Annotated in this window: 92 protein-coding genes, 1 tRNA gene, 1 other RNA gene and 1 pseudogene; 51 read left to right on the forward strand and 44 right to left on the reverse strand. The window is 69.2% G+C overall.

From position 1 onward, the window contains the following. The 4 genes from AC1DXK_RS07440 to AC1DXK_RS07455 all read right to left on the reverse strand — a co-directional run. Positions 1-3,112: beta-ketoacyl synthase N-terminal-like domain-containing protein (locus AC1DXK_RS07440; protein ID WP_477297321.1), on the reverse strand; the 3,112-nt coding region annotated here is incomplete at its 3' end. After that, positions 3,109-5,016, reverse strand: a complete 1,908-nt coding sequence (locus AC1DXK_RS07445) for an amino acid adenylation domain-containing protein (RefSeq protein WP_477297323.1) — start codon at positions 5,014-5,016, stop codon at positions 3,109-3,111. The genes AC1DXK_RS07440 and AC1DXK_RS07445, both read right to left, overlap by 4 nt. 477 nt (positions 5,017-5,493) lie before the next feature. Then, positions 5,494-6,351, reverse strand: coding sequence for a 4'-phosphopantetheinyl transferase family protein (locus AC1DXK_RS07450; protein WP_477297325.1), 858 nt, complete (start codon positions 6,349-6,351; stop codon positions 5,494-5,496). A gap of 2 nt (positions 6,352-6,353) precedes the next feature. Beyond that, positions 6,354-8,186 (reverse strand): Wzz/FepE/Etk N-terminal domain-containing protein, encoded by a 1,833-nt coding sequence (locus tag AC1DXK_RS07455; RefSeq protein ID WP_456685248.1) that lies wholly within the window; start codon positions 8,184-8,186, stop codon positions 6,354-6,356. A gap of 491 nt (positions 8,187-8,677) precedes the next feature. On the opposite strand from AC1DXK_RS07455, the gene AC1DXK_RS07460 reads away from it, so the two are divergent. The 6 genes and pseudogenes from AC1DXK_RS07460 (at position 8,678) to AC1DXK_RS07485 (ending at position 15,387) form a co-directional block, all read left to right on the forward strand. Then, the gene (locus AC1DXK_RS07460) at positions 8,678-9,691 is read left to right on the forward strand and encodes a hypothetical protein (RefSeq protein ID WP_477297327.1); all 1,014 of its coding nucleotides are present in this window, start codon (positions 8,678-8,680) and stop codon (positions 9,689-9,691) included. 20 nt (positions 9,692-9,711) lie between these two features. Continuing rightward, entirely contained in the window at positions 9,712-10,698 is a 987-nt protein-coding gene (locus AC1DXK_RS07465; RefSeq protein ID WP_477297329.1) for a glycosyltransferase family 32 protein, read from the forward strand. A 10-nt stretch (positions 10,699-10,708) separates the two neighbouring features. Continuing rightward, a complete protein-coding gene (locus AC1DXK_RS07470; RefSeq protein WP_456685245.1) occupies positions 10,709-12,178 on the forward strand; it encodes a hypothetical protein in 1,470 nt (489 codons plus the stop codon). A gap of 60 nt (positions 12,179-12,238) precedes the next feature. Beyond that, positions 12,239-13,341, forward strand: a pseudogene (locus tag AC1DXK_RS07475) (IS3 family transposase). A 147-nt stretch (positions 13,342-13,488) separates the two neighbouring features. Continuing rightward, on the forward strand, positions 13,489-14,802 hold the full coding sequence (locus AC1DXK_RS07480) for a glycosyltransferase (protein ID WP_456685244.1): 1,314 nt from the start codon (positions 13,489-13,491) through the stop codon (positions 14,800-14,802). Between the two features lie 261 nt (positions 14,803-15,063). Next, the gene (locus AC1DXK_RS07485; protein WP_477297331.1) at positions 15,064-15,387 is read left to right on the forward strand and encodes a hypothetical protein; all 324 of its coding nucleotides are present in this window, start codon (positions 15,064-15,066) and stop codon (positions 15,385-15,387) included. On the opposite strand, the gene AC1DXK_RS07490 is transcribed toward AC1DXK_RS07485, so the two are convergent. The 6 genes from AC1DXK_RS07490 to AC1DXK_RS07515 form a co-directional block, all read right to left on the reverse strand. Beyond that, positions 15,381-16,352 (reverse strand): lytic transglycosylase domain-containing protein, encoded by a 972-nt coding sequence (locus tag AC1DXK_RS07490; RefSeq protein WP_457107987.1) that lies wholly within the window; start codon positions 16,350-16,352, stop codon positions 15,381-15,383. The two genes, AC1DXK_RS07485 and AC1DXK_RS07490, sit on opposite strands and share 7 nt — an antisense overlap. Before the next feature lie 6 nt (positions 16,353-16,358). Further along, entirely contained in the window at positions 16,359-17,261 is a 903-nt protein-coding gene (locus AC1DXK_RS07495) for a CsgG/HfaB family protein (protein ID WP_457107988.1), read from the reverse strand. Positions 17,262-17,377: 116 nt separating this feature from the next. Then, positions 17,378-17,872, reverse strand: coding sequence for a curli assembly protein CsgF (locus AC1DXK_RS07500; protein ID WP_457107989.1), 495 nt, complete (start codon positions 17,870-17,872; stop codon positions 17,378-17,380). 4 nt (positions 17,873-17,876) lie between these two features. Further along, positions 17,877-18,455, reverse strand: coding sequence for a hypothetical protein (locus AC1DXK_RS07505; protein ID WP_477297334.1), 579 nt, complete (start codon positions 18,453-18,455; stop codon positions 17,877-17,879). Between the two features lie 317 nt (positions 18,456-18,772). Further along, positions 18,773-19,096 (reverse strand): curli-like amyloid fiber formation chaperone CsgH, encoded by a 324-nt coding sequence (csgH, locus tag AC1DXK_RS07510; protein WP_457107991.1) that lies wholly within the window; start codon positions 19,094-19,096, stop codon positions 18,773-18,775. 97 nt (positions 19,097-19,193) lie between these two features. Next, positions 19,194-21,218, reverse strand: a complete 2,025-nt coding sequence (locus AC1DXK_RS07515; protein ID WP_457107992.1) for a beta strand repeat-containing protein — start codon at positions 21,216-21,218, stop codon at positions 19,194-19,196. Between the two features lie 1,312 nt (positions 21,219-22,530). Here AC1DXK_RS07515 and AC1DXK_RS07520 point away from each other — a divergent pair. Both AC1DXK_RS07520 and AC1DXK_RS07525 read left to right on the forward strand, forming a co-directional pair. Continuing rightward, positions 22,531-22,995 carry a hypothetical protein gene (locus AC1DXK_RS07520; protein ID WP_457107993.1) on the forward strand — a complete coding sequence of 155 codons (465 nt, stop codon included), beginning with the start codon at positions 22,531-22,533 and terminating at the stop codon, positions 22,993-22,995. Beyond that, the gene (locus AC1DXK_RS07525; protein ID WP_457107994.1) at positions 22,992-23,363 is read left to right on the forward strand and encodes a hypothetical protein; all 372 of its coding nucleotides are present in this window, start codon (positions 22,992-22,994) and stop codon (positions 23,361-23,363) included. The genes AC1DXK_RS07520 and AC1DXK_RS07525 overlap by 4 nt, the downstream gene beginning before the upstream one ends. Before the next feature lie 38 nt (positions 23,364-23,401). Here AC1DXK_RS07525 and AC1DXK_RS07530 read toward each other — a convergent pair whose 3' ends face one another. From AC1DXK_RS07530 to AC1DXK_RS07555, 6 genes are all read right to left on the reverse strand, one after another. After that, positions 23,402-24,409: a dienelactone hydrolase family protein gene (locus AC1DXK_RS07530; protein WP_457107995.1), complete on the reverse strand. Its 1,008-nt coding sequence runs from the start codon at positions 24,407-24,409 to the stop codon at positions 23,402-23,404. Between the two features lie 123 nt (positions 24,410-24,532). After that, positions 24,533-26,338 (reverse strand): allophanate hydrolase, encoded by a 1,806-nt coding sequence (gene atzF / locus AC1DXK_RS07535; protein WP_457107996.1) that lies wholly within the window; start codon positions 26,336-26,338, stop codon positions 24,533-24,535. A 21-nt stretch (positions 26,339-26,359) separates the two neighbouring features. After that, positions 26,360-27,274: a polysaccharide deacetylase family protein gene (locus AC1DXK_RS07540; RefSeq protein WP_477297337.1), complete on the reverse strand. Its 915-nt coding sequence runs from the start codon at positions 27,272-27,274 to the stop codon at positions 26,360-26,362. Further along, positions 27,274-28,056 (reverse strand): ABC transporter ATP-binding protein, encoded by a 783-nt coding sequence (locus AC1DXK_RS07545; protein ID WP_457107998.1) that lies wholly within the window; start codon positions 28,054-28,056, stop codon positions 27,274-27,276. Before AC1DXK_RS07545 ends, AC1DXK_RS07540 begins: the two co-directional genes overlap by 1 nt. Then, a complete protein-coding gene (locus AC1DXK_RS07550) occupies positions 28,049-28,912 on the reverse strand; it encodes an ABC transporter permease (protein WP_457107999.1) in 864 nt (287 codons plus the stop codon). Before AC1DXK_RS07550 ends, AC1DXK_RS07545 begins: the two co-directional genes overlap by 8 nt. Beyond that, complete coding sequence (locus tag AC1DXK_RS07555; RefSeq protein WP_457108000.1) at positions 28,909-29,856, reverse strand: ABC transporter substrate-binding protein; 948 nt, start codon at positions 29,854-29,856, stop codon at positions 28,909-28,911. Before AC1DXK_RS07555 ends, AC1DXK_RS07550 begins: the two co-directional genes overlap by 4 nt. Before the next feature lie 118 nt (positions 29,857-29,974). Between AC1DXK_RS07555 and AC1DXK_RS07560 the strand changes: the two genes are divergently transcribed. The 5 genes from AC1DXK_RS07560 (at position 29,975) to phnE (AC1DXK_RS07580) (ending at position 34,597) form a co-directional block, all read left to right on the forward strand. Beyond that, positions 29,975-30,871: a LysR family transcriptional regulator gene (locus AC1DXK_RS07560; RefSeq protein WP_457108001.1), complete on the forward strand. Its 897-nt coding sequence runs from the start codon at positions 29,975-29,977 to the stop codon at positions 30,869-30,871. Between the two features lie 264 nt (positions 30,872-31,135). Then, entirely contained in the window at positions 31,136-32,158 is a 1,023-nt protein-coding gene (gene phnD / locus AC1DXK_RS07565) for a phosphate/phosphite/phosphonate ABC transporter substrate-binding protein (RefSeq protein WP_457108002.1), read from the forward strand. Positions 32,159-32,166: 8 nt separating this feature from the next. Continuing rightward, positions 32,167-32,973, forward strand: a complete 807-nt coding sequence (phnC, locus tag AC1DXK_RS07570) for a phosphonate ABC transporter ATP-binding protein (RefSeq protein WP_457108003.1) — start codon at positions 32,167-32,169, stop codon at positions 32,971-32,973. Further along, on the forward strand, positions 32,970-33,785 hold the full coding sequence (gene phnE / locus AC1DXK_RS07575; RefSeq protein WP_457108004.1) for a phosphonate ABC transporter, permease protein PhnE: 816 nt from the start codon (positions 32,970-32,972) through the stop codon (positions 33,783-33,785). Before phnC ends, phnE (AC1DXK_RS07575) begins: the two co-directional genes overlap by 4 nt. Beyond that, on the forward strand, positions 33,782-34,597 hold the full coding sequence (gene phnE / locus AC1DXK_RS07580; RefSeq protein ID WP_457108005.1) for a phosphonate ABC transporter, permease protein PhnE: 816 nt from the start codon (positions 33,782-33,784) through the stop codon (positions 34,595-34,597). Before phnE (AC1DXK_RS07575) ends, phnE (AC1DXK_RS07580) begins: the two co-directional genes overlap by 4 nt. 12 nt (positions 34,598-34,609) lie before the next feature. Here phnE (AC1DXK_RS07580) and AC1DXK_RS07585 read toward each other — a convergent pair whose 3' ends face one another. After that, the gene (locus AC1DXK_RS07585; protein WP_457108006.1) at positions 34,610-36,031 is read right to left on the reverse strand and encodes a M20 family metallopeptidase; all 1,422 of its coding nucleotides are present in this window, start codon (positions 36,029-36,031) and stop codon (positions 34,610-34,612) included. Between the two features lie 334 nt (positions 36,032-36,365). On the opposite strand from AC1DXK_RS07585, the gene AC1DXK_RS07590 reads away from it, so the two are divergent. From AC1DXK_RS07590 to AC1DXK_RS07630, 9 genes are all read left to right on the forward strand, one after another. After that, positions 36,366-38,156 carry a peptide ABC transporter substrate-binding protein gene (locus AC1DXK_RS07590; RefSeq protein ID WP_457108007.1) on the forward strand — a complete coding sequence of 597 codons (1,791 nt, stop codon included), beginning with the start codon at positions 36,366-36,368 and terminating at the stop codon, positions 38,154-38,156. Positions 38,157-38,172: 16 nt separating this feature from the next. Next, positions 38,173-39,132, forward strand: a complete 960-nt coding sequence (locus AC1DXK_RS07595; protein WP_457108008.1) for an ABC transporter permease — start codon at positions 38,173-38,175, stop codon at positions 39,130-39,132. Beyond that, entirely contained in the window at positions 39,098-40,030 is a 933-nt protein-coding gene (locus AC1DXK_RS07600; protein ID WP_457108009.1) for an ABC transporter permease, read from the forward strand. Before AC1DXK_RS07595 ends, AC1DXK_RS07600 begins: the two co-directional genes overlap by 35 nt. A gap of 386 nt (positions 40,031-40,416) precedes the next feature. After that, complete coding sequence (locus AC1DXK_RS07605) at positions 40,417-42,267, forward strand: ABC transporter ATP-binding protein (protein ID WP_457108010.1); 1,851 nt, start codon at positions 40,417-40,419, stop codon at positions 42,265-42,267. A gap of 185 nt (positions 42,268-42,452) precedes the next feature. Further along, positions 42,453-43,007, forward strand: coding sequence for a SiaB family protein kinase (locus AC1DXK_RS07610; protein ID WP_457108011.1), 555 nt, complete (start codon positions 42,453-42,455; stop codon positions 43,005-43,007). A gap of 13 nt (positions 43,008-43,020) precedes the next feature. Next, positions 43,021-43,410: a DUF1987 domain-containing protein gene (locus AC1DXK_RS07615; RefSeq protein WP_457108012.1), complete on the forward strand. Its 390-nt coding sequence runs from the start codon at positions 43,021-43,023 to the stop codon at positions 43,408-43,410. Next, complete coding sequence (locus AC1DXK_RS07620; RefSeq protein ID WP_477297344.1) at positions 43,407-44,279, forward strand: GGDEF domain-containing protein; 873 nt, start codon at positions 43,407-43,409, stop codon at positions 44,277-44,279. Before AC1DXK_RS07615 ends, AC1DXK_RS07620 begins: the two co-directional genes overlap by 4 nt. 134 nt (positions 44,280-44,413) lie before the next feature. Further along, positions 44,414-46,219 carry a SpoIIE family protein phosphatase gene (locus tag AC1DXK_RS07625; protein WP_457108014.1) on the forward strand — a complete coding sequence of 602 codons (1,806 nt, stop codon included), beginning with the start codon at positions 44,414-44,416 and terminating at the stop codon, positions 46,217-46,219. A 307-nt stretch (positions 46,220-46,526) separates the two neighbouring features. Then, on the forward strand, positions 46,527-47,657 hold the full coding sequence (locus tag AC1DXK_RS07630; protein ID WP_457108015.1) for an L-talarate/galactarate dehydratase: 1,131 nt from the start codon (positions 46,527-46,529) through the stop codon (positions 47,655-47,657). A gap of 177 nt (positions 47,658-47,834) precedes the next feature. Here AC1DXK_RS07630 and AC1DXK_RS07635 read toward each other — a convergent pair whose 3' ends face one another. Next, the gene (locus tag AC1DXK_RS07635; protein ID WP_457108016.1) at positions 47,835-48,056 is read right to left on the reverse strand and encodes a DUF6894 family protein; all 222 of its coding nucleotides are present in this window, start codon (positions 48,054-48,056) and stop codon (positions 47,835-47,837) included. An 807-nt stretch (positions 48,057-48,863) separates the two neighbouring features. Beyond that, complete coding sequence (locus tag AC1DXK_RS07640) at positions 48,864-49,016, reverse strand: hypothetical protein (RefSeq protein ID WP_457108020.1); 153 nt, start codon at positions 49,014-49,016, stop codon at positions 48,864-48,866. A gap of 211 nt (positions 49,017-49,227) precedes the next feature. Here AC1DXK_RS07640 and AC1DXK_RS07645 point away from each other — a divergent pair, with 211 nt between their 5' ends. From AC1DXK_RS07645 to AC1DXK_RS07655, 3 genes are all read left to right on the forward strand, one after another. Beyond that, positions 49,228-49,965: a sugar transferase gene (locus tag AC1DXK_RS07645; protein ID WP_457108017.1), complete on the forward strand. Its 738-nt coding sequence runs from the start codon at positions 49,228-49,230 to the stop codon at positions 49,963-49,965. A 54-nt stretch (positions 49,966-50,019) separates the two neighbouring features. After that, positions 50,020-50,250: a hypothetical protein gene (locus AC1DXK_RS07650; protein WP_457108018.1), complete on the forward strand. Its 231-nt coding sequence runs from the start codon at positions 50,020-50,022 to the stop codon at positions 50,248-50,250. A gap of 648 nt (positions 50,251-50,898) precedes the next feature. Beyond that, entirely contained in the window at positions 50,899-52,437 is a 1,539-nt protein-coding gene (locus tag AC1DXK_RS07655; protein ID WP_477297348.1) for an oligosaccharide flippase family protein, read from the forward strand. Between the two features lie 491 nt (positions 52,438-52,928). Here AC1DXK_RS07655 and AC1DXK_RS07660 read toward each other — a convergent pair whose 3' ends face one another. Continuing rightward, complete coding sequence (locus AC1DXK_RS07660; protein ID WP_457106591.1) at positions 52,929-53,150, reverse strand: DUF6894 family protein; 222 nt, start codon at positions 53,148-53,150, stop codon at positions 52,929-52,931. A 482-nt stretch (positions 53,151-53,632) separates the two neighbouring features. On the opposite strand from AC1DXK_RS07660, the gene AC1DXK_RS07665 reads away from it, so the two are divergent. Then, positions 53,633-54,790, forward strand: coding sequence for a glycosyltransferase family 4 protein (locus AC1DXK_RS07665; protein ID WP_477297350.1), 1,158 nt, complete (start codon positions 53,633-53,635; stop codon positions 54,788-54,790). Here AC1DXK_RS07665 and AC1DXK_RS07670 read toward each other — a convergent pair. Beyond that, positions 54,765-56,033 carry a glycosyltransferase gene (locus AC1DXK_RS07670; RefSeq protein WP_457106593.1) on the reverse strand — a complete coding sequence of 423 codons (1,269 nt, stop codon included), beginning with the start codon at positions 56,031-56,033 and terminating at the stop codon, positions 54,765-54,767. The genes AC1DXK_RS07665 and AC1DXK_RS07670 overlap by 26 nt on opposite strands. 313 nt (positions 56,034-56,346) lie before the next feature. Here AC1DXK_RS07670 and AC1DXK_RS07675 point away from each other — a divergent pair, with 313 nt between their 5' ends. Further along, a complete protein-coding gene (locus AC1DXK_RS07675) occupies positions 56,347-57,213 on the forward strand; it encodes a glycosyltransferase family 2 protein (protein ID WP_457106594.1) in 867 nt (288 codons plus the stop codon). 19 nt (positions 57,214-57,232) lie between these two features. Continuing rightward, entirely contained in the window at positions 57,233-58,696 is a 1,464-nt protein-coding gene (locus tag AC1DXK_RS07680; RefSeq protein WP_457106595.1) for a polysaccharide biosynthesis/export family protein, read from the forward strand. 94 nt (positions 58,697-58,790) lie between these two features. Here AC1DXK_RS07680 and AC1DXK_RS07685 read toward each other — a convergent pair whose 3' ends face one another. Further along, on the reverse strand, positions 58,791-58,994 hold the full coding sequence (locus AC1DXK_RS07685; protein WP_457106596.1) for a hypothetical protein: 204 nt from the start codon (positions 58,992-58,994) through the stop codon (positions 58,791-58,793). Positions 58,995-59,682: 688 nt separating this feature from the next. Here AC1DXK_RS07685 and AC1DXK_RS07690 point away from each other — a divergent pair. Beyond that, positions 59,683-60,504 (forward strand): LuxR C-terminal-related transcriptional regulator, encoded by an 822-nt coding sequence (locus tag AC1DXK_RS07690; RefSeq protein WP_477297353.1) that lies wholly within the window; start codon positions 59,683-59,685, stop codon positions 60,502-60,504. Between the two features lie 665 nt (positions 60,505-61,169). On the opposite strand, the gene AC1DXK_RS07695 is transcribed toward AC1DXK_RS07690, so the two are convergent. Next, complete coding sequence (locus AC1DXK_RS07695; protein WP_457106598.1) at positions 61,170-61,772, reverse strand: TetR-type transcription factor C-terminal domain-containing protein; 603 nt, start codon at positions 61,770-61,772, stop codon at positions 61,170-61,172. Between the two features lie 173 nt (positions 61,773-61,945). On the opposite strand from AC1DXK_RS07695, the gene AC1DXK_RS07700 reads away from it, so the two are divergent. The 6 genes from AC1DXK_RS07700 (at position 61,946) to AC1DXK_RS07725 (ending at position 70,360) form a co-directional block, all read left to right on the forward strand. Beyond that, positions 61,946-63,115, forward strand: a complete 1,170-nt coding sequence (locus AC1DXK_RS07700; protein WP_457106599.1) for an isovaleryl-CoA dehydrogenase — start codon at positions 61,946-61,948, stop codon at positions 63,113-63,115. A gap of 147 nt (positions 63,116-63,262) precedes the next feature. Further along, positions 63,263-64,864, forward strand: a complete 1,602-nt coding sequence (locus AC1DXK_RS07705; protein ID WP_457106652.1) for a carboxyl transferase domain-containing protein — start codon at positions 63,263-63,265, stop codon at positions 64,862-64,864. 10 nt (positions 64,865-64,874) lie between these two features. Next, on the forward strand, positions 64,875-65,663 hold the full coding sequence (locus tag AC1DXK_RS07710; RefSeq protein WP_457106600.1) for an enoyl-CoA hydratase/isomerase family protein: 789 nt from the start codon (positions 64,875-64,877) through the stop codon (positions 65,661-65,663). Between the two features lie 10 nt (positions 65,664-65,673). Next, on the forward strand, positions 65,674-67,692 hold the full coding sequence (locus AC1DXK_RS07715; RefSeq protein WP_477297356.1) for an ATP-binding protein: 2,019 nt from the start codon (positions 65,674-65,676) through the stop codon (positions 67,690-67,692). Further along, complete coding sequence (locus AC1DXK_RS07720; protein ID WP_457106602.1) at positions 67,689-68,600, forward strand: hydroxymethylglutaryl-CoA lyase; 912 nt, start codon at positions 67,689-67,691, stop codon at positions 68,598-68,600. The genes AC1DXK_RS07715 and AC1DXK_RS07720 overlap by 4 nt, the downstream gene beginning before the upstream one ends. Before the next feature lie 65 nt (positions 68,601-68,665). Next, complete coding sequence (locus AC1DXK_RS07725) at positions 68,666-70,360, forward strand: AMP-binding protein (protein WP_457106603.1); 1,695 nt, start codon at positions 68,666-68,668, stop codon at positions 70,358-70,360. Between the two features lie 542 nt (positions 70,361-70,902). Here the strand turns inward: AC1DXK_RS07725 and AC1DXK_RS07730 are convergent. From AC1DXK_RS07730 to AC1DXK_RS07750, 5 genes are all read right to left on the reverse strand, one after another. Further along, positions 70,903-70,979 (reverse strand) — tRNA-Arg (locus AC1DXK_RS07730). Positions 70,980-71,104: 125 nt separating this feature from the next. Continuing rightward, complete coding sequence (locus AC1DXK_RS07735; RefSeq protein WP_457106604.1) at positions 71,105-71,845, reverse strand: nucleotidyltransferase family protein; 741 nt, start codon at positions 71,843-71,845, stop codon at positions 71,105-71,107. Between the two features lie 19 nt (positions 71,846-71,864). Beyond that, positions 71,865-73,454: a tRNA (adenosine(37)-N6)-threonylcarbamoyltransferase complex ATPase subunit type 1 TsaE gene (gene tsaE, locus AC1DXK_RS07740; protein ID WP_457106605.1), complete on the reverse strand. Its 1,590-nt coding sequence runs from the start codon at positions 73,452-73,454 to the stop codon at positions 71,865-71,867. Positions 73,455-73,604: 150 nt separating this feature from the next. Beyond that, positions 73,605-74,906, reverse strand: coding sequence for an EAL domain-containing protein (locus AC1DXK_RS07745; RefSeq protein ID WP_457106606.1), 1,302 nt, complete (start codon positions 74,904-74,906; stop codon positions 73,605-73,607). 147 nt (positions 74,907-75,053) lie between these two features. Further along, positions 75,054-76,946, reverse strand: a complete 1,893-nt coding sequence (locus tag AC1DXK_RS07750) for a sigma-54 interaction domain-containing protein (protein ID WP_457106607.1) — start codon at positions 76,944-76,946, stop codon at positions 75,054-75,056. A gap of 248 nt (positions 76,947-77,194) precedes the next feature. On the opposite strand from AC1DXK_RS07750, the gene cynS reads away from it, so the two are divergent. Then, a complete protein-coding gene (gene cynS, locus AC1DXK_RS07755) occupies positions 77,195-77,764 on the forward strand; it encodes a cyanase (protein WP_477297360.1) in 570 nt (189 codons plus the stop codon). A 325-nt stretch (positions 77,765-78,089) separates the two neighbouring features. On the opposite strand, the gene AC1DXK_RS07760 is transcribed toward cynS, so the two are convergent. From AC1DXK_RS07760 to AC1DXK_RS07780, 5 genes are all read right to left on the reverse strand, one after another. After that, positions 78,090-81,374: an efflux RND transporter permease subunit gene (locus tag AC1DXK_RS07760; protein ID WP_477297362.1), complete on the reverse strand. Its 3,285-nt coding sequence runs from the start codon at positions 81,372-81,374 to the stop codon at positions 78,090-78,092. Positions 81,375-81,698: 324 nt separating this feature from the next. Next, a complete protein-coding gene (locus AC1DXK_RS07765; RefSeq protein WP_457106610.1) occupies positions 81,699-82,133 on the reverse strand; it encodes a tellurite resistance TerB family protein in 435 nt (144 codons plus the stop codon). A gap of 93 nt (positions 82,134-82,226) precedes the next feature. Further along, positions 82,227-82,412 (reverse strand): DUF3606 domain-containing protein, encoded by a 186-nt coding sequence (locus tag AC1DXK_RS07770; protein ID WP_042672671.1) that lies wholly within the window; start codon positions 82,410-82,412, stop codon positions 82,227-82,229. Positions 82,413-82,705: 293 nt separating this feature from the next. Then, positions 82,706-82,927, reverse strand: a complete 222-nt coding sequence (locus tag AC1DXK_RS07775) for a YbdD/YjiX family protein (protein ID WP_457106611.1) — start codon at positions 82,925-82,927, stop codon at positions 82,706-82,708. 7 nt (positions 82,928-82,934) lie between these two features. Continuing rightward, complete coding sequence (locus AC1DXK_RS07780; protein ID WP_457106612.1) at positions 82,935-84,995, reverse strand: carbon starvation CstA family protein; 2,061 nt, start codon at positions 84,993-84,995, stop codon at positions 82,935-82,937. Between the two features lie 289 nt (positions 84,996-85,284). Between AC1DXK_RS07780 and AC1DXK_RS07785 the strand changes: the two genes are divergently transcribed. Further along, complete coding sequence (locus AC1DXK_RS07785; RefSeq protein ID WP_457106613.1) at positions 85,285-86,154, forward strand: NAD(P)-dependent oxidoreductase; 870 nt, start codon at positions 85,285-85,287, stop codon at positions 86,152-86,154. A 130-nt stretch (positions 86,155-86,284) separates the two neighbouring features. On the opposite strand, the gene miaA is transcribed toward AC1DXK_RS07785, so the two are convergent. Beyond that, complete coding sequence (gene miaA, locus AC1DXK_RS07790; RefSeq protein ID WP_457106614.1) at positions 86,285-87,214, reverse strand: tRNA (adenosine(37)-N6)-dimethylallyltransferase MiaA; 930 nt, start codon at positions 87,212-87,214, stop codon at positions 86,285-86,287. A gap of 14 nt (positions 87,215-87,228) precedes the next feature. Here miaA and serB point away from each other — a divergent pair, with 14 nt between their 5' ends. Beyond that, positions 87,229-88,122 (forward strand): phosphoserine phosphatase SerB, encoded by an 894-nt coding sequence (gene serB / locus AC1DXK_RS07795; protein ID WP_457106615.1) that lies wholly within the window; start codon positions 87,229-87,231, stop codon positions 88,120-88,122. Positions 88,123-88,286: 164 nt separating this feature from the next. Here the strand turns inward: serB and AC1DXK_RS07800 are convergent, their stop codons facing one another. From AC1DXK_RS07800 to AC1DXK_RS07830, 7 genes are all read right to left on the reverse strand, one after another. Beyond that, complete coding sequence (locus AC1DXK_RS07800) at positions 88,287-88,607, reverse strand: hypothetical protein (RefSeq protein ID WP_457106616.1); 321 nt, start codon at positions 88,605-88,607, stop codon at positions 88,287-88,289. A 150-nt stretch (positions 88,608-88,757) separates the two neighbouring features. Continuing rightward, positions 88,758-90,299, reverse strand: a complete 1,542-nt coding sequence (locus AC1DXK_RS07805; RefSeq protein ID WP_457106617.1) for a DegQ family serine endoprotease — start codon at positions 90,297-90,299, stop codon at positions 88,758-88,760. A 116-nt stretch (positions 90,300-90,415) separates the two neighbouring features. Further along, positions 90,416-91,393, reverse strand: a complete 978-nt coding sequence (gene hflC, locus AC1DXK_RS07810) for a protease modulator HflC (protein ID WP_457106618.1) — start codon at positions 91,391-91,393, stop codon at positions 90,416-90,418. After that, positions 91,390-92,574 carry an FtsH protease activity modulator HflK gene (gene hflK, locus AC1DXK_RS07815; protein ID WP_457106619.1) on the reverse strand — a complete coding sequence of 395 codons (1,185 nt, stop codon included), beginning with the start codon at positions 92,572-92,574 and terminating at the stop codon, positions 91,390-91,392. Before hflK ends, hflC begins: the two co-directional genes overlap by 4 nt. Positions 92,575-92,856: 282 nt before the next feature. After that, positions 92,857-93,348 (reverse strand): dihydrofolate reductase, encoded by a 492-nt coding sequence (locus AC1DXK_RS07820; RefSeq protein ID WP_457106620.1) that lies wholly within the window; start codon positions 93,346-93,348, stop codon positions 92,857-92,859. Next, positions 93,345-94,139 (reverse strand): thymidylate synthase, encoded by a 795-nt coding sequence (locus AC1DXK_RS07825; protein WP_457106621.1) that lies wholly within the window; start codon positions 94,137-94,139, stop codon positions 93,345-93,347. The genes AC1DXK_RS07820 and AC1DXK_RS07825 overlap by 4 nt, the downstream gene beginning before the upstream one ends. 79 nt (positions 94,140-94,218) lie before the next feature. Next, positions 94,219-95,073, reverse strand: coding sequence for a lysostaphin resistance A-like protein (locus tag AC1DXK_RS07830; RefSeq protein WP_477297367.1), 855 nt, complete (start codon positions 95,071-95,073; stop codon positions 94,219-94,221). Here AC1DXK_RS07830 and ssrA point away from each other — a divergent pair. The 4 genes from ssrA (at position 95,065) to AC1DXK_RS07850 (ending at position 96,578) form a co-directional block, all read left to right on the forward strand. Continuing rightward, positions 95,065-95,447: a transfer-messenger RNA gene (ssrA, locus tag AC1DXK_RS07835) on the forward strand. The genes AC1DXK_RS07830 and ssrA overlap by 9 nt on opposite strands. 66 nt (positions 95,448-95,513) lie before the next feature. Then, the gene (locus tag AC1DXK_RS07840; RefSeq protein ID WP_457106623.1) at positions 95,514-96,140 is read left to right on the forward strand and encodes an SspB family protein; all 627 of its coding nucleotides are present in this window, start codon (positions 95,514-95,516) and stop codon (positions 96,138-96,140) included. Between the two features lie 63 nt (positions 96,141-96,203). Beyond that, on the forward strand, positions 96,204-96,374 hold the full coding sequence (locus AC1DXK_RS07845; RefSeq protein WP_457106624.1) for a hypothetical protein: 171 nt from the start codon (positions 96,204-96,206) through the stop codon (positions 96,372-96,374). Positions 96,375-96,443: 69 nt separating this feature from the next. Further along, a complete protein-coding gene (locus tag AC1DXK_RS07850; protein ID WP_457106625.1) occupies positions 96,444-96,578 on the forward strand; it encodes a hypothetical protein in 135 nt (44 codons plus the stop codon). Here the strand turns inward: AC1DXK_RS07850 and AC1DXK_RS07855 are convergent. Further along, the gene (locus AC1DXK_RS07855; protein WP_457106626.1) at positions 96,575-97,963 is read right to left on the reverse strand and encodes a cytochrome P450; all 1,389 of its coding nucleotides are present in this window, start codon (positions 97,961-97,963) and stop codon (positions 96,575-96,577) included. The genes AC1DXK_RS07850 and AC1DXK_RS07855 overlap by 4 nt on opposite strands. Before the next feature lie 121 nt (positions 97,964-98,084). On the opposite strand from AC1DXK_RS07855, the gene fumC reads away from it, so the two are divergent. The 7 genes from fumC to AC1DXK_RS07890 all read left to right on the forward strand — a co-directional run bounded on the left by fumC (position 98,085) and on the right by AC1DXK_RS07890 (position 102,887). Continuing rightward, positions 98,085-99,494, forward strand: a complete 1,410-nt coding sequence (gene fumC, locus AC1DXK_RS07860; RefSeq protein WP_457106627.1) for a class II fumarate hydratase — start codon at positions 98,085-98,087, stop codon at positions 99,492-99,494. Between the two features lie 53 nt (positions 99,495-99,547). Beyond that, complete coding sequence (locus tag AC1DXK_RS07865; protein WP_457106628.1) at positions 99,548-99,751, forward strand: DUF4169 family protein; 204 nt, start codon at positions 99,548-99,550, stop codon at positions 99,749-99,751. Between the two features lie 137 nt (positions 99,752-99,888). Then, complete coding sequence (locus AC1DXK_RS07870; RefSeq protein WP_457106629.1) at positions 99,889-100,119, forward strand: ribbon-helix-helix domain-containing protein; 231 nt, start codon at positions 99,889-99,891, stop codon at positions 100,117-100,119. 81 nt (positions 100,120-100,200) lie between these two features. Further along, positions 100,201-100,827, forward strand: a complete 627-nt coding sequence (locus AC1DXK_RS07875; RefSeq protein ID WP_457106630.1) for a ParB-like protein — start codon at positions 100,201-100,203, stop codon at positions 100,825-100,827. A 202-nt stretch (positions 100,828-101,029) separates the two neighbouring features. Continuing rightward, positions 101,030-101,950 (forward strand): penicillin-insensitive murein endopeptidase, encoded by a 921-nt coding sequence (gene mepA, locus AC1DXK_RS07880; RefSeq protein WP_457106631.1) that lies wholly within the window; start codon positions 101,030-101,032, stop codon positions 101,948-101,950. Between the two features lie 61 nt (positions 101,951-102,011). After that, positions 102,012-102,179: a hypothetical protein gene (locus AC1DXK_RS07885; RefSeq protein ID WP_457106632.1), complete on the forward strand. Its 168-nt coding sequence runs from the start codon at positions 102,012-102,014 to the stop codon at positions 102,177-102,179. A gap of 213 nt (positions 102,180-102,392) precedes the next feature. Then, positions 102,393-102,887, forward strand: a complete 495-nt coding sequence (locus tag AC1DXK_RS07890) for a PAS domain-containing protein (protein WP_457106633.1) — start codon at positions 102,393-102,395, stop codon at positions 102,885-102,887. A 26-nt stretch (positions 102,888-102,913) separates the two neighbouring features. Here AC1DXK_RS07890 and AC1DXK_RS07895 read toward each other — a convergent pair whose 3' ends face one another. Next, positions 102,914-103,234, reverse strand: coding sequence for a PetM family of cytochrome b6f complex subunit 7 (locus tag AC1DXK_RS07895; RefSeq protein WP_457106634.1), 321 nt, complete (start codon positions 103,232-103,234; stop codon positions 102,914-102,916). 203 nt (positions 103,235-103,437) lie between these two features. On the opposite strand from AC1DXK_RS07895, the gene AC1DXK_RS07900 reads away from it, so the two are divergent. After that, on the forward strand, positions 103,438-104,115 hold the full coding sequence (locus tag AC1DXK_RS07900) for an HAD family hydrolase (RefSeq protein ID WP_457106635.1): 678 nt from the start codon (positions 103,438-103,440) through the stop codon (positions 104,113-104,115). Between the two features lie 405 nt (positions 104,116-104,520). Then, entirely contained in the window at positions 104,521-104,808 is a 288-nt protein-coding gene (locus tag AC1DXK_RS07905; protein WP_457106636.1) for a hypothetical protein, read from the forward strand. Between the two features lie 8 nt (positions 104,809-104,816). Here AC1DXK_RS07905 and AC1DXK_RS07910 read toward each other — a convergent pair. Next, the coding region (locus AC1DXK_RS07910) for an invasion associated locus b family protein (protein ID WP_477297373.1) at positions 104,817-105,396 on the reverse strand (580 nt) is incomplete at its 5' end.

The following is a 105,396-nucleotide window of genomic DNA, read 5'->3' on the forward strand; positions in this document are numbered from 1 at the left end:
GGGCCGGCTCGGCGGGCGCCGCCTTCGCGGGCTGCGGCCGCGCCGCGGCGACGTGGGCAGCGAGCGCCGTGATCGAGGGCAGATCGCTCATCAGCTGGCGGAAGGTCAGCTTCACGCCGTACTGCTTGCGGATCTGCGTCACGAACTGGGCGAGGAACAGGGAATCCAGCCCGTGCTCCAGGAAGGTGCTGTCGAGCCCGTCGGCGCCGATCACGACCCCCGAGAGTTCCTCGACCATGCCCGCGAGTTCCGAGCCGAGTTCGGAACGTGCCGCAGCAACGCTGAGATCTGCCGTCTGCCCCATGATCGTCTGTGCCCCGTTGTCGTTGATGCGTGCTGGATGGGTGTCGGCCGGATCAGTCCCGGCCACGGTGTGATGATCGTCCCCCAGTGTGCGGCCGGGGATCGGGGCGCCGGGATCCGCCGCGCGCGCCGGCGCGTCGATCCAGTGCCGCTGCCGGTCGAACCGGTAGGTCGGGAGCGGCACGCGCCGGCCCGGACCCGTCACCGCCGCCCAGTCGGGCGCGACGCCGACGGTCCAGAGCCGGGCGAGCGCCTCGGCGGCGAAGGCCTGTCCGTCCGTCACCTGGGCCGGGTCGGGCATGGAGCCGATCACCGCGCCGACCGCGCCGCGCGGCAGACCGTTCAGCGCGAAGGTGGAGAGGGTTCGACCCGGTCCGACCTCGAGGAGGACCGTGCCCTCCCGCGCCACCGTCCGCAGCGCGTCCGCGAAGCGCACCGTCTCGCGGCAGTGCCGTGCCCAGTAGGTCGGGCTCGTCGCTTGGTCCGGCGTGATCCAGTCGCCGGTGACGCCCGAGGCGTAGGGCAGTGCGGGGGCGCGGAAGGTGATCCGCTCCGCGAGCGCGGTCAGCCCATCGACCACCGGGTCCATCATCCGGGAGTGGAAGGCGTGCGAGGTGTGCAGGCGGCGCATCCCGACATCGGCCTGGGTGAGCTTGGCCTCGAGCTCCGCCACGGCCTCGAAGGACCCCGCGGCGACGCAGAGGTTCGGCGCATTGATCGCCCCGATATCGAGACCGGCGGGCAGGAGCGGCCGCAACGCGGTCTCCGGCAGCCGGACCGCGAGCATGGCGCCGCCCGGCGCGGCCTGCATCAGGCGGCCCCGCTCGACCACGAAGGCCAACGCGTCGTCGAAGGAGAGGACGCCCGCCAGGCACGCCGCGGTCAGCTCGCCGACGCTGTGCCCGACCATCGCCTCCGGGGTGATCCCGCGGCTCATCCAGAGGGCGGCGAGCGCGTTCTGCACCAGGAAGATCGCAGGCTGCGCGATCCGGGTCGGCGCCGGGCCGCCGGCCGTCTCGTCGGGGCGGTCGCCGTCGAGGAAGGCCCTCACCTCGGCCCGCTCGCCCGGGTCGAGCAGATCGAGCCCGCGGTCGATGGCGGCGCGGTAGATGGGCTCACCGCGATAGAGGTCCCGCCCCATGCCGGGATGCTGGCTGCCCTGGCCGGGGAACATGAACACCACCGGGGCCGGCCCGGCCGCCTCGCCGCGCGGCGCGTTCGCCCCGCGCAGCGCCGCGACGGCGCCCGGCAGATCGCGGCAGGCGACCGCGAGGCGGTGCCGGAAGGCCGTGCGGCCGGTCTGCAGCGTCCGCGCAACGTCGGCGAGGTCGAGCCCGGGTGTCGCCTCGAGATGGTCGGCGAGCGCCTGCGCGGCCGCGCCGACCGAGTCGCGGGTGCGGGCCGAGAGCGGCAGCACCTGGACCGTGTCGGCCGCCGCCGGCGTCCGCGGCCGGGCCGCAGGGGGGGCCTGCTCCAGCACGACGTGGACGTTGGTGCCGCCGACGCCGAGGGCCGAGACACCGGCACGGCGCGGCCCCGGCCGCGACGGCCAGGGTTCGTGCCGCGCGGCGACCGCGAAGGGCGTCGTCTCCAGTGACAGGAGCGGGTTCGGTGTGGAGAAATTGGCGGTCGCCGGGATCGTCCCGTTCTCGACCGCGAGGGCGGCCTTGATCAGGCCGGTGACGCCGGCGGCGGCGTCGAGATGGCCGACATTGCCCTTGACCGAACCGATCAGGCAGCGCTCCTGCGCCTCGACCGGGCCGAAGGCCTTGGCCAGGGCGGCGATCTCGATCGGGTCGCCGAGGGGCGTCGCGGTGCCGTGACACTCGACATAGCCGATCGTCGCCGGATCGATTCCCGCGATGGCGTGCGCGGTGGCGATGACCTCGGCCTGGGCATCTACGCTCGGCGCCGCGAAACCGACCTTCGACGCCCCGTCGTTGTTGACGCCCGCTCCACGGATGACCGCGTAGATGTGGTCGTCGTCCGCGATGGCGTCCTCGAGGCGCTTCAGGAGCACCGCGGCCGCGCCCGAGCCGAACACCGTGCCGTTGGCGTCGGCGTCGAACGGGCGGCAGACCCCGTCGGTGGAGACGATGCCGCCTTCCTGGCTGATGTAGCCGCGCTGCTGGGGGAAGCTGATCGACACGCCTCCCGCGAGGGCCATGTCGCACTGGTGGAGGAGCAGCGACTGCACCGCCTGGGCGACCGCCGTCAGCGAGGTCGAGCACGCCGTCGCGATCGACATGCTCGGGCCGCGCAGGTCGAGCTTGTACGAGACCCGGGTCGCGAGCGTGTCGGCGATGGCGCCGGTCAGGGCTTCGTAGTTGCCGACCTGGAACTCGCTCGCGAAGCGCTCGGCCGCTCCGGGCTGACCGCAGACGTGGCGCAGGAGGTAGGTGTTGAGGCTGCAGCCCGCGAAGACACCCACCGGGCGGCCGGGCGCCATCGGCGCGTAACCGGCATCCTCGAAGGCCTCCCAGGCCACCTCTAGGAAGACCCGGTGCTGCGGATCCATCAGCGTCGCCTCGCGCGGCCGCATGCCGAACAGGGCGGCGTCGAAACGCTCCACGTCGGCGATGATCGGGCGCACGGCGACGTATTCCGGCTGCGCGCGCTCGTCGGCGGTGTAGGAATCCTCGATTTCCGCGTCCGGTATGGGCGTGATCATGCAGTCGCCCCGGCACAGCCGCTGCCACAGCGCCGCGGGATTCGCGGCGCCCGGGAAGCGGCCGGCCATGCCGACGATGGCGATCGCGGCGGCGGGCAGATCGCCCGCGTCCGGAGCCGAGTCAGGACCGTCCGTCATCGCATAGACCTTCCCGAAATGCTGAGCCGCTTGAGAGCGGCCGCCTGGAGCGCCGCTCGGCTGCTGCCGGCGCCGCCGAGCAACACGTTCTGCCTCGAGGCGCCGCCGAGGAACTCGGCCAGCGCCCGAATGGTGGGCCGGGCGAACAGGTCGACGACCGAGATCGTGCCCAGGTCCAGCGTCGCCAGGCGCTGATGGACGGCAAGGAGTCTCAGGGACGTCCCGCCCAGATCGAAGAAGTTGTCGTCGACCGCGATGGAATCGATGCCGAGAACATCCTTCCAGACCGCCGCGATACGCAGTTCGGTCTCGCTCCGCGGGGCGGGGCCGGAGGCGCGGCGGCGTTCGGCGTCGCGCGCTGCGGTCGCCGTCGCGGTGAGAGCAGTCCTGTCGACCTTGCCGTTCGGATTCAGCGGCAGGCTCGGCAGCACCGTGATCGTGGAGGGGCGCATATGCGCGGGTAGGCCCCCAGCGAGTTCGGCCCGCAGGACCGCCGGGTCCGGCGATGCGCCATCGGCCCCGACGACGAAGGCGTGGAGGCACTTGGCCTGCGGGCCCGTCTGCTCGACGGTGACGGCCGCATCCCTGATCCCCGGAACGGCGCGCAGGGCCGTTTCGATCTCACCGAGTTCGACGCGCTTGCCGTCGATCTTCACCTGCGTGTCGAGCCGGCCGAGAAATTCGAGCGCCCCGTCCGGACGGCGGCGGGCCAGATCGCCGGTCAGGTAGAGGCGTGCCTCCGGGTCCGCGGAGAACGGATCCGGGCGGAACCGCTCGGCCGTCAGGTCCGGCCGGTTGAGGTAGCCGAGGGCGACGCCGTCGCCGCCCGCGCAGAGCTGGCCCGGCATCCCCTCGGGAACCGGCCTCAGCGCCTCGTCGAGGATGTAGACCTGCGTGCCGTGGATCGGATAGCCGATCGGAATCGCATCCGCGGGCTGATCCCGCGGGATCGTGTAGCAGCAGGTGAACGTCGTATTCTCCGTCGGCCCGTAGCCGTTGATCAGGCGGCAATCGGGCAGCGCGGCGAGCGCCTTGCAGACATGGGCCGGGGACAGGACGTCGCCGCCGGAAAGCAGCTGCCGCAGACCCGCCAAGTCGTCGAGCGCCGCATCGACCATCAGGTTGAACAATCCGGCCGTGAGCCACAGCGTGGTCACGCCGTATTCGCGGACCAGCGCACCGATCTCCCCGAGCGATGGCCGCTGGACGTCCGCGAAGGCGACCTGACCGCCATTGAGCAGCGGCGCCCAGATCTCGAGCGTGGCCGCATCGAAGGCCAGCGGCGCGAGCTGGAGGATGACCTCGTCGGCATCGAAGCGCGCGTAATCGGCCCCCCGGACGAGCCGGACCACCGCACAATGGGGGACCACGACGCCCTTGGGGCGCCCGGTCGAGCCCGACGTGTACATCACGTAGGCGACGTCCCCGGGGCCGGCGCCGGGAAGCGGCGCGCTGTCCTCGCTCTCGCCAGGCGCACTGCCGTCGGGTTGCATGACGATCGTGGGGCAGCGCCACGCGAGGGCGTCGGCGATCGGGACGMCCGAACCCCGGATGACCGCGGCGGGCGCGCAATCCTCGATCATCGCTGCGCGTTGCGCGCAGGGATAATCGAGGTCGAGGGGCACGTAGGCGGCCCCGGCCTTCAACACCGCGAGCAGGGCGCAGACCGCCGCGGGGGATCGCTCCACCAGCAGGGCGACCCGATCGCCGGGTCGCACCCCTCTGGCGACGAGGATCCGCGCGAGCCTGTCCGACTGCCGGTCGAGCTGCGCGTATGTCCAGTGTTGGGCACGCCCGCGGAGGGCGATCGCGTCCGGGCTGGCTTGGGCGTATCCGGCGAAGAGGGCTGTTACGCTCGTCCGGTCGGTCCCGTCGAGCACAGCGGTGGCGGTATTCGAAGTCAACAGAGGCGTCCCTTCGGCCTGGAGAAGCCCGTCGTTCGGTTCGGCGACGACGCGACATACTGGCTGCAATCGGGGATCGGGCTCAATAACCCTTTACCGATATGAACTACCCCTTTTGAGTATGTTCACCGCGAATTACGCGAGCGATGGCGCAATCGACACAATTCATCGTAGTTTTGAAAGCATCAAATCTCTTCATCGTGCATTCGCGGCGTATCGTTACGGCACAACCGATCGATCCCTGCGCACATGAGCCCATGGATGCTCCGACGACACCGCCTTATGAAGTTTCCATGCCGCGCATCGATCGCCTGCGTGGGCGGATTCAGGATCCATCCGAAACGTCAGGGTGCGCGTACGAGGGGTCTGACGCGGCCCCGGGCGGCTGCGGCGCGGCGATGCGCCCGGGGGGCGCGAGAGCCTGAACGCCAGCCCGCGCCACCCGCTGCCGTGGATGAGGTCATGGGGGCACGGTCGTTACGGAGGGGATTCCAACGGCGACCAGGCGATCGTCCTCATCCGGATCCGGGAGCGGTGGCGCTCCGCCACGCGCCTTCCTGCGCTCGATCGGGCCGCCGGCTCGGCTCCGAGACGGAAGGCACCTTCGAACGGCCGAGGACGGCCCGGACCGGGGAGCGGTTGCACCGCCAAGGCGCCGACACAGCCCGGCACGCAGTCGAGCCGATGGATGCGCCACAGATGCGCGTGCCCGAACGCGGGATCGAGGGCGGTCAGGCGTGCCTCCCCGGATTGATCGAACGCGATGGAGAGACGGGTGGGCGGTAACGAGAGGCCGCAGCCGAGCGCCTTCACGACCGCCTCCTTGCATGTCCAATACCGATAGAATGCGACCCGCCGCTCGTCGGCCGGCAACCGGGTGAGCGCCGCGCACTCCGCCTCCGTAAAGGCCACGCGCGCGACGTCCTCGCCGAACGGGCGTGGGACCTCGATGTCGACGCCGACGACGTGGGTCCGCGACAGGGCCAGCACGACCCGATCCTGCGAATGGCTGAGGTTGAACTGGAGTCGTCCCGGCCCGTCCAGCTCGGGTTTGCCGTGCGGGTTGTAGCGGAACCGCAGAGCCTCCGGCTCGGTGCCAAGTTCCGCCGCGAGGATGCGGCGAAGCTCGGCACGACCGGACGCGAAACGGGCGCCGTTCCGGGGATCGTGGAAGCGATCCCGCCGGGCTCGTTCATCCGGGGACAGCAGGGGCTCGAAGCGTCGGGCGACTGCGGCACGGGACTCGAGCGTCCAGGTGAACAGGGCGATCTCCGGCTCGGGATCGCGGACAGGCGCGGAGGGCCGCGCCCCGTCGCGCGTGCCTGGAAGCGGCACCGTCACGCATCGGCCTTGGCGATCACGGCGCCGACCAGTCGCGCCTGGACGGCCTGAAGCCAGTAAGCGCCTTCGACCGTCGCGGTAATGGACGTCTTCCCCCATTCCGTGACGAGGAGCATCGCCTCGAGATACGGGCCGACCGCGAGGGCACTCGTCGATGTCTGGAGGGCCGGAAGATCGAAGATCACCACATCGTACGCATGGGCGATCTCCTGGATGAGGGTCGACATGACCTCAGATCCGAGAAGCCGCTCATTGGACAGAGGGATGGGAGGGCCGCCGCTCGCGAGGAAATCGAGGTTCGGCGTGATGTCGCGGACGAGGGCACTGTCGAGCCTCACCGAGCCCTGCAGGACCTGCAGGAGTCCCGAGGCATCAGACGGGGCGACGACTTGGCTGAGCTGGCCGCGCCCCAGATCCGCGTCGACCAGCAGCGTCCGCGAGCCCGATTGGGCGCACAGCACGGCCAGATTGCTGGCGATCGTGCTCTTCCCCTCGCGTGCGTTCGAGGAGACGATGCCGATGCTCTTGATCTGGAGCCGCCCGACGCCAAGGCTGATGCGGGTGCGCAGGCCCATGAGCGCCGCATTGAAGGGGGCCGACGGCGTCACGTCGATGTGGTTGAAATAGCGCTCGCGGCGCCGCCCCGCCCGCGTCGACGGCGCGCCGGCGGTGAGCGCGATCGGACCCGACCCGTAGGGTTCGGACGCCTTGATGCGCGGGAGGTCGCCCAGATACTCGATGCCCACATCCTCGCGGATCTGGCGCGATGAGCGGATGCGTTGGTCGAGGTTGTGGCGCGTGAGCGCGACCCCGAAGCCTGCAAGCGCGCCGATGGCGGCCCCGAGGGAGAGCATGAGCTTGGTGCGCGGGTCGCTCGGCTCGAGGGGCGGCGTCGCTTCCGTGACGACGCGGGCATCCGAGACCGGAAAGGTCTGGCGCTGGACCTGCTCCGTGAAGTTCTGAAGATAGGTCTCGTACATCCGTCGATACGTCTGGGCCTGGGTCTCAAGGTCCTCGATGGACACAGCCGGCGCCTTCGACCGGTCAACGGCGTCCGGATCCGTCGGTCCCATCGTCCTTTGACCAAGGGGGATGCGGTAGTCGTGGCGACCCTTGAACTCCTGGACCTCCCGCGCCGCGGCGATCATCTGCACCCGCAGCTGGACCAGCCGCTGATCGAGCCACGTGCTGCCGAGCTGGATGGCCTGCGCCTTCGAATCCAGCTGCTCACGCATGTAGGCCTGGACGGTCGCGTTCGCGATCGCGGCGGCGCGTTCGGCATCCGACGACCGGAACGCGACGTCGATCGCGTAGGACAGGCTCACGCGCCGGACCTGAAGATTGTTCTGAAACTCCCCCATCGTGAAGCGTGTCCGCTCGTAGGCGGTCGGCTCCCGCGGTGGCCCCGACCATCCGAGCCACGTCATCAATGCGCCGATCCGGCCGGGCCGGGGCTGGAAATCGGGGTCGTGTTCGAGCTTGAGCTGCTCGATCACCATTGTGGCGATCTTCTCGGCCTTGAGAACCGCCACTTGGCTTTCGACCTGCGCATTATCCAGCGTGAACGCCCCCTCGATGTTCCGGTCGCGCATGCCCTGCTGCCGGTTCGGATCGATCACGAGCCGGGTCTCGGCGGTGTAATGCGGCCGCGCAGTCAAGGCGAAGGCCGCCGCGACGAGCGTGCCGACCAGCGTGCAGAGAACCAGTATCGACAAGTTGCGCCGTAGGAACGACCAAGCGACCGCGGCCGATACGATGTCTGATTCCGGCCTGTGTTCGGCCTCGTAACGCGCGAGCCGCGCGGCGTTCCATCCGGTGCGCTGAAGCATGAAATTGCACCGCCTTGGTGGGTGTGGCAACGGGAGCAGGTGCGACAGGTCGAGCTTCGCTGCCTTCCCGCCGGATCGCGCAGCACGCTGGAAATCGAGATCATCCGGCTTGTGCCATGCCGATACTGTACCGGAGCGCGGCTGTGCAGTCGTACTGAGCCAAAAGAGGTAAAGGGCACTATCCGTCGGGGCTACGGCCGGCCACAAGGGCAATCCAACCGGCCGGCGCGGCCGCCACGCGCCCGCCGGCGGCCCATGTCCGAGGCAGCCGCGCGTAGCGGGCCGATCGGTGCGCGCGTGCTCTCCTAGAGGTCGGACATGGCCGGAAAGGCTCCGGCGCCTGCAACAATTGATGCCCGTCGCTAAGCCTTTCGAAGGCGTAGTGAGCGTCGTGAGCCCGGGCCAGTCTCATAAAGCAGCGCTCGGCCGATCGATCTGGAGCAAGGCTGCCGAGGACGGAGCAGATGTCGTACAGACGATCGCGCGAGCGCGTGAGCTACAAATCGGCCTGTATCCTGGCGGCCGCGCTGACAAGCGCCCTCCTCGCCTCAAGTCCCGCTGCAGCAGATCTGATGTGGGGCATCAACGGACATCCGCTCACGTCTTACCCGGGAATCACGACGCGGCAGCAACTGGAACTCGTTCGCGATCTCGGAACACGCTCGTATCGGGTCGACGTCTCACGGACCGACCAAATCGCGCGCCTCGCGGAGCTGACGCGCGAGGCGCGGTCCCTCGGTCTGACGGTGCTGCCGATCCTGATCCCCCCGGTCGATCTCGCAGTCGACAGCGAGGATCTCCTCTACAAGAAGTCCCTCAGCTTCTCCCGTTCGGTCGTCACCGCCCTGGCCGGACAGATCCCGGTCTGGGAACTCGGCAACGAGATGGAGAACTACGCCATCATCAAGTCGTGCGAGACCAAGGACGACGGCACCACCTACCCCTGCGAGTGGGGACCCGCAGGCGGGACCATTCCGCTCGACTATTACGGGCCGCGGCTCGCGAAGGTCATCGCAGTCCTCAAGGGCTTGTCGGACGGCACGCGGTCCGCCGATCCCGCAGCGAAGCATGCGATCGGCTCGGCCGGCTGGGGGCACACCGCCGTCTACGGTCGCTACCGCGAGGCCGGTCTCGATTGGGATATCACCGTCTGGCACATGTACGACCACAATCCCGAATGGGCCTTCAAGATCATTTCCCAGATCGGAAAGCCGATCTGGGTGACGGAATTCAACAATTCACTGGGCAGCCAACGGGATGGCGAAGACGGACAGGCACAGGGCATCGTAAAGACGATGAAGATCCTGCAAGATTTAAGACAAAAGTACAACATCGAAGCGGCATATATCTACGAACTGGCTGACGAGTCTTATTGGCATCCGAGCTATGAGGCGTACATGGGCGTCGTAAAGCTGGATAAGGCCGCCACGGGCGGATGGCAGCTCGGCAGGCGGAAGGCCGCCTTCGGGACGGTCAAGGCCCTCATCGACACCTCGAAACCCTAGAACATCACAGAGATCGCTTGATGCTCGATACCCTCGATACTCGACCGAAGCGTCTCTGGCGCGCGGCAACACACGCGTCCGCGCTGCCAACCCTCACGGTCCTCGCAGAACGGAAATTCCGACGCCTCGTGAGGAAGCAAAGCAAGGCCCTCGTCGCACCGGAGATCGCCCTCGCTGACCAAACGATCTGCGTCTCGACGACGGACAACAAGATACCGCGGATCTTGTTTCAGACTTGGAAATCCCGCACCGCCCTGCCCTCGAACTACGCGTTGTGGAGAAGCACCTTTCTATCCCACAATCCCGAATACCAATGTCTGATCTGGGACGACGCGGACAATCGCGCCTTCGTGGCGAAGCATTTCTCCTGGTTTCTCTCCACATACGACGCATTCCCCAAAGAAATTTTCCGTGTCGACGCGGTTCGTTTGCTCTTTTTGTTTCATCACGGAGGTTTTTACTGCGACCTCGACACGGAATGCCTGAAAAGTCTCGACACCCTGCGCGATAACGGCGACGTCCTGCTCGGGCGGATGGGAGAAGATCCCGGCTTTGCGCACGCCGTTCCCAATGCTGCGATGGCGTCGCGGCCCCGGCAACTGTTCTGGCTGCTCGCCATCGCCCTGATGATCACGGCGATCGAGCAGGCGGGGACGCCGGATGCCCTGCTCCAGCTGGGTCCGGAGGCCGTCACGGGTCCGGTTCTAGTCCGCGAGGCAGCTCTCTTCTATCTCCGCAATCCACCTGCCGTCGTGATGCAGCGGGCACAGCAGATCCTCGCGAAGATGGACGGCGTGACGTCGGACGCCGTCGAAGCCGGGACGCTGAAACTTCTCGATTCCGAGATCTGGTACCCGCTCGACTGGACGAACCCCCTGCATCGACTGCTGAGGGCCGACATCATGGAGCATCGGGCCACATTGACCCATGAACAGGTGCGGCGGCTGTTTCCGCACTCGCATCTCGTGACGTACTGGTCACATTCCTGGGTTGAATCCTACAAGTAAGGCTTTCGGGATGCAGCCCTCTCTGGAAGGCCTCGCTGTATGCATCGTCTTGCTCCTGATCGGCGCGCTGATGCGCGCCTCGCTCACCGTCGGCCTGATGGCGTCCCTCGCCTTCGGCTCGACGGCGATCGCAATCTTGCCTGCCCTCGGCGGAGCCTCGCCGCTCATATATACCGTTTTCACGTTTCTGCTGATCACCTCTCTGCTTCTTCATAAAAACGCGAAGCAGCACATTGCGACACTGTTTCGACACTCCACCTCCGCTTGGTCGGCCCTCGCTCTGATCCTCTACGCGGCGCTCGGGGCCTACATCCTGCCGCGCCTCTTCGCCGGCGAGGTCACCGTCTTCGCCGTCTCACACGAGACGGGGAGCGTGTTCGAGACGGTGCTCGTGCCGACGTCGAGCAATCTCACGCAGGCGGGCTACCTCACCCTGGGTCTCCTCACATTCCTCGTCCTCCGGATTCGCCTGCGGCGGCGCTCGGGCCTGCGGGCGATGCGGCGGAGCTTTTTTGCGATGGCCGGCTTCAACGCCCTGCTGGGTGTTGTCGATCTCGTCGCCAAACTGGCCGGCGCCGGTGATGTTCTCTTGCCGATCCGGACCGCAACCTATGCACTTCTGACCGACACGGAGCAGGCGGGCTTCGCCCGCATCGTCGGCGGTTACTCGGAGGCCTCGGCGTTCGGGGCCGCTGGCCTCTCATCGCTGGCCTTCGCCTTCACGCACTGGCGGGCGACCGGATCGCGGCCGGCGTTGATCCTGTGGCTGGTCCTCGCCGGACTGCTTCTTCTCTCGACCTCAAGCACGGCGTATGTCGGACTCGGCATCCTGCTCGTGCTCTTGATGGGCGCCAGTGTGCGGACGGCGCTGCGCGCCGGTCTCCTGCGGCAGGACCTCATCGTCGGGGTTATCCTCAGCGCCATCCTGATCGCTCTGGTCGGGATCACGCTGGTCAAGCAAAGCCTCCTCGATCCGATCGTTCGGTTGAGTGAGGTGACGCTACTCGAGAAGGCGAACTCCGCTTCAGGTCAGGAGCGCAGCTACTGGAATGAACACAGCCTTCAGAACGTCGTGGAAACGAACGGCCTTGGACTCGGGATCGGAAGCTCGCGCGCGTCGAACTGGCCGACGGCCGTGCTCTCCCAGCTTGGTATCATCGGTGCGCTCCTCCTGATCGTTCTGCTCTTCTCCGGCCTACGCGACATCGGACATGCCGCCAGGGCAGGCCCTGACCGGGAGACGGTCATCCTCTACGATGCCGCACGCGCCACGGCGCTGGCGATCCTGGCCGGCGGTCTTCTCGGTGCGGGCAGTGCCGATCCCGGCATCTTGTTCTTTATCTGTATCGCCACGACAATTTCGTGCCGACATGGCCTCGCTGCGGGTGCACCGGCGCCTGCCGAGCCGGCTCGACTCCTGAACGCTTCGAGTCACTCCCTCTCAATAGACCCCATTCCCGCCGGCATACTTCGGAACTGAATGCATGGCGGAATGCAGCGCAAAAATGCGCAGCCCGTTTCCTGAACGACGGGGGTTCCGATGGCAGACCGGAAGCGAATCTCTATCCCTGAGCTTCGCGTTGAGGCAGCACGGCTGGAGCCATGGAGCAGGCAGTCTCTCCGCGAGGGTGCCGCCGATCTCGGCGTCGGGCTCTCGACATGGCGCAACTGAAACGACGGGCGTCAAGAGCCGGCGCCGGATCACCGGCCGGCCGAACGGCAGGAGGATATAGCCGCCGCGCGCAAAGCCTACGCCGCGGGTACGAGGCGCCGAGCCAGGAACGGGAGATCCTGAAGCGGGCCATGACTTTTTTCGCTAAGGCGGGACGTCGATGAGGTTTCTCCTCGACGGCGCGGCGAAGAACGACTGTCCTGTCGCGCGACTATGCAAGGTCCTCGAGGTCAGTCCGATCGGCTCCTTCACCTGGAATAACCGCCCGGCCTCAACGCGGAAGCGCTAGAATCTCGTGCTGCTCGCCCACGCTCGCTCCACCTTCTCTCGCAAGAGTCGTACGGCACCCCGCGCATGACGCACGCGTTGCGCGAGCCGGGCCCGGCGTCAGGCCGGCCGCGCGTGGCCCGGTTGATGCGCGAGAATGAGCTCAAGAACCGCCGGCCGCGCCGCTTTCGGCGCGTGACCGACAGCGGGCACGCCTTCCCAGTCGCCGCCACCCCGCTCCTCCAGGACTTCATGGTGGCTGGGCTGGATCGGAAGTGGGGGAGCGACATCTCCTACATCTGGACGCGGGAGGGCTGGCTGTACCTGGCGGTGGTCTGCGACCTGTATTTCCGACGGAACGTGGGCTGGGCGGCGGACAACCAGCCTCATAAGGAACTCGCGTTGACAGTTCTCCGTTGCATATTCGTCGTCCGGCAGTCAGGGCCGGATTTAATCCGTCGTCCCGACCATGGCAGTCGGTATTGTTCGAATGGATATCGGAAGGAACGTCGAAGAAACGGCGCCTTGACGTCGCTATCTGGCAGGGAGAATTATTATAACAGCACGATGGTCGAGAGCCCATCATCGCGCCGGCCGGCTACCTGGATGGCTTTTACAATCCCTGCCGCCGCCACTCGCCGCTTGGCTTCACCCGCACCACACAGGTTGAGAGGGACACCGGCCACTCAATCGCTCCCCATTAAACTCAAAAAGTCCATAACTATTTCGGTCGACAAAATCAGTCATCTCAATTTCGAATTTTTAAAATTGAATAGCGCCTTGCATAATTTTTATAAAATATTGCTCGAAATTTTGATCAGGCTTCCTCTCTTGAGAACGGACGACGACACATGACATATGTCGATCTAACGGATTTGGTATCGAATAGTTTGTGGTACGATTCTTTTACAGGAATACAGCGCGTCCAGCTAACAACGGCACATCTTTTAGCAAAAAATCACACCTGCGCATGTTATTCACTTTTTGAAGGCACGTGGGTCGATCTAAATCCGATCTTACGTTCCACGCATGGCGACGCGGACGCTTTCACTGGCGCCATCCGTCAACTGTATCCCCGATCGAGCCGATCGGCCAGCCAAGATTGGTTTGGTCTGAGTTCGCTCACGTTCCGGCTGCGTCGCCGCATCCTTCGATCAGTGCACAAAGTACGGGGGAAGACAGAACTGAAGCGTCGCGTTCGAAAAGGTGACGTGATCGTCGCAATGGGATGTTACTGGCAACTCTCGTACCTGCTAGATTTCTACGAATATTTGGCATCCATCGGAGCAAATTTCATCTGCTTTACGCACGATATATTCCCCATCCGATCGAAGGGAGGGCACGGAAATCGATCCATCGCACCATACATGACACGTTTTTACAAGTTGCCAGCCCTCCACGTGGCCAATTCCGTCTTCACCCGCAGTGAAATGATTGCTGCGCATTGTGCTTCTCAGGTGAAGATTGCGAGGCGCGACATAACAGTCGTCCCCCTGGCGCAACAGTTCTTCGGTGTAGCGCGCAATCATCGATCTGCGCGTCCAGTTCGGCTGCAGGCTGCAGTTGGCAATGAGCCCTATGTTCTTGTTGTCGGGAATGGGCTTAGAAAAAACCACCAATTGGCTCTCGCCGTCTGGTCACACCTGAAGGACGCTAGCGGCAAGCCTCTTCCGGCCCTCGTTTTTGCGGGAGGCGACGCAGACGCCGTGTCTGTCAGAAACGTTGCGGAGGCTCTGTGGCTAGAACGCCCGTCCGAGGACGAACTCGCCGGCTTGTATGCTAACTGCCTCTTCACACTCTTTCCGAGCATCGAAGAGGGATGGGGTTTGCCCGTTGGAGAGAGTTTGTGGTTCGGGAAACTTTGTGTCTCATCCAATGGTGGAGCGTTGCCTGAAGTGGGAGGGGAGTACGCGCTGTACTTCGACCCCGATTCATTGGATGATTGTCTCAGGGCGGTGAGACTTGCCCTGAACGACACGACCCGCGCGCATTGGGAGCAATCGATCCTCCGTGCCCCACTCAGGGAATGGGGCGAAGTGGGTCACGACATGGTGCTGACAATCGATACGTTGAGGCACAGCAGTATTGATTTGGAAGGACCCACGTCCGACTTGCGAAGCCGTGCAGATCTAGTATTTCAAGATAAATTAGATGCCGAATTGTGAAATCTGATCGCCTTACATTTATAGTGCTTTCGAACAAATTTTCAAAAATTAAATTTTTAACGCGCGCTGATCCGACCTGATCCGCCTGCGTTTAACCGGGCCGATTTAGAAGAACAAGTAGAAATTTGCTAAGAAAAAGGCGCTTGGCTGCGCGGGATTATATTAGAAATTGATTTATTCAGATTCAAGCCGACACGACAAATCAGCCGTACGGCCGGGAGGTTCGCAATGTCTGAACATAGACTGAGGACAGTCGTGATCGTGGTCGCTGCCCTGTGGAGCTTCCCCGGAGCCCTTGCACAGGGCGCGCCGGTGCCAAACGTGAACGACTGCACTTTCATCCGTGACCCGACAGCCCTCAGGGACTGCATCGAACTCTACGAAGGGCAACGCCTCGCACCCGGGCCGCGGCCCGCAGCCTTCCAGCCGCCGCCCGCGATCGACAAATCCATGGTGGAGGCCGCGGGCGCGATCCCGGCGGCGACGGCGTCCCGGCGCGGAAAGCGGCGGCGCCTTCGCCAGAGCCGCCGGACGTCGTCGCCCGCCCAGGCAGTCCAGGTCGAGCAGATCGCGCCCCGTCAGTAGACCGCCTGGACCAGGCAGGTCCGGCCCTCGCCGTTCAGAACGGCGCAGAGGGCCTGCTCGGAGCGCGGCTGCTGGACCCGGGCCGCCGGACGCCGGAGCTTGCCCGTGGCGGCGTGCGTTGTCGACGGCACCGGCCTGCCGCGCGCCGCCGTCTCGAACAGGGCGCCCGGTCGCAGGAGCGCATCGACGGGGCCGCCCTCCGCGAAGGCGAGACCATGCGGGGCTAGGAACGACCGCGCCGAGCTGGGCAGGGCGCGGCCGGCCTGCATGGCCCACTCCTCCAGGGGCCGGCCCGTGATCCGGACCACGTAGTCGCGCGTCTCGGCGGGCATGGCCGAACGGCCCTCGAGCCAGCCGCGCACCCGCTGCGGGCCGGCATTGTACGCGGCGGCGGCCAGGCCGAGATTGCCGAAGCGGGCGCGGTGCTCCCGCAGGAGTTCCGCGGATTTCGGGATCGCCTCTCCCGGGTCGAACGGATTCCGCAGGCCCCGTTCCGCGGCGGTCCCGGGCATGAACTGGGCGATCCCCTGCGCGCCGACCGGGCTCACGGCGTAGGGGTTGAGGCCGCTCTCCTGGCGCAGGAGGCGCAGGAAGAAGTCGGGCGGGAGGTCGTTGGCGGCGGCCGCGGAGGCGATCAGCGCGTGCATGCCGCCGTCGGCTTGCGGAAACAGCCGGGACACCGCCTCGATCGGCTGGAACGCGCCACCGCCCAGGACCAGCAGGTCGGCCATCGCCGGTCCGATGTCCGGCCCGGCGGCCGGCTCGACCTGTGGGGGCGGGGCGATCCGCGCGAAGGGCGTCAGACCGACCGGCTCCAAGGCCGCGGGGGCCGGGGCGGGGCTCGACGCCCGCGGTGCGACGATCGGGGTCAGGGCGGCGGACATCAGGAGACAGAAGGCGATCGGCCCGTGCGCGTGCCTGCGTGGAAGTCCGAACCGCAGCGGGTGGGCGACCGGCTCACGCATGACCGTTCAGGATTTGACCACCAGCGGACCCACCGGCACACCCGGCCCCGGGACCTCGAGCGGCGTCGGCTTGTCGCGGGCGAGATACTCGTCGACCAGCCGCGTCCCGAGCACCGGATCCCGGAAGCGCCAGAGCTTCTTGCGGGTCCCCTCGATGATCGTCGCGTAGACCGCGAGATCGATGGCCTCGCGGACGGCCATCTGGGTCGGTTCGTTCCGGGTCACGCCCGCCTCGACCTGCAGCAGCTTGGCGACCGCCACGTAGCGGTAGGCGTTGGCGTTGAGGGCGACCGAGTAGATCGTCTTCGTCACCGTGACGCTGTTCAGCACCTCGCCGCTCTGCACGGAGACGATGCGCATGGCCACTGTCACCTCGTCGCGCCGGTACTTGGTGTCGCCGCCGACCCCCAGGAGGTTGGCGCCGGCGCCCCCCGTGACGGTGTTGGCGTCGTAGCCGATGATGCCGCCCTCGACGATCAGCCCGGCGAACCGGATCGGCGGCAGCGGCTTGGCCTCCCCGCCCTCGAATTCCTGGCGGGTCGCCCGGATGAGCTGCCGCTCCTGCAGCAGGTTGGCGAGGCCGGTGCGCTCGACCACCGAGAACCACTGGCCGCGGCCGGCGCGCCGCAGGGCGTCGACCACGAAGGCGCCACCGCCCTGCGTGACCGCGCGGGAATACTCGGCGATGTTGTCGTTCGGCTTGTTCTGACCGGTGAGGTCCGGAAAATTGTAGATCGCGATGTCGACGCGACGGGTCGGCGGCGGCAGCGTCTCGAGATTGAGGTCGGTGGGCGACGGCGGCGTCACCACGGGGGCCTGGGCCAGGAGTTCGCGGTCCCACGGGGCACAGGCCGCGAGACCCGCGCACAGCACGAGGGCGCCGACCAGACTGTTCAGAAGGCTATGCACGGGCAACGCCGTCTCCGTTCTGGTCCGCGTGCCGGGCCGCCGCATCCGCTCGCGCGGCGCGGGCGGGCAGAGCCGGCCGGCATAAATGATGGGGTATCATCGCTGAGCGCCCGGTCTCAGGGGGCGCCCGAGAGGGGCGTCGTGGCGGTCGAGCCGCTGCCCACGGCCGCCGTCGCCGGCACGACGATAGTCGTGGTCGATTGGCCGTCGAAGATCTGGAGCTGGATGTTGGCCCCCAGACGCTGGAACGTGACCTGCGACCCGCCGAAGCTGTAGCTGCCGCTCTGTTGGGCATTCTCGCCGAAGAGCGCCTGCGTGATCTGATTGGCGAGGGACGAATAGATCTGAGACTGAAGCTGCTGCGCGAAGATTTGACCCGGGCTCTGCGTGCTCGAGGAGCTGATCGCGGATTGGATTTGCTGGAGACGCTGGGCGCGCCGGGACGCATCGTTCTGCGCCGTCGCCTCGGCCTGGAGCCAGGAGCCGTTCAGCGGGCTGCCGCCGAAGGACGGATTGACCGGCTGGTAGACGAGGCTGCCGGCCTGCGTAGGCGCCCCCGTGAGGAGGCCGGCGGCGAGCACCATCGGAGCGGAGATTCGAAACTGGCGCATGCCCTTACTTCCGCGCGACCGTCACGTTGGCGCCATTGCCAACCTGCGTGATGCCGATCGGCAGCGGGTTGTTGCCCGATTGCTGCGCCGTGATCGCGTTGTTGTCGCCGCGAACCGTGATCGCCGCTACAGCGCCGGATGTCTCCTGCTGGGTGCCGACCGCGTTCGAATTCCCGATGACGGATATCGTCGACTGATTGCGGCCGCCCGTTTGCATCTGCGTCACGGTATTCTGCGAACCGACGACACTTTGGATCGCGATGTTCGCGTAACCGGATTGGTCGATGTTCGCGACGTTGCCTGTACCGAGCTGCAGCGCACGCGCCTGATTGGAGGCTGCCGATGCCGAGGGAGGCAGGTAGCCGGGGTTGAGAAGCCCGATGCCGGACTGGGCGCCGAGGATGTAGTCGCTCTCTTGGATCCCGGTGGCCGGTGGGGCGGCCGCGGAGCGCCGCGCATTGACCTGGACCTGCTCGATCGAAACGCGCTCCTGCGCGTTCGCAGAGCCTGCGGCGATCGCGGCGACGAGGCCGAGAAGCAGTAGCCTCCCCCCATTCGCCCGGCTGCGGCACATGCGGCGCATGATCTCCTCCTGTCAGGCCTTTTAGGTCGTAAATCAGTATTGTCGAACGCTGTACAGTCTATGCCGCAGTTTCGTCACCCATATATTGAATCTGTGGTGGATATGCCACACGATCATAGCGCGTAAGTCGCCCCGTTATCCACGTCATTCGATTGTCAAGTGGATATCGGGGAAATCTCCACCCACAAAATGAGTAACAGATTTCATCTAACCAAGCCGAAGACCCTGAGCACGGCCGGAAATGAGAGATCCCCGGCGCCGGTGCGGCCGGCCCCTGCGGTCGTGTCGCGCATCTGCCGCAAGGCGGCCGTTCGGCTTCAGAGCCGGTCCTGGCCGTCCTGGCATTCCGCGGTGGCGTCGCCGGCCGTGACGCGCAGGCGCGCCCTGTAATGGGCGCCGGCCTCGACGCTGAAGGTCGTGTTCCCGACCACGCTGGCTTCCGGCGGCTGGACGGTGAAGGCGCCGCCCTGGTTGATGACCGAGGTGCCGGAGGGTCCGGACTTCTCGATGCGCAGTTGGTAGGTGCCGGGTCCCGGGGTGACGCTGAAGACACGGCCGGAGATCGAGACCATTCCGCCGCTGACCTGCTGGGTCAGCTCGCAGCGCAAGGCTGGGGGATCGTTCGGTGCCGTGACCGGCATGATGAAACCTCGCGTCTGCAGCGACAGGTGAGGGCCGCGCTGGTCGGCGCGGCCCTCTTTGGTGTTAGGCGCTGGAGCCGAAAGCCGGCCGAGCGACTTAGTGCTGACGGACGTTCAGCACGTTGGTGTTGCCAGCCTGAGCATAGACGGCAACGTTGCCATTGGTGTTCTGGGTGACAGAGGCCTGGTTACCCGTGCCGCTCTGGGAGCCGACGATGCCATTGAGGTTGCCGTTCTGGACAAGCTCAGCCACGTTGCCGGTTCCGGACTGCGTGTTGATGATCCCGTTGAGGATGCCAACCTGAGACACGGAAGCCGAGTTGTTGGTCCCGGACTGATAGTTGAGCAGCACGTTGCCAGTGCCGGACTGCAGGGCAGCCGAAGCGGTCGTATTATAGGTGCCGGGCGCGGAACCGGGTCCGGTCAGCGTGTTGGTGACATCGCTCTGCCGCGAGTACGCGTAGTTGCCATTGCCATTCTGCTCGAGCCGGGCGACGGCGCCCGTGCTGCCGCTCCTCTGGAAGAGGTCGGCGCCATTGCCGTTTCCGTTGTGCTGGTACACGCCGATCTTGCCGCCGGTTCCAGCCTGCGTGATGCCGATCGAGTTTTTGTCTCCGGCCGTCTGCCAGGTGAAGGCTTCGTTGTTCATGCCGCTCTGGACGGCCTTCACCGTGTTGTTCTTGCCGCCAAGGGTCAGATCGCCAAGACCGTACGCGTAACCCTGCTGGTAGTAGGCAATGTTTCCGGTGCCCGTCTGAGACGCAGTGATTGAGCTGCCATCCTGGTAGAGCTGAGCAGCGTACAGGTAGTTAAAGCCGGTGTTGGTGGCCGTCTGAGTCAGATCGATCTTGCTGTTGCTCACATAGTTCTGTTCGCCGAGAGCAACGTTCCCACCGCCGGACTGAGCGATCGTGATCGAGCTGTTCTTGGCGGCGTTCTGAGTGGCCGTCGCATCCTGGAAGTTGTTGATCTGCGTGATCGTGATCGTGCCCTTGTCGGTTTCAGCGTTCTGGTAGGCGTCGGACTTGTTGTGGTCACCCGTCTGCGACACGGTCATCGTGCTGTTGCGCGTTCCGTTCCACTGGCGACTGTTGGCGACGTTCTCGGTGCCGAACTGCGTCACGGTGAGGGTGTCGTTGGAGACGCCGTTCGTCTGCGAGGCCTCCGCGGCGCGGTTGCCGGTGCCGCCACCCTGGTTCACGGTGATGGTGCTCTTCGACACGTTGTTTTCCTGCCGAACCAGGGCATAGTTGCGGTCAGTGTTCTGGTTGACAACAATCTGCGAGTTGCTGACGAGGTCCCGCTGCCGGCTGTCAACTTCGTTGTTGTTGCCCACCTGGGTGATGGTCGAGGCGCTCTGAAGGCTCGTGCCCCTCTGATCCAGCGTCACGGTGTTGCCGTTGCCCGTCTGCGTCGCCGTTGCAGTCGTATCCGTGGCGCTCGACTGGGTGGCCACCACCGAGTTCGGGTTTCCACCGCCAGTCTTGCTTTGAGTGACATTGATCCTGCTGTTGGACGACGCCGAATCCTGACCGGTCACAACCCGGTTTCTGTCGCCGTTCTGCTTGATCGTCTGGCCGTTGTCGGAGCCGGACTGCTGCAGGTTGAAGACGTTGTCGCTGCCGATCTGCGTCAGGTCGATGAAGCTGTTCGAGGTCTTGTCGTCCTGCTTGATGAGGTTGGTACCGTTCGAGGCGCCGAACTTGCCCCCAAGCGTGGGGCTCGTTCCGGTCACGCCGTTGTTGCCGCCGTTCTGCTGCAGCTCGACGCGACCCTTAATGCCCTCCTGGGTGACATTGGCGGTGTTGCCCGCGCCGATCTGCTCACCGCCCCCAGACCGGGTGCCGAGCGCGTTGCCCGTGCCGGTCTGGTTGACGGTCAAGACGTTGCCGTCGCCGCCGCCCTGCGTGAAGGGCCGGAAGAGCGAGCCGACCGAGTTGCCGCCGCCGTTGCCAGCCGTCACTTTCTCCACCCCGGAGCCGGTGTCGTTCTGGTTGATGGTGATCGTGTTCGAGTTGCTGGGCTGACTCGTATAGGTCCTGTTGCCGCCCGCCGCGTAGGCGGAAGCCGTGAAAGCGATGGCGGCGACGCCCATCGACAGGCTGATCAGATGCTTATTCATTTAAATATTCCCCTCTCCCTGAGCCAATTCATGGCGAGCGGCGCCGTCGTATCCGGCTGCCAAGTCTCATCCCGGGACATCGGCCTGGGGTGGACCTTAGCCATTGAGTAACTGACTTTGCCGGGCTGTCTAGTGCTTAGGATCCGTGTAAGCAGTTTTCGCAGGCTAATTGCTGCCTTTAATGGCATAAATGACGCAAATTAATCCTAAATAGGTAGAATATGCGCCTCTATTTATCAGGCAACGACTTTTCCACCCGACTGCATGGCAGCGGATGCTCTTCGAATCGCGATCATTTAGTTTGAAAATCAGTCGCTACGGATCGCGAAGCGACACCGATGCGTCATTAATGGTCTGTTAACGGCTTAGCTGGCCGGTGTCTAGCGATTTCAGAGACGATTTGACTGTTTTTGTTAATTCGCAGAGGACAAAGGAAATCACGATGGATCACGAACGGACGTAAAGTCGATCGATCTTGCCTTTTTTAGAATTATCCGGAGATTTAAGACTCCCTTTGTCAGTCTATGTCGGATCGAAGCACATTGGATGCCGCAGTGCGGATCGAGTGTTTCGGCGCACGTTCGGCGAATCTTGAAATCGCTCGACGCCGTGACATGAAACACGCCACTTACTCAGCACGCACAGAACCATGGGGCAGGCTGCGACGGGCGATGCTTCGACGCGGTCCGGCCGATTGGACACCCCCCTCACGCCCGAGACGGAAGGCCGTCCCATACTCCCGCGCCCTACAGGATGAGGGCGCAAACTGCGGATGCGCAGCCTCTTCCCTGCGGGTTATGATCCCGGCCGGCCTCGAAATTCAGTCTGTCTTCAGTGAAAACACAGTCGAGGCGATTTTTTATCGATCCTTGATGTGAAGTGTCATTTTTGACACGCTCTGAATAGGGTCAAAGCGGTATGCTGACGGCCGTCGGAGATTGGCTTCATGGCTGGCGCAGCCTTCAAGGCCGCCCGGGGATGGAGGATCGACAGTGCAGTTCCGCCGCCGAACGGCTGGCTGCTGGGACGGTCGGGCGCCGGATCAGTCGACGCGAACCCGCGCAGGGCGAGAACCGTCCGCGCATGTGATGGAGGAGAGGGCTCGATGAGACGATCCGGCTCATCGCGACTGCAGAAGGTGCTCCTGGCCGCGACCGTCTGGTCCGCCAGCTTCGCGCCGGCACTGGCGCAATCGGCGTCAACGGCGAGCCAACCGGGGTCTGCACCACCTCAGTCGCCTCCGCCGCAGGTTGGCGCTGCCGCGTCGCCGCAGCCGGCCCCCAGCCCGAACCCAGGCTGCGACGCCGCCTGCGTGCGCGCCAACAACGAACTCGCGTCCCAAGCCTGCGCGCCGCGGATCGAGGCGCAGGCCCCGACGGATTTCGAGTGGGTCTCGCGTCCCTTCGCCAAGATCTTCCAGCAGGCCGAGGCGCCTGAGGCCGCCTCCACCGTGGTGCGCTATCGGGGCGATTCGATCCGCTTCCTCAGTCCCGCCAAGGAATGGGTGCGGGTGACCTACGAGTGCGGGTTCGATGCGGCCAGCCACTCGGTCGCGTATGTCCGCGTGCGCCTCGGCCGGCTCGACAAGGCGGACGCGCCCGCGCCGCAGCAGCAGCCGGTCCGGGCCAATGCACCGGCTCCTCAGCCGATGGCGCCCCAGGCGCAGCAGCAGGCCGCCCGCACGGGGGCGCCGGTGCCACGCAAGCTGCTGCCCTCGGAGCCGAGCGAGATCGAGATCCGGCAGGTCAATCCGCGGATCCGGCAGGCGCAGCCATGATCTCGGATCCGTTTCGCCGCGCCCGTGTCGCAGGGGCGATCTGCGCCGCCCTGGCCCTGCTGTTCGGGATCGGCGCGCGGGAGGCCTGCGCGCAACCCAGCCCGCTCTCGGTGAACGACTGCACCCTGCTGCCGGATCCGAGCGCTCTCCGGCGCTGCCTGGACCAAGCCGAGGGCCGCGTGATCGCACCGCTTCCGCCGGTGGCGGGGCCGGCGGCACCCGAGCGTCCCGAACAGTCGGTTCAGGCCGCCCGCGGCACCGCCGCCGCCAAGCCCGGCCCGCCGCCGCAGACCGACTTCCTCGGCAACAGGCTGGCCCCCGCGCCGAGCGCCCGGCCATCCTCGCGGACCGTCATCGATCTGGAGTGACGGGCCGCCGCGGCGATGGCCGCGCGGCGGACGGTCCGTCACCGTGCCCGGAAGGCCGCGTCGAGGGCGTCCGAGACGCTCGCCAGGGCCGCCGCGCGGGCGGCAGGGTCCGAGCCGATATGCGGGTCGCGCTGCACGCAGGGATCGGCATAGGTGAACGGCGTGGCGTTCGCGCCCGTGACGAGCACGCCGTCCGCGGCCTCGTGGATCGCGCAGCCGCGCACGGTCTGCGCGCCCTTGACGGCCACCGGCTGGGGCGGCCCGGCCGGGTTGTCGAAGACGTGCTGCGCCCACGGATAGACGGTCAGGCCGACATCGGCTCCGGCCGCCTTCAGCCGCTCGGCGTAGGCGGCGCAGGTCGCGGCCGGATTGTAGTCGTCGCCGCTGCCGCCGAACATGCGGACCGGCCGCTCGACCAGGGCGGTGTCGTCCCGGAACCGGATCGCGCAGTCCGGATAGACCGGCAGGTAGAGGGCCGGCGTGATCCCGGAGCGGTTCCAGGCCGCGTCGAAGCGCTTGAGGCCCGCATAGAGCGCGGCCTGCCCGCCGCGCGAGAAGCCCATCACGGCGATGCGTGCCGGATCGACCCGCGGATGCTTGGCCAGCACCCCCAACGCCCGGTAGATGTCGAGGATCAGGTTGGTGCGCGCCAGGAGGCTCTGGTCGGTGTTGACGCTGGTCAGGCCGCGGCCGGTGAAGCCGTCGATGGCGAAGGTCGAGAGGCCGCGGGCCGCCAGGGCTCGCTGCCAGAACTCGATGTTGCCGCCCAGGCCCCCGGAGCCATGCATCAGGATCACGGTCGGCAGGCGCTCCGTCCCCGCCTTGGCGATGCGCAGGATCCCGGCGACCGTGACGGGCGTGGCACCCTCGGACGTGCCGGTCAGGAACTGACGGTCGGTCAGAGTCAGGCTCTCGAAGGGGTGCACCTCCACCCGGGCGGCGTAGCTGCCGAGATCGGCGACGCCATCCTGCCCCGGATCGGCGGCCGCCGCGAGCGGGCCGCAGGCCAGGAGACCCACCACCAGCAACAGGATCGATCGCCGCATCGGAACCCTCCACCGAAACGGCCAGCGTAGCAGCGGTCCGGGCGCTCTGTCGCCACGGGAGGGGGCGCAGCCGTTTTCCGCAGGGGCTCGGTGTCAGCCTCGGGGATCGTCGCGGGCTCGGCCCTACGCGGCCGCGCGGCCGGCGAGGTAGGCGCGCCAGCCGCCGAAGGGCGTGATGTCGGCGGCGCCTTCGAGGCCGGCGGCCTCGACCAGGAAGCCCTTCGGCGCGGTGCCGTCGGCCAGCCGCAGGGTCCCGATGCCGAGGGGCGCCGGGATGCCGGCCACGAAGGCCCCGAAGGCGGCGGGCGGGAACGCCCAGACCTCGGTCTCGATCGCGCCCCCCGCGTCCGCGGCCACACGGAGCAGGCCCGGGCGCTGCGGCGGGCCACCGGGCAGGGCGTAGAGGCGATATTCCGGCCCGGTCGGCACCGTGCGCAGGTAGCGGGCGCCGCACGCGGTCAGTTCGCGGTTCAGCGGCAGGCCTGACAGATGGGCGCCGACGACCGCCAGCTCGATCTCGCCGGACGCCGCCCGGGCCGGACCCAATTCCGCCGCCGGCACCGGCATCGGGCTCGCGCCGATCCGGGTGGCGCAGGCCGCATGCAGGCGCGCGCCGAGGGCCGCAAGCAGCCCGTCCGACCCGCGGGGGGCGAGCAGGGTGATCCCGGAGGGAAAGCCGTCGGCCCGCGCCCGCCCCGGAACCGCGAGGGCGCACCAGTCCAGCAGGTTGACGAAGTTCGTGTAGGTCCCGAGTTCGCTGTTCGGCCCGATGGGATCGGCCGCCACGGCCGCCCGGGTCTGCGGGCGCGGATAGGTCGGCACCGCCAGCACGTCGACGCGCTCCCAGACCGCGTCCGCCGTTCGGCGCAGCGCCGCGAGGCTGTAGAGGCCAGCGAAGGCATCCGCGGCACTGTAGCGCCCGGCGGCGGCGATCACCGCCCGGGTCGTCGGGTGCAGGATCCCGGGGCGGGTCTCCATCACCGGGCGGATCGCCGCGTAGCGCTCGGCGACCCATGGTCCGTCGTAGAGGAGCGCCGCGACCGCGAACATCGGGCTCAGGTCCACCGGCGCCGCGGGGCCGGCGAGCGCTGCGAGATCGGCCACCGTCGCCGTGAAGGCCGCTTCCGAGAGCCCGTCGCCGCCGAATCGGAGGCTCCCGGGATCCGGAAGCCCCAGGCGCAGGCCAGGGGGAAGACCGGCGGGGGCGGACGGCACGGGCAGCGCCCGCGACCAGGGATCGGCGCCGTCGAAGCCGACCATGACGCGGAACGCCGCGTCGGCATCGGCGACCGTGCCGGCGAAGACCGAGAGCGTGTCGAGGGTGCGGCAGGCCGGCAGCATGCCCCGGGTGGAGATCGCGCCGAGGGACGGCTTCAGCCCGACGATGTTGTTGAGCGCCGCCGGCACCCGGCCCGAGCCGGCCGTGTCGGTCCCGAGGGCGAAGGACACGATCCCGTGGGCGACCGCCACCGCCGAGCCGCTGCTGGAGCCCCCGGGCACGTAGGCCGGATCGATCGCGTTGCGCGGGGCGGGATAGGGGGTGCGCAGGCCAACGAGCCCGGTGGCGAACTGGTCGAGATTGGTCTTGCCGATCAGGATCGCCCCGGCCGCCAGCAGCCGCGCCACCGCCGGGGCGGTCTCGGCGGGCGTGCAGGCGAAGTCCGGGCAGGCGGCGGTGGTCGGCAGCCCGGCCACGTCGATGTTGTCCTTGACCGCGAAGGGCACGCCCCAGAGCGGCATCGCCGCGGGATCGAAGGGCGGCAGCGCCGCTGCGGCCTCCCGAGCCTCGATCTCCGGCACGAGCGCGAGGAAGATGCCGGGATCGTCGACCGCGGCGAGGCGGCGATAGGCCTCGGCCACGACGGCGCGCGGATCGAGGCCCGCGGCATAGGCCGCGTGCAGGAGCGGGAGGGTGGGAAAGGGAGGCACGGCGGCTCCTCGGGTCGCGGCTCAGGATTCGTCGCCGGTGGCGCGGTACCAGTCGAGGATCTCGGCCCCCTGCATGACGGCCACGTCGCGGCGCGCCAGGATGGCGTCGAGCAGCCGCTCCAACAGGCCGATCCGGTGTGGGACGCCGGTGATGTACGGGTGGATCGCGAAGCCCATCACCTTGGCGCCCCCGAGGGGGCCGGGACCCGCGGCCTCGGCGGCAAGGCGGTCGAGATGGGCGAGCGCCCGCTCGACGAATTCGTCGGCCCGGTGGTGCTGGATGGCGAGCAGCGGGATGTCGTTCAGCTCGACCGAGTAGGGCAGCGCCACGAGCGGTCCGGTGCGCGTCGCCACCCGGCACGGGCGGTCGTCGACCACGAAGTCGCCGACGTATTCGAGGCCGGCCGCGTGCAGGTGGTCGGGAGTGTCGAGGGTCTCGGTGAGGCCGGGTCCGAGCCAACCCCGCGGCGGACGCCCGGTGACGTCGGCGATCGCCGAGACCGTGCGGGCGATCATCGCCGGCTGGTCCGTGATCCGGTGGGTCGGGACCTGCTGATAGCCGTGGGCCATGAACTCCCAGCCGGCCTCGTGTGCGGCCTGGGCGATGCGGGGATACGCGGTGCAGACCGAGCCGTTGATCGACAGGGTCGGGCGGAGGCCGCGGCTTTTGAACGCTTCGAGGAATCGCCAGAAGCCCACCCGCATGCCGTACTCGTGCCACGCCCAGTTGGGCAGGTCCGGAAGCAGGCTCGCCGCTGTCGGCGGCACCAGGATCTGGCGCGGCATGGGGTGGTCGATTAGCCAGTGCTCGACATTGACCACCGGCCAGACGGCGACGTGCCGGCCCCCGGGCAGCGCCAGGCGCGGCCGGTCGACGGCGGCGCGGTAGGCGAGGCGGTTCTCGGGTCGGCGGGTATCGTCGGGAGCGGTCTCCATCAGGCGGCCGCCCGCGGGGCGTGGTGGCTGTGGAGTTGCGCGGCCAGCATCCGGCGCAGGTCGTTGAAGGCCGGGCTCGACACGTCGCGCCGCCGCGTCAGGTCGACGGCGTGCACGGCCTCGATCCGGCCGGGACCGGGCGACATCATCACGATGCGGTCGGCCAGGAAGATCGCCTCCTCGATGGCGTGGGTCACGAACAGGATCGTCAGCCCGGTGCGCGACCAGAGGTCGAGCAGCTCGTCCTGCAGGCGCTCGCGGGTCATGGCGTCGAGCGCCCCGAAGGGCTCGTCCATCAGGACCACCTCGGCCTCGTTGGCGAGCACCCGGGCGATGGCGACCCGCTGCTTCATCCCGCCCGAGAGCTGGTGCGGATAAGCGTCGGCGAAGCTTTGGAGGCCGACCAACGCGATGTAGCGCTCGGCGATATCGCGGATCTCGGCGGCCGGGCGCCCCCGCGCCTTCGGGCCGAAACCGATATTGTCCCGCACGGTGAGCCACGGGAACAGGCCGTAATCCTGGAACACCATGCCCCGGCTCGGACCCGGGCCGGCGATCGGCTTGCCCCACATCAGCGCTTGGCCGGAACTCGGCGCCTCGAAGCCGGCGGCGACCCGCAGTAACGTCGACTTCCCGCAGCCAGAGGCGCCGAGCAGGCAGACGAACTCCCCGCGCGCGACGGTGAGGTTCGCCTCGCGCAGGGCCTCCGTGCGGCGCCCGCCCGCCGCGTAGGTCTTGGAGACCGAGCGCATGTCGAGGATCGGGATGGTGGGATCAGCCATGGTTCGGACTCCAGGCGAGCAGCCGGCGGCCGAGCTGCATGACCAGCCAGTCGGAGACGAAGCCCGCGACCCCGATCACCGCCATGCCGCAGATCACGATCTCGGTGCGCGAGAGCTGGCGCGCCTCCATGATGATCGCGCCGAGGCCGGTCTGGACGCCGGTCATCTCGCCGACCACGATCACCACCCAGGCGAAGCCGAGGCCGAGCCGGAGCCCGGTGAAGATCGACGGCAGGGCCGCCGGCAGCACCACCCGGACGAACTGCGTCGGCCCGGTGCAGCCCAGCATCGCCGCCGCCTCGAACAGGCGGGGCTCCACCGAGCGCACCCCGAACACCGTGTTGACCAGGATCGGGTAGAACGCCCCGAGGAACACGAGGAAGAAGGCCGAGCGCGGCCCGAGGCCGAACAGGATCATCGCCAGCGGCAGCCACGCGGTGACCGGAACGGGGCGCAGGACCTGCAGGACGGGATCGAGGAGCGCCCGGATCAGCGGGACACGGCCGATCAGCAGGCCGAGCGGCAGGGCGGTGGCGGCGGCCAGCGCGAAGCCGCCGTAGACTCGGCTCAACGAGGCCGCGAGATGGGTCCAGAGCGTGCCGCTGAAGGCGTCGTCGTTGACGCCGCCGACCGCGAGGTCCCGCAGTTCCGCCCAGACCTCGGCGGGGGGCGGGATCAGGCTGTAGGGCCGGCCCGCAGTGGTGACCTGCCAGAGCGCGAGCAGCAGAACCGGCACGATGCAGGCCAGCGCCAGCCGGCGCAGGCGGGCGAGCGCGAGGCCGGCCCTGTGCGCGGGCGCGGAGGCCGGCCCGAGCCCCGGCACCGGCAGGGCGCCGGCCTCGGCCCCGGTGCTCACGCCCGCCCCATCGCGTCGACGAAGCGGGTGTCGATGAAGCCGGGTTCGGGCAGACGCTTGATCTGCTTGAGGGCGAGCATGTGCTGCGCGTAGGCCCCGGCCTGCCGGACCTCGTCCGGCCCGAGGCGCCAGGTCAGCTCGACGTTCGGGGCCGAGCGTTCCAGCGCCTCGCGCTTCTGTCCGAGCTTGGCCACCGCCATGGCGATCATCGCGTCGCGGTCGCCGGCCGCGAACTCCGTGGCCTTGCGGTGGATCTCCAGCATGGTGCGGACGAGGTCGGGCCGCTCGGCGAGGGTGTCGCGGTGGGCGCCGAACACCATGTTGAGGGCGCCCATCTCAGTGCCGTAGGGGTACTCGACGAGCTGCCCCACGCCTGAGGCGAGGCTGACTCCGGGTCCCGGCTCGGCGCCCACGTAGGCGTCGATGTCGCCGCGGGCCAGCGCGATGTGCATCTCCGAGAAGGACACCCGCACGGGGGTGATGTCCTTCACCGACAGCCCCTCCATCCGCATCCGCTCCAGGACGAAGACCTCCTGGGTGCTGCCGGGCCAGATCGCCACCCGCTTGCCGCGCAGGTCCTTGATGGCGTGGATGTCCGAATCCTTCTTGGCGATCACCGCCATCCCGCGGTTGCAGGTCGAGGCGATGACCACAACCGGCTCGCCGGCGGCGGCCCCGAGCGTCGCGGCGGCGATGCCGAAGGTCCCGAAATCGACCGACTTGGTGACGACGGCGTTCTTGCACTCGGTGGGGCTCTCGAAGGGCACCACCTCCACGATCACGCCCGCGGGGGTGAATCGCTCGTAGAAGCTCGGCGCGATCGAGTGGATCAGCTTGAGCGAGCCCATCCGGATCGTGACCGGGGCGCCCTGGGCGCGGGCGCCGGACAAGGGGGCGATGAGGCCGGCCCCAAGGCCGGCCAAGAGGGTGCGGCGGCGGATCATCGAACGGCTCCAGCAGAGTCCCGATAGGCGCGAGGCTAGGCGCGGCCCCCGTTGCGAGGAAGTGCTAAATCTTGAGCGTGCCGTTGCATTTCAGGCAACACCCGCACAGGATACGGGTGTGAAGCATCTGCGCACCGTCACCTGCGTCGCCGAGATTGCCCGCGCCGGCTCGATCCGGCGCGCGGCGGAGCGGCTGAACCTGACGCCGTCGGCCTTGACCCGGCAGATCCAGGATCTCGAATACGAACTCGGCACGCCGATCTTCGAACGCCTGCCGCAGGGGATGCGCCTCAATGCGGCCGGCGAGCTGTTCGCCCGGCACATCCGCGATCAGGTCGCCGATCTCGACCGGGTGCGCTCGCAGATCGCCGACCTGTCGGGGGTGCGGCGGGGGCATGTGGCCCTGGCCTGCAGTCAGGCCTTCGTCACGCAGGTGGTGCCCGAGGAGGTCGAGGCCTACCGCGCCCGGTTTCCCCAGGTGGGCTTCACCGTGCGGGTCCGGGACCACGTGCAGGCGGTGACCGCGCTCGCGGCCTTCGAGGCCGACCTCGCCCTGATCCTGCAGCCGCCGGCCTCGGCGGAACTGCATCCGCTCTATTCCGGCCACCAGACCCTGTGCGCGCTGATGCGCAGGCACCACGCGCTGGCGGCGGAGAGCGGACCGGTGCGGCTGCGCGATTGCCTCGCCCACCCTCTGGCCCTGCCCGACCACTCGCTGGCCATCCGCCATCACATCGAGCACGCGCTGGCCCGGCGCGGTGTCGAATTGCGGCCTGCGGTCGAGTCGGGCTCGCTGGAATTCCTGCGCAACCTCACCCTGCGGGAGGACGTGGTCAGCCTGCAGATTCTCAGCGGCATCCCCGAGGATCCGCGCCTGCACAGCCGCCCGATCGATGCCCGCGACCTCACCCCGATGACGCTCGTGCTGGCGCAGCTGCGCGGACGCTCCCTGTCGGTGGCAGCCGCCAAGTTCGCCGATCAACTCGTGGCCCGGCTCAACCGGGAAGGGGCCTGACGGACACGGGGATCCGCTCCGCGGCCCCGTGCTCCGCCGGATTGCCCCGATGCAGACGCCCGAGCGGGCCGCGACCGCAGGCTTTTCGAGACGCCGTCGTGGGCGCCCTGTCACCGGGCCGGATCCTTCAACGTGTGGTTTACGTAACGCCTTGCGTCTCGCGGAAACTGCCGTTTACAGATTTGCCGACCAACGCGCGCCCCGGATCGAGGGCGCGCATGACGGCGCCGGCCTCCGGCACGGTCCCGTAGGGGAGGTTACCGCGTGACATTCGCCCGATACGGCGCAGCCCTGGCGCTGCTCTGCGGCTTCGGTTCCCTGTCGCCCCTCAGGGCCGACGAGTGCCCCAACCGCGGCCAGCTCGACGACGCCTATTGCGACGCCAACAGGGACCTCGTCGCCGACATCCCGGCCAAGACCCGCGACCCGAGCGTGATCGTCTTCGCCTACACGCCGGTGGAGGATCCAGCAGTCTACGAGAATTCGTTCAAGCCGTTCACGACCTACCTGAGCCAGTGCACGGGCAAGCGGGTCGTCTATTACCCCGTCCAGTCGAACTCGGCCGAGATCGAGGCGATGCGCTCCGGCCGGCTCACGGTGGCGGGCTTCTCGACCGGCCCCCTCGGCTTCGCCGTGAACATGGCCGGCGCGATCCCGTTCGCCGCCAAGGGCACCGAGAAGGGGCCTGAGGGCTACAACCTGATCGTCGTGGTGAAGGCGAGCAGCCCGTACAAGACGCTGGCCGACCTCAAGGGCAAGCGCGTTGCCCACACGGCGCCGTCGTCGAATTCCGGCAACCTCGCGCCCAAGGCGCTGTTCCCCGAGCAGGGGCTGAAGCCCGGCGAGGACTACAAGCTCCTCTACTCGGGCGGCCACGACAAGTCTGCGCTGGGCGTCGGAACCGGCGACTACGACGCCGCCCCAGTGGCCTCCGACGTATTCTACCGGATGGTCGCCCGCGGCACGATCAAGGGCGACGATTACCGGGTGATCTATACGAGCGAGAAATTCCCGACCTCGGGCTTCGCCTACGCCCACGATCTCAAGCCGGAACTCGCCGAGAAGCTGAAGCAGTGCTTCTACGATTTCCGCTTCCCGCCCGACATGGTGAAGGATTTCGAGGGCGACGACCGGTTCGCGCCGATCACCTACCTCAAGGACTGGGCGATCGTCCGCAAGGTCGCTGAGGACTCGGGCACCCCGTACAACAAGGTCGCCTACGAGCGCGAGGCCGCCCGCGAGGCCGAGGCCGCCCGCAAGAAGGCCGCGGGCGCGCCCAAGCCGTGACGCAGGCCGTGACGGCGGGGAGCGCGGCGCGCGCGTTGGCGGCCGGACCCGAAGGCGATCCCCGCGCGCTGGTGATCCGCGGGCTGACCAAGGCGTACCGGGCCGGCCAGCCGGTTCTGAAGGGCATCGACCTCGTGGTGCCCGGCCGCGGCCTCACGGCGATCATCGGACCGTCCGGAACCGGCAAGAGCACCCTGATCCGCTGCATCAACCGGCTCGTGCAGCCGACCTCGGGGGAGATCCTGTTCCGCGGCGAGGATCTCGCCCGGCTCTCCGGCCCCGCCCTGCGCCGGGCGCGGCGCCGGATCGGGATGGTGTTCCAAGAGTACAACCTCGTCGAGCGCCTCTCCGTGATGGAGAACCTGCTCTGCGGGCGGCTCGGCTACGTGCCGGCGTGGCGGGCGTGGCTGCGCCGCTTCCCCGAGGCCGACATCGACCGCGCCTTCGACCTCCTCGACGCGGTCGGCCTGTCGGGCTTCGCCACGCGCCGGGCCGACGCCCTGTCGGGCGGGCAGCGCCAGCGCGTCGGCATCGCCCGGGCGATCATGCAGGAGCCCGAGATCGTGCTCGCCGACGAGCCGACCTCGTCCCTCGACCCGAAGAGCTCCGTGGAGATCATGGAGATCCTGTCCCGGCTCGCGGCCGAGCGCGGCGTGCCGGTGGTGGTCAACATCCACAACGTGGCGCTCGCCCAGCGCTTCGCCGCCCGGATCGTCGGCATGTCGGGCGGGCACGTGGTCTATGACGGGCCGCCGGAGCGGCTGAGCGAGGCCGACCTGCGCGGCATCTACGGCGGCGAGAACTGGCTCGAATGAGCGTGCCCGCCCCTCCGGCCTCCCCGGACGCTTCCCCCGCCGCCGGCCGCGTCGCGTTCCGGCCCAACTGGACCGCCCGCGCCGGCTGGGCGCTCCTCGCCGCCTACGCGGTCTACGCGGCGACCCAGCTCGGCTTCTCGCCCGAGCGCTTCGCCGGCGGCATCGCCCACGGGCAGCAGTTCCTGGCGCGGATGTTCCCGCCGAACTTCTCCCGCTGGGAGCTGATCCAGTCGGGGATCCTCGAGAGCCTGCAGATCGCCGTGATCGCCACGGTGGTCGGCATCGCGGTCGCCCTGCCGATCGGCTTCCTGGCGGCCCGCAACCTGATGCCGCCCTGGGTGACGTGGCCGACCCGCATCCTGATCGCGCTCTGCCGGTCGTTCCACCCGATCATCGTGGCGATCCTGTTCGTGAAGGCGATCGGCTTCGGGGCGCTCGCGGGCGTCATGGCGCTGATCGTCGCCTCGGTGGGCTTCATCGCCAAGCTGTTCGCCGAGGCGATCGAGGAGATCTCCCTGAAGCAGGTCGAGGCGGTGCGGGCGACCGGCGCCGGCTTCCTGTCGACGCTGATCATGGGCGTGCAGCCGCAGGTGCTCCCGCGCTTCATCGGCTTCGCCACGTACCAGCTCGACTCCAACCTTCGGAACTCGACCATGGTGGGCATCGTCGGCGGCGGCGGCATCGGCGCGACGCTGTTCACCGCCTACCAGCGCTTCGACTTCGACGTGGTGCTGTCGATCCTGATCGTCATCGTCGCCCTGATCATGGTGGCCGAGATCGTCTCCGGCTGGGCCCGCAAGGTGTTCCAGTGAGCATCGCGCTCGCGCCCGCTTCCGGCGGCCCGCGCCGCTGGCAGCGCTTCCCCCTGTGGAAGCGGCTGGCGCGGCTCGCCTTCACGCTCTGCGCGGTGGCGGCCTTCGTGGCGAGCCTGCGCACCATCGAGGTCATCCCGGAATTCCTCTACGACGCCCCCGACCAGCTGGCCGACCTGTTCGGCCGGATGTGGCCGATGGATGCCGGCTATGTCGGGCCGACCCTGCGGGCGCTGGTGGAGACGCTCCACATCGCGACGCTCGGCACCCTGATCGCCATCGCGATCGCGGTGCCGATCGGGCTGATGGCGGCCCGCAACGTCACGCCCAACCGCGCGCTGAACCTGGTCGCCAAGTTCGTGTTCGTGACCTCGCGCTCGGTGAACTCCCTGGTCTGGGCGCTCTTGTTCGTGGCGGTGTTCGGGCCGGGGCCGCTGGCCGGGACCCTGGCGATCGCGCTCCGCTCCGTCGGCTTCACCGGCAAGCTGTTCGCCGAGGCGCTGGAGGAGGCCAATCGCGGCTCGATCGAGGCCCTGCAGGCCGCGGGTGCCGGGCGCCTCTCGACGCTGCTGCTCGGCTACTGGCCGCAGGTGAAGCCGGCCTTCTGGTCGATCGCGCTGTTCCGCTGGGACATCAACATCCGCGAATCCGCGGTGCTCGGGCTGGTCGGCGCGGGCGGCATCGGCGTCGCGCTCGATACCGCCCTGAACCTGCTCTACTGGGACCAGGTCGCCGTCGTACTCGCCGCGATCTTCGGCGTCGTCATCCTGGCCGAAATCGTCGTGACGGCGCTGCGCGCCCGAACGCTCTGAGGCGGGTTCCCGTCAGCGCCCCAGCGACATCCCCAGCGGCGGCTCCACCTCCGGCGGCAGCGGCGAGACGTAGCCCGCCGCGCCGACCCGGCGGGCGAGGTCCGCCTTCGCGGCGTCGCGCAGGGCCGCGTCGGTCACCGCCCGGGCGCCGGTGGCGGCCATGGCCTTGGCGACCTGCACCATCGCCTTGTGGGCCGCCGGACTCTTGCCCTGCGCCACCACCTGCCAGGTGTGGAACGGCGTGCCGATCGCCACCGTGGGCGCGTGGGCCTGGACGGTCGGCACCACCCAGCTCACGTCGCCGACATCCGTGGAGCCCACCGCCGGATTGCGCGGCGCGTCGAGGGGTACGAGGAAATCGGCGAGCGGCGCCTCCGTGCGGGGCATCCCGATGGCGCGGAACACGGCGTCGATGTCGCCGTCGGTGAGCGTCGCCCGGATCCTGCCGGCGAAGTCCCGGTCGGCCTCGTCGAAATGGGGCGGCCCGAGTTCCTCCATGACGCCGTGTAGCGCCCGCTCCAGGGGCTCGTTGCCCACGAGGTTCGACACCGCGCTGACGATCCGCACCTCGACCGCGGTCTCGGTCATCAGGGCGGCGCCCTGCGCGATCTTCTTCACCCGCTCGACCAGCGCCAGCATGCCCAGGAGGTCCCCGGCGCGGATCGAGTAGCGCACCGTCGCGCCGGCCTGGACGACGTTCGGGGCGATGCCGCCGGCGTCGAGATAGGCGTAGTGGACCCGCGCGTCGGACGGCATGTGCTCGCGCATGTAGTTCACGCCGACGCTCATCAGCTCGACGGCGTCCAGGGCCGAACGCCCGAGATGGGGCGCGGCCGCCGCGTGGGCGGTGCGCCCGGTGAAGACGAAGTCGACCCGGGTGTTGGCGAGGGCCACCGGCGGCGCCACCTCCCAGAAGCTGCCCGGATGCCAGGTGATCGCGATGTCGGTATCCGCGAAGGCGCCGGCGCGGACCATGAACGCCTTGGCGGCGCCGCCCTCCTCGGCGGGACAGCCGTAGTAGCGCACCCGGCCGGGGGTGCCGGTCTCGGCGAGCCAGTCCTTCAGGGCGGTGGCGGCCAGCAGCGCCGCCGAGCCGAGGAGGTTGTGGCCGCAGCCGTGGCCGTGGCCGCCTGCCTCCACCGGCCGGTGCGCGGCGACGCCCGCCTCCTGCGACAGACCCGGCAGGGCGTCGTACTCGCCGAGGAAGGCGATGACCGGACCGCCCTCTCCCGCCTCGCCCATCACCGCGGTGGGGATGCCGGCGACCGCCTCCGTGACCCGGAAGCCCTGGTGGCGCAGTTCGGCGACGTGCTCGGCGCAGGAGCGGGCTTCCGTGTAGCAGACCTCCGGCATGCCCCAGACGCGCTCGGACAGGGCGATCAGCCGCTCTGACTGTGCGTCGACTTGGCGCCACACGGCGTTGCGGTTGTCCATCGTGTCGTCTCCGAGAAGGTCGCGCGTCGCGTTCGCGCCATCATAGCGGGCTCCGCGCCGTCATCGCGAGCGCAGCGAGGTGACCCAGGGCTGCGCGCCCTCAGGAAGCGTGGCGCCGCTGGATTGCTTCGCTCCGCTCGCAAAGACGGATCGTCGCAAGCTCTCCGGCAGAACGCCGTGTCGAACGCCTCAGCATGCAGGGGCGAGGCCACGGGGTCGTCCGAATCGGATCTCAGTCAACACGTTTCGGTTGAACCGTCACTGGCCCGCCCCTTGCCATTGCGGCTCCCGCAATGATGCTGTGCCGCTCGCGGCGGTCAACGGGAATGCGTACATGGACGAGCGGGATCTGCGCGGCCTCATCGGTCGGGTGAAGGACGGCCGCCTGTCGCGGCGCGCCTTCGTGCAGCGGATGGTGGCTTTGGGCCTCTCCGCGCCCATGGCCGGGCTGATGCTCGCCGGGAACGGGGTGGCGATGGCGGCCGACCTGCGGGCCGGCTACAAGCCGACCAAGGCCGGCGGCGGCGGCGCGCTCAAGCTGCTCTGGTGGCAGGCGCCGACGCTGATCAACCCGCATTTCGCCGTCGGCACCAAGGACCAGGACGCCTCGCGGATCTTCTACGAGCCGCTCGCCGCCTGGGACGCGGACGGCAACCTCGCGCCGGTGCTGGCCGCCACGATCCCGTCCAAGGAGAACGGGGCGCTCGCCGCCGACGGCCGCTCGGTGGTCTGGACGCTCAAGCCCGGCGTGACGTGGCACGATGGCAAGCCGCTGACCGCCGAAGACCTCGTCTTCACCTGGGAATACGCCCGGGACCCCGCCACCGCGGCGGTGACGGCCGGCTCCTACAAGGATTGCAAGGTCGAGAAGATCGACGACCTGAGCGTCCGGGTGCTGTTCGACAAGCCCACGCCCTACTGGTGCGACGCCTTCGTGGGCATCGTCGGCATGGTGCTGCCCAAGCACCTGTTCGGCCCCTACAGCGGCGCCAAATCCCGGGACGCGCCGCAGAACCTCGCCCCCGTGGGCACCGGGCCGTACCGGTTCGTGGAGTTCCGGCCCGGCGACATCGTCCGCGGGGAGCGCAACCCGAACTACCACCTGCCGAACCGGCCCTACTTCGACACCGTCGAGATGAAGGGCGGCGGCGACGCGGTCTCGGCCGCCCGCGCCGTGCTCCAGACCGGCGAGTACGACTATGCCTGGAACATGCTGATCGAGGACGAGGTCCTGAAGCGCCTGGAGACCGGCGGCAAGGGCCGGGTCGACGTGGTCTACGGCGGCAAGCTCGAGTTCCTGCTGCTGAACGCCACCGACCCGAACGTCGAGGTCGACGGCGAGCGCTCCGCGATCAGCACGAAGCACCCCGCCTTCTCCGACCCGAAGGTGTGCCAGGCGATCAACCTCCTCGTCGACCGCAAGTCGATCGAGACCTACATCTACGGCCGCACCGGCAAGGCGACCGCCAACACGGTCAACGGCCCGGAGCGCTTCGTCTCGAAGGCCATGCAGTTCGCCTTCGACCCGGCACGCGCCAACGCGCTCCTCGACGAGGCCGGCTGGAAGAAGGGCTCCGACGGCATCCGCGCCAAGGACAGCAAGAAGCTCAAGCTGCTGTTCCAGACCTCGATCAACGCCCCGCGGCAGAAGACCCAGGCGATCATCAAGCAGGCCGCCGCCAAGGCCGGCATCGAGATCGAGCTGAAATCCGTGACCGGCTCGGTGTTCTTCTCCTCCGACCCGGCCAATCCCGACACCTGCACGCATTTCTACGCCGACATGGAGATGTATGCCTACAGCATGACGCAGGCCGATCCGGCGATCTGGCTGCTCATGTACGCGTCCTGGGAGGTGGCCCAGAAGGCCAACAAGTGGCAGGGCCGCAACGTCGCGCGCTGGCGCAACGACGCCTACGACGCGGCCTACAACGCCGCCCAGAGCGAACTCGACCCGGTCAAGCGGGCGGCGCTCCTCATCAGGTGCAACGACCTCGCGGTGTCCGAGAACGTGCTGCCGCTGATCCACCGCGCCGAGGTCTCGGCGGTCGGCGCCACGCTGAAGGCCCCCCGCAGCGGCTGGGACAACGACCTGTCGTTCCTGCCCGAATGGTACCGGGAGGCCTGAGCGGGAGCGCCGCGCCATGGGCGCCTACATCCTGCGACGCCTCCTGATCGCGATCCCGAGCCTGCTCGGCATCAGCCTGATCCTGTTCACCGTCCTGGCGCTCGCGCCGGGCGATCCGTTCGGCGAACTCGCCACCAACCCGAACGTGCCGCCCGAGGTCCGGGCGGCGCTCCGCGCCAAGTTTGGTCTCGATGACCCCATCCTGACCCGCTACCTGCACTGGCTCGTCGCCATGCTGCACGGGGACTGGGGGTTCTCCTTCGCCAGCCGGGTGAACGTCGACGCCCTGATCCTGCAGCGGCTGCCGACGACCCTGTTCGTGGTCGGCTCCTCACAGATCCTGGCGCTGCTGATCGCCGTGCCGGTGGGCCTCTACGCGGCGCGGCGCCCMTACTCGCTGGCCGATCAGGTCGCCAACACGCTGGCCTTCGTGGGCTTCTCCCTGCCGACCTTCTTCACCGGCCTGCTGTTCATCCTGCTGTTCTCGATCAAGCTCGGCTGGCTGCCGTTCGTCTACCAGGCCGACCTGCCGGGATCCGGCCTGCCCTGGATCTGGGCGAATGTCCGGCAGGCGATCATGCCGGTGGCGGTGCTGGGCTTCTTTCAGGCCGCCTCCTACACCCGATACGTGCGCGCCTCAGCGCTGGACGTCGCCCGCCTCGACTACGTCACCACGGCCCGCGCCAAGGGGCTGACCGAGGGCACGGTCACCCGCCGGCACATCGCCCGCAACGCCCTGATCCCGGTGGTGACGCTGGTCGCCCTCCAGATCCCAGCGGTGTTCGGCGGCGCCATCGTCACCGAGCAGATCTTCCGGATCCCCGGCATCGGCTCGCTGCTGATCGACGCCATGCTCGCCAACGACACGCCGGTGGTGATGGCCGTGACCTTCGTGTTCGCCGGCCTCGTCATCCTGTTCAACCTCGTCGCGGACCTGCTCTATGGCTGGCTCGACCCTCGCATCGCCCTCCGATGAGGCGCCTGCCCTCGCCCGCGCGCCCGCCTCGCCGGGGCGGGAGACGTGGCGGCGGTTCCGGCGCCACCGGCTTGCGCTCGCCAGCATCGGCGTCCTGGCGCTCCTCGTCGCCGGCGTGGTGTTCGGCGGCCTGCTCTGGCCGGTCGCCATCGACGACATCGACTTCGCGGCCCAGCTCCAGGGTCCGTCCTGGGACCACCCGTTCGGCACCGACGATCTCGGCCAGGATCTCCTCGCCCGGATGATCTACGGCGGCCGGATCTCCCTGGCGGTGGGTTTCGCCGCCATGGCGGTGGCGAGCCTGATCGGCGTGCTGGTGGGCGCCCTCGCCGGCATGTCGCGCCGGTTCCTCGACCCGGTGCTGATGTGGCTGACCGACCTGTTCCTGTCGCTGCCGCAGCTGCCGCTGCTGCTCCTCGTGATCTACCTGTTCCGCGACAGCCTGAAGGCCGTGTTCGGCAGCCAGGGCGGCGTGTTCCTGATGATCGTCGCGGTGATCGGCGGCCTGCGCTGGATGCCGGTGGCCCGGCTGGTGCGCGCGCAGTTCCTGACGCTGCGCGAGAAGGAATTCGTGGAGGCGGCTCGCTCGCAGGGGGCCACGACCGGGCACCTCGTGCGCCGCCACATCCTGCCGAACGCGCTGGGGCCGGTGATCGTGGCGGCCTCCATCGAGGTCTCGGCGGCGATCATCGCGGAATCGACGCTGTCCTTCCTGGGGCTCGGATTCCCGCCCGACATCCCGACCTGGGGGCGGCTGCTGTTCGACGCCAAGGACCATCTCGACGTCGCGCCGCACTGGGCGCTGTTCCCGGGGGGCGCGATCTTCCTGACGGTGCTGTCGATCAACTTCATCGGCGACGGCCTGCGGGACGCCCTCGACCCGCGCCGGGTGCTTTAGGGCATGCGGCCGGGCTCCGATGACTGCCGGCTTGCCGCGAACGCGCCCGCTCCCGCTCCCGCGGCGGGACATAACAACGTCAACGGCCGTTCCGGCACTGCGACTTCAGGATCACGCGCGGGTCCCCTCTCCCGTGCGGGAGAGGGACAGGGTGAGGGATCAGGTCTGTCCGGAGAAGGCGCGCCATCCAACCGCAACGATGGCCTGCCCGAGCCTGAAGCGTCTCGCCCCTCACCCCAACCCTCTCCCGCACGGGAGAGGGGGCGCGTCGCGCTCCGTCATCGGCGTCGGTGCGCGACGGAGAGGCAGGACCATCGTCGCGTCGGAGGACGAGGGGGAGGCTTGGCGTGGCCCCGCCGAACCCCGCTGGATCAGGAGTAAAGCCCATGCCGGATCCGATCCTCTCGGTCTCCGACCTCACCGTGTCCTTCCGCTCGGACGGGCGCTGGCGCGAGGTCGTGCACGGCATCTCGTTCGATGTCGGGCCCCGCGAGACCGTGGCGCTCGTCGGCGAATCCGGCTCGGGCAAGAGCGTCAGCGCCCTGTCGATCCTGCGCCTCCTGCCGCCGGACGCGAGCCGCATCGGCGGCCGCGTGCGCTTCGCGGGCCGCGAGCTGCTCGCCGCCCCCGAGGCCGAGATGCGGCGGGTGCGTGGCGATTCCATCGCCATGATCTTCCAGGAGCCGATGACCTCCCTGAACCCGGTGCTGACCATCGGCTTCCAGATCGCCGAGGCGCTGATCCGGCACCGGGGCCTGTCGCGGTCCGCCGCCGAGGCGGAGGCGATCCGGCTCCTCGACAAGGTCCGGATCCCGGCGGCCCGGTCGCGCCTGCACGAGTACCCGCACCGCTTCTCCGGCGGCATGCGCCAGCGGGTGATGATCGCCATGGCGCTGGCCTGCCGGCCGAAGCTCCTGATCGCCGACGAGCCCACCACGGCGCTTGATGTCACGATCCAGGCCCAGATCCTCGACCTGATCAAGAGCCTTCAGGATGAGGAAGGCATGTCGGTCCTGTTCATCACCCACGACATGGGCGTGGTCGCCGAGATCGCCGACCGCACCGTGGTGATGTATCGGGGCCGGGCCGTGGAGGCCGGGCCGACCGCGCGGATCTTCTCCGATCCTGCCGAGCCCTACACCCGGGCGCTGCTCGCCGCAGTCCCGCGCCTGGGTGCCATGACCGGGTTCTCGCGGCCGTTGCGGTTCCCCGTGGTCGACCGCGCCACCGGCGCGACGGCGCCGACGGTGGAGACCCCCGACACCGTCCAGGTCGCCGCGCGCCCGGTGCTGGAGGTGCGCGACCTGACCACGCGGTTCGAGATCCGCTCAGGACTCCTCGGCCGCGTGTCCGGCCGGGTTCACGCGGTGGAACGGGTCTCGTTCAGCCTCGCCGCCGGGGAGACTCTGGCGCTGGTCGGCGAATCCGGCTGCGGCAAGTCCACCACCGGGCGCTCGATCCTGCGCCTCGTCGAGCCGCTGTCGGGCTCGGTCCTGCTCGACGGCGAGGACGTCGCCGGACTCGACCCCAAGTCCCTGCGCGTCCGCCGGCAGAAGATGCAGATGATCTTCCAGGACCCGTTCGCCAGCCTCGATCCGCGCATGAGCGTCGGCGCGGCGGTGGCGGAACCCTTGCTGATCAACCGCCTCGCCATCCCCCGGGAGGCCCGGCGGCGGGCCGAGGATCTGCTCGCCCGGGTCGGCCTGAGCCCCGAGACGGCCGGGCGCTTCCCGCACGAGTTCTCCGGCGGCCAGCGCCAGCGCATCTGCATCGCCCGGGCGCTTGCCCTGAACCCCCGCCTGATCGTCGCCGACGAAGCGGTCTCGGCGCTGGACGTCTCGGTCAAGGCGCAGGTCGTGAACCTGATGCTCGACCTCCAGGCGGAATTCGGCCTCGCCTATCTGTTCATCTCCCACGACATGGCGGTGGTGGAGCGGGTGAGCCACCGGGTCGCCGTGATGTATCTCGGCGAGATCGTGGAGATCGGCCCCCGGGCTGCGGTCTTCGGCAATCCGCAGCACCCCTACACGAGGAAGCTGCTGGCCGCCGTGCCGGTCCCGGACCCGGCCCGACGGGGCGCGCGGCACGCCCTACCGGACGACGAGATCTGCAGCCCGATCCGGGCGCCCGACTACGTGGCGCCGGACCGGCTCTACCGGGAGGTCGCGCCCGGTCACGTCGTGCAGGTTTGGGACTCCGACCGGGTTGCGGATGCGCCGCGGGGTGCGGCGGCCTGATCGGCCTCGGCTCGGCACCGTCCCCACCTCGCCGCACCGAACGTAATGCTTGCGATCCTGCCCGATATACAGGCAGTCTTGCTCAGAAAGCGGTCAGTGCCGGTAAGAAATATTTGATTATTACCTACTAATGGAGGCGCTACACACGCGGTGTGCTGCCGCGACGAAGCGGACGAGAGGCTTCCGTGCGCGCAAGCGATTTCAGATCTTTCCACGAGGCGTCGAAGCGCAGTGGCGTGATCCTGTCGTTCGACGGAGATCTGTCCGAGAACATGATGTTCTCGCTGGGTGAGGTCCTCAAGATGCGCATGCGTCACGAGGACACCGATGCCGCGGTGGCCAAGCGCGTGTTCTCGATCTTCGTCGAGCAGGCGCAGAACGTGATCCGCTACTCCGCCGACAAGGTGGCGCCCGCCGAGGCGCCGGGTCCGGGCCGGGCCAGCGCCGGCATGATCGCGGTCGGCACCGAGGGCGGACGCTTCTTCGTGGTCTGCGGCAACGAGGTCGGCAAGACCGAGGTCCCGCGGCTGCGCGAGCGCCTCGACGAGATCTCCGGACTGTCGAGCGACGAACTCAGGAAGGTCTACCGCGAGAAGCTCCGCCAGCCGCCGGACGAGGGCAGCCTCGGCGGTAGCATCGGACTGATCGAGATCGCCCGCCGGTCGAGCGCGCCTGTCGAGTACGACTTCCAGGATCTGAGCGCGGAGCGCAGCCTGTTCTGCCTCAAGGCCTTTATCTGAGGACCGCACGGACATGGACCGCATCACGCTGACCAGGACCGAGCGATCGCCCGAGGTCGATTTCGATTTCGCGTCGGGGCGTCTCGTCCTGCGCGGCGAATCCTACCCGGAGGACGCGGCCGCGTTCTTCGGCCCGCTGCTGCAGGCCCTGCGCGGCCATCTCGCCGAGACCGAGGCGAGCCCGATCACCTTCGACGTCGCGCTCGCCTACTTCAACTCGTCCAGCGCCAAGGCGCTGATGAACCTGTTCATGCCCCTGGAGGATGCCGCCGCGGAGGGCCGCCCGGTGACGATCCGCTGGATGTTCAGCGCCGAGGACGACGTGATCCAGGAGGCTGGCGAGGACTTCGCGGCCGATTTCGCGCATGCGCGGTTCGAGATGATCCCGGGCGTCCCCGCGTGAGCGCGAAACAGGCGCCCGCCCCCGATCTCCTGTCCGAGCCGGCGGATGCGTTCAGCCTGTTCGACACCGAGGAGGCCGTCCTCGGCCGCTCCGAGGTGATGCTGGCCCGGCTCGCCGAGGTCGGCGACGGGGTGCGCGAACTCGCCGGCGCGTATCGGCGCAGCTACCACGAGCAGCGCCGGCTGGTGCGCTTGAGCGACCGCATGCAGCTCGACCTGCACCGCGCCAACCAGCGCCTGGCCGAGCAGCAGCGCACCCTGCGCCACCTCAACGATGCCCTTTCGGCGGAGATCGAGCACCGGGCGCGCCTCGAGGCCGAATTGCGTCGCCTCGCCGATACCGACCACCTGACCGACGCGCTCTCGCGCCGCCGCTTCCTGCAGGTCTGCGAGGACGCCTGGGCGCGAATCCAGTCCGTCGCGACGACGTCCAGCGTGCTGATGCTCGACCTCGACCGCTTCAAGCGGATCAACGACCGCTACGGTCACAGCGCGGGCGACCTCGTCCTCAAGGCCTTCGTCGAGACCTGCCGCGACTGTCTGCGCCCGGACGACGTGATCGGCCGCATGGGCGGCGAGGAATTCGCCATCCTCATCGCCGAGACCGCGCTGCCGGAGGCGCAGGCCGTCGCCGAGCAGCTCCGCCGGGCGGTGGCGCAGCGGCCGGTCCGCCTGGACCACGGGCTGCTTCCGATCTCGGTGAGCATCGGCCTCGCGGCGTTCGGGGCGAGCGAGTCGATGCCGGCGACGCTGCGTCGGGCCGATGCGGCGCTCTACGCGGCCAAGCATGCCGGCCGCGACTGCGTCCGCTGTKCGGCGGAGGCCGGCGACCACGCGGATCCGTCCGAGACTGGCTCGATCCTGAGCTGACCCGCCGCGGACGGCCCGCGCCCATCGGGTCCTCCCGGGCGCGGCTTCGCGCCCCGGGGCAGCGCGAGGCCCGGCGGCTTTCGCCTCCGGATCGCGCCGCCGACCGGAATCGTCCTGACACGGAGTGATGTCGCGTGAGTGGACCTGACACCGCGATCGACCCGCCGCAGCGCGCCGCGGGCCTCCGGGGCGCCCGGCCCCTCCGGACCGGTGACGCCCTGGCGAAGCTCGGCTTCGCCGACATCGACCCCGTCCCGGCGGCCGGTGCGTCAGGGCGCGCGGGCGGGCTGCGCGGTGCCGGTCCGATCCGCCGGGGCGATCCCCTGTCGAAGCGCGGGTTCGCCAACGTTCTGGCGGCGGGCACACCGGCGGCCGAGCTGATGAAGCCCGGCGCCCTGCGGGGGGCGGCTCGGGGCCGCGACCTCGACAGCCTGCCCCATACCTTGTTCCTGCGCATCTACCCGGTGATCGGCGCACTCCTGCTGCTGACGCAGCTCGGGATCGCGTGGGTGAACTACACCGACCAGCTCCGCCTCTACGACGGCCGGGCGCAACTCCTCGCCCGGATGACCGCCGCCGCGATCGCGCGGCCGGACTGGGCTCGCAGCGCGGAGGCCTATGGCGGGCCGCTCAAGGCCCTGGGCGCCGAGCCCGCCTTCCGCCATGCCATCCTGCGCGACGCCGAGGGCCACAGCGTGGCGACGGCCGGGACGCCGCCGTCGGGCCGGGGCTGGTCCAACGTCTCGGCCACGGCCGACCTGTCGGTGCCGGGCCTTCCCCGCCCGGCGGGGAGCCTGACGGTGACGTTCTCAACCCAGGACTTGCGGGACAACGCCGCGTGGCAGGTGATGCTCGCCCTCGGCGCCAGCATCGGGCTGATGATCGCCTTCGTGATCACGCTGCACGTCACCGTGCGCCGCCACGTCATGGCGCCACTGATGCGGCTGCTGCTGGCCATGCGCGAGATCGAGCACAAGCGCTGGACGACCGTGGACCTCGGCGGCGCTTACCGGCCCAGCAACGAGATCGACGTCATCAGCCAGGCCTTCAACCGCATGGTCGACGGGTTGCGGAGCGGCGACGCGGCCAAGCAGCTCCTCGTCGAGCTTGAACTCGCCCACGACAAGCTGGAGCGCGCCAACCGGCAGGTGATCGAGAGCATCGGCTACGCGCGGCGCATCCAGGATTCGGTGCTGCCGGACCGGAACGCCCTCGCAGGGGCCGGGATCGAGGTCGCGGTGCTCTGGGAACCGCTCCACGTGGTCGGCGGCGATTATTTCTGGCTGGAGGAGATCGACGGTCTCAGCGTCGTCGCGGTGGCGGACTGCACTGGCCACGGGGTGCCCGGCGCCTTCCTGACGCTGATCGTCGCCACGGCCCTCGACCGGCTCCTGCACGAGCGCGGCCTGCGCTCGCCGGCGGCGATCCTGGCGGCCCTCGACACCATGGTGCGCACGCAGCTCCGCCAGGACGGGCGCGGCGCCGAATCGGATGACGGTCTCGATTGCGGCATCTGCGTCTGGGATCGGGCGACCGGCGCCCTGCGCTTCGCCGGCGCCGGCCTGTCCCTCACGGTGATCCGGGACGGCGTGGCCGAGCGCGTCCGCGGCCACCGGCGGGGCCTCGGCTACCCGCGCACCGGCCGCGAGACGACCCCGGAGGACGTCGTCGTGCCCGTTGCCGGCGCGACGTTCTACCTGATGACGGACGGCATCACAGACCAGATGGGCCGGGTGGCGCCCGACCGGAGCCCGCGGCTCCTCGGCCCGCGCGGCGTGGCCGACAGCCTCCTGCGCCACGCGGATCAACCGCTCGCCGCCCAGGCCGCCGCCCTTGAGGCCTATCTCGATGCCTATCGCGGCGCCGAGGCCCGGCGGGACGACATGACCCTGGTGGCGTTCCGGTTTCCACCGGACACGGCGGCGATGCCCGCGGTCTGACCCCTCCCCTCACCCCGGCGCCACGCGTCCGATGCCGGCCGCGCATCAATCGATCCAAGAATGACGTTGGACAGGGCCTTCGCCCTGCGCCACGCTGGTGCAGCGATTCAAACGGAAGCGTCGGCGACGTTTCGAAAAGTCGATGCCTCGCCAGAGACCTCAGGCTCATGCGCAGGAACGCGGTGGCTGCGTCTGAGCATGAGGGACCGGCAACGGGATAGCTGTCGCGAGCGGCACGGTTCCGTCGCCGCCTCCGATCCGCGCCCAAGATCCGCGTCCATGCGCGGGAGGAACCCTGGAGGAAGCCTTGGCTCAGGACGCCGTCACCGGGATCCGCCTGCGGTCCGTCTCCCTGCCCCTGAAGACCCCGATCAGCGACGCCAAGGTGCTCACCGGCCGGCAGAAGCCGATGACCGAGATCGCGATCCTGTTCTGCGAGGTCGAGAGCCGGGAGGGCCATCGCGGCCTCGGGATCAGCTATTCCAAGCGCGCCGGCGGCCCGGGCCAGTTCGCCCATGCTCGCGAGATCGCCCCGGCGCTCCTCGGGGCGGATCCGAGCGACATCGCCAAGGCCTGGGACACGCTCGCCTGGGCCGGCGCCTCCGCCGGCCGCAGCGGCCTCGCCGTCCAGGCGATCGGCGCCTTCGACGTGGCCTTGTGGGACCTCAAGGCGCGGCGGGCGGGCCTGTCGCTCGCCAAGCTCCTCGGAGCGCAGCGCGACTCGGTGCGCTGCTACAACACCTCGGGCGGCTTCCTGCACACGCCGCTGGAGGAGTTGCTGATCAACACCGACCGCTCCCGGGGGAAGGGCATCGGCGGCATCAAGCTGAAGGTGGGCCAGCCGGACTGGGCCGAGGACATCCGCCGGGTCTCGCGGGTGCGCGAGCACCTGGGTGACGCCTTCCCGCTCATGGTCGACGCCAACCAGCAATGGGACCGGCCGACCGCCATGCGGATGGGCCGGACCTTCGAGCGCTTCAACCTGATCTGGATCGAGGAGCCCCTCGACTGCCTGGACACCGCCGGGCACGCGGCGTTGGCCGCCGCCCTCGACACGCCGATCGCCACCGGCGAGATGCTGACGAGCGTCGCCGAGCACTGGGACTTCATCCGCCAGAACGGCGCCGATTTCCTGATGCCCGACGCGCCGCGGGTCGGCGGCATCACGCCGTTCCTGAAGGTGGCGGCGCTCGCCGAGTTCGCCGGGCTGACGATCGCGCCGCACTTCTCGATGGAGCTGCACATCCACCTCGCCGCCGCGCTGCAGCGGGAGCCCTGGGTGGAGCATTTCGAGTGGCTGGAGCCGCTGTTCAACGAGCGGCTGGAGTTGGAGGACGGCCGCATGCGGGTGCCGACCCGGCCGGGCCTCGGTCTCTCCCTGAGCGAGCAGGCGCTCGCCTGGACGCGCGAGACCGCCGGATTCGGCAGCCTCGGCTGAGCGGGCGCGAGAAAGGCGGCGGCGCAGGCTCGGACGGGCGGCAGCGTCGGCATCAGCCCGCCCCGACAGCCTTCGGTCCTCGGAGAGATTGTGGTTCACGGGCGTGGCGCCCGGCGCCGTCAGCAGCTTGGCGTCGGCGCGGAACCGAAGCCGGCCTGCGGGAGCCGCGCGCTGTTCCTAACGCGAGATCAGAAGCCGGCCGACCACGGTTCCGGTCGAATCACGCACGACGAGCGTCCATGGGCTGTCCCGATCGGAGACGCCCAGACCATCCGCCATCTCGTCGATCACGCTGCGGGCCTCCTCAAGAGCCTCGGCCGCATCCTCGGCCTCCACGCCCTGCTCGTCGCGGATCGTCTCCTTGCCGTTCTCGACATCGAAATAGAAGCGGATGGGCACGCATCTCCTCCCTGATTGCTGCCCTCGGGAGGGCCCCTGCATACTGCCTACGTAGTTCGCCTAAGTCCGACAATGCTCAGTAGGAGACATAAACCTTAACAAAACTCAAAACTGCTTTCGCACGTCGCGTTGCAATAATGTCGAGATTTCGGCCAAATAATCCATTATAGGTATCGCCGATCACCCTTTCGACCCCGCGGCGATGGCGGCGCGCGGTGACTGGCCTCAGGGGGTTCGAGATGACAGCCTCCGGCGATTCGGAACGCGGTAAAAAATCCGCCCCCGCGGCGGACAGGAAACAGAAATTGCGCCTGCACGTCCGATCGGTCCTGGCCCGGTGCAGCACCGCTCAAGGTCCGTCCCCCAGCCAGGACACGAAGACCGAGACACGTTGAGCGGTGACCGCGGCCGGGCCGCCGGATGCGATCGCACGTGGCCGCGGCTGCCCCTACGCCCTTTGAGCATCGGATAGGCCGATCACGTTCGTGAGAGGCTCGCGCATCGCGGCCGCGGACAGGACGGCGTGGCGAAGGTCTGGCGGTCGAGGGAATCGGCGCGGCTGGCTGATCGCGCAGACCTGCCGAATCGCCTCGGACGATGCCAACCACCCGAGCCCGCGCGATGGGCGCCGCCCCTGCCCCGATCCGCGGCTGCATGGGACGCCGCGATCAGCGCGGGACAACTTTACCGCGCTCACGGCAATGCCTGATCCGCAGGATCGGGGCCTGTCACCCGAGGCCGGGTCCTGCGGATCGGGAGGCCTACCTCCAACGGCGGAGCCGGTCTCGCCGAAAGCGGACGGGCCGTTCAGCGGCGGCCGGCGAGGAGGGCGACCAGGCCGGCGCAGACGGCGGCTCCGGCCTGCGCCGCCAGCAGCGCGACCGGAATTCCCTGCGGAAGGGCCAACGCGAACCCGATTGTTCCCCCAATCAGTGCGGCGAAGACCAGCACGATCAGCAACGACTTACCTCCATTGATGGATCGCCGGCCGTCTTGTTGCCGAACCTGTCGCGCGCTCAGTGTCGTCGCAAGGGTTCCGCTTGCGATCGACGCCCCTTCGGACCGGCTGACCGCCGCCGAAGCCGGCTGCGTCGACGCCGGCCGGGCCAGCCGGGCGCACACTCCGCCCCGCAGGTTCCGACCCCGTCTCGCCCCGAGTCAAGGAGCCGACATGTTGCGCCCGGCTGGGACCCCGACACCGATCGAGCCGTCGACGCCACAGGACATGGTCGAGACGATCAACGAGGCGTTGGTCAAGACCTTGCCGGCCACGGCGCATGCCGGCCCGGGCCTGAAGGCAAGCTGGGCGACGAAGCGCGCCCTCGACGCCGCCACGGCCCTGACGGCCCTGTTTCTGCTGCTGCCGCTGCTGCTGTTCATCGCCCTCTTGATCTGGGGAAGCGATGGCCGATCGCCGATCTTCCGCCACAAGCGTCTCGGCCGGCACGGGCGCCCCTTCGGCTGCCTGAAGTTCCGGTCCATGGTGCCGAACGGTGACGCGGTGCTGGCACGGCACCTCGACGAAAACCCCGAGGCTCGGGCCGAGTGGGAGGCGTCGCACAAGCTCACCCACGATCCGCGCGTGACCGCGCTGGGTCAGGTCTTGCGGAAGACCTCCCTCGACGAGCTGCCGCAGCTCTGGAACGTCCTGTGCGGGGAGATGAGCCTCGTCGGACCCCGGCCGATCGTGCAGGCCGAAGTCGTCCGGTACGGGGCGGATTTCACGACCTGCTTCTCCGTCCCCCCGGGGCTGACCGGCCTGTGGCAGGTCTCGGGACGCAGCGACACGGGCTACGCCGAGCGCGTCGCCCTGGATTGCGCCTATGTCAACCAGTGGACCCTCACCCGCGACCTCGGCATCCTGCTCAAGACGGTGCCGGCCGTGTTGAGTCAGCGCGGCAGTCGCTAGCGCCATGCCGGTGCGATCGCGCCGTGATGCCCGCGCCCGCCGCGGACCGCACCGATGAAGGGCCTGATGCTCAATGCTCTGCTGGGCCTCATGTTGGGACGTTTCGGTTCGGTCTGGCGCCTGCTGGTCTTCGTCCCGATCGTGATGGCCGAAGTCACCTATGGTCTCTGCGTCCATCATCTCAGCGCCAGCGCCTGCCTGCGGCGCGGCACGGCCCTGCTGATCTGCGGCCAGCTCGCCTTTCTGCTCGGCGCGCTGCTGCGGCCCCTGACCGACCACCGATGATCTGGGCAGCTGCCACACCCTCGGCGTGTCAGCCCGGCTCGTCCTCGGCGATGGGCGCGTCCGCACAGAGGCGCCAGAATTCCAAGAACCCGGCGGCGTACAGGGCGATGACCACACTCGACCAATGCATCGTGTCACCCCGGCCACAGATCACAGGGGGTGCTAGCGCGGAGATCCTAAGATTCCGTGCTCCGGTCAGGCCGGCCCGCATCCGTCGGGAGCCGGCCGACCCTGGGTCTGCGGCGCAGGGGGCGATCCGCAGCGACAGCCCACCGGTCGAGCCGCCCCGACCGACCGGTGGGTCCGGAACATCGTTGAGCGGCGGTGGATCGCACCATGAGGTCACAGAACGGGACGGTCCGGTGATGCGCCGATCCAGTATCGCCCTCAACCCAACCCACATCCACCGATGAGCGCGGCCCGCCGTGTCCGGAGCCGGTCATCGAATCGCCCCCTCTCGCCACACCCCGACGGTCAAATGTCTGCAGACCGACCGATTTACCGCGCCCGCATTGGAATACTGCGAACATCCACGGTCGTTGGATCGACCCGAGACTTGTCCGTCCCTTTTGAATGCGGCCACCCCGAATGGATGACGCTGATGCGCCTTTGAACCGCTGTTTCATCTGACAACCCGGTGGCTGCTCCATGCGCGCAAATCAATCGACTCCCTCCATTGACGGCTCGGCTCAGATACGGGCGGCGAAGGGCGCGAGCTGGCTCATTGCAGGCAAGTTCTCAGCGAAAATCATGGACGCCCTTGTCCTGGTCGTTCTCGCGAGACTGCTCGGCCCGACCGATTTCGGCTTGGTCGCTCTGGCGATGAGCTTTGTCGTCATTTCCGAAGCGATATTGGAAATCCCGGTCAGCCAGGCGCTCCTGATTGTTCCGGATTTGACAGAAGAGCATTTGAATACCGCCTTTACCCTCGGCTTCATCAGAGCGATGATCATCGTCGTAACAATTGCGATCCTCTCGTATCCCCTGGCGCATTTCACTGGTGAGCCGCGGCTGACAAATCTCTTGATCATCCTCGCCTTTGCGCCGGCCATCCGGGGAATTGCGAGCCCGAGATTGATTGTTTACATCAAGGACCTGGATTTTCGACGCGACTTCGCCGCTGAGGTGACGGGGAAATTCGTCGGCGGCATGCTCGCGGTTACGATTGCCTTTACCTTCAGGACATACTGGGCGCTGGCGGCGGCGACATTGGCAAGTCCTGCCGCGATGACGGTTACATCTTACCTTATTGCGCCCCATCGGCCGCGCTTGACGCTTGCCAAATGGAATGTCTTCTCGCACTTCGTGAGCTGGAGCTTTTTTACACAATTATTCATAGCCTTGAGCTGGCAATGCGACCGAGTCCTGCTCGGCCGATACGTCGCCGCCGCCGATCTCGGGCGGTATACGATTTGCAACGACATGACCAACCTGCCGCATCAGGCGCTGATTTTGCCGATCACGCGGCCGCTGGCGACCGTTATCTATACGAAATCAGGAGATTTACAGGGGCTTCAAGCGTCGTATCTTCTTGCGTCATCGGTCATCGCGACATTCATCGCACCAATCTACGTCGGATTGTTTTTCCTGGCCGGGCCAGCGATTCAGGTGATGCTGGGGCAGAATTGGGATGGCGCCGACCACATAGCTGCTGTCCTGGCTCTGGCATTCCTGCCGGGACTGCCGGCGGGTCCGTGGCGAGCCGTGGCGCTTGCACGCGAGAAATCCCACTGGTTGACCGCAGCAGCACTTGCGGAACTAGGGGTGCGATTGCCCCTGACTTGGTACATGGTCTCAGCCCATGGCGCTGAGGGCGCTGCGTGGACCCGGGTCATCGTGAGCGTCATGCTCTGCGGCATAGCGATCATCTGCATCAAAAGACTGATCGCAATAAGCATTTTCCGACAGATCTACGCCGTCATCCGTCCGGCGATCGCCGCTTCCGTGATGGCCATGGTCGTCTGGCCTCTGTCAGTCCACTTGATGAATGCGCCATCGAAACTATTCTTGAGCCTAGAATTGGCGTCGGTCGTCTTAATCGGCGGCGTCGTATACGTATCGGTACTTTTTCTGACTTGGTTTGCGGCCGGTCGCACCGACGGCATTGAGACGCTCGCGCTTCGGGTCGTCTCTCCCCGGGTCAGGTGGCCGATGGTGCTGGCGAAAGGCCGGTCGCTCAACACCTGACGGGGGTGGAGGCAGACGACGGCGCCTGAGCCTCGATCAACGGCTGGCTCCAATCCTGACACCGAGCGCCCCCGTTCCCGGACGTGCGACCGCGGATCTCCACCGCGCTCCGGTCGTGCACAGAGATGCGCGATCGGTCGTCAGCTGGTGCGATCGGGGGCCGATACCGGGTGGTCAGGTCACGGGCTCGAAACCCGAGTCGATCCCAGATCTGCGCGCAGCTTGAGTCCCACGATCCGGTTGCGCCGGGCCATTTCGAGGAGTGATTCGGCCGTTCTGGCATCGCCACGGGCGCGAAGCGCGTGGGCCGCCGACGCCATCTGGGTGGCCACGGTATCCGCCCAAGCGGCGGCGCGCGGTTCGTACGAGGAGAGAAGCATTCCGGCCATGGCTGTCACGATGCGAGGGCTCACACGGATCCTCCGGGTGACAGGTTAACGACATCTTAAGAGCCGCAGAGCGTCGCCCGCCACCGTCTCGCCCTCCCTCCATCATTTCCGGATGGGCAGCCGGCCGACCAACCATCCGGCCTCGTTCCGGACGAGCAGGGTCCAGGGCGGCCCCCGGCGGCACGCGGTGATCTCCTCGACCATCTCGGCGATGACGCTGCGCGCCTCGATCAGGGCTTCCTCGAGTCCCGAGGCCTCGACGCCTTCCCAATCTCGGATCGTCTCTTCGGCGCTTGCGATCTCAAAGTAAAAACGAGCCGCCAAGGCTCTCTCCTCGGTAAGAGGTCGATGCTGGTTCGGTGCTATTGTCCGGAGCCCGCGATACAAATGTTTATTGATGACGAAATAGAAATGTCAGTTGGCAATTGTGGTAGTTTGCTTGGACGATGCCCGGACAGATCCGTTCCGGCGGCCTGACGTAAGCCATTCGGAGAGGCCTCGGGGGCGCCCCTCTGATCGGAGGAGGGTGCGGGGCGGGCGGCCCTGTTCCGCCAGCCTCCGCCCGGCTTTCACGGCGCTGGACCGGATCCCGTGTGCCGGTCCTGGCGTGGGGGCGTCGACAGGGCTGTGCCCGAACAGGGGTCGTCGCCCGTGCCGCTGAAACGAGAGGGACCGCACCGGCTCGGCTGAACGGATCATTTGATCGCACGGCCTTACGACTTTCGGCGAACCTGACAGGTCCGGCTCCGCGTGCGAGCAGAGGGGGCGGTCGCAGTATGGATCGTGATGGGCGCGGTCGGTCCAAGATGCATCACTGGGTGATCAACGGCCGCTTCCTCTCTCAACCCCTCACGGGCGTGCAGCGCTACGCGCGCGAGATCGTGTGCACCCTCGATCGGATGCTGGCGGAGGGACATCCCGGGACGGAGAGGCTTCGTCTCGAACTGCTGATGCCGCCGGATGCCCGGGACACCCTCGACCTGCGCGCCATCTCCACCCGGACGGTGGGCCGCCGGACCGGCCATCTCTGGGAGCAGATCGATCTGCCGCGCCACGTACCGCACGGCCTGCTCAGCCTCGGGAATACCGGCCCCCTGGCGATCCGGCGGCAGATCCTGTGCCTCCACGACGTCAACACGCGCATCGTGCCCGAGAGCTACGCGCCGGCCTTCCGCCTGCTGTACCGGACGCTCGTGCCGGCCCTGTGTCGGCGCGTCGCCGCGCTGACGACGGTCTCACATTTCTCCGCGCAGATGATCGGTCATTACGGGATGCGGCCCGCCGCGCGGATCGCAGTCGTCCCCGACGGGCACGAGCACGTCGAAGCCTGGACCCGGCCGCAGGCCTCGGCGGCGCGAGACGGCGCTGATCGGAACACGATCGTGCTTCTGGGCTCTCAGGCGCGCCACAAGAACACGGCCCTCATCCTGGGCCTCGCCGACGCGCTCGCCGAGGACGGACTGTCGATCGCCGTGGTCGGGCAGGCCGTGCCCGGCATCTTCGGTGCGGTCGACGGCCGGCAACACGGGAATGTGCGCTGGCTCGGCAGGATCGACGACGCCGCGCTCGCCGCGCTCCTCAAGGACGCGCTCTGTCTGGCTTTCCCTTCGCTGACCGAAGGGTTCGGGCTACCGCCGCTCGAAGCGATGGTGCTCGGGTGCCCGGTGGTCGTCGCCAACACCGGCAGCCTTCCGGAGATCTGCGGGCCGGCCGCCCTCTACGCCGATCCGAACGAACCCCGGGAATGGCTCGCCGCGTTCCGGCGGCTGCGCGCCGATGCGGCCCTGCGCCGACACCTCTCCGGGGCCGGTCAGGAGCGCGTCAAGGCCTTCCGGTGGTCCGACTCGGCAGTCCGCTACCTCGACCTCATGGCCGTCGTGGACCGGATGCCGGCCGGCGTGGCTGCCCCGGAGACGCGGCCGACCTCGACGGCCCGGCTCAGTCCAGGTCCGGAGGGGCGCTGAGCCGCTCGCGGTTGAGGGCTCTCACATCCTCGAACGCCTGCAGGATCGCCCGATCGAAGCGCTCCACCGAGAAGCGCGCGGCGCTGGTCGCACAGAACTCCGGCAGGATCCGTCCCCGGCACGCGTCGAAGTGCTCCACCGCCGCGATGATCGCAGCCTCGGATTGCTCCCGGAACAGGAGGCCGGTCGGCCGCTCGCTGCTTCCGAGGGTGCGGACGATGTCGTTCGCGCCCCCGCGCTCGAAGGCGATGAGGGGCGTGCCACAGGCCTGGGCCTCGGCCATCGTGATCCCGAAATCCTCGCACCCGGCGAAGACCATCGCCTGCGCTTCGGCCATGACCCGAACGAACTGCTTCCGGGGCAGATGCCCTGCGAACGTGACGTTGGGGCCGGCGAGGGCACGCAGCGCCGCCAGGTCCGGCCCCTCGCCCACCACGACGAGGCGGCGCGACGGCATCGCGTTGAAGGCCCGCACGACCAGGTCGACGCGCTTGTAGGGCACCAGGAAGGAAGCCGTGACGAAGTAGTCATCCTTCGCTTCGACGAACGGGATGTCGTCGGTCGGGACCGGCGGATGCACGACCCGCGCATCGCGCCCGTAGATCCGGCGGATGCGGGATTGCACGTAGCGCGAGTTGGCGAGCATCAGGTCCGGGCCGTGCGCGGTGCGCGTATCCCAGGTCCGCAACCCGTGGAGCATGTAGCGGATCGGAAGTCCGAGCGGACCGTAGCCGAGCTTCGCCTGCCCCAGATAGGAGAACTGCTCGTCCCAGGCATACCGGGCCGGGCTGTGGACGTAGCAGAGATGCGGCTGCTCCGGCCGTGTCAGGACACCGCGGGCGAACGCCGCCGAGGAGCTGACGACGACGTCGTAGGCCGTGACGTCGAACTGCTCGATCAGGAACGGGCAGGCGAAGAACAGGGCGCGGTAATAGCGCTCGATCCCCGGCAGCCCGTTCGCGACCGACGTGTGGAACGTCAGATCGGGGAAATGCTCGTTCTTCACGGCATCCGGCAGGAAATCGAACAGCGTGTAGACATTCCTGACATTCAGAAGTCCGGCGAGCCGGGCGGCGACGCGCTCGCCGCCGCGGAAGGCCGGACACCAATCGTGCACGAGGGCGACCTTCGCGGAGCCCGCGTCGTCGATCGGCAGCGGGACGCCGCGCACCGCCGCGACGGGCGGCTCGGCGACGGGCGGCTCGGCGACGGGCGGCTCCGCGATCAGGGGCTGGCGGGCCATGGGCGGTGTGAGAGCGTTTAACAGCTGAATTCTCCGGTTCTCACCGATTTCGACCGTGCATCCGCAGACCACATCTGACCGTGCACGATGAGAGCAGCGACAGAATAGCTGTTTGAACGACGTTGTCCGCCGCACACAGGCGGTAACACTGGATCTTCGGCATCCGCCCATTGTGCGCGCCGGAGGGTGGGCCGGCCTTCGGCGCGCTCGCAGGACGTACCGGAGGGGCGGGGCATCATCCGAAAGGAGGCGGACCGGCCCCTATCCGCCGCCGGTAGTGTCGCCGTGGGATTTCCGGAGGCCCTGGGCGCACATGCGACTCGTAGTGGTGATACCGACGGTCGGGCGCATCGGCGCGGTCGAGAGGCTGCTCGCACATCTCGAGTCGCAGAGCCGCCTGCCCGACGCGGTCATGATCTCAAGTCCGGATGCGAGCCATATCGGCACGGTCGAGGCGCGATCCTTTCCGGTCACGAGCGTCTACGGAAAACGCGGCCTGTGCGCGCAGCGCAATCAGGCGCTCGATCGGTGTCAGGAAAATTTCGACCTCATCACCTTCTTCGACGATGATTTCATTCCCGCCGACGACTATCTCGAGCGCGTCGAAGAACAGTTCGAGGAGAACGCCGATTTCGCCGTCGCCATGGGCAACGTCGTCAAGGATGGCGCGTGCAGCGCCGGCTTCAGCTTCGATGAAGGACTGGCGGAGCTTCGGGCCACGCGCGCGGCCGGGCCGGCGAAGGTGAAGGACCACTTCGGCGCCTACGGGTGCAACATGACGATACGGACCGCGCTGATCGGAACCTTGCGGTTCGACGAACGGCTGCCGCTCTATGGCTGGCAGGAAGACACCGATTTCACGAGCCAGCTTCGCCGCTACGGGCGCGTCGTCTCCGTCACGACGATCCTCGGTGTTCATTTGGGCGTGAAGGCAGGCCGCGTGAGCGGCTACCGCCTCGGCTACTCGCAGGTGGCCAACCCCTTCTACCTCGTCCGCAAGGGAACAATGCCGCTGCCCTACGCGCTCCGGCTCGTCGCCCGCAACGTGACGGCCAACGTCATCCGGAGCCTGTGGCCCGAAGCCTATATCGACCGGCGCGGACGCCTGCGTGGCAACGTCCTCGGTACCGCCCACCTGCTGCTTGGCCGGCTGAGGCCGGAGGCCATCCTTGAGCTTTGAGACCATCTGGAGATCGAGCATGGCCCGGCGGGATCGACATGGGCCAGGTCCGACGGACCTGGAGCGCACCACGACCCTCGGAGGGATCCCGGCCGGCATGGCCCCGGTCTCGGCACGCCCGCGTTCGACATTGCGCGGCCGGCTCCGCCGCCTGATGCCCGTCTGCCTTCTCGGCCTCGCCTGCGTGGGCGTCCCGGCCGATGCCGCGGAGTATCGGCTTGGACCTCAGGACAAGGTGCGGCTGCGTGTCTACGAATGGCGCGCCACGCAGGACCAGTTGTTCGAGTGGGAAGCCCTGGGCGAGGAATTCACCGTCGGAGCCGACGGCGCCATGCTGCTGCCCGTGGCCGGCTCCGTCGTCGCTGCCGGGCGGACGCCGGCGGAACTGGCCGACGTGATCGCCGACCGGCTCCAACGCCGGCTCGGCCTCGCGGAGAAGCCCGACACCTCGCTCAACGTGACGCAGTTCCGGCCGTTCTACATCGTCGGACAGGTCGACAAGCCTGGGGAATACCCATTCCGGCCGGATCTGACGGTCCTGCAGGCGCTGACGATCGGTGGCGGCCTCATGCGCGTCGCGGACGCCGGTCTTCTGCGCCTCGAACGCGATGCCATCACCGCGCAGGGCGAGATGTCCGTTCTCATGAACGAGCGCGACGGGCTGCTCGTGCGCCAGGCGCGGCTCGAAGCCGAGCGCAAGGGGCTCGAGACCTTCGAGGTGCCGCCCTTCCTCAAGGGACAGGAGAGCAAACCCGGCATCGGCCTGATCGTCACCCAGGAGACGCAGATCTTTCGCGTCCGCTGGGAGTCCTTCAAGGAGCAGACGCGCGCCCTCGAGCAGCTGAAGGTCTTCTTCGCGAAGGAAATCGAGTCCATCGAGGGCCAGCTCGTCACGCAGGATACCCAGACGAAACTGTTCCAGAAGGAGCTTCAGAGCGTCGCCATCCTGGTCGAGAAGGGTCTCACGGCGGCGCCGCGCCAGCTGGCGCTGGAGCGGAACGTCGCGCAACTCGAAGGCGACCGGCTACGTCTCGACGCGACGCGCCTGAAGGCGCAGCAAGAGATCGGTCGCGCCAGCATCTCGATCCTGGAGCTGCGCAACAAGCGCATCGATGAGATCGTGACCGACGGGCGGAAGACCGCGGCGCGCCTGGAGGAAATCAACCGCCGCCTCGAGACGACGCAGCGCCTGATCCGCGAGGCTGAAGTGACCGCCCCGCGGTTTCTCGCCGAACGTGCCCGGGCCGCCGCATCGAGCCCGGTCTACACGATCATCCGGGTGATCGACGGCAAGTCCACCGTGATGCCGGCCGCCGAGGACATGCTCGTCGAGCCGGGCGATACCGTGAAGGTCGAGATGCCGAGCCTCACTCTCTCGCCGGCCGGGGACGTCCACACCTCGTCGACCGGTGCGGGCGCCGCGCGGAGCGAGACCGGCGCGTCGTTCCGCCTGCCGACCAGTGTCACGGCCCAGAATCCCTGACTGAACGGGTCCGCGAAGCGGCAGGGACGGGTCGTCCGGAGGTGGGCGCAGATGCCGATTGCCGCATGGGACACCGCAGCTCGCAGTCCCGCAGTCACACGGCCCGCAGCCCGACGCCGTCGGCTGCGGGCTCGGGACTGGCGAAGGCGGTGGGCTCGTGCATCGGAGGCACGGCCATGACCGGCCATCGCGAAGCGGCGAAGGCGGTCGCCGCAGCGGCCCGATCGGCCCTGCCCGCGCCTCCCGACGTCCGCTCGCTCCCGGGGATCGTCGCACCGAAACCGATGCCGTCCTCCATCGTCCGTTCGACGCCTGAGCGATTCGGGTCAGGGCGATCGTTCCGATGATCGTGCCACGCAGGAAGCGGCGCAGGGTCGCGGCACAGATCCAGCGCCACAACCGCGGTCGGCGCGGAAATTTACGTACGAAATCAGTCCTCATGGCCAGCAGCCCTGCGCCGTGCGACGCGCCTGTTGCCTTTTTGCCCCAATGCCGCCTCTGCATCTTCTAGAAAAAGAAATACTCTGATATCAAATATTTAGATGACGGATGGCGCCGCCAAAAGCGGCCCCGCTCGCCGGAAAGACCATCCGGTGGGAAGTCTTTCGGAAACCGGGCCTTTTCGAAGCGCCCCACTTTGCCCGACAAGACAACGAACACTTCGAACTATTTACTTTAAATCTACTTACCGAGTCTATTATTCTCCCAACCCACCCCAAGAGCGAACGCAGTTGAAAATATTCACCCCACTACGCTGTACGTACGTAGTCGATGAAAATTGTATTGGCGCAAATTTCCGGCCTGTTAATGGCAGATAGGGTATTTACAGACGATTTTAGCGAAGTTAGCATTGTATCAGCGATCAACAGCAGGCGTTCCAGGGCGGCGGATGCGGCCGCATTTCTCCGCCGCAAGGTCGTGAGTGCGCCCATGAGTAGACAGGTCCACGCTGATGCTGGGCTTCCTTCAAGAGGAGGGAATGACTAATGGCCAGTCTTGGTACTCGGCGCGAGCTCATCATCGGTGAGCAGAGCACGGCCGAAAGCCACCGTGGCTTCGCGGGTGAGGGTGGAGATCCAGCCGCCGTCGAGCCGCGGGACAAGTCCCGGACACACGCCAATCTCACCGTCATCATCGATCGGCGGCAGCTTGTCGGTCGGTGCCTCGCCTCGTCGCTCAGCGCCGCCGACAAGCACGGCTCGTTCGAGGTCTTCCCGGACATCAAAGCCTGGAAGCGGCAGATGCCCCACGCCACCGCCAGCGTGGTCGTCCTTTGCCGGCCCGATGGGAATCTCACCGAGGACGAGTGGAATGAGACGACGCGCGAGCTGGCGTCTCTCCAGGGCGACGGCAGCGTGCCCCCCGTCGCGATGATCTCCGACGGCGAGAACCTCGATCAGATCGTGCGCATCATCAAGCTCGGAATCAAAGGCTACATTCCGACGACGACCTCGGTCGATATCGCCCTTCAGGCTCTGCAGCTCGTCCAAGCGGGCGGCGTCTACATCCCGGCCGAGTGCCTCTTGCCGCTCCTGGCCAATATCAAGGTCGACGAGCCGGTCGAGACCGCCAACGACGAGATCTTCTCGCCGCGCCAGCTCTGCGTCGCCCGCGCGCTCCGGAAGGGTACGCCCAACAAGATCATCGCGTACGAACTCAACATGTGCGAGAGCACCGTCAAGGTTCACGTCCGCAATATCATGAAAAAGCTGCGCGCTAAGAACCGGACTGAGGTCGCGTATCTGACAAACAAATACTTCCTCCGCGAGGATTCCGACCAGGCGAGCATCAAGGTCCCCGCCGCCTGATCGGTCCGGCCTGTCTTCCGGTGCCGCGACGGGCTCCGAGATCCGGGCGGTCATCCGCCGAGCCGTCGGGGACCGGCAATCGCCGGATCGCGCGCGTCGGGATGCGCGATCCCTTTGCGCCCGCGACGCCGCGAAGGCCGCGCCTGGCATGTCATAGCCCCCTTCCGGCGTCGCTTCAGGCAGGCTGCCCCTTGGCCGCCCACCTGAAGGACACTGGCGCCGGAGGCTGTCGCCGCAGGAAGCCGGTCGTCGAGCCGATATTCGGGCGGACGCAGCAGGCCGGTCGCTTTCGACGGTTGACGATGCGCGGTCTCGATCACGTCCGGGCGGCGTGGGCGTTGATCTGAACCGCCCACAATCTTCGGGTGCTGACGCAGGCCGGCAATTGCGCTCGCCAAGCGCAGCCTCCGCTCTCGCCCATCCAACCGGGGGGGGCGAACCCGCTCCCCGGACGGGCTGGTGCCGGCTCGGGACGGACTCTCCGCATCGTCAGCTTCCGAGCCGTCGCGTGCGGTCATGGAAGCCGTGCGGGCTCCAGACGCGGAACGGTTGCTCCGCAAACCCATTGCGCGCAAGGCCTCCGGCTTGATCGGCCGCCCGATCCGCGCCCATGTCAGAGCCCCGACGACGGGCTTCGGATGCGCCGTCCCTGAGGGTTCGAGCCGTTATCGCTGGCGCCGAAGGCACCCATGGAGCGCCAGATCGGTATGGAGATCGACGACCTCCGTCTTGGTCATCCGACCTTCGGGCCTGTACCACGTGCAGGCGCTGGTGAGCATGCCGAGGATCGCGTAGCCGGCAACCCGCGTGTCGCGGATCTCGAAGTCTCCCGCGGCGACGCCGAGGTCGAGCAGCGCGACCAATCTGTCTTCGTAGGCCCTGCGCATCGCGACGATCGCCGTGTAATGCTCGGGATCGAGGGATCGCAGTTCGAAGTTCGCGATGAAGACGTCCTGCTTCTTCTCCACATGATAGGTGACATGGTGGGCCACGAAGGCGCGAAGCCGGCTCGCCGGTTCCTCGGCGGCGGTCGCCAGCGCCGCATCGGTCTGCACCAGCAGGGTCTCCATGTGGTCGCGGATGATGTCGAACAGCAGATCCTGCTTGCTGCGGATGTGATTGTAGAGCGAGGCGGCCTGGATCCCGACCTCGGCCGCCAGCGCGCGCAGGGTCATCGCCTCATACCCGTGGCGATAGATGAGCCGAAGCCCGGCCTGGCGGATGGCCGCAGCCGTGCGAGGTCCATTCGATCCGGCGGTGCGACCCACGGAGACACTCCGAAGACGGTATAGCGCACGCCAAACACGACAGAATGTGCACTCCGGCATCGGCTATAGGTTAACGAACGACCGTTCGTAAATCGTCTTGCCAGTCCGGCGAATCGAACGTACGTTCGTTTATAACGAGGCGCGCGGCCGATACGCAGGTGAGGAAACGAGCCATGCCCAGCGGCCTCGGCGATTTCGACTTCGGCCTGGGTGAGACCGCCGACGCCCTGCGGGCCGCGGTCGAGCGCTTCGCCCGCGCCGAGATCGCCCCCCGGGCGGCTGCGATCGACGCGACCAACACCTTTCCCGCGGATCTCTGGCGCAAGTTCGGCGCGCTCGGCGTGCTCGGCATCACGGTCGAGGAGGCCTATGGCGGTGCCGGCCTCGGCTACCTCGAGCACGCGGTGGCGATGGAGGAGATCAGCCGTGCCTCGGCCTCGGTCGGGCTCTCCTACGGCGCGCATTCCAACCTGTGCGTGAATCAGATCCGTCGCAACGGCAGCGAAGACCAGAAGCGGCGCTACCTGCCGCGGCTGATCACGGGGGAGCATGTCGGCGCGCTCGCCATGTCGGAGCCGGGCTCCGGCAGCGACGTCGTCTCCATGCGCCTGCGGGCCGAGAGGCGCGGCGACCGCTACGTCCTGAACGGCACCAAGATGTGGATCACCAACGGCCCCGATGCCGACGTGCTGGTGGTCTACGCCAAGACGGACCCCGGAGCCGGCCCGCGGGGCATCACGGCGTTCCTGATCGAGAAGGGATTTTCCGGATTCTTCACCGCGCAGAAGCTCGACAAGCTCGGGATGCGCGGCTCCAACACCTGCGAATTGGTCTTCCGGGATTGCGAAGTGCCGGAGGAGAACGTGCTGGGCACCGTCGGGCGCGGCGTCAACGTGCTGATGTCGGGCCTCGACTACGAGCGCGCCGTGCTGGCGGCGGGGCCGCTCGGCATCATGCGCGCCTGCCTCGACGTCGTCCTGCCCTATGTCCACGAGCGCCGGCAGTTCGGAGAGCCGATCGGCGCGTTCCAGCTGATGCAGGGCAAGATCGCCGACATGTACACGGCGACGAACGCCGCCCGGGCCTATGTCTACGCCGTGGCGCGGGCCTGCGACCGCGGGCAGGCGACGCGGAAGGATGCCGCCGGCGCGATCCTGTTCGCGGCCGAGCGGGCGACCGCCGTGGCGCTCGAGGCGATCCAGGCGCTCGGCGGCAACGGCTACATCAACGACTATCCGACCGGCCGGCTGCTGCGCGACGCCAAGCTCTACGAGATCGGCGCCGGGACGAGCGAGATCCGGCGCATGCTGATCGGCCGCGAGCTGTTCGCCGAGACGGACTGAGGGGAGGCTACGATGTTCGCACGTCGCGCCCTTGAGCCCACGACGCCCCCCTCCCCCCGCACGAGGGGCGATGGGTTCTCTGCGGCCATCGTCGGTGCAGCGGGCGATGCGTGAATCCGGTCGGAACGGGGGACGGGCGCCATGCCGATGATCGAATCCGCGCTCGATCCGCGTACCCCCGAGGCCCGCGCCAATGCCGAGGCCATGCGCGCCCTGGTGGCGGACTTGCGCGAGACCGCCGACCGCGTCCGCCTCGGCGGCGGCGAGGCCGCGCGGGAGAGGCATCGCGCCCGCGGCAAGCTCCTGCCCCGTGACCGGATCCGCGCGCTGATCGACCCGTTCTCGCCCTTCCTGGAAGTGGGCCAACTCGCCGCGCACGGCCTCTACGGCGGCGAGGTCCCCTCGGCCGGGATCGTCGCCGGCATCGGGCGCGTCGCGGGGCGCGAGTGCATGATCGTCGCCAACGACGCGACCGTGAAGGGCGGCACCTATTTCCCGATGACGGTGCAGAAGCACCTCCGCGCGCAGGAGATCGCGCAGCAGAACCGGCTGCCCTGCCTCTACCTGGTCGACAGCGGCGGCGCCTACCTGCCCAACCAGGACGAGGTCTTTCCGGGACGCGACCATTTCGGGCGCATCTTCTACAACCAAGCCACCCTATCGGCGCAGGGGATCGCCCAGATCGCCGTGGTGATGGGCTCCTGCACCGCGGGCGGCGCCTACGTGCCGGCGATGTGCGACGAGTCGATCATCGTCCGTGGCCAGGGGACGATCTTCCTCGGCGGGCCGCCGCTGGTGAAGGCCGCCACCGGCGAGGTGGTCAGCGCCGAGGAACTCGGGGGTGCCGACGTGCACAGCCGGACCTCGGGCGTGACCGATCACATCGCGGAGACCGACGCCCACGCCCTCGGCATCGCCCGCCGGATCGTGGCCGGCCTGAACGCGGTGAAGCGGCCCGCCCTCGCGCTGCGGCGCCCCGAGCCGCCGCGCTACGCCGCCGAGGAGATCTACGCGGCGGTGCCGGCCGACCGCCGGACCCCCTACGACGTGCGCGAGGTCATCGCCCGGCTCGTGGACGGCAGCGACTTCGACGAGTTCAAGCGGCTCTACGGGCAGACCCTGGTCTGCGGCTTCGCCCATGTCTGGGGCTACCCGGTCGGGATCGTGGCCAACAACGGCATCCTGTTCGCGGAGAGCGCGCAGAAGGGCGCGCACTTCATCGAACTCTGCGCCCAGCGCGGCGTGCCCCTGGTGTTCCTCCAGAACATCACCGGCTTCATGGTCGGCCGGCGCTACGAGGCAGGCGGTATCGCCAAGGACGGGGCCAAGATGGTCACCGCCGTCGCCACCGCGGCGGTGCCGAAATTCACCGTCCTGATCGGCGGCAGCTTCGGGGCCGGCAATTACGGCATGTGCGGACGGGCCTACGGGCCGCGCTTCCTCTGGATGTGGCCGAACGCCCGGATCGGCGTGATGGGCGGCGAGCAGGCCGCCTCGGTCCTGGCCACGGTCCGGCGCGACGGCATCGAGGGCCGCGGCGGCACGTGGTCGGCGGCGGAGGAGGAGGCCTTCAAGGCGCCGATCCGGGAGCAATACGAGCAGCAGGGCCACCCCTACTACTCGAGCGCCCGGCTCTGGGACGACGGGGTGATCGACCCCGCCGACACGCGCCGCGTCCTGGCGCTCGGGCTCTCGGCGAGCCTCAACGCGCCGATCCCCGAGACCCGCTTCGGCCTGTTTCGGATGTAGGAGGCGCGGGATGAGCAGCACCTTGCTGGAGGCGGTCGACGACGACGGGGTCGCCACCCTGACGCTCAACCGTCCGGACCAGCACAACGCCTTCGACGATGCCTTGATCGCCGCGCTGACCGCATCCCTGCACCGGCTGGGCGCCGATCCCGGAATCCGGGCGGTGGTCCTGGCGGGTGCCGGCCCCAGCTTCTCGGCGGGGGCGGACCTCGCGTGGATGCGCCGGATCGCCGGCCAGTCCTTGGACAGCAACCGCGCGGACGCCGCGGGCCTTGCAGGTCTGATGCACAGCCTCGACCGGCTGCCGAAGCCGACCCTGGCCCTCGTGCAGGGGGCGGCCTATGGCGGCGGCGTCGGGCTCGTGGCCTGCTGCGACGTCGCCATCGCCGCCGAGGGGGCGCGCTTCTGCCTGAGCGAGGTGCGGCTCGGCCTGATCCCGGCGACGATCGGCCCCTACGTGGTCAACGCGATCGGCCCCCGCTGGGCCAGGCGCCTGTTCCAGACTGCGGAGGTCTTCTCCGCCGAACGCGCCCGGGCGATCGGCCTCGTGCACGAGGTGGTGCCGGACGACCGGCTGGGGGCGGCCGGCGCGGAGGTGCTGCGCAACATCCTTCAGGGCGCCCCGGGCGCGCAGGCCGAAGCCAAGGACCTCGTCTTCCTGTGCGAGGGGCGGCCGGTGGACCCCGACCTGGGGCGCGAGACGGGGCGGCGCATCGCGCAGCGCCGGGCCTCCGACGAGGGGCAGGCGGGCATGGCCGCCTTCCTCGACAAGCGCCCGCCCCCGTGGCGGCGGGATTGAGGGGGCGGCCATGTTCGGCAAGATCCTGATCGCCAACCGCGGGGAGATCGCCTGCCGGGTGATCGCCACAGCCCGGCGCCTCGGCATCGGCACGGTCGCGGTCTATTCGGAGGCGGATGCCGGCGCCCGCCACACCCGGATGGCCGACGAGGCCTGGCCGATCGGCGCCGCCCCGGCGCGCCAGAGCTACCTCGTGGGCGCGCGGATCCTCGACGTCGCCCGCCGCGCCGGGGCGGAGGCGATCCATCCCGGCTACGGGTTCCTGTCGGAGAACGCGGACTTCGCCGCCGCCTGCGCCGAAGCCGGCCTCGTATTCATCGGCCCGCCCCCTGCCGCGATCCGCGCCATGGGCTCGAAGGCCGAGGCCAAAGCGCTGATGGAGCGCGCCGGGGTGCCCCTGGTGCCCGGCTATCACGGCGCGGCGCAGGACCTCCCAGTTCTGAAGGAGGCGGCCGCCCGCATCGGCTACCCGGTGCTGATCAAGGCGTCGGCGGGCGGCGGCGGCAAGGGCATGCGCGTCGTCGGGTCGGCCACGGAGTTCGAGGCCGCGCTCGCCGGCGCCCAGCGCGAGGCGCAGGCCTCCTTCGGCGACGACCGGGTGCTGATCGAGAAATACCTGACCCGACCCCGGCACATCGAGATCCAGGTCTTCGCCGACAGCCACGGCACCATCGTCTCGCTGTTCGAGCGCGACTGCTCGATCCAGCGGCGCCACCAGAAGGTCCTCGAGGAGGCACCGGCCCCCGGGATGGACCCGGCCCGGCGCGCGCGGATGGGCGAGGCCGCCGTCGCGGCGGCCCGGGCGGTCGGCTATGTCGGCGCCGGCACGGTGGAGTTCATCGCCGAGGGCGAGGCCTTCCACTTCATGGAGATGAACACCCGCCTGCAGGTCGAGCATCCGGTGACCGAGATGGTCACCGGCCTCGATCTGGTGGAGTGGCAGTTGCGCGTGGCCGCAGGCGAGCGGCTGCCCCTCGGCGCCGAGGGATTGCATTTGCAGGGCCACGCCATCGAGGCACGGGTCTACGCCGAGGATCCGGAACGGGATTTTCTGCCCACGGTCGGCACGCTCGTCCACCTGCGCCAGCCGCAGGAGGTGCCGGGCCGGGTGCGCGTCGACTCCGGGATCGCGCAGGGCGACCGGATCACGCCGGATTACGACCCGATGATCGCCAAGCTGGTCGTCTGGGGCGAGGACCGCCCCGCCGCCGTCCGGCAGCTCGCCGCCGCGCTCGCCGCGTATGAGGTGGTCGGCGTGACGACCAATCTCGGCCTGCTGCGCGCCATCGCGGCCCATCCCGCCTACGGGAGGGCCGAGCTCGATACCGGCTTCATCGCCCGCCACGCGGCCGACCTGATGGCGACGCGCCCGGCCGACGGGATCGAGTCCGCCGTCTGGGCCGCCGCCGCCCTGACCGTGCTGCGCGACCAGCGCGCGGCGGTCGCCGCGCAGGCGCGGGCGGGCGGCGATCCCTGGTCGCCCTGGGCCGAAACGGATGCCTGGCGGATGAACGGGGAGGCCTACCAGGACCTGCTGTTCCGCCGGAGCGACGATCCGCMCGTCGCCGTGCGGGCGTATCCGCTGCCCGACGGCGGCGCCCGCCTCGACCTGCCGGGCGGCAGCGTCCGGGCCGCCCTCGCCGAGGACGCCGAGGGGGCGCGGCTGATGCTGGACGGCATCTGGCGGCGGCTCCGCGTGGTCCGACAGGACGCGGCGCTGACGGTGGTCGTCGGCGGGCGGAACGCGACGCTCATCCACGTCGATCCCCTCGCCCCGCCCCGGACCGAGGCGGCCGGCAGCGACCGGGTGAAGGCCCCCGTGCCTGGCCGCGTGACCCAGGTCTGGGTGCGGCCCGGCGACGTGGTGGAGAGGAACGCGCCACTCCTTGTGATCGAGGCGATGAAGATGGAGATCACCCTCCGCGCCCCGCAGGACGGCACCATCGCCGAGGTCCGCCACGCTGTCGACGACAGGGTCGAGGAGGGCACCGAGATCGTCACCTTCGCGACTGAGGAGCGGCCCGCATGAGCTATCCGGGCCGGGTGCGCGTAGTCGAGGTCGGGCCGCGGGACGGGCTCCAGAACGAGCCCGCGACGGTGCCGATCGCGGTCAAGGCGGCGCTGATCGAGGCCCTGGCCGAGGCCGGGCTGACCCACATCGAGGCCGGCAGCTTCGTGTCGCCCCGATGGGTGCCGCAGATGGCCGACACTGCCGAGGTCCTGGCGCGGCTGCGCCCCCGGCCCGAGGTCGTCTACTCCGTGCTCGTCCCGAACCTGCAGGGCCTGGAGCGGGCTCTCGCCTGCGGGGTGCGCGAGGTCGCGGTGTTCGCCGCCGCCTCGGAGAGCTTTTCCCGGCGCAATATCAATGGCTCGATCGCCGAGAGCCTCGACCGCTTCGCTCCGGTGCTGGAGGCGGCGCGTGCGAAGAACCTGCGGGTGCGGGGCTACGTGTCCTGCGTCCTGGGCTGCCCCTACGCGGGCGATGTCGCCCCGGAGGCGGTCGCCCGCGTCGCCGCGTCCCTGCACGCGATGGGCTGTCACGAGATCGCGCTGGGCGACACGATCGGGACCGGCACGCCGCTCAAGGCCCAACGGCTGATCGAGCGGGTGGCCGCCGACGTACCGGTGCAGGCGATCGCCCTGCATTTCCACGACACCTACGGGCAGGCCCTGGCCAACATCCTCGCCTGCCTGGAACTCGGCGTGTCGGTGGTGGACAGCGCGGTGGCGGGGCTCGGGGGCTGCCCCTACGCGCCGGGCGCCGCCGGCAACGTCGCCACCGAGGACGTCGTCTACATGCTGCACGGCATGGGCATCGCGACCGGCATCGATCTCGATGCCCTCGCCGAGGCCGGCCGGTCGATCGCGCGCCACCTGGGCATTGCGCCGGCCTCGAAGGTCGCGCGCGCTCTGGCCGCCGCACAGCCGACACCCTGACCCAGCGGCCGGCTCCGGCCGGTGACCGAGCGTGGCGCGTGTTCGAAGGCACAGGGGAGGACGACATGAGCGACCGGGGGCTGAGTTATGTCCATGGGGCGATCGGCGAGCCCCTGCTCGGCCTGACCATCGGCCAGGCCCTGGACCGTGCCGCCGCGACCTGGCCGGACCGGACCGCCCTGGTCGCGCACGCTCAGGGCACGCGGTGGACCTGGCGCGCGCTGAAGGATGACGTCGACGCCGTCGCGGCCGGCCTGCTCGCCCTGGGCCTCCGGCGCGGCGACCGGGTCGGCATCTGGTCGCTCAATCGCGCCGAGTGGGTGTTGACCCAGTTCGCCGCCGCCCGGGCGGGGCTGATCCTGGTGACGGTCAATCCGGCCTACCGGCTGACGGAGCTGGAATTCGGGCTCAACACGGTCGGCTGCACCGCCCTCGTGACGGCGACCGCGTTCAAGACCAGCGACTATCTCGGGATGCTCGACACCCTGGCCCCCGAGCTCGCCACCTCGGAGCCGGGCCGTCTGTCCGCCGCCCGCCTGCCGCACCTGCGCACGGTCATCCAGATCGGCGGACCGCCGGCTCCGGGAACGATCCCCTTCGATGCCCTCGCGCGCCGTGCCGGCGCGGCCGAGCACGCCGCGTTGCGCGACCTTGCCGGGGTGATCCAGTTCGACGATGCGGCCAACATCCAGTTCACCAGCGGCACCACCGGCTCTCCGAAGGGTGTGACGCTGACCCACCACAACATCCTCAACAACGGCTACTTCGTCGGCCGCGCGATGCGGCTGAGCGCCGAGGACCGGATCTGCATCCCGGTGCCGCTCTACCATTGCTTCGGCATGGTGATGGGCAACCTTGCGGCGCTGACCCATGGCTGCGCCATGGTCTACCCGGGCGAGGGCTTCGATCCCCGCGCCACGCTGGAGACCGTGCAGGCGGAGCGTTGCACAGCGCTCTACGGCGTACCGACCATGTTCATCGCCGAACTCGACCATCCCGACTTCGCGCAGTTCGATCTGCATTCGCTGCGGACGGGGATCATGGCGGGCGCGCCGTGCCCGATCGCGGTGATGCGACGGGTCGTCGAGCACATGAGCATGCAGGACGTCACCATCGCGTACGGCATGACCGAGACCAGCCCGGTAAGCTTTCAGAGCGCGAGCGACGACCCGCTGGAGCGGCGCGTCACCACCGTCGGGCGGATCCACCCGCATCTCGAAGTCAAGATCGTGGATCCGGAGGGGCGCGTGGTCCCGCGGGGCGAGCGCGGCGAACTCTGCACCCGCGGCTACTCGGTCATGCTCGGATATTGGGGCGACGCCGAGAGGACTGCGGAGGTGCTCGACGCCGCCGGATGGATGAACACCGGCGACCTCGCGACGCTGGACGGCGAGGGGTATTGCAACATCGTAGGCCGCATCAAGGACATGGTGATCCGTGGCGGCGAGAACATCTATCCGCGCGAAGTCGAGGAGTTTCTCTTTCTTCATCCGAAGATCCAGGATGTTCAGATCTTCGGGGTGGCCGACCGGACTTACGGCGAGGAACTCTGCGCCTGGATCAAGCCGCGCGTGGGGGAAACCCTGTCGGAGCAGGAGGTGCGCACCTTCTGCGTGGGACAGATCGCGCATCACAAAATCCCGAGATACATCCAGTTCGTGGACGAATTTCCGATGACGGTTTCGGGCAAGGTTCAGAAATACGTGATGCGTCGGCAGGTCGAGGAGCAACTGGGTCTCCGACGGCCGGAGACCGCCTAGCAAGGCGCAGCCCTCCAGAGCGCCTGACGGACCTGTCCGATTGGGTCGGCGCGTGTCCTGTTCGCGCTGGATGGACCGATCGACCGCGCGATCTTCCAGGCCCATGTCGCGCGTGGGCTCGCGCCCGGCGACTATGTCGGCATGGACTGGATTGGCTCCCCAATGGTGGAGCGTTCCTTGGCTGACGGCGGAGGGTTCCGAGATCGGACGGGTCGGAGAGGCGGGACTGCATCCCCGCACTACAGGCGCACGCGCAGATCCGTGACGGCCTCCGAGTCCTCCCGGCCCTTGCAGCCGACACCCACCCGCCGACAGATCAAAGGGGTCTTTTAGCCAACGACCCGAGAGACTCACGCGCAAGGCAGCGGCAGCGACCCGACGTCGGCATGGCGGCTTGATGATGCTTCAGCCTGGATCTGTCTCGGACTGAAACCGGCCATGGGACGGTCAGACCCAATGGTACCAGCGAAGCGCAGCACTTCAGAGTGCAGTTTTCCGAGAAGCGGAAGCTTCGCCGTTCAGCTAGTCAAGGCTAAGTCGAATGGCGCGCCCGAAAGGATTCGAACCTCTGACCCCCAGATTCGTAGTCTGGTGCTCTATCCAGCTGAGCTACGGGCGCCTGACACGGCGGCGAGGTCTTGGCCCGCCGGTGTGAAGGGGCTTCTAGAGGCTCGAATCCGGCTTGGCAAGAGACTTCGGACAACGACCGTCTCGGCCCGTGCGTCGCGCCATGCCGTCGAACGATCACGGAGCCGGGGCGCTTCCCCGCACCCGCTCTTCCGCGGCCCGGATCGCCTCGGGCGTACCGACATGCAGCCACTGGCCGTCGAGCCGCATCCCGAACAGCCGCCCCGCCGCGATCGCCCGGTCGAACAGGAGATTGAGCGAGAAGGCGCCCTCCGGCGTGTCGGCGAACAGGCTCGGGCGCAGGACCGCCACCCCCGCGTAGATGAACGGCGCCACCGTACGCTCCCCGCGCCGCGCCAGGCGGCCGTCCGGATCCATCACGAAATCCCCAGCCCCCTCGTAGCCGAGGCTGGTGGCGGTGGAGGCCACCAGCAGGAGGCCGTCCATGCGTGCCCCGTCCCAGCGGTCGATCAGGCGGCGCAGGTTGGAGGCGGGTCCCTCGAGCCAGAACGAATCCGAGTTCAGCACGACGAACGGCGCTTCGCCCAGGAGCGGCAGAGCCTTGCGGATGCCGCCGCCCGTCTCCAGCAGCGCCGCGCGCTCGTCCGACACGATCGTGGCCGGCCCCTCGGACCGGTGGGCGAGATGGCCCTCGATCAGGTCGGCGAGGTAGTGGACGTTGACGACCGCCGTCCCGATCCCCGCCTCCGCGACCCGGTCGAGGGCGTGGTCGAGCAGCGCCTTGCCGGCGACCTCCACCAGGGGTTTCGGCACCGTGGCGGTCACCGGCCGCATGCGCTTGCCGAGCCCCGCGGCCAGGACGAAGGCGCGGCTGACGGCGGGACTGGGCTCGCTCATGCGGTGACGGATCCGGTGGTCAGGGTTCGGGAGCGGGCGCGATGAGGCCCGGCAGGTGGTCCGCGTGCCAGGCCCGCAGCCCGGCCAGCGCCGGGTGGGCGAGGTTGCGGGCGAGATAGCCCTCGATCCGCGGCAGGTGGGCGAGGTAGCCGGGCTTGCCGTCGCGCCGGTCGAGGCGCGCGAAGATGCCCAGGATCTTGGTGGCGCGCTGCGCCGCCAGCAACGCGTAGGCGGTGGCGAAGGCGCCGACATCGAAGGCCGGATCCCGGCCCCGGCGCTCGCGGGCGTAGAGACCGAGCAGCCGCAGCTCGAACTCGGCGCTGGTATCGACCCGGGCATCCTGCAGCAGCGAGGCAACGTCGTAGGCCGGGTGGCCCATCACGGCGTCCTGGAAGTCGATCAGCCCGACCCGCTCCAGCCCGTCGCGCTCCGGCAGCCAGATCAGGTTGGGGGAATGGTAGTCGCGCAGCGTCCAGGTCGGCCGGTCCGGGATCGCGGCCTGGAGCGCCTCCCGCCACAGGTCGACGAACGCCGCCCGCGCCGCCGCCGACAGGCTGACGTTCCGGATCGCCGGGGCGTACCAGTCGGGCATCAGCTCCGTCTCGAAGAGGAGCGCCTCCATGTCGTAGGGCGGCAGCACGTGCTCGATCCCGTCCGCCACCGGCAGGACCGCGGGGAGCGGGTTGGCGTGGAGCTTGGCGAGCAGCCGCACGGCCTCGGCGTAGCGCTCGGGCCGCGGGGCGCCGCCCTCGATCACCGGCTCGCTGCCGAGATCTTCCAGGATCAGCAGGCCCTCGGCGAGGTCCTCGCCGTAGATCCTGGGCGCCGAGAAGCCGAGCGCCCGCAGGCCCCGGTCGAGGGCCACGAAGGCGTGGACGCTCTCGGCCAGATGGACGATCGCGCTGTAGGGCTTGCCGTCCCGCACCGGCGGCCCGTCGGGGCGCGGCGGGGCGATCATCAGCACGGCGCTGGTCCCGTCGGGCTTGGTCAGGCGCTCGTAGGCCCGGGACGAGGCGTCGCCCTGCATCAGAACGCGCTCGGCGATGTCCCAGCCGCTGCGGTCGAGGAGCCGGCGCACCGCCCGCGCCCGGTCGAGGCGGGCGCGCATGCCGCCGGTGCCGTCGATCCGGGCCAGCCGCGCCTCGGGGCCGAACTCGGCGCGCAGGGACAGGTCCACGGTGAGGACCGGGCCGTCGCGGGGCGGCATCCGGTCGGGCCACTCCACCAGGGAGATCGCCTCCTCGGCCATCTCGTCGAAGCCGAGTTCCACCAGCTCGTCGGAGTCGCGCAGCCGGTAGAGATCGGCATGGATGATCGGCCGGCCGTCGCGGGCCGCATAGGGYTGGATCAGCGTGAAGGTCGGGCTCGGCACCTCCAGGCGCGGGTCGCCGGCGAGTTCGCGGATGACCGCGCGGGCGAGGGTCGTCTTGCCGCCCCCCAATCCCCCGGAGAGCGCCACCACGTCCCCCGGCATCAGGAATTCCGACAGGAACAGGCCGAGATCCTCGGTGGCCGTCTCCTCCGGCAGCACGAATTCCCAGGGGGCGGGGCGCGCGGATTCACCCGCCGCTCCGTCGGCCCTCTGCCCGTCTCGATCGTCTCCGCCCAATGCCCGCCTCCGAGACCCGAAGACGCATGGTCCGAAAACACGCACCGGATGCAAGTGTTTCCGCCCGGAACCGCACGCTTACCGCTCGCCCGGTGCATCGAAACCACGCTCCCGGGCGCGAAGACCGTCGACGCGGAGGCTCGGCGCCGCTCAGGGCGACGCGACGCGGGCGCGCGCCGGTGCCCGGCCCGTTCGCCGGCCGCGGTCCGCGGCATCGGCCGGGGAGCAGCGCCAGCGCCCGGCATCCCAGGCGGCGACCGTCGCTAGGGCGTCCGGCTGGGGCATCGGGCGGCCGAAATGGTAGCCCTGGCCGAGGGCGCAGCCCATCGCGGCCAGGGCCGCCGCCTCGGCGCGGCCCTCGATGCCCTCCGCGACCGCCGCCACCCCGATCTCCTCGGCGAGCCGCAGGATGGTCTGGACGATCCGGCGGTCGCGCGGCTCCGCCAGCATCGCCCGGACGAAGGCCCGGTCGACCTTCAACGTGGTGATCGGCAGGGTGCTGAGGTGGCTGAGGGAGGAATAGCCGGTGCCGAAATCGTCCACGGCGATGCCGAGGCCGGCGGCGCGGCAGCGCGCGAGGGCGGCGGCGGCGGCGGCCGGATCCTGCATCAGCGTGCTCTCGGTGATCTCGATCTTCAGGGCGCCGGGGGCGAGGCCGGTCCGGCGCAGCATCGCGTCGATCAGGGCCGGGATGTCCGACCGGGCGAGATCCTGGGCCGAGACGTTGAAGCTCACGAACAGGGACGGCTCGACGGCGGCGGGCGCGTGCCGGGCGGCCTGGAGGATCCCGGGCACGATCCGGCCGATCTCGCCGATCACCCAGGCGGTGATCCCCACGATCAGGCCGTTCGCCTCGGCGGCCGGAATGAAGGCCGCGGGCGGCACGAGGCCGCGCTCGGGATCCTGCCACCGGATCAGCGCCTCGAACCCGGCGAGACGTCCCGTGGCGAGCCGCACGATCGGCTGCAGGAACAGCACGAACTCGTCCCGCGCCAGAGCCCGCCGCAGGGCCCGCTCCTGCGCGAGCGCGGCGACCGCCGCGTCGAAATCGGCCCGGGCGGCCGGCGACGGCGGCACGGGCCGGCTCCCCGCCTCGACCGGCCCGACGCGCGGCAGGGTCTCGCGGAGCCGGGCGATGAGCCCTTCGAGACAGAGGCGCAGGATCGGATCGGCGCCGGCGAGCTGCCGGCGGATCTGCTCCGCGCTAACCGGCACGAGCACGCAATCCTGCTCGGCCCGAACGCTGGCGGAGCGCGGGAGGGCATCGAGGATCGCCATCTCGCCGAACACTTCCCCGACGCCGCGCCGGGCGAGCACCATCTCGCCGCCGTCGCACCGCCGGACGATCGCGATGCGCCCGCTCAGGATCAGGTAGGCGCAGCGCCCGATCTCCCCCTCCTCGAACAGGATGGCACCGGCCGGGAGGGTGACGGGGTCGGATAGGTCCTGCATTGGCCGGTGGTGCTGCGACTGCGATGGAAACGCCCGGCGTCACGGTGACACGGCGATCTTAAGGGCATCCGAAGGATCGCCGCGCGGACGCGGCCGCATGGCCTTCGTCAACAGCGTTTCGCGGGGGCGGGGGCCTGTCACGCGGGATCAGGCGCGCGGAATCCCGTGGGCCTTGATGCGCGAAGCCAGCGTCGTCGGTCGCAGGCCGAGGAGCGCGGCCGCGCCCCCCGGTCCGGAGATGCGGCCGCCCGCCAGCGCCAGGGCCGCGACGATCTCGGCGCGGTCRCGGGCACGACGTTCGGCTTCGGTGGCAGGCCGCCCTTCGGGCGCGGCGGCCGGTGCGGCGGCCGCGGCGTGCCCGGCTCCTTCGCCGGCGGGCAGATCGAGGCGGAGCCGGCCCCGAGCGGACAGGATCACCGCCCGCTCGATCACGTTCTCCAGCTCGCGGACGTTTCCCGGCCAGGAATGGCGGCAGAGGCGGCGGACATCGCCCTCCGAAAGGCGCGGCTCCGGCATGGCGAGGCGGCGCGCGGCGGCCCCGAGCAGATGCTGGGCGATCGGCGGGATGTCCTCGGGCCGCTCGCGCAGGGGCCGCGCCTGGATCGGGAAGACGTTGAGGCGGAAAAAGAGGTCCTCCCGGAAGCGGCCGGCCCGGACCTCGGCGCGCAGATCCCGGTTGGTGGCCGCGACCACGCGCACGTCCACCGCCCGGGTGCGGGCCTCGCCGACCCGCTCGAACGAGCGCTCCTGCAGGACGCGCAGCAGCTTGCCCTGGAGGTCGAGGGGAATCTCCCCGACCTCGTCGAGGAACAGCGTGCCGCCGTCGGCGAGTTCGAACCGCCCGACCCGGTCGCGCAGCGCCCCGGTGAAGCTGCCCTTGGCGTGGCCGAAGAACTCGCTCTCGAACAGATCGCGGGGGATCGCCGCGCAGTTCACGCGGATCATCGGGCGGGCGCTGCGGCGGCTCGCCTCGTGGATCGCCTGGGCGATCAGCTCCTTGCCGGTTCCGGACTCGCCGGTGATCAGCACCGTGGCGTCGGTTCCGGCGACGCGGTCGATCTGGCGGAGCGTCGCCGCGATGGCCGGCGAGCGGCCGATGATGCCCTGGTGGTGGCGCTCGGCCCGGATTTCCTCCTTGAGATACGCGTTCTCGAGCTCGAGGCGCTCCCGCAGCGAATCGACCTCGGCGAGCGCGCTCGTCAGGCGGGATTCGGCCTCGCGGCGCTGGCTGATGTCGCGGAACACGATGACGGCGCCGAGCAGACGCCCCCGGTCACGGATCGGCGTCGAGGTGTACTCGACCGGGAAGGACGTCCCGTCGGCACGCCAGAACACCTCGTGATCGACCTGATGCACGGCGCCGTCGCGGAAGGCCGCGTAGATCGGGCAGTCGCGATGGGGATAGTGGCTGCCGTCCGGGCGGGTGTGGTGCACGGCGGCATGCATATCCCGACCGACGAGGTCGGCGGCCTCGCAGCCGAGCATGCGCGCGGCGGCCGGGTTGACGAAGGTGGTGACGCCCTCCGCGTTGACCCCGTAGATCCCCTCCCCGGCCGCGCGCAGGATCAGCTGGTTGCTGCGCTCGATGTCGCGGAAGATCCGCTCCATGCGCTGCCATTCGGAGAGTCCCGCGCGCATGTGGGCCTCGGCCTCGCCGTCGACCTGTCGGCGGTGGAGGGCGTCCGGGTTCGCGAGGGTCACGAGGAGGCGGGTCGGCGCCCCCGGGAGCGGGAAGGCCACGGTCTCGACCCGCAGGTCGCGACCGGCGGCATCGCGGGGCGACAGGGTCCGCGTCCACCAATGCCCCTTCGCCAGGGTGGCCTGTGTGAAGACCGTCAGGGCCGCGAGCTGGCCCGGAAACAGCGCGCTCGCCCGCACGCCCCGCAGCGCCGGCCGCCCGTGGCCCAGCAGGCGCGCCGCGGCGGGGTTGGCGTCGGCGATCCGATCCTCCTCGGGCGCGAGCACCAGCATCGGATCCGGGCTCGCCTCGAAAACCGGCCCGAACGTGTCGGCTCCGCCTGCCTCACGAGATTTCGTCATCGGATCACGATATCTCGTCGCCGACGAAATGTCGTGAGCAAGATCCGATCGGTCAACATCTTGCGGGGACTGGCGATTCGACGTTCGGGGCCTCTGGCATACCGCTTGCCATTCGATCCCCGTCCGCCCGTCGACCGGCGCCGCCCCGAAGGCACGCTGCGTCGACGCCCGGCAGACGTCCGCGTCCGGTCGCGACCGTATCCTCCCTCAACGGTCGCGATCCGGACGTGCACCCCGCATCGGGGTGGGTGAGGCCGCGGCCCACGCGGCCTCACCCGACCCTGGCAGATTCGAACCCGGGAACCGACGATGAAGCGCGAAGACCTCACCGAGAAGCTTCTCGACATACCGAGAAGCTTCTCGACATCAAGCGCGAGAAGGGCTGGACCTGGAAGCATATCCACGAGGCCATCGGCGGCCTCTCGCCGTTCCTGATCACCGCCGCCTGCATGGGCCAGATGAAGCTGCCCAAGGCTCAGGCGCAGCGCGCAGCGGCGCTGTTCGGGCTCACCGAGGCCGAGGAGCGGATGCTCAACGAGCCGCCCTATCGCGGCTCGATCCCGTCGATGCCGCCCACCGACCCGCTAATCTACCGGTTCTACGAGCTGGTGATGGTCTACGGCACGACCTTCAAGGAGCTCATCCAGGAGGAGTTCGGCGACGGCATCATGTCGGCGATCGACTTCAACATGGACATGGCCCGCGAGGCCAACAACAAGGGCGACCGCGTGCGGCTGACCATGTCGGGCAAGTTCCTGCCGTACAAGTATTACGGCAACGACGACGACACGCCGGAATACGGCTTCAAGGAGGGCTGAGCGGTCCGAAGGGGCCTCCCCTCCCCCTCCGCGGGCTTGCGGATTCACCCTTTCGGTTTGGCAACATCGATGCCCGGTGGAGCGCGGGTCCCCTCTCCCGAGCGGGAGAGGGACAGGGTGAGGGATCAGGTCTGTCCGAACGAAGCGCGCCGCTCATGCGCGTCGATGGCGTGCTCGATCCTGCGAGTCCTCATCCCTCACCCCAACCCTCTCCCGCTCGGGAGAGGGGGCCTGTCGCGCTCTGCCGCCAGCGTCGATGTTCCCTGGGGATGTGTGAACACCGCAGCCTCTGCGGGGGAGGGAGCGCGGTGGAGGCCAGGCTGCCTTACCCCGCAGCCGGCTGACCCTCCGGCTCCAGGTAATCCTGCACCGGCTGCGCCGGGCCACCGCGCATCAGCACGTAGAGGAACGGGACCAGGAGCAGGGTCGCGGGGGTCGCGAAGGCGATGCCGCCCATCACGGCCCGGGCGAGGGCCGCGTTCTGCTCGCCGCCCTCGCCGGTGCCGAGCGCCATCGGGATCAGCCCGAGGAACATCGCCGAGGCGGTCATCAGCACCGGCCGCAGGCGGGTCTCGCCCGCCGTGATCGCCGCCTCCAGAGCGCTGCAGCCCGTCGCCTCCCGGTGCTCCTTGGCGAAGGTGACGAGCAGGATCGAGTTCGCCGAGGCGATGCCCACCGACATGATCGCCCCGAAGATCGACGGGATCGAGAAGGTCGTGCCGGTGACGAACAGCGCGAAGGTGATGCCGCAGAAGGCCATCGGCAGGGCGGCGATCACCACGAACGGGTCGCCCCAGCTCTGGTAGTTCACCGCCATCAGCAGGTAGACGGCGATCAGCGCGATGCCGAGGCCGATCTCCAGGCGGAAGAAGGCCCCCCGCATGTTCTCGATCTGCCCGCGCACCGCGATCTTGTCGGGCGCTTCCAGGTTCTTCTGCTCGTCCTGCACGATGGCGTCGATGTCCCGCGCCACCGCGCCGAGGTCCCGGTCCTGGACCGAGGCGAAGATGTCGAAGGTCGGCTGAATGTTGACGTGGCTGATCATGGTCTGCGTCGGCGTCCGGCGGATGTCGGCGAGGCTCGACAGCAGGGTCAGCACGCCGGGGCCGGAGCCGGAGGTCGCGGCGGCGCGCACGAACATCGGCGTGTTGCGCAGGTCGGTGAGCGAGCTGTTGCGGTACTCGGGCGTCTGCACCCAGAGCTGGTAGGGGATGCCGGTCTTCGGATCGGGCCAGAAGTTCGGCGTCACCTGGTAGCTGCCGGACAGCGAGATGTTCATGTTCTGCGCCACCTGCTGCTCGGTCAGCCCGAGTTCGGCGGCGAGGCGCCGGTCGACATCGACGTAGAATTGCGGCTCGTTGACGATCTGCTGCAGGTGGACGTCGACGAGGCCCTTGGTGTGCTTCAGCCGCTGCACGATGCGCTGGGCGACCTCCAGGTCCTTCTCCTTGTGCCGGCCGGAGACCTGCACGTCGATCGGCGTGAGGACGCCGAAATTCAGGATCTGGGTGATCATGTCGGCGGGCTGGAAGTACACGGTCACGTCGGGGAAACGCTTCATCAGCACGTCGCGCAGGCGCTTCGTGTAGCCCGCCACCGGGCCGTGACCCTCCTTCAGGCTGATGAGCATCTGGCCGTCGTTGTAGGAGACGAAGGAGCCGTCCGAGAACGCGAAGTTGTAGTTGTTCGACGGCAGGCCGATGTTCTGGAGGATCTGGTCGACCTCGTCCGGTGGGATGACCTCGCGGACGGTGCCCTCGACCTCGGCGAAGACCTGCCGGGCGGTCTCGATGCGCATGCCGACGCGGGTGCGCAGATGCATGGTCATCTGGCTCGCCTCGATCTGCGGGAAGTAGTCCTGGCCGACGAAGACGAACAGGACGCCGGTCATGCCGAGCACGCCGCCGACAGCGCCCAGGGTGACGATGCGGTGGCGCAGCACCGCGTGGAGAAGGCCGACATAGCCCCGGTGGAACCGTGCGAAACCGCGCTCGAAGCCGCCATGGATCCGGCCGGCGAGCCGCATGACCGGCGCCCCGACGAGGCCGACTGCGCGGGCGATCCGGCCCCGCCGCGGGGCCTCATGCTGGTCCCGGTGCGCATCGTGATCCTTGGCGTGCTTCTGCCGGTATTCCGGTGCCACGATCACGTCGATCATGAGCGGCACCAGGGTCCGCGACAGCAGGTAGGAGGTCAGCATCGCGAACACGACCGCGAGCGCCTGCGGGGTGAACAGGTACTTCGGCGTATCGGTGAGCGCGAACACCGCCGTGAAGGCCGCGCAGATCGCCAGCGTCGAGATCAGCGCGGGCTTGGCGATGCCGGCGGCGCCGTGGACCACGCTCTCGCGGAACTCCTCGCCCTCCTCGAACAGCCGGTAGGTGTTCTCGATCGCCACCGTGGCGTCGTCCACGAGGATGCCGACCGCGAGGGCGAGGCCGCCCAGCGTCATCACGTTGATGGTCTCGCCGAGCGCCGCCAGCACGGCGAGCGAGGTCATCACGCAGAGCGGGATCGAGATCAGCACGATGACCGTCGACCGCCAGGAGCCGAGGAACAGCAGGATGGCGAGCCCCGTCAGCGCCGCCGCGGTCAGCGCCTCGTGCAGCACGCCCGCGATGGCGTTCGAGACGAAGACCGACTGGTCGAACAGCGGCTTGATCGACAGGCCCTCGGGCGCCGCGGCGCGGATCGTCGGCATCGCCCCCTTGACGTTATTGACGACATTGAGCGTCGAGGCGGTGCCGTTCTTGATGATCTGCATCAGCACGGCCTGCTGCCCGTCGGCGCTGACCACGTTGACCTGCGGCGGGCCGCCGTCGCGGACATAGGCGACGTCGCGCACCAGCACGGGCTGGCCCGCCACCACCTTGATCGGCGCGAGGTTGAGGGTCTCGATCGAGGGCGGGGTGCCGTTGAGCTGGACCGGGTATTGCTGCTCGCCGATCTTGGCGAGGCCCGACGGCACCGTCAGGTTCTGGGCCGTCATGGCGTTGGTGACGTCGAGCGGCGTCAGGCCCAGCGCCTGGAGGGCGTTGAGGTCGAGGTCGACCATGATCTGCCGGGGCGCGCCGCCGAAGGGCGACGGCAGGGTCGAGCCCGGGACCTGCGCCAGGGTCTGGCGGATCCGGTACTGGGCGTAGTCGTAGACCTCGTTGAGGCTCTGCTTGGCCGAGGTCAGGGCGAGCTGGATCACCGGCACCGACGAGGCGGAGTAGCGCACGATCACCGGCGGCTGCGTGCCGGTGGGCATCACGGCCCGGATCGAGTTGGTCGAGGAGACCACCTGGGCGATGGCGAGATCGAGGCTCACCGAGGGGTCGAAGTAGATCCGCTGGACCGCCGTGCCCTGGAGCGTCGTCGACTCCATGCGGCGGATGTTGTTGACGTTGTTGGAGATCCCGTACTCGGCGTAGGTCGTGATGCGTTGTTCCATCTCCGGCGCGGACAGGCCGGTATAGGTCCAGACCACCACGACCACCGGGATGTCGACGACCGGCAGCACGTCCTTGGGCATCACGACGATCGCGCCGACGCCGCCGAGCATCATCAGCACCGCGAGCACGTAGGTCGTGATCCGGAACTTGAGCGCGTAGAGGACGAGGCCCATGCGGTCTCCGCCGGCCGGCCCCGGGCCGGCAACTCCGCGTTGTGTACCGGCTCACCGGCTAAACCCAGACTGTTTCGCTATCACGTCCGGTCAGGCAAGGGACGGGCCGCGTCGCCGCAGGATCGCGGTGGCGGCCCCGTCATGCCCCGCCTCCCACACGCGCCCTCATCGAGAGGTGCCCGCGTCGGCGGATCTCGCGGGAGGGCTTCAGGGATCGCAGCGCCTCCTCGAGCGCTCCTTCGCGGCTTCCGCCGCGCTCCGGCACCTCAGGAAGAGGGCCGGGCTGGAGAGCGGTCTAAGCGCAGCGTCCCTGCGCCTGCCGGATCAGCGCAGCAGGGCGGACTTGTCGACCAACAGCGCCGCCGCGATCTCGTCGAGCGCCTTGTGCTCGACCTCGCTGATCCCATCGAAATCAGCGACGTCCGCGCCGATCAGGAAGACGTCCTGGCGCTGCTCGACCGGCCGCTCCGCGATGGCGCCTATCAGGCGCAGATTCTCCAGACGCCCGGCCCGGGTCTTGGCCCGGGCGATCGCCTCGTAGAGTTCCTGCTCGACCCGCAGGGTGTCGTAGGATTTCTCGAGGATCGGGTTGGCGCGGATGCCGCTGATCGCCGACTCGATCTCCTCCTCGGCCACGTCGCCGTCGGCAACGATGACGTTGGCGGCGGACGAGACCGCCGCCTGCAGGAAGACCGCGTCGCCCGCGTACGACATGATCGTGCGGCCGAACCGAAGGATGGCGTCCTGGAAAATGCTCATGCCGACCTCCCGTCGGGCCTGAGATGGCGGATATTGTGGGCGCCGAGTCAAGATGCGGCCGAGCTTAAGCCCGGGATGCCGGCAGTCCAGCCCTCAGGTCGCGGGCTCGTGGCCGGGCCAATCCCGCCCGAGATGAGCCGCCACGCGCGCCGGATCGTCGCCGACCGCCGCCACGGCGGCCTCGACCTGCTCCACCGGGACCATGAACCGGCGCGCCCAGTAGGCCCGCTCCCAGGCATGGGCGATGTTGACGGCCCGGGGTTCGATCGGGTCCTGCATGTTGTCGTCGGTCATCGGCTCTCCGCATTGCGCGAGGGTCGGGCGGCCCTTATCGCCTGGAGAACGCCGGCCGCGCCCGATCGGGTCCGGGCTCGGAATGGGCGGCGCATGTCTTGGCCGGGGTGTTGCGCGCATCCACCGACGCGTCCGTCACGCGGCGGACCCGTCTTTGCGGGCGGCGGGAAGTCATCCAGGCAGCGCCTCGCTGGTCGACGTCGCCGGACCAGGGCCGCTCGGCTGCGCGCGCGATGGCAGATGGGGCCGGCCGAGACACCCGCCTCGGACCGGGTCCCTCAGCAGCAGCGGAATCCGGACGTATTCCCGACCCCGAAGCGGGCGTTCTCCCGGTTGCGGAAGAACTCCACCTCGGTCATCGGCGCCTGGTCGGGGTGCGTGCGGCGGACATGGTCGGCATAGGCCGCGTAGTCCCCCTGCCCCACCATCAGCCGGGCGCCGTCGCAGACGCATTTGGACAGCGTCCGGAGGCGATCCCGCAGGTTCGATTGCTGCGGCATGGCGCGCCTACTCCGCCGCGACCATACGCGGCTCGGTCTCCAGGGCGGTCCAGCGATCGGCGCGCCACGCCTTCAGGCAGGCGGCGATGCCGAAGCCCGCGATGGCGACGACGAGGCCGATGAACAGGGCCGCCAGGACCGCGTCGATCCGGTCGTTGAGGATGATCTGGCTCATCTGGTCGGCGTTCTTGGCCGGGGCCAGGATCTTGCCCTCCGCGGCGGCGGCCGCGTAGCGCTCGGCATGGGCCAGGAAGCCGATCTTCGGATCGGCCGAGAAGATCTTCTGCCAGCCGGCCGTGAGGGTGCAGATGCACAGCCACGCGGTCGGGATGATGGTCACGAACGCGTAGCGCTCGCGCTTCATCTTGAAGATCACCACCGTGCACAGCGTCAGCGCCACCGCGGCCAGCATCTGGTTCGAGATGCCGAAGAGCGGCCACAGGGTGTTGATGCCGCCGAGCGGGTCGGTCACGCCCTGGTAGAGGAAGTAGCCCCAGGCGCCCACCGAGATGGCGGTGGCCGCGATGCTCGGCCCCCAGGACGTGGTGTTCTTGAACGCCGGCACCGCCAGCCCGACGAGATCCTGCACCATGAACCGGCAGGCGCGGGTGCCCGCATCCACGGCCGTCAGGATGAACAGCGCCTCGAAGAGGATCGCGAAGTGGTACCAGAAGGCCATCATCGTCTTGCCGCCGATGGCCGAGGAGATGATGTGGGCCATGCCGACCGCGAGGGTCGGCGCGCCGCCGGCCCGCGAGATGATCGTGTGCTCGCCGACATCCGCGGCGGTCTGGGTGATCACCTCCGGGGTGGTGGCGAATCCGAGCTTGGTCACCGCGGCGGCGGCGGTCTCGGGGGTCGTGCCGACCAGCGCGGCCGGCGAGTTCATGGTGAAGTACACGCCCGGGTCGATCACGCAGGCCGAGACCAGCGCCATGATCGCCACGAAGGATTCCATCAGCATGCCGCCGTAGCCGATGAAGCGGGCATCGGCCTCGCTGGCGATCAGCTTCGGCGTGGTGCCCGAGGAGATCAGCGCGTGGAAGCCCGAGACGGAGCCGCACGCGATGGTGATGAAAAGGAAGGGAAACAGGCTGCCCGCCCAGACCGGGCCGGTGCCGTCCACGAACTTGGTGATCGCCGGCATCTGCAGGTGCGGGGCGACGACCGCGATGCCCAGCGCGAGGCCCACGATGGTGCCGATCTTGAGGAAGGTCGACAGGTAGTCGCGCGGGGCGAGGAGCAGCCAGACCGGCAGGATCGACGCCACGAAGCCGTAACCGATCAGCATCCAGCAGAGCTGCGGGCCGGTGAAGGTGAAGGCCGGAGCCCAGACCGGGCTCGACGCCACGGAGCCGCCGCCCATGATCGCCAGCATCAGGAGGACGAAGCCGAGGATCGAGACCTCGCCGATCTTGCCCGGGCGGATGTAGCGGGAATAGACGCCCATCAGCATGGCGATCGGGATCGTCGACATCACCGTGAAGGTGCCCCACGGGCTCTCGGCCAGCGCCTTGACGACGATCAGCGCGAGCACGGCGAGCAGGATCACCATGATCAGGAAGGTGCCGAACAGGGCGATGATGCCCGGCACGGTGCCGAGTTCGGCCCGGATCAGCTCGCCGAGGGACCGGCCGTCCCGGCGCATCGACACGAACAGGACCATGAAGTCCTGCACGGCGCCGGCGAGAACCACGCCCGCCAGGATCCAGAGCATGCCGGGCAGGTAGCCCATCTGGGCGGCGAGCACCGGGCCGACCAGCGGGCCGGCGCCCGCGATCGCCGCGAAGTGGTGACCGAACAGCACGCTCCGGTTCGTGGGCACGTAGTCGAGGCCGTCGTTGTGGCGCACGGCCGGCGTCACCCGTTTCGGGTCGAGGCGCATCACCTTGTCGGCGATGAATTTCGCGTAGTAGCGGTAGGCGATCAGGTAGACGCAGACGGAGGCGACCACGATCCAGAGGGCGTTGATCGTCTCGCCCCGCTGGCTCGCCACGATCGCCAGCGCCGCGGCGCCGAGCGCGCCCACGAGGGCCCAGGGCCCGTGCCTGCCGATCGCCGTGCCCATGATCCGCTCCCTCACCGATCCGCCTCGCGCGCGGCGCCACGCACGCGGGCTCCGGCGGGGACTTCGAGGTCCCGGKCTACACCGGCGGGTTATCCTATTGGTCCGCCGTTGACGCAAGCGATCCGAGCTGTGATGCAGCGTCGGCGGCGGCACGACGCCCAATCTGTCACATCGGGTCCCCGGCACGGCCCCGACCCCCTTCACGGCCCGGCTGCCGAGCTCCGTCGCCGCCCGCCGTCGGAGAAGGAAGGGTGCCGGCGCGGTCCGGGCCTGCGAGGAGCGCACGACAATGGCGAAGGTCGCATTCCTGGGTCTCGGCGTGATGGGCGGCCCGATGGCCGGCCACCTCGCCAAGAAGGGTGGCCACGACGTCACCGTCTACAACCGCACCAGCCCGAAGGCGGAAGCCTGGGTGAAGACCTACGGCGGCGCCTCCGCCCCCACGCCCCGGCAGGCCGCCGAGGGCGCCGAGATCGTGTTCGCCTGCGTGGGCAACGACGACGACCTGCGCAGCGTCGTGCTGGGTGACGAGGGCGCGCTCGCCGGCATGAAGCCCGGCGCGATCTTCGTGGATCACACCACGGCCTCGGCCGAGGTCGCCCGGGAACTCGCCGCGGCGGCCGAGGCCAAGGGCGTCGGCTTCATCGACGCCCCGGTCTCCGGCGGCCAGGCCGGTGCCGAGAACGGCGTGCTCACCGTGATGTGCGGCGGCGACGCGGCGACCTACGCCAAGGTCGAGGGCGCGATCGGGTCGTTCGCCCGCGCCTGCCGCCTCATGGGTCCGGTGGGCTCCGGCCAGCTCACCAAGATGGTCAACCAGATCTGCATCGCCGGGCTGGTCCAGGGCCTGTCCGAGGGCGTCCACTTCGCCAAGCGCGCCGGCCTCGACGTCGAGGCGGTGCTCGACGTGATCTCCAAGGGGGCCGCCGGCTCCTGGCAGATGGAGAACCGCGGCAAGACCATGAACCAGGGCAAGTTCGACTTCGGCTTCGCGGTCGACTGGATGCGCAAGGATCTGGGCATCCTGCTGGACGAGGCCCGCCGCAACGGCGCCAAGCTCCCGGTCTCGGCCCTGGTCGACCAGTTCTACGCCGAGGTCCAGGCCATGGGTGGCAACCGCTGGGACACGTCGAGCCTCGTGGCGCGTCTGGAGCGCTGACACCGTCGGCCCCCTCCCGGGACTCAACGACAAGGGGGGACGCGACAGGCTCCCTCTCCCGTGCGGTAGAGGGGACCAGCGCGGCTTTCGGAGACGGGTCAGCCCACTTCGTGCGGCGGATGAGACGATCTCATCCGAACAGATCGTCGACCTCCGCGGCCTCCGGATCCACCCAGCGCCAGTCCTCCCCCATCTGGTGGCGGAACCATGTGAACTGGCGCTTGGCGTAGGCCCGCGTATCCGCCTGACCGCGTGCGATCGCCGCCTCGAGACCGAGGGTCCCATCGAGATGGGCGATCAGGCCCGGCACCCCGTGGGCGCGCATGACCGGCAGCATCGGGTCGAGCCGGCGCTCCCGCAGGCCGGCGACCTCGTCCAGCGCGCCCTCGGCGATCATGGTCCGGAACCGGGCATCGATCCGGGCGCGCAGCACGGCGCGGTCCGGCGCCAGGAAGATCTTTTCGAGGGTCCGTCCCGCCAGCGGGCCGGGGACCGGATCGCCGTAGAAGCTGGCGATCGGGCGGCCCGTGGCGAGAAAGATCTCCAGGGCGCGCATCACGCGCATCCGGTCGCTCGGTCGCAGGCGGGCAGCCCCCGCGGGGTCGTGCCGGGCGAGATCGGCATGCAGCGCCTCGGTCGGGCGGCCCTCGGCCGCGTCCCGCACCTGCTGCCGCACTTCATCGGGCACCGACGGCAATTCCGAAAACCCCTGTTCCAGCGCCCGGAAATACAGGCCGGTGCCGCCGACGAAAACCGGCAACCGCCCGTCGAGCGACGCCAGCAGCGCCGCCGCGTCGCGGGAGAAGTGTCCGGCCGAGTAGTTCACGGCGCCGTCGACATGGCCGTAGAGCCGGTGGGGCACCCGGGCCTCCTCGTCCGGGTCGGGCCGGGCGGTCAGGCGTCGCAGATCGGCGTAGACCTGCATGGAATCGGTGTTGATCACCACGCCGCCGTGGCGCTCCGCCAGCCGGGCGGCCAGCGCCGACTTGCCCGACGCGGTGGGCCCTGCGATGAGGATCGCCGCCGGGCGAGCCCCGGCTTTTTCCCGGTCTGGCGGCAAGGCGAACCTCCACGATGCTGGTCGCGGTCCTGATAGCAAACCCGGATCGGCCGTCCATCACCGACGCGGTGCTGGCCGAGACGCGCGCCGTGCTGCGGACGGAGCACCGGCCCCGGATCCTGCACGGGGAGGTCGCGGCCGAGGTTCTGGTGCCGGGCGAGCCCTCGGCCGCCGCATCCCTCACGGAGCGGCTCCGCGCGGCGCTCGCGGGCGAGCCGATCGACCTCGCCCTGCTGCCCGCCGACGCCCACCGCCGCAAGCGCCTGTTCCTGGCCGACATGGATTCGACCATGATCGAGCAGGAATGCATCGACGAACTCGCCGGGACGCTCGGCCTCAAGGACCACGTCGCGGCGATCACCGAGCGGGCGATGCGCGGCGAGATCGCCTTCGAGCCGGCGCTGCGCGAGCGCGTGGCGCTCCTGAAGCACATCCCGGTCGAGGCGGTCGACGGATTGATCACCGAGCGCCTGACCCTGACCCCGGGCGGCCGCACCCTGGTGCGGACGATGCGGGCGCACGGCGTTCAGACCTGCCTCGTCTCGGGGGGCTTCACCCTGTTCACCGGACCCATCGCGGCGATGATCGGCTTCCATGAGCACCGGTCCAACCTGCTGGACGTCGCCGCGGGGCGGCTCACCGGCACGGTGGCCGATCCGATCGTCGGCAAGGCGGAGAAGCGCGCGACGCTCATCGAATTGCGGGACGCGCTGGGCCTCGGCCCTGCGGACACGCTCGCGGTGGGTGACGGCGCCAACGATCTCGACATGCTGGGCGAGGCCGGTCTCGGCGTGGCGTTCCGGGCGAAGCCCGCGGTCGCGGCTGCCGCGCGGGTCCGGGTCGAGCACGGCGACCTCACCGCGCTCCTGTACCTGCAGGGCTACGCGGCGGCGGAATTCGTGGGGTGAGGCTCAGTGCAGGGTGCGGGTCAGGGCGATGACCGTGCCGAGACCCGCAAGGGTCTGAACGCCGACCGCACCGACCAGCCAGCGCACCGTCTCGATCTTCGCGGAGGCGATCGCGCCTTTTACGGCCTCGATGTCGGCCTTGGCCCGACAGGACGATTCAGCGGTCAGTGCAGACTTCGGACCAGGGTGATGACCGCACCCAGGATCACGATAGTTTGGAGACCGACCGTACCGAACATCCACTTGATCATCTCTGCCTTCAGGGCCTCGATGTCGCCGCGCGTCTGAATGCGCAGAGCCTCGACATCGCTTCGAACGCCCTGAAGTTCGGTCCGCACGTCGCGGATGTCGCCCTTGGTCGCCCGATTGCCATCGCGCACATCGACCAGCGCGTCAGCGAAGCCCTCCGCCTGCTCGGGCGACAACTTCGCTTTGTCCCGCAGGGCGCGGGCGAATTTCAGGGTATCGAAGGCGACGGCCGTCATGGGGTTTGCAAGGGGTTTGCAAGCACACGCTTCCCGACTCGCACAGCCGGTGTGCCGCTCCGCGGCGGCGCGTCACTGCGGATCCCCTTAATGCACGAAGGCCGCCGCTCCGCGTGGAGCGACGGCCTTCGGCGGTGCGGGTGAGGCCGCTCAGTCGAGTCCGACGGCCACGAAGCGGACGTCGCCGGTGGCGCTGGCCACCAGGAGCAGGACCGACTTGCGTCCGTCCTTCTTGAGGCCGTCGATGCGCTTGGTCACCTCGGCCGGCGTGCTCACTGCCTCCTGGCCGACCTCGACAATCACCTCGCCGGGCTGGATCCGCTTGTCGGCGGCGGTCGAGTTCGGGTCGACGCGGGTGACGACCACGCCCTTCACGGTGTCCTTGATGGAGTACTTCTTGCGCAGCTCGTCGGTCATGCCGGAGAGGTTAAGGCCGAGCGCCTGACGGGTGGCGCTCTCGGGCTCCGGCTGGCGCATGTTGGCGAGCTGCGGCTTGTCGCTGTCCTCCAGGCGGCCGAGGGTGACGGGCTTGGTCACCTCCTCGCCCTTGCGCATCACGACCACGTCGACCTTCTGCCCCACGGGGGTCGAGGCGACGATGCGCGGCAGGTCGCCCGACGCCTTCACGGGGGCGCCGTTGAACTTCAGGATCACGTCGCCGACATCGATGCCCGCGGTCTTGGCAGGCCCCTTCTCGTCCACGCCGGCCACCAGGGCACCCCGCGCCCCACCCTTGAGATTGAGCGCCTCCGCGGTGGCGTCGTCGACGTTCTGGATGCGCACGCCGAGCCAGCCGCGGCGGACCTCGCCGAAGTCGCGCAGCTGGTCGATCACGGGCTTGGCCGTGCCCGACGGGACCGCGAAGCCGATGCCCACCGAGCCGCCGGTCGGCGACAGGATCGCCGTGTTGATGCCGATCACCTCGCCGTCCATGTTGAACAGCGGACCGCCCGAGTTGCCCTTGTTGATGGCCGCGTCGGTCTGGATGTAGTTGTCGTAGGGTCCGGACTCGATGTTCCGGCCCCGGGCCGAGACGATGCCGGCCGAGACCGAGCCGCCGAGGCCGAACGGGTTGCCGATGGCGATGACCCAGTCGCCCGGCCGCATCTTGTCGGAATCGCCGAACGGCACCGCCTTCAGGGGGCGATCGGCGGTGGGCTTCACCCGCAGGACCGCGAGGTCGATCTTCGAATCCTTGCCGACGATCTCGGCCTTGAGCTTGGTGCCGTCGTGCAGGATGACCTGGATGTCGTTGGCGTCGCCGATGACGTGGTTGTTGGTCACCACGAGGCCGGCGGCGTCGATGATGAAGCCGGAGCCCAGGGAGTTCGACTTGCGCTGCTGACGAGGACCCTCTGCCTCGCCGCCACCACCACCGCCGCGGCCGCCGCGCCGGTTGAAGAACTCCTCGAACAGATCCTCGAACGGGGTGCCCGGCGGCACCTGCGGCATGGTGCGGCTGCCGCGGGCCTCGACCGTCGTAGAGGCGGAGATGTTCACCACCGCGTCCGTGACCTGCTCGGCGAGGTCGGCCAGCGAGGCCGGCCCCTTGGCGAAGGCCGGAATCGGCAGGGCTGCCGTGGCCACCGAGGCGCCGATCAGGATCGAGGCCATGAGCGCGCGCGCGCGGGAGCGGGGCTGCGCTTGCGCGCGGTCGAACGACGCCTCGGGGGCGCTCGCGACGGGGTGCATGGTCGACCTCTTCAAGAACGCGTTTCCGGCCCCGCGGGACTGGACCGAGGTTCGGCCGCCCGCGGGTTTTCCTGTAAGGTAGTCTCCGGGCTCCGGAGCGCCAACTCGCGCCCCGATCAGCGCGGCGTCCCGACCGCGGCCCCGGTCGTCGACCCGGTGGTCGCGCTCGGATCGACCGGTCCGCGCGGACCACGCGGCGCCGAGGCGGCCGCCTTGCCCTGCGGGTCGCTGAAGTAGCGGAAGAAGTCCGAGCTGGGGCTGATCACCAGCCGCGTGTCGGAGCCCTTCAACCCGGTCTCGTAGGCCTGCATCGAGCGATAGAAGCTGAAGAAGTCCGGGTCCTTGCCGAACGCGTCCGCGAGGATGCGGTTCTTGTCCGCGTCACCCTGTCCGCGCAGCTGCTCGGATTTCTGGGTAGCCTCGGCCAGGATCACCGTGACCTCGCGTTCGGCCTTGGCGCGGATCGTGGCGGCGATCTGGTCGCCGTTGGCCCGGATGTCGGCGGCCTCGCGTTCGCGCTCGGTCTTCATCCGCCGGTAGACGGCAGCGGAGTTCTGAGCGGGCAGGTCGACGCGGGTCATGCGCAGATCGACGATCTCGATGCCCAGCGCCTTGGCCTGCCGGTTCACGTCCTCCTGGATCTGATGCATCAGCTGGCCGCGATCGGTCTTCACGATGGCGTCGCGGGTCGAGCGGGCCAGCACGTTGCGCAGGCTGGAATTCGTGAAGCTCGCGAGCCTCTGGTTGGCCAGCCCGATATTGCCCACCGCCTGATAGAAGCGCAGCGGATCGAGGATCCGGTAGCGGGCGAAGGCGTCCACCTCCAGGTTCTGCCGGTCGGCGGTGAGCACCGTCTGCACCGGCAGGTCGAGGTCGAGCACGCGCTTGTCGAAGATGACCACGTTCTCCATGAACGGGATCTTGAAGTACAGGCCTGGCTTCTCCTCGCCGGTGGCGTTGAGGACGGCGCGGACGCGGCCGAACTGCAGGACGAGGGCCTGCTGCATTTGGCCGACGGTGAAGATCGACGCATAGAGGCCGATCGCGACGATCGCGGCGATGGCGATCAGGCCGGTGCGGAGGGCCTGCTTCATCGGGCGGCTCCCGTCTGGGTCTGGGCGCGGGCGCCGAACTCCGCGAGCGGCAGCACCGGCAGCACGCCGGCGGCGGTCGCCGCCCCGGGCTGCGTCCCGTTCTGGTCGATGATCACCTTGTTCACGGAGCCCAGGACCTTCTCCATCGTCTCCAGGAAGATCCGCTCGCGGCTGATCGCCGGGGCGGCCTTGTAGGAGGCGTAGACCTCGCTGAACCGGGCCGCCTGGCCGGTGGCGTCGGCGGTCGCCTTGGTCCGGTAGGCCTCGGCCTGCTGGACGATCTGGGACGCCTTGCCGCGGGCCTGCGGCACCTCGCGGCTGGCGTAGGTCTTGGCCTCGTTCTGCGCCGTGTCGGCGTCCTGCTGGGCGGCGTTCACGTCGATGAAGGCGGGACGCACCTCCGGCGGCGGGTTGACCGAGACGAGCTGCACCACCTCGATGCGGACGCCGGCCCCGTACTCGTCGAGGGCCTTCTGGACCATTTCCTTGACTTCCTGGGCGATGCTCGACTGCTCGTTGGTGAGGATCGCCTGGATGTTGCGGCGGCCGATCACCTCGCGCATCGCGCTCTCGGAGATCGCCTTGATGGTGCCCTCCGGGTTCTGGAGGTTGAACACGAAGTCGGAGGCCTTCAGCGGGTTGACCCGCCACTGCACCTCGAAGTCGAGATCGACGATGTTCTCGTCGCCGGTGAGCATCAGGCTCTCGTCCGGCACGTCGCGGGTGCGGCCCTGGCCGCCGGGACCGGCACGGAAGCCGATCTGGATCGAATTCTGGGAGCCGACGTCGGGCTTGACCACGCCACCGATCGGATAGGGGAAGTTGTAGCGCAGGCCCTCGCCCTTGGTGCCGATGTAGCGGCCGAAGATCGTCTCGATGCCGACCTGACGGGGATAGACAGTGTAGAAGCCGGTGGCGAGCCAGATCGCCACGGCCAGGACGGCGATCACCGCCGCGCTGCGGCCGCCGCCGACACCCGTCGATCCGCCGCCGCCGTAGCCGCCACCCGTGCCGCCGCCGCCCGGGATCAGACCGCGCAGGCGATCCTGCCCGCGCCGCAACAGGTCCTCGAGACTCGGCGGCGTCTTGCCGCCGCCACCGCCGCCACCCCAGGGACCGCCGCCGTTGCCGCCGGGCCGACCCCAGGGCCCCCCGCCACCGCTCTGATTGCTCCAAGGCATTCTAGCCGTCGTCTCCTGCCTGCCCGCGCCCGGCCCRCATCCCGGCCCGCGCCCCCTGCCTGAACGGCCACGCTCGCCCGCCTAGTCCCGACCATCCGGCCCGGCCGCGATGCGATCGCGGCCGATCGGGGTCTCTAAGAACCTGCCCGCGCGCATGATCCCACAGGATGTGCAGACCCGGCGTGAGCGCGCACCCGACAGGCACCTGCGGGCGCACGCCCCATGCTGTCAAGGCAGGCAGGTGGGCATGCGCGGCGTGGAACGCAAATGCGGCGGCGCGCCTCAGCGGACGCGCTCCCAATCGACGAAGGCGAAGGCGTGCTCGTCCCGGGGTCCCGCCGGATGCGCCTCGCGGCGCGTCTCCCGGAACCGGCCGTGGTCGAAGGCCGGGAATCGCACGTCGCCCTCGGGCTCGGCGGCGACCTCGGTGAGGTGGAGCCGGTCGGCAAACGGGAGGGCGAGGGCGTAGATCTCGGCGCCGCCCACCACCATCAGCTCCGTCCCGGCGGCGGCGGCCAGCGCCGCCTCCCAGTCGTGGACGATCTCGGCCCCCGCGGCGCGGAAACCGCGGTCCCGGGTGAGCACCAGGGTGCGGCGGCCGGGCAGCGGCCGCCCGATCGAGTCCCAGGTCCGCCGGCCCATCAGCATCGGCTTGCCCATGGTCAGCGCCTTGAACCGCTTCAGGTCGCTGGAGAGATGCCAGGCGAGGCCGTTGTCGCGGCCGATCACGCCGTTGCGGGCGACGGCTGCGACGAGGGAGACGATCGGGCTCATACCGCCACCGGGGCCGCGATGGCCGGATGCGGGTCGTAGCCCGCGACGGAAAAGTCCTCGTATCGGAAGGCGAAGAGGTCGCGGACCTCCGGGTTGATCCGCAGCTGCGGCAGCGGGCGCGGGGCGCGGGTCAGCAGGGTGCGGGTCTGCTCCAGGTGGTTCCGGTAGAGATGGGCATCGCCGAAGGTGTGGACGAAATCGCCGACCCCGAGGCCGGTCACCTGGGCGATCATGTGGGTCAGGAGCGCGTAGCTCGCGATGTTGAACGGCACGCCGAGAAACACGTCCGCCGAGCGCTGGTAGAGCTGGCAGGAGAGCCGCCCCTCGCTCACGTAGAACTGGAACAGGCAATGGCAGGGGGCGAGCGCCATGCGGTCGAGGTCGGCCGGGTTCCAGGCCGAGACGATCAGGCGACGGGAGTCGGGGTTGCGCCGGATCTCGTCAAGCACCCAGGCGATCTGATCGACGGTGCCGCCGCCCGGCTTCTCCCAGGAGCGCCACTGCTTGCCGTAGACCGGGCCGAGATCGCCGTCCGCGTCCGCCCACTCGTCCCAGATCGTCACGCCGTTCGCCCGGAGCGCCGCCACGTTGGTGTCGCCGGCCAGGAACCAGAGCAGTTCGTGGATGATCGAGCGCAGGTGCAGGCGCTTCGTGGTGACCAGCGGGAAGCCCGCCGCGAGGTCGAAGCGCATCTGGTGGCCGAACACCGAGAGCGTCCCGGTGCCGGTGCGGTCGTCCTTGGCGGCGCCCTCGTCGAGGATGCGCCGCAGCAGGTCCTGGTAAGCGTCCATCGTGCATTCCTGCGCGCGGGCGGAGCGCCCGGCAAGTTCGACGGCGGCATCTGTCCACCGTCGTCACGCGGCCCGGCGGTCAGGGCGGCCAGAGCAGGTAGGTGACGAGGGCGAGGTTCGACCAGCCATGCAGGGCGATGCCGGGCCAGAGGCGGCCGGTGCGCCAGCGCAGCCAGCCGAGCGCCAGGGCGAGGGGCAGCAGCGAGACCGGCCGGGCGAGCCCCCAGGACGAGATGTGGGCGGCGGCGAAGATGATCGCGGTGACCAGGATGGCGGCCCTGGGTCCGAGAACCGCCTCGGTCCGGGCATAGGCCTCGCCGCGCAGGAGCAGCTCCTCGGCCACCGGGGCGAGGATCGCGAGATAGGCAAGCCACGCCGCGACCGCAGCCTGGCTCATGAACGGCGACAGCCGCACGTGCTGGCCGAAGCTCGCGCCGAACAGCTCCGCCGTGCCGGTCACCCAGACGATGTGCAGCACCGGCCAGACGAGGAGGACACCCAGCAGCGCCACGGGCCGCATCCCGTTCGGGCGCTCACGATCGAGGGCGAGGCGCCGCCGCCAGCCGGTCCGGTCCCGCCACCACGCGGCGCCCACCACCAGACCGGCAAGGAACACCTGCCGGAGGGCATCGGTGGCGAAGGCACGGTGGGCCAGTTCCACCGCGCCCAGGAACGGGCGCCGCTCCGGCGGCAGGAACGGGTCGATCCCGCTCCACAGATCGAACCCGACGCGGACGCTTCCCAGCGCGAGCAGGCTCGCGGCACCGAGGTAGAAGACGACGAGCGCGACCAGGGCGATGAGGCTCCAGATCGCCCGTCCGACGCCGGGATGCGGGACATCGGGCGACGCGCCGGGACGCGACTGCGCGCTTCCGGCAACAGCCTCGCCGAGAGACTCGCCCTGAGACAGCGGCGCGACACGATCGGGCTTCAAAACCGGACCGATCCCCTCTATATCTTGGGTGCCGGTCGCGAGGCCGGCTATGGCGATAAACGTTCTTCGCAATAAACCTATCGGACCCGGGGGCGGTACCCGGCGCCTCCACCCGAACCCAGGACATGCTGCCGCAAGGGGCGTGTCACGAGCCTGGGCTCCGGCGGGGGCGAAGTTAGGATCGACGAGGGCGTAAAGGTTGGACTTTCGCTCGGCATGGTTCCGCCGTTATCGGGCCTTCGCAAGAGTTGCCAACGACAACTTTGCTCCGGTGGCGGTGGCCGCGTAAGCGGTCCCCAATACCGATCTGAAGTCCTAGCGGGTAGCACCGCATAGGCGGGGTCCGGAGGCACCTGGCACCAGAAGCCTCCACTTCATTCCTCGGTCCGGCCATCCGCGGCGGGGCGCCGGGCGCAGACCGGGCTAGAGCGCGACCGCAGATGGCAGACGACCTGATCCGCTACGACCTCCTGGTACAGGACGCCCTGCGCGGCGTGGTGCGCAAGGTGCTGACCGACGCGGCCCGCGAAGGGCTGATGGGCGAGCACCATTTCTACGTCTCGTTCCGGACCGAGGCGCCCGGGGTCCGGATGTCGCAGGCCCTGCGCGAGAAGTACCCGCAGGACATGACCATCGTCCTGCAGCACCAGTTCTGGGACCTGAACGTCACCGAGCATGCCTTCGAGGTCGGGCTGTCCTTCTCGGGCGTGCCGGAGCGGCTGCTGGTGCCGTTCGACGCCCTGTCGGGCTTCTTCGACCCCTCCGTCCAGTTCGGCCTGAAGTTCGACCTCAGCGAGGCTGGCGAGACGCCCGAGGAGGCGAACACCGCACCGGCCAAGCCGGGACCGCGGGGGGCAGGCTCCGAACCCGGCGAGGTCCGCCCCAAGGCCGCCGAAGTCGCCACGATCGGAGCGAGCGCCCCGAAAGGGCTTCCGGCGCCGGCCGCGCAGGGCGAGAAATCCACCGGCAAGGCCGACGAGAAGGCGCCCCGCCCCGCCGCCAAGAAAGAAGGCGAGGAAGGCAGCGCCGAGGTCGTGAGCCTGGACGCGTTCCGCAAGAAGAGCTGAACCTGTCCCGGGCCGAATCGACGGCCCCGGGCTTCATGCGGTGGACGACACGGTCCGCAGCCGATGCTGTCGGTCGCTTCGCGGAAGCATCGCGCGAAGCGCTTCGACGAGGGCCTTAAGCTGGTCGCGATTCTGTTGAACGCGTCGGCAATCGCGACGATCGGCATCGCCGTGATCAATCCCCTCGCACAGCGGCATCTGGATCTGCTCGCCGAGGGGGGTGGACTTTGCTGACAGCGGCAATCGTCCTACATTTGATGGGTCAGCTGGTGATCAGATTCCTGCGCCTGGAGGATTGATCGGATGACCCAGGCCTATGCAAACCAGATTCTTGGCATCGCTTTAGCGATGTCGGCCGTGACCTTTGCCGGCGTCTGGATCGCGAGCCGGATCTACGACCACAACACGCGCAAGCTCGAGGCACGCCGGAGCGATTAGCCCCGCGCCACGGCCTCCATGCGCAGGCCGTGCTCCGGCCGAAGCGTCACCCGGTGGAGCGGCGTGACCGGCAGGTGATCCTCCGGTAACCGGAAGCGCACCGCCCGGACCACATGCGCCAGCACGATCACGGCCTCCTGAATTGAAAAGCTCTGGCCGATGCAGACCCGCGGCCCCGCCCCGAACGGCAGGTAGGCGAAGCGGGCGATCACGTCGCGCCGCTCCGGCAGGAACCGCTCCGGCACGAAGGCGTCGGGATCCTCCCAGAGCAAGTGGTGGCGGTGGAGGACCCAGGGCGCGATCATCACCAGCGAGCCCCGCGGGACCTTGATCCGGCCGAGCCGGTCGTCCCGGATCGCCTGCCGGCTGAGGAACGGAACCGGCGGAAACAGCCGCATCGCCTCCTCGATCACCGCCCGGGTGAAGGGCAGCGCCTCGATGGCGAAGTCCCCCGGCCCGGCCGCATCGACCTCGGCCTCGATCCGCGCCTGCGCGGCGGGATCCTGCGAGAGGCAGTACAGAGCCCAGGTCAGGGAATTGGCGGTGGTTTCGTGCCCAGCCGCGATGAAGGTGACGATGTTGGCCTTCACGGCGAGGTCGGAGAGGCCGTTGCCGGTCTCGGGATCCTGCGCCGCGAGGAGCAGGGTAAGGAGGTCCCGGGGCGCCTCGCCCCGCGCCATCAGCGCCTTGCGCCGGGCGATGAGTTCGTCGACCACCTCGGCGAAGAAGCGCCCCGCCGGCCGCGCCCGCAGGCGGCCGATCCGGGGGACGAAATCGGGCACGCCGAACACGTCGAGGGGGTCGATCGGCCCCACCGCCTCCAGGAAGCGCGTGATGGCGCGGCCCAGAGCATCCGGATCGCTCGGCAAACCCTGGGTGAAGATCGTCCGCTCCAGCACGTCGAGGGTGACGCGGGTCATCTCGAGGGCCACGTCGACCTGCTTGCCAGCCCGGCGGCCGAGGCGGCGGGCGAGGCGGGCGCCGGCCGCGTTCATCGCCTCGGAGAATCCCTGGACCGTGCGGGCGTTGAAGATCGGCGCCAGCGTCCGGCGCTGAAGCCGCCACTCGTCGCCCTCGGCGCTGAGCAGGCCGTTGCCGAGCCCGGGGGCGAGGACCCGGCGCTGGAGGTCGTCCTTGCGGTAGCCGTCCGCATTCTCGATGAGCAGGTAACGGATCAGCGCCGGGTCGCTCACCAGGGTGATCCGGCCCATCGCGCCTTCGGCCGCCACCACCGGCAGCTTGAAATGCGCGTCCATCCAGGTGGTGATCGGGTTCTTCCGAGCCGCCCGCAGGAACGCGAACAGGCCGAGGGGCTCGCGCAGGCGCGGCGGCACGGCGGGGCGGAACCGGGTGGGGGGCTCGGGCAGGTCGATCGTCGCGCTCATCGGCTCCTTGTCCGGCGGGAACAGAGGTCCGCTCTTGTCGGGGTGCCGGGAAAACCGGCATCGCGATTCACCCGCGCCTCATTTAAGTAGGCACCGCACTGCACCAGACGTAGAGGCCACGATGTCGCCCACCGAGACCGCCACCCGCACCGAGTCCGATACCTTCGGTCCGATCGAGGTCCCGGCGCATCGCTACTGGGGTGCGCAGACCCAACGTTCGATCCAGAACTTCAAGATCGGGACCGACCGGATGCCGGCGCCGCTGGTGCACGCCCTGGGCGTCGTGAAGCAGGCCGCCGCCCTGGTGAACAAGGATCTGGGCGCCCTCGAGCCGGCGCTGGCCGACGCGATCGCGGCCTCGGCCGCCGAGGTCGTCGAGGGCCGCTACGACGACGAGTTCCCCCTCGTCGTCTACCAGACCGGCTCGGGCACACAGTCGAACATGAACGCCAACGAGGTGATCGCCAGCCTCGCCAACGAGCGCCTCGGGGGCAAGCGCGGCGGTAAGTCGCCGGTCCACCCGAACGACCATTGCAACCGCGGCCAGTCCTCCAACGACACCTTCCCCACCGCCATGCACATCGCGGTGGCGCGGGAGATCCAGGGGCGCCTGCTGCCGGCGCTGTCCCACCTGCACGGCGCCCTGGACGCCAAGGCCAAGGCGTTCGAGTCGATCGTCAAGATCGGCCGCACCCACCTGCAGGACGCCACGCCGGTCTCGCTGGGCCAGGAATTCTCCGGCTACGCCGCACAGGTGGCGCTCGGCGGATCGCGGGTCGCCGCGACCCTGCCTGGGGTCCTGGCGCTCGCCCAGGGCGGCACCGCGGTCGGCACAGGCCTCAACGCCCATCCGGAATTCGCGGAGCGCTTCGCCGCCAAGGTCGCCGAGCTGACCGGGCTGCCCTTCACCTCGGCCGAGAACAAGTTCGAGGCGCTCGCCACCCACGATGCCCTGGTGTTCACCCAGGGCGCCCTCGCGGCGCTCGCCGCCGGCCTGTTCAAGATCGCCCAGGACATCCGCTTCCTCGGCTCGGGTCCGCGCTCGGGCCTCGGCGAGCTGTCCCTGCCCGAGAACGAGCCCGGCTCCTCGATCATGCCCGGCAAGGTCAACCCGACCCAGTGCGAGGCCCTGACCATGGTCTGCGCCCAGGTGATCGGCAACGGCACCACGGTGAGCTTCGCCGGCAGCCAGGGCAATTTCGAGCTCAACGTGTTCAAGCCGGTGATCGCCAACGCGGTGCTGCAATCGGTGCGCCTGCTCGCCGACGCGGCGGTGAGCTTCACCGACAATTGTGTGGTCGGCATCAAGGCCAACGAGGACAAGATCGCCGACCTGATGAGCCGCTCGCTCATGCTGGTGACCGCGCTGGCCCCCTCGATCGGCTACGACAGGGCCGCCGAGATCGCCAAGACCGCGCACAAGAACGGCACCACCCTCAAGCAGGAGGCGCTGCGCCTCGGCTACGTGACCGAGGCGGAGTTCGAGCGCGTGGTCCGGCCAGAGACCATGCTGGCGCCGAGCGCCGACTAAGGTTGGGGACTTGCCGGCGCGGGGTCTCCTGCGCCGGTCACGGGAGGCGATCCATGGCCGAGATCATCAACCTGCGTCAGGTCCGCAAGGCAAAGGCCCGTGCCGACGCCGACACGAAGGCCGAATCCAACCGGATCGCCTTCGGGCAGCCGAAGAAGGCCAAGACGCTCCAGCAGCGCCGCAAGGCCCTGGAGACCGAGCGCCACGAGGGCCATCGCCTGGAGCGGGGCGCGCCGGATCCTGACGCAGCTGACTGAAAGCGGATCCGGATGCGGCAGCCTCACCGTCTTTGCGAGCGGAGCGAAGCAATCCAGTTGCGCCACGCCGACCAGGATCGCGCTGCCCTGGATTGCTTCGCTCCGCTCGCAAAGACGGGAAGGGCGGCCGCGTCGGCATGAGTGCGGGCATCACCAAGCGCTCGGTGATGATCGCCGGCCACCGCACCAGCGTATCCCTGGAGGATCCGTTCTGGGGCGCGCTCCGGGAGATCGCCGAAGCCCGTGGCCAGTCGGTCCAGGCGCTCGTCGGCACGATCGATGCCCGACGCAGCGGCCAGAACCTGTCGTCGGCGATTCGCGTGTTCGTCCTGGAGACCGTTCGCGCGGGCCTCATCCCGGAAACGTGAGAGGGGTCCCGCCCCTTCGCTCTTCTGATCGCGGCCGCGTTGTGACATTTGCGTGACAAATCCACGCCGGAAGCATCGCCCATGACCAACCGAGAGCCGCTGCTGAAACCCGTGCCGATCGCGGAGCTGCGCCCCACGCAGATGACGGTGGGCTATCGGGAGGTGTCGGAGAAGCGGCGCCGCTGGCGGGAATACGACGGCGAGAAGAAGAAGGCATTCCTCGGCGCCCACATGATCCCGACGCTGCTGGGGCCGAAGAAGCACCACTACATCATCGATCACCACCACCTCGCCTGCGCCCTCCACGAGGAGGGGGTCGAGAGCGTTCTCGTCACCGTGGTGGCCGACCTGCACTACCTCGACAAGGACGCGTTCTGGACGGTGTGCGACCACAAGTCCTGGGTGCATCCCTACGATGCCGAGGGCGTGCGCCAGGCCTTCAAGGAGATCCCGAGGTCGGTGGATGCCCTGGCGGACGATCCGTACCGCAGCCTCGCCGGCGAATTGCGCCGGGCCGGCGGCTTCGCCAAGGACACGACCCCGTTCAGCGAGTTCCTGTGGGCCGACTTCCTGCGGCGCAACGTCAAGGAGAAGCGCATCGAGGGCGATTTCTCCTCCGCCCTGGAGAAGGCGATGTCGCTCGCCAAGTCCAAGGATGCCGACTACCTCCCCGGCTGGTCCGGCCCGGTGACCCGCCGTCAGCATTGAGGGCCGCGGCGCGGCCGCGTGTCCGCATCGCGCGGTCGGAAGGATCGCGAGACCGGCCTGAGGGAGAACCCGATCGGCAGGCTCGGTGCCCGGGCCGGTGCTCGCGGGGATGCGGGCTGCCTGCCCGAAAATCGCCCCGGCCCTGAGCGAGGGTCCCGCGGGCACCCGCGCCCGCCCTCTCCAGCCGGACGAACAACCCCGCATGCCGATGCCGCGTTTCGCCCAGAGCCTCGCGCTCGCCGCCCTGCTCCTGCCCGCCGCCGCCCAGGCCCAGGACCGCGGCAGCCTCACCCCGAAGCCGCTGCCGCCCCTGGAGCATCCCGACGCGCCCTCGACCCCCGCCAAGGCCCTGTTCGGCCGCGTCACCCGGGCGTCCTCCGGTCCGGCCCATATCTACGGCTTCTACGCCAAGGGCTGCTTCTCCGGGGGTGAGGCGCTGCCGCTCGACGGCCAGAACTGGCAGGTCATGCGTCCGTCGCGCAACCGGATGTGGGGCACGCCCTACCTCGTCGACTTCATCGAGCGCCTGTCGCAGAAGGCCGCCCGGGTCGGCTGGCCGGGGCTGCTCGTGGGTGACATGGCCCAGCCCCGCGGCGGCCCGATGATCACCGGCCACGCCTCCCACCAGATCGGCATCGACGCCGATGTCTGGTTGACGCCGATGCCCGACCACCGCATGAGCCGGGCGGAGCGCGAGGAGACCTCGGCGACCGACATGGTCCGGCCCGACCGCCTCGATATCGATCCGCAGGTGTGGACGCCGACGCATCTGCAGCTGATCAAGATGACCGCCGAGCAGCCGGAGGTGGAGCGCATCTTCGTCAACGCGGCGATCAAGAAGGCGCTCTGCCGCGACGCCGCGGGCAGCCGCTGGATGTCCAAGGTGCGCCCGATGTACGGGCACAACTATCACTACCATATCCGCCTCTCCTGCCCGGCCGGCCAGGAGGAGTGCCAGCCTCAGGGCGCGCCGCCTCCGGGCGACGGCTGCGACGACCTCGGCTACTGGTTCTCGGACAAGGTGCTCCACCCGAAGCCCCCGAAGGTGCCGCCGAAGCCCAAGCCGGCCATGACCATGGCGGCGCTGCCCTCGGCCTGCCGGACGGTGCTGAAGGCGCCGTAGACGGGGTGGTGCAGCGCTTCGGCCGGTTCGACCCGCCGGCCCGATGTGCTAACGCCACCGGATGCCCCGCTGGCTCTTCCTCCTCCTCGCCACCGCCGTCGCCCTCTCGGTCCTGGGCAGCGTGCTGATCGTGCTGCGCAGCCCGAACAGCACGCCCCCCCTGGCGGGGGGCAACCGCTCCGCGCCCGCGGCGCCGGGCGCGCAGACGCGGCCCGGCAGCAGCCCGTGAGGCTCAGGCGGCGATCTGCGGCCCCGCCGCGCCGCTGACGCCGATGCCGCCGAGACCGCTCCGACAGGGCAGCGCGGATACCGGGACAGCCTTCGCGTCCGCGACATCGGGAAACGCCGACGCGAGGCTGGACGTCGGTGGCGAATTCCGGCTTGTAACCCGAGGGACGCCCCCGAAGGGCCGTCCTGCGGGGCGCGAGGGGAACCGATCTGGATGGAGACGGGCGGGACCGCGACGAGCCATGTGCCGGCCAACCTGAAGGCGGAGGCGCACCGGGGCGACCCCTTCGCCGCGGCCGTGCGCGCGACCCGGATGCCGATGATCATCACGGATCCGTCCCAGTACGACAACCCGATCGTCTTCGTGAACGACGCGTTCCTGAAGCTGACCGGCTACACCCGGCTCGAGGTGGTCGGCCGCAACTGCCGCTTCCTGCAGGGTCCCGACACCGATCCGGCGGCCGTCGACCGGCTCCGGGACGGCATCCGGCAGGGGGACGACGTCCAGGTCGACCTCCTCAACTACCGCAAGGACGGCACGACCTTCCAGAACGCCCTCTATGTCGGGCCGGTGCGGGATGCGGAGGGCCGGGTCGTCTACTTCTTCGCATCGCAGTTCGACGTGAGCGAGCACCATGCGCTGAGAGGTGAGATCGAGCGGCTGAAACGCGCCCTCGCCGAGGCCGAAGCCAAGCTCGCGGCCCGCTAGGATCCGGCCCAGAATCCGCGCGACGCTCAGGGCCTCGTCAGGAAGCCGATCGGCTCGCGGCCCGGCTGGCCGAGCCAGAGCAGCGCCGCGCCGAGGCCGAGGCCGATCAGGGAGACCGGCGCCAGCGTGAGCGGCAGGCCCAGAATGTGCCAGAGCCAGGGGGCCGCCCCCTCCACGCTGCCCTGCAGGGCGCCCGCCTTGTCCTTGAACAGGGTGGCGATCAGGTCGGAGAGCGGCGTCACCCGCAGGCCGTTGTTGGCGATCGATCGGGCGCCGTCATAGACCAGCGCGACGAAGCCGCCGGCCATCAGCAGAAAGCCCAGGACCCGGGCCAGGAAGCGGAACATCGCGGGGCCTTCTGAGCCGTGCCGTGTCGACCTTGCCCTGTGGGCTGTGGCGGGTGCGCGGGCGCGCCCGCCACGGGAGTATGGGTCCGCGACGCCCGGTGCAAGCGGCCGGTGCGAACGCCGGCACGGCCTGTTGCCCGGTCACCGGACGCGTGCCACAGCCTCGCCCGGCGGCGGCGGGCCGTGTGCGGGAACGGTGAACCTTGGACGCGCGTGCGGAGAACCTCGGCCTCGTGATCTTCGATTGCGATGGCGTTCTGGTCGATAGCGAACCCTTGAGCCTCGCCTGCCTCACCGCGGGGCTCAACCGGATCGGCGTCGATATCGATCGCGCCACCGTGGGCGCGCGCTTCACCGGCACGGCGATGCCCTCGATCATGGCGCATATCGCCCGCGATTACGGAATCACCGCCCCCCCGGGCTTCGTCGAGGCGGTGAAGGCCGAGACCCTGGCGCTGTTCGACGCGAAGCTGATTGCGATGCGCGGCGTCGCCGAGGCCGTGGCCGCCCTGGACCTGCCGGTCTGCGTGGCCTCGAGCAGCGATCCCGTGCGGCTGCGCCACTCCCTGACCCTGACCGGGCTGCTGCCCCTGTTCGGCGAGCGCGTCTTCTCCTCGGTGCAGGTGTCCCGGGGCAAGCCCTTCCCCGACCTGTTCCTGTTCGCCGCCGCGCGCATGGGCGTCGATCCGGCCGCCTGCCTGGTGATCGAGGACAGCGTGCCCGGGGTCACGGCCGCCCGGAGCGCCGGCATGCGGGTGGCGGGCTTCACCGGGGGCGGCCACTGGGGGCACGACCCGGCGGGGGCAGACCTCCTGCGGGCGGGCGCCAGCCGGATCTTCTCGGACTTCTCCGCCCTCGCTGCGGTCCTCGCCGCGGCCTGAACGATCCCGTCTCTCCGGAGCGCGGCCGGGACCGGCTTCCTGCCAGAAGGGCCGCGAAATTCGCAAGTCCGTTCCGTTGACGGCCGGCGGCACCGCCTCCATCTTCAAGGTGTCGGAACAGCCGCGCCCCAGGCGCCGAACGCTCCGGCCGCGGTGATTTGAGAAGCGTCGCTTGCGCCGCGTGATCAAACGCTAAAGCACTGCGACGGCCCCTGCGCCGCGCGGTCCTTCAGTCTGGAGGACGTCCGATGATCAGTCGAACGCAGTCCTTTCGATTCCCGCTCCCGAACGCGCCCTGCTCCCGTGCCGATCGTCGGCGCTGTCGACGATAGCCCGCCGATCCTCCGTAGCAGCCGACGCGATCCGGCACGGCCTTGCGCCGCGGCCGAGGGAGTTCCCAATCCGATGCACAGTTTCGCAGAGTTCACGCCCGAAGACCGCCCCGATCCCGCCGACCCGATGGCCCCGCGCACCGCACCGGCCCGGGTGATCGAGATCGGTGAGATCACCGCCGGAATCGCCGTACCCGAGGGGCGCGGGGTCCGATTCTTCTCATCGGCGCGGGATTTCGACGGTCTGGACGGTGTCGTCTTCCGCACCGCCGAGCAGGCCGCCCGCGCCGCCCGGGCACGCATGAACGCCCAGACCCGGCCGGCCGCGCGCGCGGGTCGGCCGGCCCTGCGCCGCGCCTGAGCCGCGCGCTACTTGCTGCACTCGTCGCGGGTCCGCTTCATCGCCTCCGCGAACCCGCCGAGGGCGTACTCGTCGCTCGTCGGACTCCCGCGGAGCGACGTGGTCTTGATCACGAGCTTGGGGTTGCGGGCGCTCATCTCGGTGACGACCCGCGCCTCCTCGGCGGGGTTCTGCAGCCACGCGTTGCCGTCCTTCACCACGAGGCCGTAGCGGCTGGCGCCGAGATTGAGGCTCGGATCGGAAGGGGCGGCCGCCGCGCCGGGCTTGATCTGGGAGGCCGCGGGTTTCGACGGGAAGCCCAGCATCACCGCCACCTCGTTCTGCACGTTCTCGCCCTTCCGGACGCTCACGAACAGGTAGGCGGTGTCGCGCTTCAGGGTCTTGGGCGAGCGCGTCTGCGGCTGGGCGATGGCGTAGCAGAGCTTGCTGCGGCCGTCGCCGTTCACGAACACGTTCCAGTCGCCGAAGATCGCCACCGGGGTGGCCTGCTGCATCCCGGGCGGCGTGGCCGACTTCTTCTCGGCATGCCTCGCGCGCCCGTGCCGGCGCCCGCGCCGGGACGGGGCCGCGTCGTCCGCACCCGCCGCC

The organism is Methylobacterium sp. P3_A11 (genome assembly GCF_056403155.1).

Coding starts and splice junctions, on each gene's coding strand:
- AC1DXK_RS07855 (WP_457106626.1), bottom strand. CDS start 97,963: ATGAGCGCGACGATCGACCTGCCCGAGCCCCCCACCCGGTTCCGCCCC.
- AC1DXK_RS07890 (WP_457106633.1), top strand. CDS start 102,393: ATGGAGACGGGCGGGACCGCGACGAGCCATGTGCCGGCCAACCTGAAG.
- AC1DXK_RS07545 (WP_457107998.1), bottom strand. CDS start 28,056: ATGGCTGATCCCACCATCCCGATCCTCGACATGCGCTCGGTCTCCAAG.
- serB (WP_457106615.1), top strand. CDS start 87,229: ATGCTGGTCGCGGTCCTGATAGCAAACCCGGATCGGCCGTCCATCACC.
- AC1DXK_RS07775 (WP_457106611.1), bottom strand. CDS start 82,927: ATGCCGCAGCAATCGAACCTGCGGGATCGCCTCCGGACGCTGTCCAAA.
- AC1DXK_RS07645 (WP_457108017.1), top strand. CDS start 49,228: ATGTTGCGCCCGGCTGGGACCCCGACACCGATCGAGCCGTCGACGCCA.
- phnE (WP_457108004.1), top strand. CDS start 32,970: ATGAGCGTGCCCGCCCCTCCGGCCTCCCCGGACGCTTCCCCCGCCGCC.
- AC1DXK_RS07525 (WP_457107994.1), top strand. CDS start 22,992: ATGATCTCGGATCCGTTTCGCCGCGCCCGTGTCGCAGGGGCGATCTGC.
- AC1DXK_RS07615 (WP_457108012.1), top strand. CDS start 43,021: ATGGACCGCATCACGCTGACCAGGACCGAGCGATCGCCCGAGGTCGAT.
- AC1DXK_RS07655 (WP_477297348.1), top strand. CDS start 50,899: ATGCGCGCAAATCAATCGACTCCCTCCATTGACGGCTCGGCTCAGATA.
- AC1DXK_RS07710 (WP_457106600.1), top strand. CDS start 64,875: ATGAGCAGCACCTTGCTGGAGGCGGTCGACGACGACGGGGTCGCCACC.
- AC1DXK_RS07865 (WP_457106628.1), top strand. CDS start 99,548: ATGGCCGAGATCATCAACCTGCGTCAGGTCCGCAAGGCAAAGGCCCGT.
- hflK (WP_457106619.1), bottom strand. CDS start 92,574: ATGCCTTGGAGCAATCAGAGCGGTGGCGGGGGGCCCTGGGGTCGGCCC.
- AC1DXK_RS07540 (WP_477297337.1), bottom strand. CDS start 27,274: ATGGAGACCGCTCCCGACGATACCCGCCGACCCGAGAACCGCCTCGCC.
- AC1DXK_RS07505 (WP_477297334.1), bottom strand. CDS start 18,455: ATGCGCCGCATGTGCCGCAGCCGGGCGAATGGGGGGAGGCTACTGCTT.
- AC1DXK_RS07805 (WP_457106617.1), bottom strand. CDS start 90,299: ATGCACCCCGTCGCGAGCGCCCCCGAGGCGTCGTTCGACCGCGCGCAA.
- AC1DXK_RS07770 (WP_042672671.1), bottom strand. CDS start 82,412: ATGCAGGACCCGATCGAACCCCGGGCCGTCAACATCGCCCATGCCTGG.
- AC1DXK_RS07745 (WP_457106606.1), bottom strand. CDS start 74,906: ATGCAGGACCTATCCGACCCCGTCACCCTCCCGGCCGGTGCCATCCTG.
- AC1DXK_RS07840 (WP_457106623.1), top strand. CDS start 95,514: ATGGCAGACGACCTGATCCGCTACGACCTCCTGGTACAGGACGCCCTG.
- AC1DXK_RS07705 (WP_457106652.1), top strand. CDS start 63,263: ATGATCGAATCCGCGCTCGATCCGCGTACCCCCGAGGCCCGCGCCAAT.
- AC1DXK_RS07725 (WP_457106603.1), top strand. CDS start 68,666: ATGAGCGACCGGGGGCTGAGTTATGTCCATGGGGCGATCGGCGAGCCC.
- AC1DXK_RS07600 (WP_457108009.1), top strand. CDS start 39,098: ATGGCTGGCTCGACCCTCGCATCGCCCTCCGATGAGGCGCCTGCCCTC.
- AC1DXK_RS07490 (WP_457107987.1), bottom strand. CDS start 16,352: ATGCGTGAGCCGGTCGCCCACCCGCTGCGGTTCGGACTTCCACGCAGG.
- AC1DXK_RS07895 (WP_457106634.1), bottom strand. CDS start 103,234: ATGTTCCGCTTCCTGGCCCGGGTCCTGGGCTTTCTGCTGATGGCCGGC.
- fumC (WP_457106627.1), top strand. CDS start 98,085: ATGTCGCCCACCGAGACCGCCACCCGCACCGAGTCCGATACCTTCGGT.
- AC1DXK_RS07870 (WP_457106629.1), top strand. CDS start 99,889: ATGAGTGCGGGCATCACCAAGCGCTCGGTGATGATCGCCGGCCACCGC.
- mepA (WP_457106631.1), top strand. CDS start 101,030: ATGCCGATGCCGCGTTTCGCCCAGAGCCTCGCGCTCGCCGCCCTGCTC.
- csgH (WP_457107991.1), bottom strand. CDS start 19,096: ATGCCGGTCACGGCACCGAACGATCCCCCAGCCTTGCGCTGCGAGCTG.
- AC1DXK_RS07875 (WP_457106630.1), top strand. CDS start 100,201: ATGACCAACCGAGAGCCGCTGCTGAAACCCGTGCCGATCGCGGAGCTG.
- AC1DXK_RS07585 (WP_457108006.1), bottom strand. CDS start 36,031: ATGGACAACCGCAACGCCGTGTGGCGCCAAGTCGACGCACAGTCAGAG.
- AC1DXK_RS07885 (WP_457106632.1), top strand. CDS start 102,012: ATGCCCCGCTGGCTCTTCCTCCTCCTCGCCACCGCCGTCGCCCTCTCG.
- AC1DXK_RS07590 (WP_457108007.1), top strand. CDS start 36,366: ATGGACGAGCGGGATCTGCGCGGCCTCATCGGTCGGGTGAAGGACGGC.
- AC1DXK_RS07720 (WP_457106602.1), top strand. CDS start 67,689: ATGAGCTATCCGGGCCGGGTGCGCGTAGTCGAGGTCGGGCCGCGGGAC.
- AC1DXK_RS07760 (WP_477297362.1), bottom strand. CDS start 81,374: ATGGGCCTCGTCCTCTACGCGCTCAAGTTCCGGATCACGACCTACGTG.
- AC1DXK_RS07670 (WP_457106593.1), bottom strand. CDS start 56,033: ATGGCCCGCCAGCCCCTGATCGCGGAGCCGCCCGTCGCCGAGCCGCCC.
- AC1DXK_RS07850 (WP_457106625.1), top strand. CDS start 96,444: ATGACCCAGGCCTATGCAAACCAGATTCTTGGCATCGCTTTAGCGATG.
- AC1DXK_RS07780 (WP_457106612.1), bottom strand. CDS start 84,995: ATGGGCACGGCGATCGGCAGGCACGGGCCCTGGGCCCTCGTGGGCGCG.
- AC1DXK_RS07690 (WP_477297353.1), top strand. CDS start 59,683: ATGGCCAGTCTTGGTACTCGGCGCGAGCTCATCATCGGTGAGCAGAGC.
- AC1DXK_RS07555 (WP_457108000.1), bottom strand. CDS start 29,856: ATGATCCGCCGCCGCACCCTCTTGGCCGGCCTTGGGGCCGGCCTCATC.
- AC1DXK_RS07530 (WP_457107995.1), bottom strand. CDS start 24,409: ATGCGGCGATCGATCCTGTTGCTGGTGGTGGGTCTCCTGGCCTGCGGC.
- AC1DXK_RS07735 (WP_457106604.1), bottom strand. CDS start 71,845: ATGAGCGAGCCCAGTCCCGCCGTCAGCCGCGCCTTCGTCCTGGCCGCG.
- AC1DXK_RS07785 (WP_457106613.1), top strand. CDS start 85,285: ATGGCGAAGGTCGCATTCCTGGGTCTCGGCGTGATGGGCGGCCCGATG.
- AC1DXK_RS07665 (WP_477297350.1), top strand. CDS start 53,633: ATGCATCACTGGGTGATCAACGGCCGCTTCCTCTCTCAACCCCTCACG.
- AC1DXK_RS07905 (WP_457106636.1), top strand. CDS start 104,521: ATGCACAGTTTCGCAGAGTTCACGCCCGAAGACCGCCCCGATCCCGCC.
- AC1DXK_RS07470 (WP_456685245.1), top strand. CDS start 10,709: ATGCAGCCCTCTCTGGAAGGCCTCGCTGTATGCATCGTCTTGCTCCTG.
- AC1DXK_RS07500 (WP_457107989.1), bottom strand. CDS start 17,872: ATGCGCCAGTTTCGAATCTCCGCTCCGATGGTGCTCGCCGCCGGCCTC.
- AC1DXK_RS07800 (WP_457106616.1), bottom strand. CDS start 88,607: ATGACGGCCGTCGCCTTCGATACCCTGAAATTCGCCCGCGCCCTGCGG.
- AC1DXK_RS07820 (WP_457106620.1), bottom strand. CDS start 93,348: ATGAGCCCGATCGTCTCCCTCGTCGCAGCCGTCGCCCGCAACGGCGTG.
- AC1DXK_RS07455 (WP_456685248.1), bottom strand. CDS start 8,186: ATGCTTCAGCGCACCGGATGGAACGCCGCGCGGCTCGCGCGTTACGAG.
- hflC (WP_457106618.1), bottom strand. CDS start 91,393: ATGAAGCAGGCCCTCCGCACCGGCCTGATCGCCATCGCCGCGATCGTC.
- AC1DXK_RS07680 (WP_457106595.1), top strand. CDS start 57,233: ATGGCCCGGCGGGATCGACATGGGCCAGGTCCGACGGACCTGGAGCGC.
- AC1DXK_RS07675 (WP_457106594.1), top strand. CDS start 56,347: ATGCGACTCGTAGTGGTGATACCGACGGTCGGGCGCATCGGCGCGGTC.
- AC1DXK_RS07700 (WP_457106599.1), top strand. CDS start 61,946: ATGCCCAGCGGCCTCGGCGATTTCGACTTCGGCCTGGGTGAGACCGCC.
- AC1DXK_RS07685 (WP_457106596.1), bottom strand. CDS start 58,994: ATGGAGGACGGCATCGGTTTCGGTGCGACGATCCCCGGGAGCGAGCGG.
- AC1DXK_RS07845 (WP_457106624.1), top strand. CDS start 96,204: ATGCTGTCGGTCGCTTCGCGGAAGCATCGCGCGAAGCGCTTCGACGAG.
- AC1DXK_RS07605 (WP_457108010.1), top strand. CDS start 40,417: ATGCCGGATCCGATCCTCTCGGTCTCCGACCTCACCGTGTCCTTCCGC.
- AC1DXK_RS07650 (WP_457108018.1), top strand. CDS start 50,020: ATGAAGGGCCTGATGCTCAATGCTCTGCTGGGCCTCATGTTGGGACGT.
- AC1DXK_RS07825 (WP_457106621.1), bottom strand. CDS start 94,139: ATGGACGCTTACCAGGACCTGCTGCGGCGCATCCTCGACGAGGGCGCC.
- AC1DXK_RS07480 (WP_456685244.1), top strand. CDS start 13,489: ATGACATATGTCGATCTAACGGATTTGGTATCGAATAGTTTGTGGTAC.
- AC1DXK_RS07765 (WP_457106610.1), bottom strand. CDS start 82,133: ATGAGCATTTTCCAGGACGCCATCCTTCGGTTCGGCCGCACGATCATG.
- AC1DXK_RS07515 (WP_457107992.1), bottom strand. CDS start 21,218: ATGAATAAGCATCTGATCAGCCTGTCGATGGGCGTCGCCGCCATCGCT.
- AC1DXK_RS07465 (WP_477297329.1), top strand. CDS start 9,712: ATGCTCGATACCCTCGATACTCGACCGAAGCGTCTCTGGCGCGCGGCA.